The sequence below is a fragment of the Streptomyces sp. NPDC017943 genome, from assembly GCF_044328425.1.
Lineage (GTDB): Bacteria > Actinomycetota > Actinomycetes > Streptomycetales > Streptomycetaceae > Streptomyces > Streptomyces djakartensis_A.
This window is the reverse complement of record NZ_JBIRHH010000001.1, coordinates 1003235-1114926: the sequence shown is the minus strand read 5'-3', so window position 1 is coordinate 1114926 and position 111692 is coordinate 1003235. Positions and strand designations below refer to the sequence as shown.

Annotated in this window: 117 protein-coding genes and 3 tRNA genes (2 of these 120 running past the window's edge); 91 read left to right on the top strand and 29 right to left on the bottom strand. The window is 70.0% G+C overall.

The window, feature by feature from the left end; translation table 11 throughout:
• The 3 genes in view from ACH4C6_RS04995 to ACH4C6_RS04985 are tightly spaced (each overlapping or abutting the next) and all read right to left on the bottom strand, a layout consistent with a single transcriptional unit that may run on beyond the window.
• Positions 1–132, bottom strand: partial view of a protein spdB gene (locus ACH4C6_RS04995; protein ID WP_398107070.1) — the start only. Its footprint begins 726 nt before the window's first position; 132 of the gene's 858 nt are visible here — the first part of the coding sequence; it begins with the start codon at positions 130–132; its stop codon lies off the left edge, out of view.
• The gene (locus tag ACH4C6_RS04990; protein WP_398107069.1) at positions 129–464 is read right to left on the bottom strand and encodes a hypothetical protein; all 336 of its coding nucleotides are present in this window, start codon (positions 462–464) and stop codon (positions 129–131) included. The genes ACH4C6_RS04995 and ACH4C6_RS04990 overlap by 4 nt, the downstream gene beginning before the upstream one ends.
• Complete coding sequence (locus tag ACH4C6_RS04985) at positions 461–730, bottom strand: DUF6284 family protein (RefSeq protein ID WP_339152325.1); 270 nt, start codon at positions 728–730, stop codon at positions 461–463. The genes ACH4C6_RS04990 and ACH4C6_RS04985 overlap by 4 nt, the downstream gene beginning before the upstream one ends.
• Positions 731–1688: 958 nt before the next feature.
• On the opposite strand from ACH4C6_RS04985, the gene ACH4C6_RS04980 reads away from it, so the two are divergent.
• The gene (locus ACH4C6_RS04980; RefSeq protein ID WP_398107068.1) at positions 1689–2414 is read left to right on the top strand and encodes an XRE family transcriptional regulator; all 726 of its coding nucleotides are present in this window, start codon (positions 1689–1691) and stop codon (positions 2412–2414) included.
• A 2-nt stretch (positions 2415–2416) separates the two neighbouring features.
• Positions 2417–2890: an NUDIX domain-containing protein gene (locus tag ACH4C6_RS04975; protein WP_175434197.1), complete on the top strand. Its 474-nt coding sequence runs from the start codon at positions 2417–2419 to the stop codon at positions 2888–2890.
• On the opposite strand, the gene ACH4C6_RS04970 is transcribed toward ACH4C6_RS04975, so the two are convergent.
• The 4 genes from ACH4C6_RS04970 to ACH4C6_RS04955 form a co-directional block, all read right to left on the bottom strand.
• Entirely contained in the window at positions 2878–3444 is a 567-nt protein-coding gene (locus tag ACH4C6_RS04970; RefSeq protein ID WP_398107067.1) for an HD domain-containing protein, read from the bottom strand. The two genes, ACH4C6_RS04975 and ACH4C6_RS04970, sit on opposite strands and share 13 nt — an antisense overlap.
• Position 3445: 1 nt before the next feature.
• A complete protein-coding gene (locus ACH4C6_RS04965) occupies positions 3446–3907 on the bottom strand; it encodes a GntR family transcriptional regulator (protein WP_376641166.1) in 462 nt (153 codons plus the stop codon).
• Positions 3908–4869: 962 nt separating this feature from the next.
• Positions 4870–5253 carry a TIR domain-containing protein gene (locus tag ACH4C6_RS04960; protein ID WP_398107066.1) on the bottom strand — a complete coding sequence of 128 codons (384 nt, stop codon included), beginning with the start codon at positions 5251–5253 and terminating at the stop codon, positions 4870–4872.
• Between the two features lie 529 nt (positions 5254–5782).
• Positions 5783–6535 (bottom strand): hypothetical protein, encoded by a 753-nt coding sequence (locus tag ACH4C6_RS04955; protein WP_398107065.1) that lies wholly within the window; start codon positions 6533–6535, stop codon positions 5783–5785.
• Between the two features lie 408 nt (positions 6536–6943).
• Here ACH4C6_RS04955 and ACH4C6_RS04950 point away from each other — a divergent pair, with 408 nt between their 5' ends.
• A complete protein-coding gene (locus tag ACH4C6_RS04950) occupies positions 6944–7312 on the top strand; it encodes a DUF6009 family protein (RefSeq protein ID WP_398107064.1) in 369 nt (122 codons plus the stop codon).
• 408 nt (positions 7313–7720) lie between these two features.
• On the top strand, positions 7721–9151 hold the full coding sequence (gene rox / locus ACH4C6_RS04945; RefSeq protein WP_398107063.1) for a rifampin monooxygenase: 1431 nt from the start codon (positions 7721–7723) through the stop codon (positions 9149–9151).
• A gap of 74 nt (positions 9152–9225) precedes the next feature.
• Here rox and ACH4C6_RS04940 read toward each other — a convergent pair whose 3' ends face one another.
• Positions 9226–10737, bottom strand: a complete 1512-nt coding sequence (locus tag ACH4C6_RS04940; protein ID WP_398107062.1) for an MFS transporter — start codon at positions 10735–10737, stop codon at positions 9226–9228.
• Between the two features lie 183 nt (positions 10738–10920).
• Between ACH4C6_RS04940 and ACH4C6_RS04935 the strand changes: the two genes are divergently transcribed.
• Positions 10921–11133, top strand: a complete 213-nt coding sequence (locus ACH4C6_RS04935; RefSeq protein WP_398107061.1) for a hypothetical protein — start codon at positions 10921–10923, stop codon at positions 11131–11133.
• A gap of 81 nt (positions 11134–11214) precedes the next feature.
• Here ACH4C6_RS04935 and ACH4C6_RS04930 read toward each other — a convergent pair whose 3' ends face one another.
• Together ACH4C6_RS04930 and ACH4C6_RS04925 are read right to left on the bottom strand one after the other, a co-directional pair.
• The gene (locus tag ACH4C6_RS04930; protein WP_398107060.1) at positions 11215–11871 is read right to left on the bottom strand and encodes an SDR family oxidoreductase; all 657 of its coding nucleotides are present in this window, start codon (positions 11869–11871) and stop codon (positions 11215–11217) included.
• 127 nt (positions 11872–11998) lie between these two features.
• Positions 11999–13261, bottom strand: a complete 1263-nt coding sequence (locus ACH4C6_RS04925) for an amidohydrolase family protein (protein WP_398107059.1) — start codon at positions 13259–13261, stop codon at positions 11999–12001.
• Positions 13262–13530: 269 nt separating this feature from the next.
• Between ACH4C6_RS04925 and ACH4C6_RS04920 the strand changes: the two genes are divergently transcribed.
• From ACH4C6_RS04920 to ACH4C6_RS04880, 9 genes are all read left to right on the top strand, one after another.
• Positions 13531–13603 (top strand) — tRNA-Thr (locus ACH4C6_RS04920).
• A 46-nt stretch (positions 13604–13649) separates the two neighbouring features.
• Positions 13650–13722 (top strand) — tRNA-Met (locus ACH4C6_RS04915).
• Between the two features lie 89 nt (positions 13723–13811).
• Entirely contained in the window at positions 13812–13976 is a 165-nt protein-coding gene (rpmG, locus tag ACH4C6_RS04910; protein WP_003948671.1) for a 50S ribosomal protein L33, read from the top strand.
• 100 nt (positions 13977–14076) lie between these two features.
• Complete coding sequence (locus ACH4C6_RS04905) at positions 14077–14529, top strand: MaoC family dehydratase N-terminal domain-containing protein (RefSeq protein ID WP_369195954.1); 453 nt, start codon at positions 14077–14079, stop codon at positions 14527–14529.
• A gap of 8 nt (positions 14530–14537) precedes the next feature.
• Positions 14538–14966: a MaoC family dehydratase gene (locus ACH4C6_RS04900; RefSeq protein ID WP_398107133.1), complete on the top strand. Its 429-nt coding sequence runs from the start codon at positions 14538–14540 to the stop codon at positions 14964–14966.
• Between the two features lie 123 nt (positions 14967–15089).
• Positions 15090–15659 carry a TetR/AcrR family transcriptional regulator gene (locus ACH4C6_RS04895; protein WP_398107058.1) on the top strand — a complete coding sequence of 190 codons (570 nt, stop codon included), beginning with the start codon at positions 15090–15092 and terminating at the stop codon, positions 15657–15659.
• Positions 15660–15753: 94 nt separating this feature from the next.
• On the top strand, positions 15754–17190 hold the full coding sequence (locus ACH4C6_RS04890) for an MFS transporter (protein WP_398107057.1): 1437 nt from the start codon (positions 15754–15756) through the stop codon (positions 17188–17190).
• Positions 17191–17221: 31 nt separating this feature from the next.
• Entirely contained in the window at positions 17222–17602 is a 381-nt protein-coding gene (locus tag ACH4C6_RS04885; protein ID WP_398107056.1) for a DUF3291 domain-containing protein, read from the top strand.
• A gap of 96 nt (positions 17603–17698) precedes the next feature.
• On the top strand, positions 17699–18754 hold the full coding sequence (locus ACH4C6_RS04880; protein ID WP_398107055.1) for a UDP-N-acetylmuramate dehydrogenase: 1056 nt from the start codon (positions 17699–17701) through the stop codon (positions 18752–18754).
• Between the two features lie 767 nt (positions 18755–19521).
• On the opposite strand, the gene ACH4C6_RS04875 is transcribed toward ACH4C6_RS04880, so the two are convergent.
• Positions 19522–20553, bottom strand: coding sequence for an adenosine deaminase (locus ACH4C6_RS04875; RefSeq protein WP_398107054.1), 1032 nt, complete (start codon positions 20551–20553; stop codon positions 19522–19524).
• Positions 20554–20690: 137 nt separating this feature from the next.
• On the bottom strand, positions 20691–21917 hold the full coding sequence (locus tag ACH4C6_RS04870) for a pyridoxal phosphate-dependent aminotransferase (RefSeq protein ID WP_398107053.1): 1227 nt from the start codon (positions 21915–21917) through the stop codon (positions 20691–20693).
• A gap of 303 nt (positions 21918–22220) precedes the next feature.
• Between ACH4C6_RS04870 and ACH4C6_RS04865 the strand changes: the two genes are divergently transcribed.
• The 15 genes from ACH4C6_RS04865 to tuf all read left to right on the top strand — a co-directional run bounded on the left by ACH4C6_RS04865 (position 22221) and on the right by tuf (position 40804).
• Positions 22221–22293, top strand: a tRNA-Trp gene (locus ACH4C6_RS04865).
• A gap of 108 nt (positions 22294–22401) precedes the next feature.
• Positions 22402–22686 (top strand): preprotein translocase subunit SecE, encoded by a 285-nt coding sequence (gene secE, locus ACH4C6_RS04860; RefSeq protein WP_185012667.1) that lies wholly within the window; start codon positions 22402–22404, stop codon positions 22684–22686.
• Positions 22687–22766: 80 nt separating this feature from the next.
• Positions 22767–23606, top strand: a complete 840-nt coding sequence (gene nusG, locus ACH4C6_RS04855) for a transcription termination/antitermination protein NusG (RefSeq protein ID WP_398107052.1) — start codon at positions 22767–22769, stop codon at positions 23604–23606.
• Positions 23607–23776: 170 nt separating this feature from the next.
• Positions 23777–24211: a 50S ribosomal protein L11 gene (gene rplK, locus ACH4C6_RS04850; RefSeq protein ID WP_093613725.1), complete on the top strand. Its 435-nt coding sequence runs from the start codon at positions 23777–23779 to the stop codon at positions 24209–24211.
• Positions 24212–24290: 79 nt separating this feature from the next.
• The gene (gene rplA, locus ACH4C6_RS04845; protein WP_234849665.1) at positions 24291–25016 is read left to right on the top strand and encodes a 50S ribosomal protein L1; all 726 of its coding nucleotides are present in this window, start codon (positions 24291–24293) and stop codon (positions 25014–25016) included.
• 127 nt (positions 25017–25143) lie between these two features.
• Positions 25144–26001 carry a hypothetical protein gene (locus ACH4C6_RS04840; RefSeq protein WP_398107051.1) on the top strand — a complete coding sequence of 286 codons (858 nt, stop codon included), beginning with the start codon at positions 25144–25146 and terminating at the stop codon, positions 25999–26001.
• Positions 26002–26285: 284 nt separating this feature from the next.
• The gene (rplJ, locus tag ACH4C6_RS04835) at positions 26286–26816 is read left to right on the top strand and encodes a 50S ribosomal protein L10 (protein ID WP_094054440.1); all 531 of its coding nucleotides are present in this window, start codon (positions 26286–26288) and stop codon (positions 26814–26816) included.
• 114 nt (positions 26817–26930) lie between these two features.
• A complete protein-coding gene (gene rplL / locus ACH4C6_RS04830) occupies positions 26931–27320 on the top strand; it encodes a 50S ribosomal protein L7/L12 (protein ID WP_398107050.1) in 390 nt (129 codons plus the stop codon).
• A gap of 574 nt (positions 27321–27894) precedes the next feature.
• Entirely contained in the window at positions 27895–31380 is a 3486-nt protein-coding gene (rpoB, locus tag ACH4C6_RS04825) for a DNA-directed RNA polymerase subunit beta (RefSeq protein ID WP_398107049.1), read from the top strand.
• A 94-nt stretch (positions 31381–31474) separates the two neighbouring features.
• A complete protein-coding gene (locus ACH4C6_RS04820; protein WP_398107048.1) occupies positions 31475–35374 on the top strand; it encodes a DNA-directed RNA polymerase subunit beta' in 3900 nt (1299 codons plus the stop codon).
• A gap of 221 nt (positions 35375–35595) precedes the next feature.
• On the top strand, positions 35596–36120 hold the full coding sequence (locus ACH4C6_RS04815; RefSeq protein ID WP_398107047.1) for a DUF1707 and DUF4190 domain-containing protein: 525 nt from the start codon (positions 35596–35598) through the stop codon (positions 36118–36120).
• 323 nt (positions 36121–36443) lie between these two features.
• Positions 36444–36815 carry a 30S ribosomal protein S12 gene (gene rpsL, locus ACH4C6_RS04810; RefSeq protein ID WP_003948652.1) on the top strand — a complete coding sequence of 124 codons (372 nt, stop codon included), beginning with the start codon at positions 36444–36446 and terminating at the stop codon, positions 36813–36815.
• Positions 36816–36817: 2 nt separating this feature from the next.
• Entirely contained in the window at positions 36818–37288 is a 471-nt protein-coding gene (gene rpsG, locus ACH4C6_RS04805) for a 30S ribosomal protein S7 (RefSeq protein ID WP_003992340.1), read from the top strand.
• Positions 37289–37327: 39 nt separating this feature from the next.
• On the top strand, positions 37328–39454 hold the full coding sequence (gene fusA / locus ACH4C6_RS04800; protein WP_398107046.1) for an elongation factor G: 2127 nt from the start codon (positions 37328–37330) through the stop codon (positions 39452–39454).
• A 156-nt stretch (positions 39455–39610) separates the two neighbouring features.
• On the top strand, positions 39611–40804 hold the full coding sequence (gene tuf, locus ACH4C6_RS04795; RefSeq protein WP_030839706.1) for an elongation factor Tu: 1194 nt from the start codon (positions 39611–39613) through the stop codon (positions 40802–40804).
• Positions 40805–40917: 113 nt separating this feature from the next.
• Here tuf and ACH4C6_RS04790 read toward each other — a convergent pair whose 3' ends face one another.
• Both ACH4C6_RS04790 and ACH4C6_RS04785 read right to left on the bottom strand, forming a co-directional pair.
• Positions 40918–42192, bottom strand: coding sequence for a family 16 glycosylhydrolase (locus tag ACH4C6_RS04790; RefSeq protein WP_398107045.1), 1275 nt, complete (start codon positions 42190–42192; stop codon positions 40918–40920).
• 204 nt (positions 42193–42396) lie between these two features.
• A complete protein-coding gene (locus tag ACH4C6_RS04785; protein ID WP_398107044.1) occupies positions 42397–42813 on the bottom strand; it encodes an ATP-binding protein in 417 nt (138 codons plus the stop codon).
• Between the two features lie 154 nt (positions 42814–42967).
• Between ACH4C6_RS04785 and ACH4C6_RS04780 the strand changes: the two genes are divergently transcribed.
• The 33 genes from ACH4C6_RS04780 to truA all read left to right on the top strand — a co-directional run bounded on the left by ACH4C6_RS04780 (position 42968) and on the right by truA (position 61938).
• A complete protein-coding gene (locus ACH4C6_RS04780; protein ID WP_398107043.1) occupies positions 42968–43846 on the top strand; it encodes a helix-turn-helix domain-containing protein in 879 nt (292 codons plus the stop codon).
• The gene (locus ACH4C6_RS04775; RefSeq protein ID WP_398107042.1) at positions 43843–44049 is read left to right on the top strand and encodes a DUF397 domain-containing protein; all 207 of its coding nucleotides are present in this window, start codon (positions 43843–43845) and stop codon (positions 44047–44049) included. Before ACH4C6_RS04780 ends, ACH4C6_RS04775 begins: the two co-directional genes overlap by 4 nt.
• 435 nt (positions 44050–44484) lie before the next feature.
• On the top strand, positions 44485–44793 hold the full coding sequence (gene rpsJ / locus ACH4C6_RS04770) for a 30S ribosomal protein S10 (RefSeq protein WP_003948644.1): 309 nt from the start codon (positions 44485–44487) through the stop codon (positions 44791–44793).
• Positions 44794–44810: 17 nt separating this feature from the next.
• Positions 44811–45455: a 50S ribosomal protein L3 gene (gene rplC, locus ACH4C6_RS04765; protein WP_369195972.1), complete on the top strand. Its 645-nt coding sequence runs from the start codon at positions 44811–44813 to the stop codon at positions 45453–45455.
• A 4-nt stretch (positions 45456–45459) separates the two neighbouring features.
• Positions 45460–46116, top strand: a complete 657-nt coding sequence (rplD, locus tag ACH4C6_RS04760) for a 50S ribosomal protein L4 (RefSeq protein ID WP_398107041.1) — start codon at positions 45460–45462, stop codon at positions 46114–46116.
• Positions 46116–46535, top strand: a complete 420-nt coding sequence (rplW, locus tag ACH4C6_RS04755) for a 50S ribosomal protein L23 (RefSeq protein ID WP_333932837.1) — start codon at positions 46116–46118, stop codon at positions 46533–46535. The genes rplD and rplW overlap by 1 nt, the downstream gene beginning before the upstream one ends.
• A gap of 38 nt (positions 46536–46573) precedes the next feature.
• The gene (gene rplB / locus ACH4C6_RS04750) at positions 46574–47410 is read left to right on the top strand and encodes a 50S ribosomal protein L2 (RefSeq protein WP_369195974.1); all 837 of its coding nucleotides are present in this window, start codon (positions 46574–46576) and stop codon (positions 47408–47410) included.
• A 12-nt stretch (positions 47411–47422) separates the two neighbouring features.
• Entirely contained in the window at positions 47423–47704 is a 282-nt protein-coding gene (rpsS, locus tag ACH4C6_RS04745) for a 30S ribosomal protein S19 (protein ID WP_053759516.1), read from the top strand.
• Between the two features lie 44 nt (positions 47705–47748).
• The gene (gene rplV, locus ACH4C6_RS04740; RefSeq protein ID WP_033308966.1) at positions 47749–48096 is read left to right on the top strand and encodes a 50S ribosomal protein L22; all 348 of its coding nucleotides are present in this window, start codon (positions 47749–47751) and stop codon (positions 48094–48096) included.
• On the top strand, positions 48096–48917 hold the full coding sequence (gene rpsC / locus ACH4C6_RS04735; protein WP_369195975.1) for a 30S ribosomal protein S3: 822 nt from the start codon (positions 48096–48098) through the stop codon (positions 48915–48917). Before rplV ends, rpsC begins: the two co-directional genes overlap by 1 nt.
• A gap of 5 nt (positions 48918–48922) precedes the next feature.
• A complete protein-coding gene (rplP, locus tag ACH4C6_RS04730) occupies positions 48923–49342 on the top strand; it encodes a 50S ribosomal protein L16 (RefSeq protein WP_255954215.1) in 420 nt (139 codons plus the stop codon).
• Positions 49342–49566 (top strand): 50S ribosomal protein L29, encoded by a 225-nt coding sequence (gene rpmC / locus ACH4C6_RS04725; protein ID WP_010036720.1) that lies wholly within the window; start codon positions 49342–49344, stop codon positions 49564–49566. The genes rplP and rpmC overlap by 1 nt, the downstream gene beginning before the upstream one ends.
• Complete coding sequence (rpsQ, locus tag ACH4C6_RS04720; protein WP_010036717.1) at positions 49566–49853, top strand: 30S ribosomal protein S17; 288 nt, start codon at positions 49566–49568, stop codon at positions 49851–49853. Before rpmC ends, rpsQ begins: the two co-directional genes overlap by 1 nt.
• Before the next feature lie 100 nt (positions 49854–49953).
• Positions 49954–50322: a 50S ribosomal protein L14 gene (gene rplN / locus ACH4C6_RS04715; protein ID WP_003998823.1), complete on the top strand. Its 369-nt coding sequence runs from the start codon at positions 49954–49956 to the stop codon at positions 50320–50322.
• 2 nt (positions 50323–50324) lie between these two features.
• The gene (gene rplX / locus ACH4C6_RS04710; protein WP_003992365.1) at positions 50325–50648 is read left to right on the top strand and encodes a 50S ribosomal protein L24; all 324 of its coding nucleotides are present in this window, start codon (positions 50325–50327) and stop codon (positions 50646–50648) included.
• Positions 50648–51205, top strand: a complete 558-nt coding sequence (gene rplE / locus ACH4C6_RS04705; protein WP_333932834.1) for a 50S ribosomal protein L5 — start codon at positions 50648–50650, stop codon at positions 51203–51205. Before rplX ends, rplE begins: the two co-directional genes overlap by 1 nt.
• Before the next feature lie 5 nt (positions 51206–51210).
• A complete protein-coding gene (locus ACH4C6_RS04700; protein ID WP_003956452.1) occupies positions 51211–51396 on the top strand; it encodes a type Z 30S ribosomal protein S14 in 186 nt (61 codons plus the stop codon).
• A gap of 213 nt (positions 51397–51609) precedes the next feature.
• The gene (gene rpsH, locus ACH4C6_RS04695) at positions 51610–52008 is read left to right on the top strand and encodes a 30S ribosomal protein S8 (RefSeq protein WP_015658459.1); all 399 of its coding nucleotides are present in this window, start codon (positions 51610–51612) and stop codon (positions 52006–52008) included.
• A 24-nt stretch (positions 52009–52032) separates the two neighbouring features.
• Positions 52033–52572, top strand: a complete 540-nt coding sequence (rplF, locus tag ACH4C6_RS04690; RefSeq protein WP_333932833.1) for a 50S ribosomal protein L6 — start codon at positions 52033–52035, stop codon at positions 52570–52572.
• Between the two features lie 3 nt (positions 52573–52575).
• A complete protein-coding gene (rplR, locus tag ACH4C6_RS04685) occupies positions 52576–52959 on the top strand; it encodes a 50S ribosomal protein L18 (RefSeq protein WP_007494754.1) in 384 nt (127 codons plus the stop codon).
• 41 nt (positions 52960–53000) lie between these two features.
• On the top strand, positions 53001–53606 hold the full coding sequence (gene rpsE / locus ACH4C6_RS04680) for a 30S ribosomal protein S5 (protein ID WP_009190144.1): 606 nt from the start codon (positions 53001–53003) through the stop codon (positions 53604–53606).
• Between the two features lie 2 nt (positions 53607–53608).
• Positions 53609–53791 (top strand): 50S ribosomal protein L30, encoded by a 183-nt coding sequence (rpmD, locus tag ACH4C6_RS04675; RefSeq protein ID WP_003974250.1) that lies wholly within the window; start codon positions 53609–53611, stop codon positions 53789–53791.
• A 2-nt stretch (positions 53792–53793) separates the two neighbouring features.
• Entirely contained in the window at positions 53794–54249 is a 456-nt protein-coding gene (rplO, locus tag ACH4C6_RS04670) for a 50S ribosomal protein L15 (RefSeq protein WP_030233862.1), read from the top strand.
• A 245-nt stretch (positions 54250–54494) separates the two neighbouring features.
• Positions 54495–55808 carry a preprotein translocase subunit SecY gene (gene secY, locus ACH4C6_RS04665; protein WP_398107040.1) on the top strand — a complete coding sequence of 438 codons (1314 nt, stop codon included), beginning with the start codon at positions 54495–54497 and terminating at the stop codon, positions 55806–55808.
• The gene (locus ACH4C6_RS04660) at positions 55808–56470 is read left to right on the top strand and encodes an adenylate kinase (RefSeq protein ID WP_398107039.1); all 663 of its coding nucleotides are present in this window, start codon (positions 55808–55810) and stop codon (positions 56468–56470) included. The genes secY and ACH4C6_RS04660 overlap by 1 nt, the downstream gene beginning before the upstream one ends.
• 130 nt (positions 56471–56600) lie before the next feature.
• Positions 56601–57437: a type I methionyl aminopeptidase gene (map, locus tag ACH4C6_RS04655; protein WP_398107038.1), complete on the top strand. Its 837-nt coding sequence runs from the start codon at positions 56601–56603 to the stop codon at positions 57435–57437.
• A gap of 234 nt (positions 57438–57671) precedes the next feature.
• The gene (gene infA, locus ACH4C6_RS04650) at positions 57672–57893 is read left to right on the top strand and encodes a translation initiation factor IF-1 (RefSeq protein ID WP_003948620.1); all 222 of its coding nucleotides are present in this window, start codon (positions 57672–57674) and stop codon (positions 57891–57893) included.
• A gap of 59 nt (positions 57894–57952) precedes the next feature.
• Positions 57953–58066, top strand: coding sequence for a 50S ribosomal protein L36 (gene rpmJ, locus ACH4C6_RS04645; protein ID WP_003974245.1), 114 nt, complete (start codon positions 57953–57955; stop codon positions 58064–58066).
• Between the two features lie 194 nt (positions 58067–58260).
• Positions 58261–58641 (top strand): 30S ribosomal protein S13, encoded by a 381-nt coding sequence (gene rpsM / locus ACH4C6_RS04640; RefSeq protein ID WP_004984507.1) that lies wholly within the window; start codon positions 58261–58263, stop codon positions 58639–58641.
• A 64-nt stretch (positions 58642–58705) separates the two neighbouring features.
• Positions 58706–59110, top strand: coding sequence for a 30S ribosomal protein S11 (gene rpsK / locus ACH4C6_RS04635; RefSeq protein ID WP_003956432.1), 405 nt, complete (start codon positions 58706–58708; stop codon positions 59108–59110).
• Between the two features lie 151 nt (positions 59111–59261).
• Positions 59262–60284: a DNA-directed RNA polymerase subunit alpha gene (locus ACH4C6_RS04630; RefSeq protein WP_003966937.1), complete on the top strand. Its 1023-nt coding sequence runs from the start codon at positions 59262–59264 to the stop codon at positions 60282–60284.
• A gap of 161 nt (positions 60285–60445) precedes the next feature.
• Entirely contained in the window at positions 60446–60937 is a 492-nt protein-coding gene (gene rplQ / locus ACH4C6_RS04625; RefSeq protein WP_376329276.1) for a 50S ribosomal protein L17, read from the top strand.
• A gap of 146 nt (positions 60938–61083) precedes the next feature.
• Entirely contained in the window at positions 61084–61938 is an 855-nt protein-coding gene (gene truA / locus ACH4C6_RS04620) for a tRNA pseudouridine(38-40) synthase TruA (RefSeq protein WP_398107037.1), read from the top strand.
• Between the two features lie 7 nt (positions 61939–61945).
• On the opposite strand, the gene ACH4C6_RS04615 is transcribed toward truA, so the two are convergent.
• Positions 61946–62815, bottom strand: coding sequence for a hypothetical protein (locus ACH4C6_RS04615; protein ID WP_398107036.1), 870 nt, complete (start codon positions 62813–62815; stop codon positions 61946–61948).
• A gap of 80 nt (positions 62816–62895) precedes the next feature.
• Between ACH4C6_RS04615 and ACH4C6_RS04610 the strand changes: the two genes are divergently transcribed.
• The 4 genes from ACH4C6_RS04610 (at position 62896) to glmM (ending at position 65975) form a co-directional block, all read left to right on the top strand.
• The gene (locus ACH4C6_RS04610) at positions 62896–63213 is read left to right on the top strand and encodes a hypothetical protein (RefSeq protein ID WP_398107132.1); all 318 of its coding nucleotides are present in this window, start codon (positions 62896–62898) and stop codon (positions 63211–63213) included.
• Positions 63214–63431: 218 nt separating this feature from the next.
• Positions 63432–63875, top strand: a complete 444-nt coding sequence (rplM, locus tag ACH4C6_RS04605; RefSeq protein WP_010036634.1) for a 50S ribosomal protein L13 — start codon at positions 63432–63434, stop codon at positions 63873–63875.
• Positions 63876–63918: 43 nt separating this feature from the next.
• On the top strand, positions 63919–64431 hold the full coding sequence (gene rpsI / locus ACH4C6_RS04600; protein WP_004927169.1) for a 30S ribosomal protein S9: 513 nt from the start codon (positions 63919–63921) through the stop codon (positions 64429–64431).
• A 185-nt stretch (positions 64432–64616) separates the two neighbouring features.
• Positions 64617–65975 (top strand): phosphoglucosamine mutase, encoded by a 1359-nt coding sequence (glmM, locus tag ACH4C6_RS04595; RefSeq protein ID WP_398107035.1) that lies wholly within the window; start codon positions 64617–64619, stop codon positions 65973–65975.
• A 119-nt stretch (positions 65976–66094) separates the two neighbouring features.
• Here glmM and ACH4C6_RS04590 read toward each other — a convergent pair whose 3' ends face one another.
• From ACH4C6_RS04590 to ACH4C6_RS04575, 4 genes are all read right to left on the bottom strand, one after another.
• The gene (locus ACH4C6_RS04590) at positions 66095–67027 is read right to left on the bottom strand and encodes a DUF389 domain-containing protein (protein WP_398107034.1); all 933 of its coding nucleotides are present in this window, start codon (positions 67025–67027) and stop codon (positions 66095–66097) included.
• A 30-nt stretch (positions 67028–67057) separates the two neighbouring features.
• The gene (gene coaA, locus ACH4C6_RS04585; RefSeq protein WP_398107033.1) at positions 67058–68026 is read right to left on the bottom strand and encodes a type I pantothenate kinase; all 969 of its coding nucleotides are present in this window, start codon (positions 68024–68026) and stop codon (positions 67058–67060) included.
• A 383-nt stretch (positions 68027–68409) separates the two neighbouring features.
• Positions 68410–68832: a hypothetical protein gene (locus ACH4C6_RS04580; RefSeq protein ID WP_398107032.1), complete on the bottom strand. Its 423-nt coding sequence runs from the start codon at positions 68830–68832 to the stop codon at positions 68410–68412.
• Complete coding sequence (locus ACH4C6_RS04575; protein WP_398107031.1) at positions 68825–73474, bottom strand: RICIN domain-containing protein; 4650 nt, start codon at positions 73472–73474, stop codon at positions 68825–68827. Before ACH4C6_RS04575 ends, ACH4C6_RS04580 begins: the two co-directional genes overlap by 8 nt.
• Before the next feature lie 403 nt (positions 73475–73877).
• On the opposite strand from ACH4C6_RS04575, the gene glmS reads away from it, so the two are divergent.
• Positions 73878–75725, top strand: coding sequence for a glutamine--fructose-6-phosphate transaminase (isomerizing) (gene glmS, locus ACH4C6_RS04570; protein WP_398107030.1), 1848 nt, complete (start codon positions 73878–73880; stop codon positions 75723–75725).
• A gap of 64 nt (positions 75726–75789) precedes the next feature.
• Here the strand turns inward: glmS and ACH4C6_RS04565 are convergent, their stop codons facing one another.
• A complete protein-coding gene (locus ACH4C6_RS04565) occupies positions 75790–76134 on the bottom strand; it encodes a hypothetical protein (RefSeq protein WP_398107029.1) in 345 nt (114 codons plus the stop codon).
• Positions 76135–76356: 222 nt separating this feature from the next.
• On the opposite strand from ACH4C6_RS04565, the gene ACH4C6_RS04560 reads away from it, so the two are divergent.
• Positions 76357–76728, top strand: coding sequence for a holo-ACP synthase (locus ACH4C6_RS04560; RefSeq protein ID WP_398107028.1), 372 nt, complete (start codon positions 76357–76359; stop codon positions 76726–76728).
• A gap of 23 nt (positions 76729–76751) precedes the next feature.
• On the opposite strand, the gene ACH4C6_RS04555 is transcribed toward ACH4C6_RS04560, so the two are convergent.
• Entirely contained in the window at positions 76752–77072 is a 321-nt protein-coding gene (locus ACH4C6_RS04555; protein WP_398107027.1) for a hypothetical protein, read from the bottom strand.
• 167 nt (positions 77073–77239) lie between these two features.
• Between ACH4C6_RS04555 and ACH4C6_RS04550 the strand changes: the two genes are divergently transcribed.
• From ACH4C6_RS04550 to ACH4C6_RS04530, 5 genes are all read left to right on the top strand, one after another.
• Positions 77240–78679: an NAD(P)H-hydrate dehydratase gene (locus ACH4C6_RS04550; protein WP_398107026.1), complete on the top strand. Its 1440-nt coding sequence runs from the start codon at positions 77240–77242 to the stop codon at positions 78677–78679.
• Positions 78680–79572: 893 nt separating this feature from the next.
• Positions 79573–80742 (top strand): alanine racemase, encoded by a 1170-nt coding sequence (gene alr / locus ACH4C6_RS04545; RefSeq protein ID WP_398107025.1) that lies wholly within the window; start codon positions 79573–79575, stop codon positions 80740–80742.
• A gap of 111 nt (positions 80743–80853) precedes the next feature.
• Positions 80854–82110: an alpha/beta fold hydrolase gene (locus ACH4C6_RS04540; protein WP_398107024.1), complete on the top strand. Its 1257-nt coding sequence runs from the start codon at positions 80854–80856 to the stop codon at positions 82108–82110.
• A complete protein-coding gene (gene tsaE / locus ACH4C6_RS04535) occupies positions 82079–82600 on the top strand; it encodes a tRNA (adenosine(37)-N6)-threonylcarbamoyltransferase complex ATPase subunit type 1 TsaE (RefSeq protein ID WP_398107023.1) in 522 nt (173 codons plus the stop codon). The genes ACH4C6_RS04540 and tsaE overlap by 32 nt, the downstream gene beginning before the upstream one ends.
• A 192-nt stretch (positions 82601–82792) precedes the next feature.
• A complete protein-coding gene (locus ACH4C6_RS04530; RefSeq protein ID WP_398107022.1) occupies positions 82793–82960 on the top strand; it encodes a hypothetical protein in 168 nt (55 codons plus the stop codon).
• Between the two features lie 88 nt (positions 82961–83048).
• On the opposite strand, the gene ACH4C6_RS04525 is transcribed toward ACH4C6_RS04530, so the two are convergent.
• The gene (locus tag ACH4C6_RS04525; protein ID WP_398107021.1) at positions 83049–83612 is read right to left on the bottom strand and encodes a hypothetical protein; all 564 of its coding nucleotides are present in this window, start codon (positions 83610–83612) and stop codon (positions 83049–83051) included.
• A gap of 113 nt (positions 83613–83725) precedes the next feature.
• Here ACH4C6_RS04525 and tsaB point away from each other — a divergent pair, with 113 nt between their 5' ends.
• The 4 genes from tsaB to ACH4C6_RS04505 are packed head-to-tail and all read left to right on the top strand — an operon-like array spanning position 83726 to position 86232.
• Positions 83726–84379, top strand: a complete 654-nt coding sequence (gene tsaB / locus ACH4C6_RS04520; RefSeq protein ID WP_398107020.1) for a tRNA (adenosine(37)-N6)-threonylcarbamoyltransferase complex dimerization subunit type 1 TsaB — start codon at positions 83726–83728, stop codon at positions 84377–84379.
• A 29-nt stretch (positions 84380–84408) separates the two neighbouring features.
• Entirely contained in the window at positions 84409–84882 is a 474-nt protein-coding gene (gene rimI, locus ACH4C6_RS04515; protein ID WP_398107131.1) for a ribosomal protein S18-alanine N-acetyltransferase, read from the top strand.
• Entirely contained in the window at positions 84875–85978 is a 1104-nt protein-coding gene (gene tsaD / locus ACH4C6_RS04510) for a tRNA (adenosine(37)-N6)-threonylcarbamoyltransferase complex transferase subunit TsaD (RefSeq protein ID WP_398107019.1), read from the top strand. Before rimI ends, tsaD begins: the two co-directional genes overlap by 8 nt.
• Positions 85975–86232 (top strand): hypothetical protein, encoded by a 258-nt coding sequence (locus ACH4C6_RS04505; RefSeq protein WP_398107018.1) that lies wholly within the window; start codon positions 85975–85977, stop codon positions 86230–86232. Before tsaD ends, ACH4C6_RS04505 begins: the two co-directional genes overlap by 4 nt.
• A 30-nt stretch (positions 86233–86262) precedes the next feature.
• Here ACH4C6_RS04505 and ACH4C6_RS04500 read toward each other — a convergent pair whose 3' ends face one another.
• Positions 86263–88569, bottom strand: coding sequence for a glycoside hydrolase family 3 N-terminal domain-containing protein (locus ACH4C6_RS04500; protein WP_398107017.1), 2307 nt, complete (start codon positions 88567–88569; stop codon positions 86263–86265).
• Positions 88570–88755: 186 nt separating this feature from the next.
• Between ACH4C6_RS04500 and ACH4C6_RS04495 the strand changes: the two genes are divergently transcribed.
• Both ACH4C6_RS04495 and ACH4C6_RS04490 read left to right on the top strand, forming a co-directional pair.
• The gene (locus ACH4C6_RS04495; protein ID WP_398107016.1) at positions 88756–89835 is read left to right on the top strand and encodes a LacI family DNA-binding transcriptional regulator; all 1080 of its coding nucleotides are present in this window, start codon (positions 88756–88758) and stop codon (positions 89833–89835) included.
• A gap of 144 nt (positions 89836–89979) precedes the next feature.
• On the top strand, positions 89980–91026 hold the full coding sequence (locus tag ACH4C6_RS04490) for an LCP family protein (RefSeq protein ID WP_398107015.1): 1047 nt from the start codon (positions 89980–89982) through the stop codon (positions 91024–91026).
• Positions 91027–91148: 122 nt separating this feature from the next.
• Here the strand turns inward: ACH4C6_RS04490 and ACH4C6_RS04485 are convergent, their stop codons facing one another.
• Positions 91149–92348, bottom strand: a complete 1200-nt coding sequence (locus tag ACH4C6_RS04485) for a methyltransferase domain-containing protein (RefSeq protein WP_398107014.1) — start codon at positions 92346–92348, stop codon at positions 91149–91151.
• A 118-nt stretch (positions 92349–92466) separates the two neighbouring features.
• Here ACH4C6_RS04485 and ACH4C6_RS04480 point away from each other — a divergent pair, with 118 nt between their 5' ends.
• The 5 genes from ACH4C6_RS04480 (at position 92467) to ACH4C6_RS04460 (ending at position 97259) form a co-directional block, all read left to right on the top strand.
• Complete coding sequence (locus ACH4C6_RS04480) at positions 92467–93432, top strand: polysaccharide deacetylase family protein (protein ID WP_398107013.1); 966 nt, start codon at positions 92467–92469, stop codon at positions 93430–93432.
• Positions 93429–94391, top strand: a complete 963-nt coding sequence (locus ACH4C6_RS04475) for a polysaccharide deacetylase family protein (RefSeq protein WP_398107012.1) — start codon at positions 93429–93431, stop codon at positions 94389–94391. The genes ACH4C6_RS04480 and ACH4C6_RS04475 overlap by 4 nt, the downstream gene beginning before the upstream one ends.
• 169 nt (positions 94392–94560) lie before the next feature.
• Positions 94561–94869 (top strand): co-chaperone GroES, encoded by a 309-nt coding sequence (gene groES / locus ACH4C6_RS04470; RefSeq protein ID WP_053135717.1) that lies wholly within the window; start codon positions 94561–94563, stop codon positions 94867–94869.
• Positions 94870–94985: 116 nt separating this feature from the next.
• Positions 94986–96611: a chaperonin GroEL gene (gene groL, locus ACH4C6_RS04465; RefSeq protein ID WP_398107011.1), complete on the top strand. Its 1626-nt coding sequence runs from the start codon at positions 94986–94988 to the stop codon at positions 96609–96611.
• A gap of 120 nt (positions 96612–96731) precedes the next feature.
• The gene (locus tag ACH4C6_RS04460; protein ID WP_398107010.1) at positions 96732–97259 is read left to right on the top strand and encodes a hypothetical protein; all 528 of its coding nucleotides are present in this window, start codon (positions 96732–96734) and stop codon (positions 97257–97259) included.
• A 71-nt stretch (positions 97260–97330) separates the two neighbouring features.
• Here the strand turns inward: ACH4C6_RS04460 and ACH4C6_RS04455 are convergent, their stop codons facing one another.
• Together ACH4C6_RS04455 and ACH4C6_RS04450 are read right to left on the bottom strand one after the other, a co-directional pair.
• A complete protein-coding gene (locus ACH4C6_RS04455; protein WP_398107009.1) occupies positions 97331–98104 on the bottom strand; it encodes an SDR family NAD(P)-dependent oxidoreductase in 774 nt (257 codons plus the stop codon).
• A 93-nt stretch (positions 98105–98197) separates the two neighbouring features.
• Positions 98198–98866: an MOSC domain-containing protein gene (locus ACH4C6_RS04450; protein WP_398107008.1), complete on the bottom strand. Its 669-nt coding sequence runs from the start codon at positions 98864–98866 to the stop codon at positions 98198–98200.
• An 80-nt stretch (positions 98867–98946) separates the two neighbouring features.
• Between ACH4C6_RS04450 and ACH4C6_RS04445 the strand changes: the two genes are divergently transcribed.
• The gene (locus ACH4C6_RS04445; protein ID WP_398107007.1) at positions 98947–99843 is read left to right on the top strand and encodes a LysR family transcriptional regulator; all 897 of its coding nucleotides are present in this window, start codon (positions 98947–98949) and stop codon (positions 99841–99843) included.
• Between the two features lie 64 nt (positions 99844–99907).
• On the opposite strand, the gene ACH4C6_RS04440 is transcribed toward ACH4C6_RS04445, so the two are convergent.
• Positions 99908–100237, bottom strand: a complete 330-nt coding sequence (locus tag ACH4C6_RS04440) for a WhiB family transcriptional regulator (RefSeq protein WP_004927066.1) — start codon at positions 100235–100237, stop codon at positions 99908–99910.
• A gap of 380 nt (positions 100238–100617) precedes the next feature.
• Between ACH4C6_RS04440 and ACH4C6_RS04435 the strand changes: the two genes are divergently transcribed.
• The 4 genes from ACH4C6_RS04435 (at position 100618) to ACH4C6_RS04420 (ending at position 105213) form a co-directional block, all read left to right on the top strand.
• Complete coding sequence (locus tag ACH4C6_RS04435; protein ID WP_003948568.1) at positions 100618–101229, top strand: response regulator transcription factor; 612 nt, start codon at positions 100618–100620, stop codon at positions 101227–101229.
• Positions 101230–101737: 508 nt separating this feature from the next.
• The gene (locus tag ACH4C6_RS04430) at positions 101738–102325 is read left to right on the top strand and encodes a sigma-70 family RNA polymerase sigma factor (protein ID WP_033311556.1); all 588 of its coding nucleotides are present in this window, start codon (positions 101738–101740) and stop codon (positions 102323–102325) included.
• 152 nt (positions 102326–102477) lie between these two features.
• Complete coding sequence (guaB, locus tag ACH4C6_RS04425; protein WP_398107006.1) at positions 102478–103983, top strand: IMP dehydrogenase; 1506 nt, start codon at positions 102478–102480, stop codon at positions 103981–103983.
• Between the two features lie 105 nt (positions 103984–104088).
• Positions 104089–105213 carry a GuaB3 family IMP dehydrogenase-related protein gene (locus ACH4C6_RS04420; protein ID WP_398107005.1) on the top strand — a complete coding sequence of 375 codons (1125 nt, stop codon included), beginning with the start codon at positions 104089–104091 and terminating at the stop codon, positions 105211–105213.
• A gap of 540 nt (positions 105214–105753) precedes the next feature.
• Here ACH4C6_RS04420 and ACH4C6_RS04415 read toward each other — a convergent pair.
• Complete coding sequence (locus ACH4C6_RS04415; protein ID WP_398107004.1) at positions 105754–106962, bottom strand: nucleotide sugar dehydrogenase; 1209 nt, start codon at positions 106960–106962, stop codon at positions 105754–105756.
• Positions 106963–107236: 274 nt separating this feature from the next.
• Here ACH4C6_RS04415 and ACH4C6_RS04410 point away from each other — a divergent pair, with 274 nt between their 5' ends.
• Entirely contained in the window at positions 107237–108943 is a 1707-nt protein-coding gene (locus tag ACH4C6_RS04410; protein ID WP_398107003.1) for a glycerol-3-phosphate dehydrogenase/oxidase, read from the top strand.
• A gap of 85 nt (positions 108944–109028) precedes the next feature.
• Here ACH4C6_RS04410 and ACH4C6_RS04405 read toward each other — a convergent pair whose 3' ends face one another.
• A complete protein-coding gene (locus ACH4C6_RS04405) occupies positions 109029–110072 on the bottom strand; it encodes a serine hydrolase domain-containing protein (RefSeq protein WP_398107002.1) in 1044 nt (347 codons plus the stop codon).
• Between the two features lie 172 nt (positions 110073–110244).
• Here ACH4C6_RS04405 and ACH4C6_RS04400 point away from each other — a divergent pair, with 172 nt between their 5' ends.
• A protein-coding gene (locus ACH4C6_RS04400) for a protein kinase (RefSeq protein ID WP_398107001.1) crosses the window boundary here: on the top strand, positions 110245–111692 show its 5' portion. It continues 604 nt past the right edge of the window; the window shows 1448 of its 2052 coding nt (coding positions 1–1448); it begins with the start codon at positions 110245–110247; its stop codon lies beyond the right edge, outside the window.

Sequence of the window (111692 nt, the reverse complement as noted above, 5' to 3'; positions counted from 1 at the left end):
GATACCGAGACCGACGATCAGGGCGACCGGCCACGACACTGCCGCACCCAGCCACATCATGACCACCGCGAGGGTGAGCACCATCGACACGGCCGTCATCGCGACAGCCGGGAGCACGGTCTTGGCCTTCACCGGGCACCTCCCGCCGGGGCACGGTCGGCGGCGGGGAGGTCGGCGTACGCGGTCAGGACGATGACCGCGCCGGCGAACGATCCCTCAGCCGCCAGGACGCGGGTGCGGCCGTCGCTCTGGGTGCGGGCGTCGACCGCGTCCGGCGCGATACGCAGCGCGGTGCGCCACTGCTCGAACGCGGCCAGGCTCTCGCACGAGGTGTCGTGGAAGGACAGCCGCAGCCGCTCCGGGTAGAGGGGGGAGACGTCCACGTTGGGGGCGGACAGGCCCGGGAAGTCCACGGCCAGCAGTCGCAGCGTCCGCAGCGGGATGGCGAGCTCTTCCAGCGTCATGCCGCACCCCCAGGCATGCTCGTACCTGCCGCGCGGTTGACCAGCGCGACGCGGGCGGCGAGCGCCCGGCGCCGGGCCCGGCGGATACGCCGCTCGTCCAGCTCGCTCGGGGTGCGGTCCAGGGTGACGATGTGCGCGTCCAACAGGTCGACGTCCGCCAGGATGACGGGCATCTCCTGCTCGATCGCGTCCAGCTCCGCAGCGGTCGGTTCGATGAAGTCCGCGAACGCCGTAGCGGCGTCCTGGTATGTGACGATGTCGCTCATGGGTCGTGGTTCCTTCCAGAGAGGAACGGCCCGAACACGGCTCCCGGGTGGCCCCCCGGGAGTCGCTTGCCGTTGGAGTCGGTTCCGGCTCCCCGCGCTCCCGTCCGTACGTCCTCACGCCATGCGCGGAACGGACGGGCGGGAGAGGCAGCCGGCCGCAGCGGGATGTGCTGCGAGCCGTGGTGGACCGTGCTTGCTGTGCAGGCGCCGCCGGCCGGTCCGAGCGGCGGCGCCCTTGTATGTCTTCGGTTCACGACCGACCTCCCGCGTTCGCAGGGACACGGCTTGCATCGGTGCTCCGTTGCCACGGGGCACCGGTCCCGAGCCGGTGAAGTCGGGTGCGTCATCGTCACTGCTCTGACGCCAGCAGGGCGGCCCACACCGGGCGGAACCCCAGATCAGGGGTTTTCTCCGGAGCCGGTGGGCTTGGCATTGCCGCCGACGACATCACCCGGTCGTCGCGGGGGCGGTCTCACTCTTGCCGCCACGTGCGTTGGGGCCCCGCTGTACTTCCCCACACCCGAGACCGGGTGGCGCCTGCCAGGCGCGTAGGGGGAGAGCAACGGTTCACCACGGCGGTTTGCCCCCGGACCCTCGCCCTGGGCACCTGCCGTGACCGCCGCTCTCGCGTCAGCCCCGCACGATCACTGTTCAGTTCTCAACTAACGGCCGCTTCCTTCGTACTCACCCTCAGCGAGAGCCGGGGCTTTCCTCCGTGCGATGCGGTACCTGTTTTACAGGTACCGCATAGGGGTTCGTCAAGTACGGCGACGCAATCTCTTCGTCTCGCGCCGGGACGTCTTGACGCATCTTCAGAATTCCGGCAGCTCAGGGGAGTTGGTCACCCCACTCATGGACAGCTCTGGGACTTCTAGCTACGGTCAAGAAGTCCCTAGACGTCCCACCGGGGGTGCAGATGTCGAACGAGCGCTTACGGACCGCTCTCCTCGCCCGTGGCATGACCGTGCAGAGCCTCGCTGAGGCGATCGAGGTGAGCCCCAAGACGGTCGAACGCTGGATTACCCAGGGCAAGGTGCCGTACCTGCGTCATCAGTACGCGACGGCAGCGGCCCTCAAGGTCGACGTCACCATGCTGTGGGAGGACGGGCGGACCGTCGGCAGTGCGGCGGACCTCACCAAAGCCGAGATAGCGACGGTCTACCCGCATCGTCACACGGTGCCTACTGGCCTCTGGCGAGAGCTGTACGGACGTGCTGAGCGAAACCTAGACGTCCTCGTGTACTCGGGTCTCTTCCTGTCTGAGGACCCGCTCTTCCATGACCTCGTGAGGGCGAAGGTGGAAGCGGGTGCGCGGGTGCGCATCCTGCTGGGGGACCCGGAGTGTGCGGCTGTCCGGCAACGCGGCATTGACGAGGGACACCACATCATGGACGGCAAGATCCGCAATGCCCTCGTGCTGTACCGGCCCCTCATGCGGAGTCACCCGGACGTCGGTTTCCGGCTGCACGATTCGACGCTGTACAACTCGATCTACCGGGCCGATGACGAGATGCTCGTCAACCCCCACGTCTACGGCATCGGCGCCTACATGGCGCCCGTACTGCACCTGCGGCGACTCCCCGGCGGAAGTCTCTTCAACACGTACGCGAATAGCATCGATCACACATGGGAGAACGCGCGTCCGGTCACTGACCAGGACGTCAAGAGCATCACGGGAGCCTGACCATGGGACGTATCGACTACCTGCACGACCCGGACGCACCGCCAGCCAACTCGGTCGTACCGTCCGTCGTTGCTTTCGTCCAGAACGACGCAGGGCAGGTGTTGATGATCCAGCGTTCTGACAACGGTAGGTGGGCACTGCCCGGCGGTGGTCACGACGTGGGGGAGTCCATCAGTGACACGGTGGTCCGTGAGGTCTGGGAAGAGACCGGCATCAGGGCGGAAGTGATCGACGTGTCCGGACTCTACACAGACCCCGGGCACGTCATGCAGTACGACGATGGCGAAGTCCGTCAGCAGTTCAGTATTTGCTTCCGGGCCCGGCCGGTCGGCGGCGACCTCCGTACGAGCAACGAAACGACTCAGGTCCGCTGGGTTGCCCCGGCGGACCTGGCGACGCTGGACGTGCACCCCACGATGCGGCTCCGGATCGAGCACGCCATGGACCGGACGCGCACGGCGCCCTACATCGGCTGACACTTGGCGGTGGCGACTCGTTCGAGGACGCGGCAGGTGCACGCGAGGATCTCGGGTTCGGCACGCCGGATGAACTTGCCGATCAGGCTGTCCGGCCCGTAGCGCCCGGTGATTTCGTTGATCCGGTCCACGGGGTTGGTCGGGGTGCCGTCCGGGGTGGTGTTCATGTCGCAGTAGCAGAGCGCATCGTTCAGGTGCTCGCTCTCACGGGGGAACTCGCCGTCAAGCTCAGCCCGCAAGCCGCGCGCATCCGCCTCAAGCCACGAGCACGAGTGATGGGCGACCAGGTTGACGACCTGCTCGTCGGCGGTAGCCACGTCCCGGAGATACCGCGCGCCGTCCAGGGGGTGGAAGCCTGTCTTGGCAAGGTCCGGCGCGTAGCCGATGTCATGCAGGACCGCCGCCGCCTCCAACAGGTCCGCGTCCTGGTCGAGGATGAGCGCGATGTTGCGCGCCCGCTCAGCGACCCCGAGACAGTGTTTCCAGCGTCGTGGCAGCGGCTCAGCGAGCAGCGACTCAGCCAGGGGGTAGGCCCACTCCGTCAACGTCGACAAGCTACGAACGCCCCTCTCGTGCCGGCACGGCGCGGACCGTCCGCACCCTGCCCTGACCTCCACCCGCCAGCACGCCGGCGGCTTCCAGCTTCTCCAGCGCTTTGGCCACGGTCGGACGTGACACCCCGAACCGTTCGGCCAGCACGGAAGCGCTCGGGAACGCTTCCCCTACTTCGAGTCCGTCAGTCGCGATGACCTCTGCGATTCGCTGATCAAGCGGGCGCCGGTCGACCGGCGCCCCCGCGCGTACGACTCGCCACCGCTCGCCCCGCACCGGTTCGGCCACGCCTTCCTGACGCAGTACGCCGAACGCACGCAGGGCGACCCCGCGCGAGACCTTGTGATCGCGCATGAGTTCAGCCAGCGACGGAAGCTCTGTCATGGTCGGGTCGTCCTCGATCTGCCTCTTCACTGAGTCGGCAATCTTCAGGAAGGTTCCCCGAGGGTTGGCCTGCTGCGACACTCCCTCTCCCTCTCCGTCTGGCAGTCGACACCACCGGTAAGCCTCCCACGACTGCTGGCCGGCGCGGAGGGGTGGCGCACAGCGGTGCGCAAGGGGGCGCAGGTGATGGCTGACCAGGTCTGTGCACTCGTCGAGCAGTCATGGCAGGGCAGGCGCGCTAAGCGGGCCCTATGTCGCCTGCTGGCGCCAGGTGCGGTCACTGTTAGTCAGTTTTCGAGTTTGGACGGCGGGATGAGGCCAATCGAATTGCCGTCACGAAGGGCGCGTCCTCCATTTGGGTGTCAGTGTCAAGTTCGGCGTAAGGCAGAATCGACGGGTGCTTTCCGCGAGTCATCGTTGCCCACGCGGCCCAAGCGTCATGAACGTCCGAGGCAGTAACTGTTGCACCTTTTGAGCGCAGGAGAACTGCATAGAGTAGGAACAAATTGTCTGAATTGTCTGGAATGCCTACGTTTCGAGGAACGCAGCTTCTGATCAGTCGCGCATCAGACTCAAGATAGTTCATGAAGCTATCCTAGCCGCATACAAGAGTGCATATAGCAAAGCGAAAACGCCAGGGATGACTCTTTCCACATACCCTAGCTCTGCGTAACGCTTTCGCAGTGGGGGTAGGGGGTCACGTTTTAGAGTCTCCCATTCGTCCTTAAAGAGTTTGAGCGGAAGCTTTTCCTCGATTTTGTTGATTACCGTGAATTTCGCACTGTTCAGATCTCTATAACTGCGTAGCTGTAGCCACCATGATGCGGAGAGTGTAATCCCCGCAAGTGAGAGTGCCAAAAATACGCATTGATGCGTTTTCTCGAGGCGCTCATAGGTTAGAGCAATAATAGAGATCAATGTCGTTTGCACTGAAAGGAAAAAAGCATTCGCGCTCCCGCGTCGAGCGGAGACCCTGTCGGCCATTTCGACGGCCAGTTTATAGAGGTCGAGGACCGTAGGATCTGGCGTCTCGGGATTCTCACTCACCGGCCACCGCCGATAAGGACTTTCAAGTGCGGCCACGTCCAAGCGTAGAGCTTATCGGCTGTCTTTGCTGCCTTCGGCTTGACACATGCGACATCCTTGTAGCCCTTCAAGAGGAAGTATGGGATCCCTTCTTCCTGTGCGATCCGAACTTCCACGTCGACTCCTACGGCACTATCCGTGTGCTCGCCGCAGAGCACTGCCACGACGTCACTGGCGCGGATTCTCCGGCGCGCTTCTTCTTTCCATCCAGGCGAAGCGACCTTGATTGACCAGTCGGAAATGAAGAACGGGCTGTCGTCAAGCTTGGACTGTCCGATCAGAAACTGCTTCAGAACTGCATCGTTGTCATAGTCAAAGCTGACGAAGACACGTGACTTCATAAGAACTCCGCCTTGGTGTGATTTGTTCAACGCCTCGCCTAGAGGGTGAAGCGGTTTCCGCAAATGAGGCAGTGGATTGGGTCGATCCAATCGTCAAGGACCTTAAGCGGCTCCCAAGGGTGGCAAGGGGATTGGACCATCAGCATGTCGTCAGGATCGATAGGCGGGCTGAGTGGTTCGGGGGTTGCGCTGGAGTCCACGCTCAACTCGAAACCTATCCCGCTCTTTCGCGACTTGTTTGACTTGAACGATTCCTGCAACATCCTGGTGATCTCGTCCATGACCGGCCCAGCGGCGCACGATTCGGCGTACTCAAGCTGAGATGTCGTCCACCAAGAATCCTTACCGGAAGGGATGCCGCAATACGGGCAGAAGTAGTTCTCTGGATCTAGGAAGTCTTGGGGCCTCCTTTCCGTCTCGCCATGGAACCATTTGAACTCTCTTTCGCAAGAGGGGCATGCGCGTCGCAAAAATCCCGATGGGTCAGGGAAAATCTGAACTTCGAATTCCATGGCCGACATCCATCCCGCTATAGGCTGATCTTTACTGGGAACTCTACTGGGGTCCCATCTTCCAGCATGCCTTTGATAATCACATCGAAGATGGACTTACCGCCCCCCATTACCACCGACGCTAGCAAGCGAACACTTTCGCCAGGTCTGAGTACATCCAAGGGCAGGTCGTTATCCAAGAGGTGAAAGCTAGATGCTTCAGGCGGAACCTCGACACTCACCTGTTTAACAATGCTGGTGCCTGTGTTGGAGAGCACGAACCGCCTGCTGCCCCTGCCCACGTTATGGAGCGTGGCCGTAATGCGAGGCGTACCTTTGCGTGCAGGCGGTTCGGTCAGAGCCTTCCCTTTAGGAAGTTGCTCACGGTCAAGGATCGCCCGAATTGATCGGCGTAGCCGCCACTCCAGTGTCTCACGCGCGCCCGATGGGTTTTCCTGCCCGTAGAGTGCGGCTCGGTATGCAGCGATGTCGAACGGCAGATCGTGAGTATCCTCAGCAATCAAGATCGGATCATGCTGTTTCCACGCATACCCGAGCTCGAAGAAGACGTTAGCGCTCTTGCCGGTGCATACAGCGAAGACGATATCCGCTGCATCAATATCTGCAAGGATTTGGTTCAATACCGATCCGGGCTCGAAGACGTCGTCTCCGCGTTTAGGCTTCACACCCTCGGCGAGGCATGCACTAACGATCGTGTGGTGTAGCCAGTCAAGCTCGCGAGTGAAAGGCATAATGATGAAAGCTGTGCCGGCGGCACGGTTTTCTTCCACGCTGACCCCTCGTGACAGAACTTATCCTTGCGTGGCTGGTTCGGGCTGTCACATTACGCTCCACAGCAGGGTGTGGCTAGCTACTTCACCATTTCAACCACAAGCCCTATAGTCGCCCAGCGCGGGTATGCAAACGAGGGAGCAGCGGCTCGGCCACCAGGTAGTGAGCCGGGCCGTCCGAGGGCGACCACCGACGACCATCAGCGACCGACGATGACCACGACGGCAAGGTGTCCGTCGTGGTCATCTTCGCGCGTCTGCTCAGTTGGACCCACGCATCCAGCCACATCCGCGACCGCCATGGGTCGATCGGGACGGCCTGGCCCGTGTACCGGGGCCAGAAGTAGATGCTGCGCCACCACTGGCGCTCCTAGTGTTGCCTCACGGCGCAACTAGCGGGAGGGAACCGTGCAGGAGCACCTCAAGGCGCTTGAGCACGAGGAAGAGATCGTCTGGACGGAGGACATCGAGAAGTTCGACTACGTCCGACAGTCAGTCGCTCAGTCGGTCAAGACTCGTCAGCGTCCGGTCCCCTGGCGCGGCAACGGGCGACGGGTGGGCTACGCCGTACTTCGTGTCAATGCCCCGAGTGGTGCAGTGCCCGGCCACTTCGTTCGACGGGTCTTTTGGGTCAAGCAGCACGACAGGTCCGAGCAGCCGAATGGCATGTACCGGAGCTCCGCGCCAGCTGAGGCCGTCGACCCTCGCACCGTGGCTCCCGGGGTGTGGGGCGAGGTCACTGAGCGAGCGTGGGGAGCACCTGTGAACGAAGCCTAGGAGCGGGACGCTCTCAACGCTGCGGACGAGATGCGGACGGCATCGGTTTCGTTCTGTTTAGGTCACCGCTTCTCCGCAGGCCAGAAGAAGCGCAGAGGCGCCATCGTGTGGGGACTGTAAATCTGCCGGCTCAGCCTTCCCAGGTTCGAATCCTGGCGCCGCCACACATGAGGAAGCCCCTCTGGACTCAGTCCGGAGGGGCTTCTTCGCGTTGCACCACGGCAGGTCGGTGTGGCCTACGTCACTCATGCGCCCACGATCCCCGGAAGTACCGGACGCAGCAAAGGCGAGGAGTCCTGCTCCTCGCCACTCTCAACGTATAGCGCGAGGGGGCTCTTGCGGCAAGCCCCCCGTGTTGTCGGAGAATCCTCGGCCTGAAGCAGGAATGGGCGGAAAAGGGGGGTTCGCGTGTACGACGTGATCATCGTCGGTGGTGGGCCGACCGGCATGCTGCTGGCCGGGGAGCTGCGGCTGCACGGACTGGACGTCGTGGTGCTGGAGAAGCTGGCCGAGCCGACCGGGCAGGCCCGCGCGCTCGGCCTGCACGTCCGCAGCATCGAGATCCTGGACCAGCGCGGACTGCTGGAGCGTTTCCTGGCGCAGGGCAAGAAGATCGAGAACGGCGGCATCTTCGCCGGTCTGACCAAGCCGTGGCCGCAGCGGCTGGACACCGCGCACGGGTACATGCTCGGCATCCCGCAGACGGTCACCGAGCGGCTGCTGACCGAGCACGCCGCCGGGGCCGGTGCCGAGATCCGCCGCGCCTGCGAGCTGGTCGGACTGAGCCAGGACGAGGACGGTGTGACGGCCGAACTGTCCGGCGGCGCACGGCTGCGCTCACGCTGGCTCGTGGGCTGCGACGGCGGCCGCAGCACGGTGCGCAAGCTACTGGGCGTCGGCTTCCCCGGTGAGCCCAGCCGGACCGAGACGCTGCTGGGCGAGATGGAGCTGACCGCGTCGCCGGACGAGGTGGCGGCGGTGACGGCCGAGGTCCGAAAGACGCAGTTCCGGTTCGGCGCCATGCCGCTCGGGACGGGGACGTACCGGGTCATCGTGCCGGCGGAGGGAGTGGCCGAGGACCGTACAGCTCCACCGACCCTGGAGGAGTTCAGGCAGCAGCTGCGGGCGTACGGCGGCACCGACTTCGGGGCGCACGCACCGCGCTGGCTCTCCCGCTTCGGCGACGCGACGAGGCTGGCCGAGCGCTACCGCACCGGCCGCGTCCTGCTGGCCGGCGACGCCGCGCACATCCATCCGCCGACCGGCGGCCAGGGCCTCAACCTCGGCCTGCAGGACGCGTTCAACCTCGGCTGGAAACTCGCCGCACACGCACGCGGATGGGCGCCGGAGGGACTGCTCGACAGCTACCACCTGGAGCGCCACCCCGTGGCCGCCGCCGTACTGGACAACACCCGTGCGCAGATGCAGTTGCTGGCACCCGAGCCGGGCGCGCAGGCCGTGCGCCGGTTGCTGGCCGAACTCATGGACATCGAGGCGGTGAACCGGCACCTGATCGAGAAGGTCACGGCGATCTCCGTCCGCTATGACTTCGGCGCGGGCCACGACCTGCTCGGCCGGCGGCTGCGGGACGTGCGGCTGACCAACGGCCGCCTCTACGAGCGGATGCACGACGGCAGAGGACTGCTACTGGACCGGACCGGCGGCAAACTGTCCCCTGCGGGCTGGACGGACCGGGTCGGCCAGGTGGTCGACGGCGGTGCGGAACTCGACGTTCCCGCCGTGCTGTTGCGCCCGGACGGCCATGTGGCCTGGGTCGGTGAGGATCAACTCGGGCTGGAGGAACAGTTGCTGAGGTGGTTCGGCCCGGCTCTGCCCTGAGCCGGCCACGACGCGAGGACCAGACCACGACCGCCGGGCGGGGTGAGTGGCTCCTCGCCCCACCCGGCCCTTGTTCACCCGCCGACCCGCCCGCCGTCCCTGGCCGGTTCCTCCGGTACGGCCCGCGTCCCGCCCGCCGCCTGCTGCGCGCCGGCCGCCCCCGAACTCCCCATCCGCTGGCGGGGAATGAACGCGGCCACGGCGAACGCCAGCAGCGCGGCCCCTGCTCCGATGGCGAGGACGACCTTGAAGCCGTTCTCGGACGGCAGGACGGCCGGTCCGAAGGGGGTCGTGAGCTGCGCGAGGATCACCCCGGCCACCGCGCTCGCCGTCGACGTGCCGATGGACCGCATCAGCGTGTTGAGGCTGTTGGCGGCGCCCGTCTCCGAGGCCGGCACCGCGCCCATGATGAGCGCGGGCATCGCACCGTAGGTGAAGCCGATACCGGCTCCGATGACACACGTGACGAGCACGAAGTGCCACAGCTCGGACATGAGCACGATGTTCAGCCCGTAGCCCGCGGCCACGATCAGGGCGCCCACCATCAGCGTGCTCTTGGGGCCCTTGGCCTTGGACAGCGCGGCCGACACCGGTGCCGTGACCATCATCACCAGCCCCGACGGCGCCATCGTCAGCCCCGCCACCAGCAGTGACCTGCCCAGCCCGTAGCCGGTCGCCTCAGGCAACTGGAGGAGCTGCGGAATCACCAGGGACATCGCGAACATGGCGAACCCGACGGCGATGGAGGCGAGGTTGGTGACCAGGACCTGACGGCGTGCGGTGGTCCGCAGGTCGACCAGCGGCTCCTCCACCCGCAGCTCCCACCAGCCCCAGACCAGCAGGACGACCACGGCCGTCACGAACAGCCCGAGCGTGGTGCCGCTGCTCCATCCCCAGTCCGCGCCCTTGGAGACGGCCAGCAGCAGGGACACCAGCCCGGCCGCCATGCCGACGCCGCCGACCAGGTCGAAACGGCCGCCGGTGCGCACCCGCGACTCGGGCACGACGACCGGCACCAGCACCAGGGCGACCGTGCCCAGGACGGCCGAGGCCCAGAACAGCGCGTGCCAGTCGAAGGTGTCCGCGATCAGTGCGGCGGCGGGCAGCCCGAGAGCGCCGCCGACACCGAGCGAGGCGCTCATCAGGGCCGTTGCGGAGCCCAGCCGTTCGGCGGGCAACTCGTCCCGCATGATGCTGATGCCGAGCGGGATCACGCCGGACGCCAGCCCTTGCAGTGCCCGGCCGACGACCATCGGCGCGAGCGAGTCGCTGAGCGCGGCCGTCACCGATCCGGCCACCAGCATGACGAGGCTGACCAGCAGCATCCGGCGCTTGCCGTACATGTCGCCGAGTCGGCCGATCACCGGTGTGGCGACGGCGGCGGCGAGCAGCGTGGCGGTGACGGCCCACGCGGTGTCGGACGCGGGGGCGTTCAGCAGCCGGGGCAGGTCGGGGACGATCGGGATGACCAGGGTCTGCATCAGCGAGACCACGATCCCGCCGAAGGCCAGGGCCGCGACGACCGCGTCGGCCCGCGGCGCGGCGGATCTCCCGTCCTCGACGGGGCGGGACAGGGCTGAGGGCATGGCCGAGCCTCCATAAGCGTGCAGGGGGCAGCAGTGACCCGCACAAGCTAAGCCTATTGATTGACTTAAGCAACTGGATGGGTCGCGCGGGGCCCGCACAGCGAGGCGCCCTCCGGCGTGCACCGCGAGGCGCCCTCCGGCGTGCACCACGAAGCGCCCTCCGCAACGCGGCACACTGGCCCCATGTCCTCACGCCGCAGGTTCTGCCCCGAGTGCCGCCGCGAGATCGCCGTCGTCGCCGGGCGGTACGCGCGCCACGACCCGCCCGGAGCGCGCGAGCACGGCGAGCTCACCTCGTGCCCCGGCTCCCGCCGCCCGGCCCTCCCGGGCCCGGAGCAACCGTCCCTGGACGGTTACGTGGTCCCGGACTTCCCCGGCCAACTGCCCCTGTTCTGACGGCGCGAAGGCGTCACCCGCCGCAGCGGCCGCGACTGTCGCGACGGCCACCCGCCGCAGCAGCCGCGCCCACCCGAACCGTCAGTTCCCCGCCACCGACTTGACCGCCACCGACACCGGCGCGGATCCGCTGATCAGCTCCAGGGTCAGCCCGGCGGTCGCCGGGGTGTCGACCAGCTCCGCGAGCACCGCGGCCACGTCGTCGCGCGGGATCGGCCCCCGCCCCGTGCGGGCCTCCAGCCGCACCAGCCCGGTACCGGCGTCGTCCGTGAGCTGGCCGGGACGCAGGATCGTCCAGTCCAGGGCGTCCAGGCCGCGCACATGGGCGTCCGCCTCGCCCTTGGCGCGCAGGTAGACGTCGAAGATCTCGTCGCCCGCGTGATCCGGGTCGGCCCCCATGGACGACACGATCACGAACCGGCGTACGCCCGCCTGCACCGCCGCGTCCGCGAAGAGGACGGCCGCGTCCTTGTCGACCGTGCCCTTGCGGTTAACGCCGCTGCCGGGGCCCGCACCGGCCGCGAAGACCGCGGCGTCGGCGCCCCGCAGCCGCTCGGCGACCTCGTCGACGGACGCCGACTCCAGGTCGAGCACGACCGGTTCGGCACCCGCCTGCCGCAGATCGTCGGCCTGCTCGGCCTTGCGGATGATGCCCGCCACCTCGTCCCCGCGCGCGGCGAGCAACCGCTCCAGCCGCAACGCGATCTGACCATGACCACCAGCGATGACAATGCGCATGTCTTCGACCGTACGCCCGGACAGCCCCGTCCGCCGCACGACTTGACCGCACCCCCGCGCCCCACACCCCCGAGCCCTCGCACGCCCACACGCGCCCCGGGCTTCCTCGTCCCCCGTGCCCCGCCCCCTACGACACGTCCCCCCGCCCCTGACGCGGCAGTCCCAGTTCCACGGAACCGGTGGAACTGCAGTACTCCCGCACCGCGCTGGTACGCGCCACCACACGCCCCCGGTGCACGACCACACGGCTGTACGCGAGCGAGAGCGCCCCGGCCAGCCGGTCCCCACGCACCGCCAGCAACTCGGCCGGGAAACCGGCCTCCACCCGCACCTCGGGGAGCCCCAGCACGGCCCGCGCTGAGGAACTCACCGCCTCGTACGCCTCCTCCGGGGACAGCCCGTAGCGCGAGGCCAGCAGATAGGCCGCCTCCAGCGGGTCGCCGCGGCCCACGGGGTTCGAGACGTCCCGCAGGGCACCGCTCCCGGCCGCGACCCGCACCCCGGCCGCCCGCAGCAGCCGCACCGGCGCGGCGCCGCGGCGGTCCACACCGCCGCAGCCGCCCTGCGGCAGGCACACCACGGTCACGCCGGCCGCCGCCAACTGGTCGGCGGTCCGCGAGGCCACCTCGGACGGCAGCCGCCCCAGGTCACCGCAGGGGCTGAGCGTCACACCGGGGCGCAGCCCGCCCGCCATGGCGGCGAGCCGGGCCAGCCGGGCCGGGTCACCCGCGTCCGTGTGCAGGTCGACCGGGCAGCCGTGTTCGGAGGCGACCTCCAGGACCGCCTCCACGTAGCCCGTCGGATCGGGGTCGAGGTCGGGCCGGCCGCCCACCACCGAGGCGCCCATCTTCACCGCGTCCCGCAGCACCGCCAGCCCGTCGGCCCCGGCCACGCCGGTCAGCACCCGGGGCACCGCCACGGTCGTCAGCTCCGCGAGCCCCCGCAGTGCCCGGCCGGCCTGGAGCACGGCCGCCAGCGAGCCCAGCCCCTGGACGTCCCCCACGCGCACGTGCGCCCGCACCGCCGTCGCCCCGTGCCCGAGCTGGAGCAGCGCGGCCTCGGTGGCCCGGCGCTGGACGTCCTCGGGTTCGTACGAGACCGGGCCCTCGCTGTCGGCCGACAGGGCCGTGTCGGCGTGGGCGTGCGGTTCGGCCGGGGCGGGCAGGAGCAGATAGCCGCCGAGGTCCACCCGGGCCCCGCACGCGCGTGTGCCGCCGCCCGCCCGCAGGCTGCCCGCCGTGCCGACCGCCTCGATGCGCCCGCCGACCAGCTGCACGTCCACGGTCCGGCCGTCGGTGAGCCGCGCCCCGCACAGCAGCAGCGGCGCGGGACCGGTCGGGCCGGGTGAGGAGGACGGGGGAGGGGGCGGCTGCGGCCGGCTGTCGGGCATCGCACTCCAGGGGCTCGGGCTGCGCGCGGGAGGACGCGTGATCACGCAGAGTGAGACGAGCCTAGGGCGGCCTCCCGCCCGTGTCGGGGAGGAGCGCAATAGTCGTACCGGTGTGGTCCGCCGGGCCCTCGGCAGGCCGGCCCGTGTGGTCCGCCGCCATGGATCCGGGCGCGCACCGGCCGCCGGGAGGGCGGTCGGGGTGCAGGGGGCGGAAGCCTCGAAACGGATTTGGGCGAACGGCGGGCGACCGTGTAATGTCTTCATCGCTCGCCCCAATAGCTCAGTCGGCAGAGCGTCTCCATGGTAAGGAGAAGGTCAACGGTTCGATTCCGTTTTGGGGCTCTGGTGTGAGAGGTTCCCGTCGCAAGACGGGGTCCGATCGCATCACAGCGGTGTAGCTCAGTCGGTAGAGCAAGCGGCTCATAATCGCTGTGTCACCGGTTCAAGTCCGGTCACCGCTACTGACAGTAGCCGATTGCGGGGTCGGTCCTTCAATCGGCTACTCTTTCCTGCGTTAATACCATCAATCCGTTCGTCAAGGAGCACTCACGTGGCTGCCACCGACGTCCGCCCGAAGATCACGCTGGCCTGCGTGGAGTGCAAGGAGCGGAACTACATCACCAAGAAGAACCGGCGTAACAACCCGGACCGTCTTGAGATGAAGAAGCACTGCCCGCGTTGCAACGCGCACACCGCGCACCGCGAAACGCGATAAAACAGGCTCGTACACGAGGCCGTTCCCGAGTGATCGGGGGCGGCCTCGCGTCGTTGTACGACTCGTACCGGTCAGCAGAGCAACCAGGAGGTACCGGGCCATGGCGCTCGACCAGTCCTTCGTGGGGCGGACGTACCCGCCCACAGCGCCCTACGAGGTGGGCCGCGAGAAGATCCGTGAGTTCGCCGAGGCGGTCGGGGACGCCAACCCGGCGTACACGGACGCGGAGGCCGCCAAGGCGCTCGGTCACCCGGACGTGATCGCCCCGCCGACCTTCGTCTTCGCGATCACCTTCAAGGCCGCGGGCGAGGTCGTGCAGGACCCGCAGCTCGGCCTGGACTACAGCCGCGTCGTGCACGGCGACCAGAAGTTCGCCTACCGCCGCCCGGTGCGCGCCGGGGACCGGCTCACGGTCACCTCGACCATCGAGGCGATCAAGTCCCTCGCGGGCAACGACATCCTGGACATCCGCGGCGAGGTCCACGACGAGGCCGGCGAGCACGTCGTGACCGCCTGGACCAAGCTCGTGGCCCGCGCGGCCGAGGAGGCGTGAGCGATCCCATGACGGCGAAGATCTCCTGGTCCGACGTCGAGGTCGGCACCGAACTGCCCGCCCGGACCTTCCCCGTGACCCGCGCCACCCTCGTGCAGTACGCGGGTGCCTCCGGTGACTTCAACCCGATCCACTGGAACGAGAAGTTCGCCCGGGAGGTCGGCCTGCCGGACGTTATCGCGCACGGCATGTTCACCATGGCCGAGGCGATCCGCGTCGTCACGGACTGGGCCGGCGACCCGGGCGCGGTCGTCGAGTACGGCGTGCGCTTCACCAAGCCGGTCGTCGTGCCGAACGACGACCGCGGCGCCGAGATCGAGGTCAGCGGCAAGGTCGCGGCCAAGCTCGACGACAACACGGTCCGCGTCGACCTGACGGCGACCAGCGCCGGGCAGAAGGTCCTGGGCATGTCCCGGGCGGTCGTACGACTGGCCTGAGCGCAGAAGAGTGCAGGTGAGGGGCGCTTCCCACCGGGGGCGCCCCTCTGCCGTCTCCCGGGCCGCAACCGACCGACCGCCTTCTCTTGACTTGGTTAGTGATTGAGCACTAACTTCGTATGCATGGCCAGGATGAGTGCGGAAGAGCGGCGCGAGAGCGTCATCCGGGCGGCGACGACCGAGTTCGCCCGGGGTGGCTACCACGGCACCTCGACCGAGGCGATCGCCCGGCGGGTCGGCGTCTCCCAGCCCTATCTCTTCCGGCTGTTCCCCGGCAAGAAGGCGATCTTCCTCGCGGCGGTCGAACGCTGCATCGAGGACACCATCCGCACCTTCGAGGAGGCCTCGCGGGGTCTCCACGGAGAAGAGGCCCTGCACGCCATGGGCAACGCGTACACCAAGGTCATCGAGGAGCGCCCCGAGCGGCTCATGATGCAGATGCAGATGTACGTGGCCGTGAAGGCCGCCGAGGAGGAGGGCGACCACGAGTTCGGTGAGTCGGTGCGCGACGGCTGGATGCGGCTGTGGGACACCGTGCACGTGCCGCTCGGTGCCGACGCCGGTGAGACGACGGTCTTCATGGCGTACGGGATGCTCATCAACTGCCTGGTGGCCATGGGATTTCCGGCCGGGCACCGCGTCTGGGAGGGCATGTACCCCTCGGTGCGCGCCACGGGCCGGCCGGAGCACTGACCGGGAAGGACGAGGAGTCGGCGCCTTCCTGTGACCGCGAAAGTTAGTAATCAATAACTAATTGATCAACGCGCGATTCGTTCTTGGGGGAGCGATGTCACAGCAGACCGCACGTCGCGGGGGAGCCGGCTGGGCCCTCGTCATCACCAGCGTCGCCGGATTCATGGCGGCCCTCGACAACCTCGTCGTCACCACCGCCCTGCCCTCCATCCGCGAGGACCTCGGCGGCGGACTGCACGACCTGGAATGGACCGTGAGCGCCTACACGCTCACCTTCGCCGTCCTGCTGATGTTCGGCGCGGCCCTCGGTGACCGCTTCGGCCGCAGGCGCCTCTTCATCGCAGGCCTCACCGTCTTCACCGGAGCGTCGGCCGCCGCCGCCATGGCACCGGGCATCGACTCCCTGATCGCCGCCCGCGCGGTCCAGGGCGCGGGCGCGGCGGTGATGATGCCGCTGACGCTCACCCTGCTGACCGCCGCCGTGCCCGCCGCCAAGCGCGGCATGGCCTACGGCATATGGGGCGCCGTCAACGGCCTCGCCGTCGCCTCCGGACCACTGGTCGGCGGCACCCTCACCGAGCACATCTCCTGGCAGTGGATCTTCTGGCTGAACGTCCCGCTCGGCCTGGCCCTGCTTCCCCTGGCCCGCCTCCGCCTCGCCGAGTCCCACGGCACCGGCGCCCCGCTCGACGTCCCGGGCACCCTGCTCGCCAGCGGCGGCCTGTTCGGCGTCGTCTACGGCCTGGTGCGGGGGCCCGCCGACGGCTGGACCTCGTCCCTGGTCCTGACCGGGCTGGTCGCGGGCGGAGCCCTGCTCGTCGCCTTCGTCCTCTACAGCACGCGCGCCAAGAACCCGATGCTGCCGATGCGGCTGTTCCGCTCGCGGGCGTTCTCCGGCATCAACGCGGCGAGCCTGCTGATGTTCCTCGGCATGTTCGGCTCGATCTTCCTGCTCAGCCAGTACATGCAGGGCGTCCTCGGCTACTCGCCCACCGAGGCGGGTCTGAGGATGCTGCCCTGGACCGGCATGCCGATGCTGGTCGCCCCGCTCGCCGGCATCATGGCCGACCGCATCGGCGGCCGCCCGGTCGTCGCCACCGGACTGTTCCTCCAGGCTCTGGGCCTGGGCTACATGTCGGTCGTGGCCACCACGGACGCCTCCTACACCGCGCAGCTGCCCGCCCTGATCATCAGCGGCGTCGGCATGGCCCTGTTCTTCGCCCCCGCCTCCCACCTGGTGATGTCCAGCGTCCGACCGCAGGAGCAGGGCATCGCCTCCGGCGCCAACAACGCCATGCGGGAGGTCGGCGGAGCGCTCGGTGTCGCCGTGATGGCCTCGATCTTCGCGGCCCAGGGCGGCTACGAGACCGGCCAGACCTTCGTCGACGGCATGCGCCCCGCCCTGGTCACCGGCTCCGCGGTGGTCGCCCTGGCAGGCGTCGCCGCCCTGCTGATCCCGACCCGCCGCCGGACCGAACGGCAGGCCGCACCCGCCGAACCCGAACCGGTGCTCGAGACGGCCTCCCACTGACCCCGCACGGACCCGACAAGGAGAAGCGGCCATGCCGACCCTTCCCTGGACCGTCCCGCACACCCCGCCACCCGGCACCGAGGTGTACGTCTTCGCCTCCCGCTTCGAGACCCGCACCCTGTGGGGAGCGCTCAGGTTCCTCGCCGGAACGCCCGGCGTGTGGCGGCAGATCCGCCGCAGCCCCGGCGCCTACGGGGCGACCCTGCGGGCGAGGCCGCTGAAGCGGACCTTCTGGACCCTGTCGGCCTGGGAGTCCAAGGACGCCCTGCACAGCTTCGCCCGCGCGGGCGCACACGGACCGGCCTCCCAGGGCCTGGCCCCGCGGATGAAGGACTCCGCCTTCACCGCCTGGCAGGCGAACAGCGACGACCTGCCCGTCACCTGGCCCGAGGCGCTCCGCCGGCTGCCCTGACGACCACCACGCGTGCGTGCGGCCCCGTTCCCCGCGGAACGGGGCCGCACGCACGCGTGCCCGACCCTCTCGGCGCCGTCTCGTAGTCTTGGGCCCGTGCAGGAACTCCACGACGCCCCCCTCGCCCCCCTGACCACCTTCCGGCTGGGCGGCCCCGCGACCCGGCTGGTCACCGCCACCACCGACGACGAAGTGATCGCCGCCGTCCGTGAAGCGGACGAGACGGGCACCCCGCTGCTGGTCATCGGCGGCGGGTCGAACCTGGTCATCGGCGACAAGGGCTTCGACGGCACCGCCCTCGTCATCGCCACGAAGGGCTTCTCCCTCGACGGCACCACCCTGGAACTGGCCGCCGGCGAGGTGTGGACCGACGCGGTCGCCCGCACGGTGGAGGCGGGCCTGGCCGGCATCGAGTGCCTGGCCGGCATCCCCGGCTCGGCCGGTGCGACGCCGATCCAGAACGTGGGGGCGTACGGGCAGGAGGTCTCCGCCACGATCACCGAGGTCGTCGCGTACGACCGCCGCACCGGCGAGACGGTCACCCTCTCCAACGAGGAGTGCGCCTTCTCCTACCGCCACAGCCGCTTCAAGTCCGACCCCGAGCACTACGTCGTCCTGCGCGTCCGCTTCGCCCTGGAGGACGCCGAGGGCCTCTCCGCCCCGCTCCGCTACGCCGAGACGGCCCGCGCCCTCGGGGTGGAACCGGGCGACCGCGTGCCCCTCGCACAGGCCCGTGAGACGGTGCTCAAGCTGCGCGCCGGCAAGGGCATGGTCCTGGACCCCGAGGACCACGACACCTGGTCGGCGGGCTCCTTCTTCACCAACCCGATCCTCACGGACGCCGACTTCGAGACGTTCCGCGCCCGGGTGCGCGACCGGCTCGGCGACGGGGCCGAGCCGCCCGCCTACCCGGCCGGCGAGGGCCGCACCAAGACCTCCGCCGCCTGGCTGATCGACAAGGCCGGCTTCACGAAGGGCTACGGCGAGGGCCCGGCCCGCATCTCCACGAAGCACACCCTGGCCCTCACCAACCGGGGCAGCGCGACCACCGAGGATCTCCTGGCCCTGGCCCGCGAGGTCGTGGCAGGAGTCCACGAGGCGTTCGGCATCACCCTGGTCAACGAGCCGGTGACCGTCGGGGTCAGCCTGTAGGCACGGGGCGCTGCTACCGAGGCCCGGTGGGCCCGCAACCCGGCGTCGCGACGAGCACGGCGTCGATGCTGAAGCCCGGTAGGCCCGCAACCCGGCGTATCGGGGTGCCGCCGCGCCCACCCTCCCCCAAGCGCTCGGCTTCGCTCGAGCAGGGGGGACCCCCATCGCCCTCAGCGGCACGCATGCCCGCGGTGAGGCGGGGGCCGGCGCAGCAGGTGCGCGGCGTCGATGCCGAGGCCGGGTGGGTCCGCAGCCCGGCGTAGCGGCGGGCACGGCGTCGATGCCGAGGCGGGGTAGGTCCGCAGCCCGGCGTAGCGGGGTGCCGCCGCGCCCACCCGTGCCGCCCTTAGCGGCACGCATGCCCGCGGGGAGGAGCGGGCCGGCGCAGCAGGTGCGCGGCGTCGATGCCGAGGCCGGGTGGGTCCGCAGCCCGGCGGAGCGGGGTGAGGCCGCGCCCACCCTCCCCCAAGCTCTCGGCTTCGCTCGAGCAGGGGGGACCCCCATCGCCCTCAGCGGCACGCATGCCCGCGGGGAGAGGACCGCGACCCGGCAGGTGCGCGGCGTCGACGCCGAGGCCGGGTAGGTCCGCAGCTGGGGCGGCGCGCACCCGCCATGCCACGCAAGGGGACGTGTCGGGGGGTGTCCGCCCGCAGCTGGTTGGCGCGTCGACGGACAGTGAGTCGGTGTGAGACCCCATCGCGCCGTTCCGAGGACGGACACCCCCCGGCGCGGCCCCGACCCACCACCGCCGGAAGGCGAAGCCACGGTCAGCCGGCCAGCCAGTCGTCCACCCCCGCCAGCAGCTTCGCCTTCACGTCCTCCGGCGCCGCCGACCCCCGCACGGACTGCCGGGCCACCTCCGCCAGCTCCGCGTCCGTGAACCCGTGGTGCTGCCGCGCGATCTCGTACTGCGCCGCCAGGCGCGAGCCGAACAGCAGGGGATCGTCCGCGCCCAGCGCCAACGGCACACCCGCCTCGAACAACGTCCGCAGCGGCACGTCCTCCGGCTTCTCGTACACCCCCAGCGCCACGTTCGACGCCGGGCACACCTCGCACGTCACCCCCCGGTCGGCCAGCCGCTTCAGCAACCGGGGATCCTCCGCCGCCCGGACCCCGTGCCCGACCCGGCTCGCCCCCAGGTCGTCCAGGCAGTCCCGCACCGACGACGGACCGGCCAGCTCGCCGCCGTGCGGGGCGGACAGCAGCCCGGCCTCCCGCGCGATCGCGAACGCCCGGTCGAAGTCCCGGGCCATGCCCCGCCGCTCGTCGTTGGAGAGCCCGAACCCGACGACGCCCTGGTCCGCGTAGCGCACCGCCAGCCGGGCCAGCGTGCGCGCGTCCAGCGGGTGCTTCATCCGGTTCGCGGCGACCAGCACCCGCATCCCGAGCCCGGTCTCCCGCGACGTCGTCTCCACCGCGTCCAGGATGATCTCCAGCGCCGGGATCAGCCCGCCCAGCCGCGGCGCGTACGACGTCGGGTCGACCTGGATCTCCAGCCACCCCGACCCGTCCCGCAGGTCCTCCTCCGCGGCCTCGCGCACCAGCCGCTGGATGTCCTCCGGCTCCCGCAGGCACGAGCGCGCCGCGTCATACAGCCGCTGGAAGCGGAACCAGCCCCGCTCGTCCGTCGCCCGCAGGCTCGGCGGTTCCCCGGAGGTCAGCGCCTCGCTCAGCGCGTCGGGCAGCCGCACCCCGTACTTGTCGGCCAGTTCCAGCACGGTCGAGGGGCGCATGGACCCGGTGAAGTGCAGGTGCAGGTGGGCTTTCGGCAGCTCAGAGACATCACGTACACGCTCCATCCAAAGATCCTGCCGTACACCTCAGCTGCCCCGGTAGCGGTTTCCCCGAACGTGGTCTTGCTCGCACGGGCAGACGAAGAAAGCGGGCCGCTCCCCGCAAGGGGAACGGCCCGCCACCGCCTCACGTGAGGCGCAGGTCAGTCCCGCGCCTCCGCCAGCAGCTTCTGGATCCGGCTGACGCCCTCGACGAGATCCTCGTCACCCAGCGCGTACGACAGCCGCAGGTACCCCGGGGTGCCGAACGCCTCACCCGGGACGACCGCGACCTCGGCCTCCTCCAGGATCAGCGCGGCCAGCTCGACCGTGTCCTTGGGACGCCTGCCGCGGATCTCCTTGCCCACCAGGGCCTTCACCGAGGGGTAGGCGTAGAACGCGCCCTCCGGCTCCGGGCACAGCACGCCGTCGATCTCGTTGAGCATCCGCACGATGGTCTTGCGGCGGCGGTCGAACGCCTCCCGCATCTTCGCCACGGCGACCAGGTCGCCGGAGACGGCGGCGAGCGCGGCGGCCTGGGCCACGTTGGACACGTTGGACGTGGCGTGCGACTGAAGGTTCGTCGCGGCCTTGACGACGTCCTTCGGGCCGATGATCCACCCCACGCGCCAGCCGGTCATCGCGTACGTCTTGGCGACACCGTTGACCACGATGCACTTGTCGCGCAGCTCGGGCAGGACCGCCGGCAGCGACACGGCGGAGGCGTCGCCGTAGACGAGGTGCTCGTAGATCTCGTCGGTCAGCACCCACAGGCCGTGCTCCACGGCCCAGCGGCCGATGGCCTCCGTCTCGTGCTCGCTGTAGACGGCGCCGGTCGGGTTCGACGGCGAGACGAAGAGCACGACCTTCGTCTTCTCCGTACGGGCCGCCTCCAGCTGCTCGACGGTCACCCGGTAGCCGGTCGTCTCGTCGGCGACGACCTCCACCGGGACGCCCCCGGCCAGCCGGATCGACTCCGGGTAGGTCGTCCAGTACGGCGCGGGCACGATGACCTCGTCGCCCGGGTCGAGGATCGCGGCGAAGGCCTCGTAGATGGCCTGCTTGCCGCCGTTGGTGACGAGGATCTGCGACGGGTCGACCTCGTAGCCCGAGTCGCGCAGCGTCTTCGCGGCGATCGCGGCCTTCAGCTCGGGCAGGCCGCCGGCCGGCGTGTACCGGTGGAACTTCGGGTTCTTGCAGGCCTCGATCGCGGCTTCGACGATGTAGTCCGGGGTCGGGAAGTCGGGCTCACCGGCGCCGAAGCCGATCACCGGACGCCCGGCGGCCTTGAGGGCCTTGGCCTTGGCGTCCACGGCGAGGGTGGCGGACTCGGAGATCGCGCCGACTCGGGCGGAGACCCGGCGCTCGGTGGGAGGGGTTGCAGCGCTCATGCGCCCCATCGTTTCAGACAGGAAACGCGCGCGGCACGGGGGTTTCACAGACTGAACAACCCGGGGAAACGCCTGAACACCAGTCCGGATCGGCCACGCCGCCAGGGGCGATCTTCGGCCGACGTCCCCGGTCCCGGCCCCCGCTTCCCGGGCGATCTTCCGCCAACGACCCCTGCCTCGCGTCCTTTCTGTTCGACGCCCGGCCGCGGACCACGTACACTCTCACCTCGTTGGCCTCCGCAGGCCGCGCTCGTCCGGTGCACACCTGGCATCCGGACGGATGCGGTACGTTGGGGGACACAAAGGGTCGTAGCTCAATTGGTAGAGCACTGGTCTCCAAAACCAGCGGTTGGGGGTTCAAGTCCCTCCGGCCCTGCTACACACTCCATCGCCAGGATGTGTGCGCATGTACGTACAGCAATGCACCGCCGTGCGGCTCAGACCGGGCGCGGCACGGCCACGACCCGGAATCAGGTGAGGACGAGTGACGGACGCCGTGGGCTCCATCGACATGCCTGATGCCCAGGACGAGGCGCCGGAGTCCAAGAAGACGCGCAAGGGCGGCAAGCGCGGCAAGAAGGGCCCGCTGAAGCGCCTGGCCCTCTTCTACCGCCAGATCGTCGCAGAGCTGCGCAAGGTCGTCTGGCCCACGCGCAACCAGCTGACGACGTACACGACCGTGGTGATCGTCTTCGTCGTCATCATGATCGGGCTGGTCACCGTGATCGACTACGGGCTCAGCAACGCCGCCAAGTACGTGTTCGGCTGAGCAGCCAGCGAAGAGCGCCGAGGTACCCGGCGCTCCTTTCGCATGTTCCACCCCTATGTATCCAGGAAGAAGCAGCCACCGTGTCTGACCCGAACGTGAACGACGCCATCGAGCCTGTCGAGTCCGTCGAGGACGAGCTCGACACCGTCGAGGGCGCGGACAGCGAGGACACCGAGGCCTCCGCCGAGGTCGAGGCTGCCGACGCCGTCGCGGACGACGACGCCGCCGAGGCGGAGACCGAGACCGGTGAAGAGGTCGCGGCCGAGGCCGAGGAAGAGTCCGAGGCGGAACCCGAGGACGACCGCGACCCGATCGAGAAGCTCCGCGAGGAGCTGCGCGTCCTGCCCGGCGAGTGGTACGTCATCCACACCTACGCCGGCTACGAGAACCGCGTGAAGACCAACCTCGAGCAGCGCGCCGTCTCGCTGAACGTCGAGGACTACATCTTCCAGGCCGAGGTGCCGCAGGAAGAGGTCGTCCAGATCAAGAACGGCGACCGCAAGACGATCAAGCAGAACAAGCTCCCGGGCTACGTCCTCGTCCGCATGGACCTGACGAACGAGTCCTGGGGCGTCGTCCGCAACACCCCCGGCGTCACCGGCTTCGTGGGCAACGCCTACGACCCGTACCCGCTGACCCTGGACGAGATCGTCAAGATGCTCGCCCCGGAGGCCGAGGAGAAGGCCGCCCGCGAGGCCGCCGAGGCCGAGGGCAAGCCGGCCCCGCAGCGCAAGGTCGAGGTCCAGGTGCTGGACTTCGAGGTCGGCGACTCGGTCACCGTCACCGACGGCCCGTTCGCCACGCTGCAGGCGACCATCAACGAGATCAACCCGGACTCGAAGAAGGTCAAGGGCCTCGTCGAGATCTTCGGCCGCGAGACGCCGGTCGAGCTCTCCTTCGACCAGATCCAGAAGAACTAGTTTCTTCCGGACACCACCGCTTCCGCGCAGGTCAGGCGAACGCTCCGGCGCTTGCCTGACCTGCTCGGTTTTTGGCCGCGCATCTATACCCGTTATCGTTGTGCGGTATGCCTGCATCCGGGTGGTCCCCGAGTGCGGGCAGGACCCGAATCGAAAGGACCCGGAGAGCTATGCCTCCCAAGAAGAAGAAGGTCACGGGGCTCATCAAGCTCCAGATCCAGGCCGGTGCCGCCAACCCGGCTCCGCCGGTCGGCCCCGCGCTGGGTCAGCACGGCGTCAACATCATGGAGTTCTGCAAGGCCTACAACGCCGCGACCGAGTCGCAGCGTGGCTGGGTCATCCCGGTGGAGATCACGGTCTACGAGGACCGTTCCTTCACCTTCATCACCAAGACCCCGCCGGCCGCCAAGATGATCCTCAAGGCCGCGGGTGTGGAGAAGGGCTCCGGCGAGCCGCACAAGACCAAGGTCGCCAAGATCACCCAGGCGCAGGTCCGCGAGATCGCCGAGACCAAGATGCCCGACCTCAACGCCAACGACCTGGACGCCGCGTCGAAGATCATCGCCGGCACCGCCCGTTCCATGGGCATCACGGTCGAGGGCTGAGAACCCACCTCGTAGACAGCAGTAGTGGCAGGGCCTGCTCGGCCCGGACCACGACTCCTAAGAATCCCCAGGAGCAGTAGTGAGCAAGCGCAGCAAGTCCCTTCGCGCTGCGGACGCCAAGGTCGACCGGGAGAAGCTCTACGCCCCGCTCGAGGCCGTCCGTCTCGCCAAGGAGACCTCCACGACCAAGTTCGACGGCACCGTCGAGGTCGCCTTCCGTCTGGGTGTCGACCCGCGCAAGGCCGACCAGATGGTCCGTGGCACCGTGAACCTCCCGCACGGCACCGGTAAGACCGCCCGGGTCCTGGTCTTCGCGACCGGTGACCGTGCCGAGGCCGCGCGTGCCGCGGGGGCCGACATCGTCGGCGCCGACGAGCTGATCGACGAGGTGTCGAAGGGCCGTCTGGACTTCGACGCCGTCGTCGCCACCCCGGACCTCATGGGCAAGGTCGGCCGCCTCGGCCGCGTGCTCGGTCCGCGTGGTCTGATGCCGAACCCGAAGACCGGCACCGTCACCCCCGACGTCGCCAAGGCCGTCACCGAGATCAAGGGCGGCAAGATCGAGTTCCGTGTCGACAAGCACGCGAACCTGCACTTCATCATCGGCAAGACGTCGTTCGACGACACCAAGCTGGTGGAGAACTACGGCGCGGCGCTGGAGGAGATCCTCCGTCTGAAGCCGTCCGCCGCCAAGGGTCGCTACATCAAGAAGGCCGCCATCAGCACCACGATGGGCCCCGGCATTCCGGTCGACTCCAACCGCACCCGCAACCTCCTCGTCGAGGAGGACCCGGCTGCGGTCTGAGCCTGAGGCTCACCCAACCGGTCACGGGCCCCGCACCTCCTACAGGTGCGGGGCCCGTTCCCTTTTCCGGTACGTACGCCGGTGGCCTGGGTTAACGTGCGGGAACCGGATGCGAACGGGGGGACGTATGCAGGGCACGACCGTGCGCCGTACGGGACTGGGGCTCGCGGTGGCGACCGCGCTGACGGGGCTTCTGGGCGCCTGCACGTCCCCGGCGCCCTCCGACGGGTCCGGCGAGAGGGGACCCGAGGGCAGGTACCTGACGGCCCTGCGCTCCGCCGAGCGCGCCACCGAGCGCGCCGGGTCCGCCCGGGTGGAGTCCACCACGGCCATGGGCTCGCTGATGTCCATGAGGGCCGACGGCGCCCTCGGCTGGGACGGTGGCATGACCGGCACCCTCACCATCACCTATACCGGCGGCACCGTCGCCGACACCATGCGCCGGCTCGGCAGCGCCTCGATCCAGGCCCGCTACCTGCCCGACGCCTACTACGCGCGCATGAGCGAGAAGTTCGCTGAGAGGACCGGCGGCAAACGCTGGATCCGGTACGCCTACGAGGACCTCGAAGCCCTCACCGGCGGCTCCGGGGCGCATTTCGGCGACCAGATGCGCGGCACGACCCCCGACCAGTCGGTGAAGCTCCTGCTGGCCTCCCGGGACGTCAGGAAGGTCGGCCGGGAGACCGTCCGCGGCCGGGCCGCCACCCACTGGTCGGGCACCGTCGACGCCGACGACGTCACCGACGCCGGCCTGCGCGGGCAGCTCACCGACGCGGGGGTCACCAGTGAGACCCTGGACGTCTGGGTCGACGGGCGGGACCTGCTGGTCAAGAAGGTGGAGAAGGCGCGGACGGCCACGGGCGTGACGACCCAGACCGCGTACTACACCGACTACGGCGTGCCGGTCCGGGCCCAGCGCCCCCCGCGTGCCGACACCGGAGACTTCGAGGACCTCCTGCGCGAGCGCCCTCCTTCCACCCCTTGAGGGCGGATTTGCTTGACGGCGACCCGTTCCCGTACGCTCCTACAGAAGCCAAAGACCGCTGGTCGTTACCGCGCGCTCGCACGAGGGCGTGGTGGCCGAAGGATCCGCTGAACGGCGGACGACCCGCGCAGGTGACACTGGAGAAGCTCCCGGAGTCCGCCGCCCCGTGCGTGTGGAGATCCGGTCGAGCTACGCCCCGTGCGCTTGCGCCGGGGCGTTTCGTTTTCCCCAGTCCTCCTTCGGGTCCGCGCGGTCCGAATCACCCGGAAGGAGGCCGAGGCTCTATGGCGAGGCCCGACAAGGCTGCCGCGGTTGCCGAGCTGACGGACAAGTTCCGCAGCTCCAACGCCGCCGTGCTGACCGAGTACCGCGGTCTCACCGTGGCGCAGCTCAAGACGCTGCGTCGTTCGCTCGGTGAGAACGCCCAGTACGCCGTGGTGAAGAACACGCTGACCAAGATTGCGGCCAACGAGGCCGGGATCACGCTCGAGGACCAGCTCTTCGCTGGCCCGACGGCCGTCGCCTTCGTCACCGGTGACCCGGTGGAGTCGGCGAAGGGTCTTCGTGACTTCGCCAAGGACAACCCGAATCTCATCATCAAGGGCGGTGTCCTTGACGGCAAGGCGCTGTCCGCCGATGAGATCAAGAAGCTTGCGGACCTCGAGTCCCGCGAGGTTCTGCTCTCCAAGCTGGCCGGTGCCATGAAGGGCAAGCAGTCGCAGGCTGCCTCTGTCTTCCAGGCGCTGCCGTCGAAGCTCGTCCGCACCGTGGACGCGCTCCGTGCCAAGCAGGACGAGCAGGGCGGTGCCGAGTAACTCGGCTCGCATCCCGGCCCCCGCTGCCTGAACGCGGAGGCCGTCGCGGGCCAGTAGTACGCCCGCCTCACATGTACATCCGGCACCAGCCGAATTAGTGGAAGGACCGCCATCATGGCGAAGCTGTCTCAGGAAGACCTGCTCGCGCAGTTCGAGGAGATGACCCTCATCGAGCTCTCCGAGTTCGTGAAGGCGTTCGAGGAGAAGTTCGACGTCACCGCCGCCGCGGCCGCCCCGGTCGTCGTCGCCGGTGGTGCCGCTGGTGGCGCCGCCGCCGAGACCGCCGAGGAGAAGGACGAGTTCGACGTCATCCTCACCGGCGCCGGCGACAAGAAGATCCAGGTCATCAAGGTCGTGCGTGAGCTGACCTCCCTGGGTCTGAAGGAGGCCAAGGACCTCGTGGACGGCGCCCCGAAGCCCGTTCTCGAGAAGGTCGCCAAGGACGCCGCCGAGAAGGCCGCCGAGTCCCTCAAGGGCGCCGGCGCCTCCGTCGAGGTCAAGTAAGACCTTCCGGATCCGCCAGGATCCCCGACACGTCCCGCAGGGCGTGTAACGCGCAAGCGTGGAAGAGCGATCATCCATCCGGGTGGTCGCTCTTCGGCGTTCCAGGGGTGCGGCCACGGTTGCCTTGCAGCCTCTGTGGCGGGGGGTATGGTGATCTTCGTCGTGTCTCCGGGCGGCCCCGGTCGGTGGCAGGGGGGCCTTGACGAACCGCACGCAGCGCGCAATTCTCAGGACGCGTCGTCACAAGGATCCGAATCCGAGGCATGGATCGACGACGAAGAGGGCAGTATCAACGTGCGTTGAGAGCAGGACCTTGTCGCAGGAGTGGAACAACGAGGGTGAACACGGGCCTGACAACCCGGACTGGACATCAGTGTGCCAAGTGGCTACACTGACCCTTTGCGCTGCCTGTTAGCTGCCCCCTGCCCGTCACCAGGGGTCTGCCCTCGCCCGAGCATCGATGACAAGACATGCCTGACCTGGCCTTTCGGCCCCCATGGCACAGCTTGTCTCCGTGTACGGGAGAGGGGCCGGTACGCGCGTAGTGAGTCCGAGCCCTCGGAAGGACCCCCTCTTGGCCGCCTCGCGCAACGCCTCGACCGCGAATACGAACAACGCCGCCAGCACTGCCCCGCTGCGCATCTCTTTTGCAAAGATCAAGGAGCCTCTCGAGGTTCCGAACCTGCTCGCGCTGCAGACCGAGAGCTTTGACTGGCTGCTCGGCAACACCGCCTGGCAGAGTCGGGTCGAGGAGGCTCTCGAGAACGGTCAGGACGTCCCCACCAAGTCCGGGCTCGAGGAGATCTTCGAGGAGATCTCCCCGATCGAGGACTTCAGCGGGTCGATGTCGCTGACCTTCCGCGACCACCGCTTCGAGCCGCCGAAGAACTCCATCGACGAGTGCAAGGAGCGCGACTTCACGTACGCGGCCCCGCTCTTCGTCACCGCCGAGTTCACCAACAACGAGACCGGCGAGATCAAGTCCCAGACGGTCTTCATGGGCGACTTCCCGCTCATGACGAACAAGGGCACCTTCGTCATCAACGGCACCGAGCGTGTCGTGGTGTCGCAGCTCGTCCGTTCGCCCGGTGTCTACTTCGACTCCTCCATCGACAAGACGTCCGACAAGGACATCTTCTCCGCCAAGATCATCCCGTCCCGGGGTGCCTGGCTGGAGATGGAGATCGACAAGCGCGACATGGTCGGTGTGCGCATCGACCGCAAGCGCAAGCAGTCCGTCACCGTCCTGCTCAAGGCGCTCGGCTGGACCACCGAGCAGATCCTCGAGGAGTTCGGCGAGTACGAGTCCATGCGCGCCACCCTGGAGAAGGACCACACCCAGGGCCAGGACGACGCGCTGCTCGACATCTACCGCAAGCTGCGTCCGGGCGAGCCCCCCACGCGCGAGGCCGCGCAGACGCTGCTGGAGAACCTCTACTTCAACCCCAAGCGCTACGACCTGGCCAAGGTCGGCCGCTACAAGGTCAACAAGAAGCTGGGTGCGGACGCTCCGCTGGACGCGGGCATCCTGACCGTCGAGGACATCATCTCGACGATCAAGTACCTGGTGAAGCTGCACGCGGGCGAGACCGAGACGGTCGGCGACAGTGGCACGAACATCGTCGTCGAGACCGACGACATCGACCACTTCGGCAACCGCCGCCTGCGCAGCGTCGGCGAGCTCATCCAGAACCAGGTCCGCACGGGCCTGGCGCGTATGGAGCGTGTCGTCCGCGAGCGGATGACGACCCAGGACGTCGAGGCGATCACGCCGCAGACCCTGATCAACATCCGGCCGGTCGTCGCCTCCATCAAGGAGTTCTTCGGCACCAGCCAGCTGTCGCAGTTCATGGACCAGAACAACCCGCTGTCGGGTCTCACCCACAAGCGCCGTCTGTCGGCTCTTGGCCCGGGTGGTCTCTCCCGTGAGCGGGCCGGCTTCGAGGTCCGTGACGTGCACCCCTCGCACTACGGCCGCATGTGCCCGATCGAGACGCCCGAAGGCCCGAACATCGGTCTGATCGGCTCGCTCGCCTCCTACGGCCGGGTCAACGCGTTCGGTTTCGTCGAGACCCCGTACCGCAAGGTCATCGACGGCCAGGTCACCGACGAGGTCGACTACCTGACCGCCGACGAGGAGGACCGCTTCGTCATCGCGCAGGCCAACGCCACGCTCGGCGACGACATGCGCTTCGTCGAGGCCCGCGTGCTGGTCCGCCGCAAGGGCGGCGAGGTCGACTACGTCGGCCCCGAGGACGTGGACTACATGGACGTCTCGCCGCGCCAGATGGTGTCGGTCGCGACCGCCATGATCCCCTTCCTGGAGCACGACGACGCCAACCGTGCCCTCATGGGCGCGAACATGATGCGTCAGGCCGTGCCGCTGATTAAGTCCGAGTCCCCGCTCGTCGGCACCGGCATGGAGTACCGCTCCGCGGTCGACGCCGGCGACGTGGTCAAGGCCGAGAAGCCCGGTGTGGTCCAGGAGGTCTCCGCGGACTACATCACCACCGCCAACGACGACGGCACGTACATCACGTACCGCCTGGCCAAGTTCGCCCGCTCCAACCAGGGCACCTCGGTCAACCAGAAGGTCATCGTCAACGAGGGCGACCGGATCATCGAGGGCCAGGTCCTGGCCGACGGTCCGGCCACCGAGAACGGCGAGATGGCGCTGGGCAAGAACCTGCTCGTGGCGTTCATGCCGTGGGAGGGTCACAACTACGAGGACGCGATCATCCTGTCGCAGCGCCTCGTGCAGGACGACGTCCTCTCCTCGATCCACATCGAGGAGCACGAGGTCGACGCCCGTGACACCAAGCTCGGCCCCGAGGAGATCACCCGGGACATCCCGAACGTCTCCGAGGAGGTCCTCGCCGACCTCGACGAGCGCGGCATCATCCGCATCGGCGCCGAGGTCATCGCCGGCGACATCCTCGTCGGCAAGGTCACGCCCAAGGGCGAGACCGAGCTGACGCCGGAGGAGCGCCTGCTGCGCGCGATCTTCGGTGAGAAGGCCCGTGAGGTCCGTGACACCTCGCTGAAGGTGCCGCACGGCGAGACCGGCAAGGTCATCGGCGTCCGCGTCTTCGACCGCGAGGAGGGCGACGAGCTTCCCCCCGGTGTGAACCAGCTGGTGCGCGTCTACGTCGCGCAGAAGCGCAAGATCACCGACGGTGACAAGCTCGCCGGCCGTCACGGCAACAAGGGCGTCATCTCGAAGATCCTGCCGATCGAGGACATGCCGTTCCTGGAGGACGGCACCCCGGTCGACATCATCCTCAACCCGCTGGGTGTCCCGTCCCGCATGAACCCGGGACAGGTGCTGGAGATCCACCTCGGCTGGCTCGCCAGCCGCGGCTGGGACGTCTCCGGTCTGGCGGAGGAGTGGGCCCAGCGTCTCCAGGCCATCGGCGCCGACCAGGTCGCCCCCGGCACCAACGTCGCGACCCCGGTCTTCGACGGTGCCCGCGAGGACGAGCTGGCCGGTCTGCTGAACCACACCATCCCGAACCGGGACGGCGAGCGCATGGTGCTCCCGACCGGCAAGGCCCGGCTGTTCGACGGCCGCTCCGGCGAGCCGTTCCCGGACCCGATCTCCGTCGGGTACATGTACATCCTCAAGCTGCACCACCTGGTCGACGACAAGCTGCACGCCCGGTCGACCGGTCCGTACTCGATGATCACCCAGCAGCCGCTGGGTGGTAAGGCCCAGTTCGGTGGCCAGCGCTTCGGTGAGATGGAGGTGTGGGCCCTCGAGGCCTACGGCGCCGCGTACGCCCTCCAGGAGCTGCTGACCATCAAGTCCGACGACGTCACCGGCCGCGTGAAGGTCTACGAGGCCATCGTCAAGGGCGAGAACATCCCCGAGCCCGGCATCCCCGAGTCCTTCAAGGTGCTCATCAAGGAGATGCAGTCCCTGTGCCTCAACGTGGAGGTGCTGTCCTCGGACGGCATGTCCATCGAGATGCGCGACACCGACGAGGACGTCTTCCGCGCTGCGGAGGAGCTTGGCATCGACCTGTCCCGGCGCGAGCCGAGCAGCGTCGAAGAGGTCTGACGGGAGTCCGGCGGCCTTCGTCATGAAGGCCGCCGGCCCCAGGACCCCCGTATCAGACCCCATGACTTACAACCCTGAGAGGGATTGACGCATAGTGCTCGACGTCAACTTCTTCGACGAGCTCCGGATCGGTCTGGCCACCGCTGACGACATCCGTCAGTGGAGCCACGGCGAGGTCAAGAAGCCCGAGACCATCAACTACCGCACCCTCAAGCCCGAGAAGGACGGACTCTTCTGCGAGAAGATCTTCGGTCCGACCCGGGACTGGGAGTGCTACTGCGGCAAGTACAAGCGCGTCCGCTTCAAGGGCATCATCTGTGAGCGCTGTGGCGTCGAGGTCACGCGCGCCAAGGTGCGCCGTGAGCGGATGGGCCACATCGAGCTGGCCGCGCCCGTCACGCACATCTGGTACTTCAAGGGTGTCCCGAGCCGGCTGGGCTACCTGCTCGACCTGGCTCCCAAGGACCTCGAGAAGGTCATCTACTTCGCGGCGTACATGATCACGTACGTCGACGAGGAGCGCCGCACGCGCGACCTGCCCTCGCTGGAGGCCCACGTCTCCGTCGAGCGCCAGCAGATCGAGCAGCGCCGCGACGCCGACCTGGAGGCCCGCGCCAAGAAGCTCGAGACCGACCTGGCCGAGCTGGAGGCCGAGGGCGCCAAGGCCGACGTGCGCCGCAAGGTGCGCGAGGGTGCCGAGCGCGAGATGAAGCAGCTGCGCGACCGCGCGCAGCGCGAGATCGACCGCCTCGACGAGGTGTGGAACCGCTTCAAGAACCTCAAGGTCCAGGACCTCGAGGGCGACGAGCTGCTCTACCGCGAGCTGCGTGACCGCTTCGGCACGTACTTCGACGGCTCGATGGGTGCCGCGGCGCTGCAGAAGCGCCTGGAGTCCTTCGACCTCGACGAGGAGGCCGAGAAGCTCCGCGAGATCATCCGCACCGGCAAGGGCCAGAAGAAGACCCGTGCGCTCAAGCGCCTGAAGGTCGTCTCCGCGTTCCTGCAGACCAGCAACAGCCCCAAGGGCATGGTGCTCGACTGCGTGCCGGTCATCCCGCCGGACCTCCGCCCGATGGTGCAGCTGGACGGTGGCCGCTTCGCGACCTCCGACCTGAACGACCTGTACCGCCGTGTGATCAACCGCAACAACCGCCTGAAGCGCCTTCTCGACCTCGGTGCGCCCGAGATCATCGTGAACAACGAGAAGCGCATGCTCCAGGAGGCCGTGGACGCGCTGTTCGACAACGGCCGTCGCGGCCGCCCGGTCACCGGCCCCGGCAACCGCCCGCTGAAGTCCCTCAGCGACATGCTGAAGGGCAAGCAGGGCCGCTTCCGTCAGAACCTGCTCGGCAAGCGCGTGGACTACTCCGCGCGTTCCGTGATCGTCGTCGGTCCGCAGCTGAAGCTGCACCAGTGCGGTCTGCCGAAGGCGATGGCGCTGGAGCTGTTCAAGCCGTTCGTGATGAAGCGCCTGGTCGACCTGAACCACGCGCAGAACATCAAGAGCGCCAAGCGCATGGTCGAGCGCGGCCGCACGGTCGTGTACGACGTGCTGGAAGAGGTCATCGCGGAGCACCCGGTTCTGCTGAACCGTGCGCCCACGCTGCACCGCCTCGGCATCCAGGCCTTCGAGCCGCAGCTGGTCGAGGGCAAGGCCATCCAGATCCACCCGCTCGTCTGCACCGCGTTCAACGCGGACTTCGACGGTGACCAGATGGCCGTGCACCTGCCGCTGTCCGCGGAGGCGCAGGCCGAGGCCCGCATCCTGATGCTGTCCTCGAACAACATCCTCAAGCCGGCCGACGGCCGCCCGGTGACGATGCCGACCCAGGACATGGTCCTCGGTCTGTTCTTCCTCACCACCGACGGCGAGATGCGCGACCTCAAGGGCGAGGGCCGTTCCTTCGCCTCGGTCGCCGAGGCGATCATGGCCTTCGACGCGGGCGAGCTCTCGCTCCAGTCGAAGATCGACGTCCGCTTCCCGGTCGGCACCATCCCGCCGCGCGGCTGGACCCCGCCGGCGCGCGAGGAGGGCGAGCCCGAGTGGCAGCAGGGTGACAGCTTCCGGCTGAACACCACGCTGGGCCGCGCGCTCTTCAACGAGCTGCTGCCCGAGGACTACCCGTTCGTCGACTACGAGGTCGGCAAGAAGCAGCTCTCCGAGATCGTCAACGACCTCGCCGAGCGCTACCCGAAGGTCATCGTGGCGGCGACGCTCGACAACCTGAAGGCGGCCGGCTTCTTCTGGGCGACCCGCTCCGGCGTCACCGTGGCCATCTCCGATGTCGTCGTTCCCGAGGCGAAGAAGGAGATCGTCAAGGGCTACGAGGCGCAGGACGAGAAGGTCCAGAAGCAGTACGAGCGCGGTCTGATCACCAAGGACGAGCGCACGCAGGAGCTCATCGCGATCTGGACCAAGGCGACCAACGAGGTCGCCGAGGCGATGAACGACAACTTCCCGAAGACCAACCCGATCTTCATGATGGTGAACTCGGGTGCACGAGGCAACATGATGCAGATGCGTCAGATCGCCGGTATGCGTGGTCTGGTGTCGAACGCGAAGAACGAGACGATCCCGCGTCCGATCAAGGCGTCGTTCCGTGAGGGCCTGTCCGTGCTGGAGTACTTCATCTCCACGCACGGTGCCCGTAAGGGTCTGGCGGACACCGCTCTGCGTACCGCCGACTCGGGTTACCTCACGCGTCGTCTGGTCGACGTCTCCCAGGACGTCATCATCCGCGAGGAGGACTGCGGCACCGAGCGCGGTCTGCGTCTGAAGATCGCCGACCGGAACGCCGAGGGCACGCTGGTCAAGACGGAGGACGTCGAGACCTCCGTGTACGCGCGCTGCCTCGCCGAGGACATCGTGGTCGACGGTCAGGTCCTGGCCCCGGCCGGCACCGACCTGGGCGACGTCCTCATCGAGGAGCTCGTCTCCCGCGGCGTCGAGGAGGTCAAGACCCGCTCGGTCCTGACCTGCGAGTCCGCCGTCGGCACCTGCGCGATGTGCTACGGCCGTTCGCTGGCCACCGGCAAGCTGGTCGACATCGGTGAGGCGGTCGGCATCATCGCCGCCCAGTCCATCGGTGAGCCCGGCACCCAGCTGACGATGCGTACCTTCCACACCGGTGGTGTGGCCGGTGACGACATCACCCAGGGTCTGCCGCGTGTCGTCGAGCTCTTCGAGGCCCGTACCCCGAAGGGTGTCGCCCCGATCTCCGAGGCCTCCGGCCGCGTGCGGATCGAGGAGACCGAGAAGACCAAGAAGATCGTCATCACGCCGGACGACGGCAGCGACGAGACGGCCTACCCGATCTCGAAGCGCGCCCGTCTCCTGGTCAGCGAGGGCGAGCACGTCGAGGTGGGCCAGAAGCTCACCGTGGGTGCCACCAACCCGCACGACGTGCTGCGCATCCTGGGCCAGCGTGCCGTCCAGGTCCACCTGGTCGGCGAGGTCCAGAAGGTCTACAACTCGCAGGGTGTGTCGATCCACGACAAGCACATCGAGATCATCATCCGGCAGATGCTCCGCCGCGTGACGATCATCGAGTCCGGCGACGCCGAGCTGCTGCCCGGCGAGCTGGTCGAGCGCTCGAAGTTCGAGCACGAGAACCGTCGTGTGGTCCAGGAGGGCGGTCACCCGGCCTCCGGTCGTCCGCAGCTGATGGGTATCACCAAGGCCTCGCTGGCGACGGAATCCTGGCTGTCGGCCGCCTCCTTCCAGGAGACGACCCGAGTCCTGACGGACGCGGCGATCAACGCCAAGTCCGACAGCCTCATCGGCCTCAAGGAGAACGTCATCATCGGTAAGCTCATCCCGGCCGGTACGGGTCTGTCCCGCTACCGCAACATCCGGGTCGAGCCGACCGAGGAGGCCAAGGCCGCGATGTACTCGGCCGTCGGCTACGACGACATCGACTACTCGCCGTTCGGCACGGGCTCCGGCCAGGCCGTTCCGCTGGAGGACTACGACTACGGTCCGTACAACCAGTAAGCGAGTCGCTTGAGCCAAGGGCGGTCACCCTCCGGGGTGGCCGCCCTTCGGCGTTCCCGGACGGCGCACGCGCCCTTGTGAGGGCCTCCGGCGGACCGCGTGCGCCCCCGGCGCTGCGCCGGGGCCGGTGGCCGACACGCCGTCCTGGGTGGGGACGCACCGGTGCCGGAACGGGGTGTTCGGCGCATCATGGAAGGACTTGGGCCCCGGGGAGGTGCTCCGTGTCGCAGCCGCACTATCCGGCCTGGCAGCCCTGGCAGGGCGCCGGCGGACCGTCGACCATGCTCGCCTCGCACGCCGACCGGGAGCGGGCCGTGGACGTGCTCAGAGCCGGGTACGGCGAGGGGCGGATGGAGCGCGAGGAGTTCGAGAAGCGGGTCGCACGGGCCTACGGGGCCCGCACGGTGGGGGAGCTGGCGCTGCTCGTCGCCGATCTGCCGCAGGGGCCGCTGGCGCAGCCGGCCGGCGTGATGCCCGTGCCGCGCACGTTCGTGGCCGCGCCGCGGCCGCGGACGAACGGGAAGGCGGTCGCGGCCGGCGTGTGCGGGCTGCTGTGCGTGCCTACGATGGGTCTGACCGGCATCCCGGCGGTCGTGCTCGGGCACGTGGCGCGGGCCGAGATCCGCAGTCGCGGTGAGCTGGGGGAGGGGCTGGCGCTGACCGGGATCGTGCTGGGGTGGTTGTCCACGGCAGGCTGGGCACTCGTCCTGGTGTTGCTCACGGTGGTCTCCGCCCTGGCGGCCTGACGGGTCCGCCGGGTCGACCGTCCGCCGTCGAATTGAAGATCGTCGAGGGCCGAGGGTCTTGACATGCTCCGCATGGCGATGCGGGCGGTGCCCATTTGTTTTGACCGCAGCGAATGCGGTAGGTACGCTCAGACCTTGTGCCTGGGGTGTGCCCTGGCTCTCGTGCGTGCCATCAACCGCACAGCGAGCTGACACCGGCCACCGCAATCCGCGCTTGATCCCGCCTGGCGGCAGGGGTCCGCGGGATGCGACACACCCGACCGCGTGGGTCGGCGACGTTCCAGGTTAGCTTCACCAATCGGCACACAGAAACCGGAGAAGTAGTGCCTACGATCCAGCAGCTGGTCCGCAAGGGCCGGCAGGACAAGGTCGAGAAGAACAAGACGCCCGCACTCGAGGGTTCCCCTCAGCGTCGCGGCGTCTGCACGCGTGTGTTCACGACCACCCCGAAGAAGCCGAACTCGGCCCTGCGTAAGGTCGCGCGTGTGCGTCTGACCAGCGGGATCGAGGTCACTGCTTACATTCCGGGTGAGGGACACAACCTGCAGGAGCACTCCATCGTGCTCGTGCGCGGCGGCCGTGTGAAGGACCTGCCGGGTGTTCGCTACAAGATCATCCGCGGCTCGCTCGACACCCAGGGTGTCAAGAACCGCAAGCAGGCCCGCAGCCGCTACGGCGCCAAGAAGGAGAAGTAAGAATGCCTCGTAAGGGCCCCGCCCCGAAGCGCCCGGTCATCATCGACCCGGTCTACGGTTCTCCTCTGGTGACGTCGCTCATCAACAAGGTGCTGCTGAACGGCAAGCGCTCCACCGCCGAGCGCATCGTCTACGGTGCCATGGAGGGTCTGCGTGAGAAGACGGGCAACGACCCGATCATCACGCTGAAGCGCGCGCTGGAGAACATCAAGCCGACCCTCGAGGTCAAGTCCCGCCGTGTCGGTGGTGCGACGTACCAGGTCCCGATCGAGGTCAAGCCCGGTCGCGCCAACACGCTCGCGCTGCGCTGGCTGGTCGGTTACTCCCGCGCCCGTCGCGAGAAGACCATGACCGAGCGTCTGCTCAACGAGCTTCTCGACGCCTCCAACGGCCTCGGTGCCGCTGTGAAGAAGCGCGAGGACACCCACAAGATGGCCGAGTCCAACAAGGCCTTCGCGCACTACCGCTGGTAGTCGCTACCCACATCGAGACCGAGAGAAGACTGAAGCCTTATGGCTACCACTTCACTTGACCTGGCCAAGGTCCGCAACATCGGGATCATGGCCCACATCGACGCGGGCAAGACGACCACCACCGAGCGGATCCTGTTCTACACCGGTGTGTCTTACAAGATCGGTGAGGTCCACGACGGCGCTGCCACCATGGACTGGATGGAGCAGGAGCAGGAGCGTGGCATCACGATCACGTCTGCTGCGACCACCTGTCACTGGCCGCTCGAGGACAACGACTACACCATCAACATCATCGACACCCCGGGTCACGTCGACTTCACCGTCGAGGTGGAGCGCTCCCTGCGCGTGCTCGACGGTGCCGTGACGGTGTTCGACGGTGTCGCCGGTGTGGAGCCGCAGTCCGAGACGGTGTGGCGTCAGGCCGACCGCTACGGCGTGCCGCGTATCTGCTTCGTCAACAAGCTGGACCGTACCGGCGCCGAGTTCCACCGCTGCGTGGACATGATCTCGGACCGCCTGGGCGCGCAGCCGCTGGTCATGCAGCTGCCGATCGGTGCGGAGGCGGACTTCAAGGGCGTCATCGACCTCGTGACGATGAAGGCCCTGGTCTGGTCGGCCGAGGCGACCAAGGGCGAGATGTACGACACCGTCGACATCCCGGACACCCACGCCGAGGCTGCCGAGGAGTACCGCGGCAAGCTGCTCGAGGCCGTCGCCGAGAACGACGAAGAGCTGATGGAGCTGTACCTGGAGGGCACCGAGCCCACCGTGGAGCAGCTCTACGCCGCGATCCGTCGCATCACCATCGCGTCCGGCAAGGGCGACGGCGTCACCGTCACCCCCGTCTTCTGCGGCACCGCGTTCAAGAACAAGGGCGTCCAGCCCCTGCTCGACGCGGTCGTGCGTTACCTGCCCACCCCGCTCGACGTCGAGGCCATCGAGGGCCACGACGTCAAGGACCCGGAGCAGGTCATCTCCCGCAAGCCGTCGGAGGACGAGCCCCTCGCGGCCCTGGCGTTCAAGATCATGAGCGACCCGCACCTCGGCAAGCTCACCTTCGTCCGCGTGTACTCCGGCCGTCTGGAGTCCGGCACCCAGGTGCTGAACTCCGTGAAGGGCAAGAAGGAGCGCATCGGCAAGATCTACCGCATGCACGCCAACAAGCGTGAGGAGATCGAGTCGGTGGGCGCCGGCGACATCGTCGCCGTCATGGGCCTGAAGCAGACCACCACCGGTGAGACGCTGTCCGACGACAAGAACCCGGTGATCCTGGAGTCCATGGACTTCCCGGCGCCGGTCATCCAGGTCGCCATCGAGCCCAAGTCGAAGGGCGACCAGGAGAAGCTCGGCGTCGCGATCCAGCGCCTGGCCGAGGAGGACCCGTCGTTCCAGGTCCACTCGGACGAGGAGACCGGCCAGACCATCATCGGCGGTATGGGCGAGCTGCACCTCGAGGTGCTGGTCGACCGCATGCGCCGTGAGTTCAAGGTCGAGGCCAACGTCGGCAAGCCGCAGGTCGCCTACCGCGAGACGATCCGCAAGGCCGTCGAGAAGGTCGAGTTCACCCACAAGAAGCAGACGGGTGGTACCGGCCAGTTCGCTCGCGTCATCATCGCGATCGAGCCGATCGAGGGCGGCGACGCCTCGTACGAGTTCATCAACAAGGTGACCGGTGGCCGTGTGCCGAAGGAGTACATCCCTTCGGTGGACGCCGGTGCGCAGGAGGCCATGCAGTTCGGCATCCTCGCCGGCTACGAGATGACCGGCGTCCGCGTGACGCTGCTCGACGGCGCCTACCACGAGGTGGACTCCTCCGAGCTCGCGTTCAAGATCGCCGGTTCGCAGGCCTTCAAGGAGGCCGCGCGCAAGGCCAGCCCCGTACTGCTCGAGCCGATGATGGCCGTCGAGGTCACCACGCCCGAGGACTACATGGGTGAGGTCATCGGCGACATCAACTCCCGCCGTGGCCAGATCCAGGCCATGGAGGAGCGGGCCGGTGCCCGCGTCGTGAAGGGCCTCGTGCCCCTCTCGGAGATGTTCGGTTACGTCGGCGACCTGCGCAGCAAGACGTCCGGCCGTGCGAGCTACTCCATGCAGTTCGACTCCTACGCCGAGGTTCCCCGGAACGTCGCCGAGGAGATCATCGCGAAGGCCAAGGGCGAGTAACGCACCGCGTCTACACGCCGTAGGCTTGACTCCGGAGCCTTGAGGGGCATTCCGCCGCAATCGTGGTGAGAATGCCCCGAGGCCCGGGCTTTCCAGCAAAGATCACCTGGCGCCGATGAAGTAAGGCGTACCAGAACCACTCCCAGGAGGACCCCAGTGGCGAAGGCGAAGTTCGAGCGGACTAAGCCGCACGTCAACATCGGCACCATCGGTCACATCGACCACGGTAAGACGACCCTCACGGCCGCCATTACCAAGGTGCTGCACGACGCGTACCCGGACCTGAACGAGGCCTCGGCCTTCGACCAGATCGACAAGGCTCCTGAGGAGCGCCAGCGCGGTATCACCATCTCCATCGCGCACGTCGAGTACCAGACCGAGACGCGTCACTACGCCCACGTCGACTGCCCCGGTCACGCGGACTACATCAAGAACATGATCACGGGTGCCGCGCAGATGGACGGCGCCATCCTCGTGGTCGCCGCCACCGACGGCCCGATGCCGCAGACCAAGGAGCACGTGCTCCTGGCCCGCCAGGTCGGCGTTCCGTACATCGTCGTCGCCCTGAACAAGGCCGACATGGTGGACGACGAGGAGATCCTGGAGCTCGTCGAGCTCGAGGTCCGTGAGCTCCTCTCCGAGTACGAGTTCCCGGGCGACGACCTGCCGGTCGTCAAGGTCTCGGCGCTCAAGGCCCTCGAGGGCGACAAGGAGTGGGGCAACTCCGTCCTCGAGCTCATGAAGGCCGTGGACGAGAACATCCCGCAGCCCGAGCGTGACGTCGACAAGCCGTTCCTCATGCCGATCGAGGACGTCTTCACGATCACCGGTCGCGGTACGGTCGTCACCGGCCGTATCGAGCGTGGTGTCCTGAAGGTCAACGAGACCGTCGACATCGTGGGCATCAAGCAGGAGAAGACCACCACCACGGTCACCGGCATCGAGATGTTCCGCAAGCTGCTCGACGAGGGCCAGGCCGGTGAGAACGTCGGTCTGCTCCTCCGTGGCATCAAGCGCGAGGACGTCGAGCGCGGCCAGGTCATCATCAAGCCGGGCTCGGTCACCCCGCACACCGAGTTCGAGGCGCAGGCCTACATCCTGTCCAAGGACGAGGGTGGCCGCCACACGCCGTTCTTCAACAACTACCGCCCGCAGTTCTACTTCCGCACGACGGACGTGACCGGCGTGGTGACCCTCCCCGAGGGCACCGAGATGGTCATGCCGGGTGACAACACCGAGATGAAGGTGGAGCTCATCCAGCCCGTCGCCATGGAAGAGGGCCTGAAGTTCGCCATCCGCGAGGGTGGCCGGACCGTGGGCGCCGGCCAGGTCACCAAGATCAACAAGTAAGTCCCCGGACTGACTTGAGGGTCCACTGACCTGAGTGGCTCGAAGGGGCCCGTACGACTTCGGTCGTACGGGCCCCTTTGCCGTGTCCGGCGGTGCTGGTGCGGGTCAGGAGGTCAGCCGCGCGTCCACTTCTGGTTGGCGGCGCCGGTGCACGTCCAGATCTGCAGCGGGGTGCCGTCGGCCGCGGAGTTGCCCTTGGCGTCCAGGCACTTGTCCGCGCCGACGTTGACCAGGTCCCGCGCGGCGGTGTGGACCCACTGCTGGGCCTTGGTGCCGTTGCAGGTGTAGAGCTGGACCGCCGCCCCGTCGGCGGTGGAGCCGCCGCGCACGTCGAGGCACTTGCCGAGGGCGCGCACGGTGCCGTCGCCGCCGAGGGTCCACTTCTGGGCGTCGACTCCGGTGCAGTCGTGCAGCTGGACGGGCGTCCCGTCGGCGGTCGAGGCGCCGGCGACGTCGGCGCACATGCCGCCGATGCCCTTGAGGGCACCGGTCGCGCCGCCGGAGCCGCCCTGCGCCCCGTCGGACGTCGAGACGCGGACGTAGTCCACGGTCATCGTCTGCGGGAAGCGGGTGTTCGCGTCCGGGCTGCCGGGCCAGTTGCCGCCGACGGCGAGGTTGAGGATCAGGAAGAACGGGTGGTCGTAGACCCACTTCTTGCCGCCCAGGTCGGCCGGCGTCCGGGTCTGGTACGTGTGTCCGTCGACGGACCAGGTGATCTTCCCCGGGGTCCAGTCGACGGCGAAGACGTGGAAGTCGTCGGCGAAGGCCCGGCCGCCCGGGAGCGTGTACGCCGCGCCGATGCCGCCGCTGCCCGAGTAGCCGGGGCCGTGCAGGGTGCCGTGGACGGCGCCGGGCTCGTAGCCGACGTTCTCCATGATGTCGATCTCGCCGCTGTCCGGCCATCCGACACTGCCCAGGTCGTTGCCGAGCATCCAGAACGCCGGCCACATGCCCTGGCCGCGGGGCACCTTGATGCGGGCCTCGAAGTGCCCGTACGCCTGCGTGAAGGTCCGGGCGGTGTTCAGGCGGGCGGAGGTGTACTGGCAGCTGCCGTACCAGCACTGGAGACCGGGGTCGGTGTTCTTGCGGGCGGTGATGACGAGGTTGCCCTGGCCGTCGAGGGCAACGTTGTCGCGACGGTTCGTGTAGTACTGGAGCTCGTTGTTGCCGTTGCCCGAGCCGCCGGTCTCCACGGTCCACTTGGCCGGGTCCGGGGCGCTCCCGGCGGCGCCGTCGAACTCGTCCGACCAGGTCGCCGCGGTGGTCGCGGCGTCGGCCCGGCCGGCGGCGGGGCCGACCGCGGTCAGGGTGAAGGCGGCGGCGACGGAGGCGCAGACCAGCGGGACGAGCCCGCCGAGCGTCCACCGGCGTGTGCGATGAGCAGCCATGGCTGAACACACCTTGTCTGTGGGGGATGGGGGGAGTGGGCCGACGCTGCCGGCCGTGCAGGGATGCTACGAACGGTTCACCGCACAACCAACTGCCCGTTTGGTCCGGCAACACCGCCTGAACTGCGACGAGTTGGCGCCGGTCGATCGCCCTCCGCTTGGCTTAAGTCCTGCTTAAGGCTGTGTTAGGGATGCGGGCACCGCTCAGAGGTCGAGTTCCGCCCAGACCGTCTTGCGGGGCGGGAGCCCGCGGGCGACACCCCAGCGGTCGGCCAGCGCGTCGACCAGGAGCAGACCGCGGCCCGACTCGGCCTCACCGTCGACGGGTGGGCTCTGCGGCAGCCGGTCACCGCGCGTGTCCGTCACCTCGATGCGCAGGGTGCGGCCGACGACGTAGAGCAGCAGGCCGAAGTCGCGCCCCGCGACCCGGCCGTGCGTGGCGGCGTTGGCGGCCAGTTCGGCGACGACCTGCGCGGCCCGGTCCGACGGCAGCCCCCAGGTGCGCAGCTGCTCGGTCGCGAGGAGGCGCGCGAGGCGGGCGCCGCGCGGAGTGGGGGAGAGCCGGAGGTCGAAATGGCGCAGGGGCGTGCCGGGGCGGGCTTCGGTGGAGTTGTGCTTCACGGCCCTCAGCGTGGCCGTCCCCGCGTACCGTGAACAGTGACTCAGCGGGTGCGTACGGTCACTGTCCGGAGCTTGTCCGGCGGTGTCCGGGCTGTCGGCACCGGGCGCGCGGGTAGGGCGCCGGGGCGGGGGGCGTACGACGGAAGGGTGGGCGATGACGGCCGAGGCGGCGGACACGGGGCGGCTCAGCACCGAGGGGGACGAGCCCGGGTGGGAGGTCGACCCCGACGACGAGTGGGGTGTCGCGGTGATCGCCACGGTGGGGCGGCAGCTGAAGCTGCGCCGGGAGGGGGCGGGCATGCGGGCCGCCGCGTTCGGCACGGCGGTCGGCTACGGCGAGGACATGGTCTACAAGGTCGAGGGCGGCAAGCGGATCCCCCGGCAGGACTACCTCGTCCGGGCCGACGAGGTGCTCGGGGCGGGTGGGCTGATCGCGGCGACCTGGGAGGACGTCAAACGGGTCCGCTACCCCAAGAGGGTGCGGGAACTGGCCAAGCTGGAGGAGCAGGCCGTGGAGATCGGGGTGTACGAGTGCATCAGCGTCGCCGGGCTGTTGCAGACCCCGGAGCACGCGCGGGCCCTGTTCGAGTCGTGGCAACCGGCGTACTCGCCTGACGAGGTGGAGCGGCTGGTGGCGGCCCGCATGGCTCGGCAGGCCGTGCTCGAGCGGTCGCCGGCTCCGTCGTTCAGCTTCGTCCAGGAGGAGGCCACGCTGAGGCGCCCGGTCGGGGGCACAATGGTCTGGCGTCGGCAGCTCGAACGTCTGCTGGAGGTGGGGCAGTTGCGCCATGTCAGGCTCCAGGTGATGCCGACGAGCAGCGAGGCGCACCCGGGCCTGAACGGCAGGATCGAGGTGCTGAAGTTCGCGGACGGCACTGCGGTCGGACGCTCCGACGGCGCTTTCAGCGGCCGGCCGAGCACGGAAGCGAAGCAGGTCCGCATCCTGGAGCTGCGCTATGGCACCATCCGGGCGCAGGCCCTTCCGCCACGCGAGTCGCTGGCCTTCATCGAGCAACTGCTGGGAGAGACATGATCGGCACCGCTGAACCGGCGTGGTTCAAGAGCAGCTACAGCAGTGGCCCCGACGGCGATTCCTGCGTCGAGATCGCGATAGCCCCCGGTACCGTCCACGTCCGGGACTCCAAGCACGCGCAGGGCGATCGGCTGGGCCTCTCCGCCGCGGCCTGGGCCGGATTCCTGGCCGGGGTGCCGCACCTGGAGCGCCCCGGCCGCTGACGCACCGGCCCCGCGGTTTGAGTTACGTCACTCCCGGGGTACTCTCTCCGGCTCGATTAGCGTCGGGCCTGCCCCATATGGCAGACTGTCCGAGTTGCTCGGTCGAGTGTTGATGCTGCGCGCCTCCCGCCGGGAGGACCGGAAGCGAGTCCCACAGTACTCGTCGCCCTAACTGCCTCACGGCAGCGCTGGGGCGGACGTACGGGAATCTTCCGGGAAGTGTATGCGCGGCACCGGCCAGGCACCCGGTGGGCCTTCGCCCCCGGCCTGCGGTTCCGGAAGGGCCGTGTGCATTCCCAGCAGGGATGTTCGAACAAGGGACATCTGTGTCAGCGGGAGCGCGACACGCCCGACCGCGTGGGTCGGAGGAACGGAGGCAGCAGAAGGAATCCGCCGGGTTCCAGAGCGTAAGAGAGACAGGACTACTGAGTAGCCATGGCGGGACAGAAGATCCGCATCCGGCTCAAGGCCTACGACCACGAGGTCATCGACTCCTCGGCGAAGAAGATCGTCGAGACGGTGACTCGCACTGGTGCGTCGGTCGCGGGCCCGGTGCCGCTGCCCACTGAGAAGAACGTGTACTGCGTCATCAAGTCGCCGCACAAGTACAAGGACTCGCGCGAGCACTTCGAGATGCGCACGCACAAGCGCCTGATCGACATCCTCGACCCCACCCCCAAGACCGTTGACTCTCTGATGCGACTCGACCTCCCGGCCGGTGTCGACATCGAGATCAAGCTCTGAGGCCGGTGATCTGAGAGATGGCTAAGCAGATCAAGGGCATCCTGGGCGAGAAGCTCGGCATGACGCAGGTGTGGGACGCGAACAACCGCGTCGTCCCGGTCACCGTCGTCAAGGCCGGCCCGAACGTCGTCACCCAGGTCCGTACGAACGATGTCGACGGCTACGAGTCCGTCCAGATCGCTTTCGGCGACATCGACCCGCGCAAGGTGAACAAGCCCCTCAAGGGCCACTTCTCCAAGGCCGACGTCACCCCCCGTCGCCACCTCGTCGAGATCCGCACCGCGGACGCCTCCGAGTACACGCTGGGCCAGGAGATCACCGCTGAGGTGTTCGAGGCCGGCGTGAAGGTCGACGTGACCGGCAAGAGCAAGGGCAAGGGCTTCGCCGGTGTCATGAAGCGCCACAACTTCCGTGGCCTCGGCGCCGGACACGGCACCCAGCGCAAGCACCGCTCCCCCGGTTCCATCGGTGGCTGCGCCACCCCGGGCCGTGTGTTCAAGGGCCTCCGCATGGCGGGTCGCATGGGCAACGAGCGGGTCACCACCCAGAACCTGACCGTCCACGCCGTTGACGCGGAGAAGGGTCTGCTGCTCATCAAGGGCGCGGTTCCCGGTCCGAACGGCGGCCTCGTCCTGGTCCGCACCGCGGCCAAGGGGGCCTGAGGTAATGAGCACTGTTGACATCCTTTCGCCGGCGGGCGACAAGGCCGGTTCCGTCGAGCTCCCCGCGGAGATCTTCGGCGTTGAGAAGGTCAGCATCCCGCTGATCCACCAGGTCGTCGTCGCACAGCTGGCCGCTGCCCGTCAGGGCACGCACAAGACCAAGACCCGTGGCGAGGTCCGCGGCGGTGGCAAGAAGCCGTACCGCCAGAAGGGCACCGGTCGCGCCCGTCAGGGTTCGACCCGCGCGCCGCAGTTCGCCGGTGGTGGCGTCGTGCACGGTCCCGTGCCGCGTGACTACTCGCAGCGGACCCCGAAGAAGATGAAGGCTGCCGCCCTGCGTCACGCCCTCACCGACCGGGCCCGCCACAACCGCATCCACGTCGTCTCCGGCGTCGTCGAGGGCGAGAGCCCGTCGACGAAGGCCGCCCGGACGCTGTTCGGCAAGATCTCGGAGCGCAAGAACCTGCTCCTGGTCGTCGACCGCGCCGACGAGGCCGCGTGGCTGTCCGCCCGCAACCTGCCCCAGGTCCACATCCTGGAGCCGGGCCAGCTGAACACGTACGACGTTCTCGTCTCGGACGACGTGGTCTTCACCAAGGCCGCTTTCGAGTCCTTCGTGTCCGGCCCGAAGGCCACTGACACCGAAGGGAGCGAGGCCTGATGGCCATCCGTCACCCCGCTATCGCCTCCAAGGCCGCGAAGAAGGCCAAGGCCGCTCGCGTCGCCAAGGCGCGTCGCCACGCGACCGAGGGCAAGAACACCGTCGAGACCCCGCTGAGCAAGTCCTTCACGGACCCCCGTGACGTGCTGCTCAAGCCGGTCGTCTCCGAGAAGAGCTACGCGCTCCTCGACGAGGGCAAGTACACGTTCATCGTCGACCCGAGCGCCAACAAGACCCAGATCAAGCAGGCCGTCCAGGCGGTCTTCTCGGTCAAGGTCACCGGGGTCAACACGATCAACCGCCAGGGCAAGCGCAAGCGGACCCGCACCGGCTTCGGCCAGCGTGCGTCCACCAAGCGCGCGATCGTGACCCTCGCCGAGGGCGACCGTATCGACATCTTCGGCGGTCCGACCGCGTAAGCGGGTCGGATCGTCCGATATCGGACGAGGACTGAGAAATGGGAATCCGCAAGTACAAGCCGACTACGCCGGGCCGTCGCGGCTCCAGCGTCGCCGACTTCGTCGAGGTCACGCGGTCCACGCCGGAGAAGTCGTTGGTCCGCCCCCTGCACAGCAAGGGTGGCCGTAACAACTCCGGTCGTGTGACCGTCCGCCACCAGGGTGGTGGCCACAAGCGCGCCTACCGCGTGATCGACTTCCGTCGTCACGACAAGGACGGCGTGCCGGCGAAGGTCGCGCACATCGAGTACGACCCCAACCGCACCGCGCGCATCGCGCTGCTGCACTACGCCGACGGCGAGAAGCGCTACATCCTCGCCCCGCGCAACCTGCAGCAGGGTGACCGCGTCGAGAACGGTCCCGGGGCCGACATCAAGCCGGGCAACAACCTGGCCCTCCGCAACATCCCGGTCGGTACCACGATCCACGCGATCGAGCTCCGTCCCGGTGGCGGTGCCAAGTTCGCCCGCTCCGCCGGTGCCTCCGTGCAGCTGCTCGCGAAGGAGGGCCAGATGGCCCACCTGCGCATGCCGTCCGGTGAGATCCGCCTGGTCGACGTCCGCTGCCGCGCCACCATCGGCGAGGTCGGCAACGCCGAGCAGAGCAACATCAACTGGGGCAAGGCGGGCCGTAAGCGGTGGCTGGGCGTTCGCCCGACCGTCCGTGGTGTGGTCATGAACCCGGTTGACCACCCGCACGGTGGTGGTGAGGGCCGGACCTCCGGTGGTCGCCACCCTGTGTCCCCGTGGGGCAAGAAGGAAGGCCGTACTCGTTCGCCCAAGAAGGCGTCGAACAAGTACATCGTCCGCCGCCGCAAGACGAACAAGAAGCGCTAAGGACGGGTTGAGATGCCTCGTAGCTTGAAGAAGGGGCCCTTCGTCGACGACCACCTGATGAAGAAGGTGGACGCCCAGAACGAAGCCGGCACCAAGAACGTCATCAAGACCTGGTCCCGTCGCTCGATGATCGTGCCGGCCATGCTCGGCCACACGCTCGCGGTGCACAACGGCAAGACCCACATCCCGGTGTTTGTCACCGAGTCGATGGTCGGCCACAAGCTCGGCGAGTTCTCGCCGACCCGCACCTTCCGGGGCCACGTCAAGGACGACCGGAAGTCGAAGCGCCGCTAGTCGGCGGGGTGCAATCGACCATGACAGACACTGAAGGGACAACCATGGAAGCCAGGGCCCAGGCGCGGTACATCCGCGTCACGCCCATGAAGGCCCGCCGCGTGGTGGACCTCATCCGTGGCATGAGCGCCACGGAGGCTCAGGCGGTCCTGCGTTTCGCCCCGCAGGCCGCGAGCCAGCCGGTGGGCAAGGTGCTCGACAGCGCCATCGCCAACGCCGCGCACAACTACGACCACACCGATGTCGACAGCCTCTTCGTCTCCGAGGCCTACGTCGACGAGGGCCCGACCCTGAAGCGGTTCCGTCCGCGCGCCCAGGGCCGTGCCTACCGGATCCGCAAGCGGACCAGCCACATCACCGTGGTCGTCAGCAGCAAGGAAGGAACCCGGTAATGGGCCAGAAGGTAAACCCGCACGGGTTCCGGCTCGGTGTCACGACCGACTTCAAGTCGCGTTGGTACGCCGACAAGCTGTACAAGGACTACGTCAAGGAAGACGTCGCCATCCGTCGGATGATGACGTCCGGCATGGAGCGCGCCGGCATCTCCAAGGTCGAGATCGAGCGCACCCGTGACCGCGTGCGTGTGGACATCCACACCGCTCGTCCGGGCATCGTCATCGGCCGCCGCGGCGCCGAGGCCGACCGCATCCGCGGTGACCTCGAGAAGCTCACCGGCAAGCAGGTCCAGCTGAACATCCTCGAGGTCAAGAACCCCGAGACCGATGCTCAGCTGGTCGCCCAGGCCGTCGCCGAGCAGCTCTCCTCCCGCGTCTCCTTCCGCCGTGCCATGCGCAAGAGCATGCAGTCGGCGATGAAGGCGGGCGCCAAGGGCATCAAGATCCAGTGCGGTGGCCGCCTCGGTGGCGCCGAGATGTCCCGCTCGGAGTTCTACCGCGAGGGCCGCGTGCCCCTGCACACGCTCCGCGCGAACGTGGACTACGGCTTCTTCGAGGCCAAGACGACCTTCGGCCGCATCGGTGTGAAGGTCTGGATCTACAAGGGCGACGTCAAGAACATCGCCGAGGTCCGCGCCGAGAACGCCGCCGCCCGTGCGGGCAACCGCCCGGCCCGCGGTGGCAACGACCGCCCGGCCCGTGGTGGCCGTGGTGGCGAGCGGCGCGGTCGCAAGCCGCAGCAGGCTGCCGGCGCCGAGGCCCCCAAGGCCGAGGCTCCCGCCGCCGCTCCGGCTGAGAGCACCGGAACGGAGGCCTGACCGTCATGCTGATCCCCCGTAGGGTCAAGCACCGCAAGCAGCACCACCCCAAGCGCAGTGGTATGGCCAAGGGTGGTACTCAGGTCGCGTTCGGCGAGTACGGCATCCAGGCGCTGACCCCGGCCTACGTGACGAACCGCCAGATCGAGGCGGCTCGTATCGCGATGACCCGCCACATCAAGCGTGGCGGCAAGGTCTGGATCAACATCTACCCGGACCGTCCCCTCACCAAGAAGCCCGCCGAGACCCGCATGGGTTCCGGTAAGGGTTCTCCTGAGTGGTGGATCGCCAACGTCAAGCCCGGACGTGTGATGTTCGAGCTGTCGTACCCCAACGAGAAGATCGCGCGCGAGGCCCTGACCCGTGCGGCTCACAAGCTGCCGATGAAGTGCAAGATCGTCAAGCGCGAGGCAGGTGAAGCGTGATGTCGGCCGGTACCAAGGCGTCGGAGCTGCGCGAGCTGGGCAACGAGGAGCTTCTCAACAAGCTCCGCGAGGCCAAGGAAGAGCTGTTCAACCTCCGCTTCCAGGCGGCGACGGGTCAGCTCGAGAACCACGGTCGGCTCAAGGCCGTCCGCAAGGACATCGCGCGGATCTACACCCTGATGCGTGAGCGCGAGCTGGGCATCGAGACGGTGGAGAGCGCCTGATGAGCGAGAGCAACGTGACTGAAGAGACCAAGACGGACCGCGGTTTCCGCAAGACCCGTGAGGGTCTGGTCGTCAGCGACAAGATGGACAAGACCGTCGTCGTCGCCGTCGAGGACCGCGTCAAGCACGCGCTGTACGGCAAGGTCATCCGCCGTACGAACAAGCTCAAGGCCCACGACGAGCAGAACGCCGCGGGTGTCGGCGACCGCGTCCTCCTCATGGAGACCCGGCCGCTGTCCGCGACCAAGCGCTGGCGCGTCGTCGAGATCCTCGAGAAGGCCAAGTAATCCCTCCTAGGGGGACCCCCTAGGCATCGTTCCGCCAGGCTCGGGGCGGGTGCACGCTGTGCACCCGCCCCGGGAACCGGCAGACAATCAGGAGATAGACGTGATCCAGCAGGAGTCGCGACTGCGTGTCGCCGACAACACTGGTGCGAAGGAGATCCTTTGCATCCGTGTGCTCGGTGGCTCCGGTCGCCGCTACGCGGGTATCGGTGACGTCATCGTCGCCACCGTCAAGGACGCGATCCCCGGTGGCAACGTGAAGAAGGGTGACGTCGTCAAGGCGGTCATCGTTCGCACCGTCAAGGAGCGCCGCCGCCCGGACGGCTCGTACATCCGCTTCGACGAGAACGCCGCCGTCATTCTGAAGAACGACGGCGACCCTCGCGGCACCCGTATCTTCGGCCCGGTCGGCCGTGAGCTGCGCGAGAAGAAGTTCATGAAGATCATCTCCCTCGCGCCGGAGGTGCTGTGAGCATGAAGATCAAGAAGGGCGACCTGGTCCAGGTCATCACCGGTAAGGACAAGGGCAAGCAGGGCAAGGTCATCGCGGCCTTCCCCCGCGAGGACCGCGTCCTGGTCGAGGGTGTCAACCGGGTCAAGAAGCACACCAAGGCCGGTCCGACGGCTCGCGGTTCGCAGGCCGGCGGCATCGTCACCACCGAGGCGCCGATCCACGTCTCCAACGTCCAGCTGGTCGTGGAGAAGGACGGCAACAAGGTCGTGACCCGCGTCGGTTACCGCTTCGACGACGAAGGCAACAAGATCCGCGTTGCCAAGCGGACGGGTGAGGACATCTGATGGCTACCACCACCACTCCGCGTCTGAAGCAGAAGTACCGTGAGGAGATCACGGGCAAGCTGCGTGACGAGTTCAAGTACGAGAACGTCATGCAGATCCCCGGTCTCGTCAAGATCGTGGTCAACATGGGTGTGGGCGACGCCGCCCGCGACTCCAAGCTGATCGAGGGTGCCATCAAGGACCTCACCACGATCACCGGTCAGAAGCCGGCCGTCACCAAGGCCCGCAAGTCCATCGCGCAGTTCAAGCTGCGCGAGGGCCAGCCGATCGGTGCCCACGTCACGCTTCGTGGCGACCGCATGTGGGAGTTCCTGGACCGCACCCTGTCGCTCGCGCTGCCGCGCATCCGCGACTTCCGCGGCCTGTCCCCCAAGCAGTTCGACGGCCGTGGCAACTACACCTTCGGTCTCACGGAGCAGGTCATGTTCCACGAGATCGACCAGGACAAGATCGACCGCACCCGGGGTATGGACATCACCGTGGTGACCACGGCGACCAACGACGCTGAGGGCCGCGCGCTCCTTCGTCACCTCGGCTTCCCCTTCAAGGAGGCGTGAGCGAGATGGCGAAGAAGGCTCTGATCGCGAAGGCTGCCCGCAAGCCCAAGTTCGGCGTGCGTGCGTACACCCGCTGCCAGCGCTGCGGTCGTCCGCACTCCGTGTACCGCAAGTTCGGCCTGTGCCGCGTGTGCCTTCGTGAGATGGCTCACCGTGGCGAGCTGCCGGGCGTGACCAAGAGCTCCTGGTAATCCCCCCAATCAGGGATTAGCAGGACTCTCGGTAAGCAACCGGGGCGGCAGGACGCCCAGCCCGCATGCCTTAGGCTTGTGGGGTTGGGCGTCTGCCGCCGCCCTTACGACTTACTACGCCGTAGGTCCACCGCGCCGCACCCGTCCCGTCTCGGATCGGGGAGAGGGATGGCGCATCAGGAAACCCCGGCGAGAGAGGCCGAAGGCCAATTCATGACCATGACTGATCCGATCGCAGACATGCTTACGCGTCTGCGGAACGCGAACTCGGCATACCACGACACCGTGGCGATGCCGCACTCGAAGATCAAGTCGCACATCGCGGAGATCCTCCAGCAGGAGGGCTTCATCACGGGCTGGAAGGTCGAGGACGCCGAGGTCGGCAAGAACCTCGTCCTGGAGCTGAAGTTCGGCCCCAACCGTGAGCGCTCCATCGCGGGCATCAAGCGGATCTCCAAGCCCGGTCTCCGGGTGTACGCGAAGTCCACCAACCTGCCCAAGGTGCTGGGCGGCCTCGGCGTGGCCATCATCTCCACGTCGCACGGGCTCCTCACCGACAAGCAGGCCGGCAAGAAGGGCGTGGGTGGGGAAGTCCTCGCCTACGTCTGGTAGCGGAAGGGAACGGAGGAAACAGCTATGTCGCGTATTGGCAAGCTCCCCATCACGGTTCCCGCCGGCGTGGACGTCACCATCGACGGCCGTACGGTCTCGGTCAAGGGCCCCAAGGGCACGCTGACCCACACCGTTGTCGCGCCGATCGACATCGCCAAGGGTGAGGACGGCGTTCTGAACGTCACCCGCCCCAACGACGAGCGTCAGAGCAAGGCCCTGCACGGCCTGTCCCGCACGCTGGTGGCGAACATGATCACCGGCGTGACCCAGGGTTACGTGAAGAAGCTCGAAATCAGCGGTGTCGGTTACCGCGTGACGGCCAAGGGCTCGAACCTCGAGTTCGCGCTCGGCTACAGCCACCCGATCACCGTCGAGGCGCCCGAGGGCATCACCTTCAAGGTGGAGACCCCGACCCGCTTCTCGGTCGAGGGCATCGACAAGCAGAAGGTCGGCGAGGTTGCGGCCAACATCCGCAAGCTGCGCAAGCCCGACCCGTACAAGGCCAAGGGCGTCAAGTACGAGGGCGAAGTCATCCGCCGCAAGGTCGGAAAGGCGGGTAAGTAAGCCATGGCATACGGACAGAAGATCCTCAAGGGCGACGCCTACAAGCGCGCCGCGATCAAGCGCCGCCACATCCGGATCCGTAAGCACATCAACGGTACGGCGGAGCGTCCCCGTCTGGTCGTTACCCGCTCGAACCGCCACATCGTGGCCCAGGTGATCGACGACATCAAGGGTCACACCCTGGCGTCGGCGTCCACCCTGGACACCTCGATCCGCGGTGGCGAGGGCGACAAGTCCGCGCAGGCCAAGCAGGTCGGCGCCCTGGTCGCCGAGCGCGCCAAGGCCGCCGGTGTCGAGGCCGTCGTGTTCGACCGTGGTGGTAACCAGTACGCGGGGCGCATCGCCGCCCTGGCGGACGCCGCCCGCGAGGCCGGACTCAAGTTCTGAGTCGGTTCCGTAGCTAGCGGAAACAGAGAGAGGTAATTCCAATGGCTGGACCCCAGCGCCGCGGTGGCGGTGCCGGTGGCGGCGAGCGGCGGGACCGGAAGGGCCGTGACGGCGGCGCTGCTGCCGCCGAGAAGACCGCGTACGTTGAGCGCGTCGTCGCGATCAACCGCGTCGCCAAGGTTGTGAAGGGTGGTCGTCGCTTCAGCTTCACCGCGCTGGTCGTGGTGGGCGACGGTGACGGCACCGTGGGTGTCGGATACGGCAAGGCCAAGGAGGTGCCGGCCGCCATCGCCAAGGGCGTTGAGGAGGCCAAGAAGCACTTTTTCAAGGTCCCCCGCATCCAGGGCACCATCCCGCACCCCATCCAGGGTGAGAAGGCTGCCGGCGTCGTGCTCCTGAAGCCCGCGTCGCCCGGTACCGGCGTTATCGCCGGTGGTCCGGTGCGTGCCGTGCTCGAGTGCGCCGGTATCCACGACGTGCTGTCGAAGTCGCTCGGCTCCGACAACGCGATCAACATCGTGCACGCGACCGTGGAGGCCCTGAAGGGCCTGCAGCGTCCCGAGGAGATCGCGGCCCGCCGCGGTCTGCCGCTCGAGGACGTCGCCCCCGCGGCTCTGCTGCGTGCGCGTGCCGGGGCGGGTGCGTAATCATGGCGCAGCTCAAGATTACGCAGGTCAAGTCCTACATCGGCAGCAAGCAGAACCACCGTGACACCCTGCGTTCCCTTGGTCTCAAGGGCATCAACACGCAGGTCGTCAAGGAGGATCGTCCCGAGTTCCGCGGCATGGTGCACACCGTCCGCCACCTCGTGACGGTCGAGGAGGTCGACTGATCATGGCGGAGCAGAACCCGCTCAAGATCCACAACCTCCGTCCCGCCCCGGGCGCCAAGACCGCCAAGACCCGTGTGGGTCGTGGTGAGGCGTCGAAGGGTAAGACGGCCGGTCGTGGTACCAAGGGCACGAAGGCCCGTTACCAGGTTCCGGAGCGCTTCGAGGGTGGCCAGATGCCCCTCCACATGCGCCTCCCGAAGCTGAAGGGCTTCAAGAACCCGTTCAAGACCGAGTACCAGGTCGTGAACCTCGACAAGCTGGCCGCCCTGTACCCCGAGGGTGGCGAGGTCACCGTCGAGGGTCTGGTGGCCAAGGGTGCCGTTCGCAAGAACGCGCTCGTCAAGGTGCTCGGCCAGGGCGAGGTCTCCGTGGCGCTGCAGGTGACGGTCGACGCCGTCTCCGGCTCCGCCAAGGAGAAGATCACCGCCGCCGGCGGTACCGTCACCGAGCTCGTCTGACCATCACAGGCGTCTCGATGACCTGAACGATCCCGACCGGGGATACCCCACAAATGGGGTATCCCCGGTTGGTCGTTCCTAGGGCGGCAGTCCCGCCGGTAAGGTGGCCTGCACTGCCCTCTTCTCACGGGGTGCTGCACTTCCGGCACTCCGAGCGGCAGTTGACCGTTACCCATGTCGTAGTTCCATTGGACTCTCAAGACCGTCACCCTTGACGCAGTTGCGCGGGGGTCGCAGGAGGCACCGTGCTCACCGCGTTCGCCCGGGCGTTCAAGACGCCCGACCTGCGCAAGAAGCTGCTCTTCACGCTCGGCATCATCGTGGTCTACCGGGTCGGTACGCACATCCCGATCCCAGGCGTCGACTACCGGAACGTCCAGACCTGCATCGACAACGCCCAGGCCAACCAGGGTCTCTTCGGGCTCGTCAACATGTTCAGCGGCGGCGCGCTGCTGCAGATCACGATCTTCGCCCTGGGCATCATGCCGTACATCACGGCGAGCATCATCCTGCAGCTGCTGACCGTGGTGATCCCGCGTCTGGAAGCCCTGAAGAAGGAGGGCCAGGCCGGGACGGCGAAGATCACGCAGTACACGCGTTACCTGACGATCGCCCTCGCCATCCTGCAGGGCACCGGTCTCGTCGCCACCGCCCGCAGCGGCGCGCTGTTCCAGAACTGCCCGGTGGCCAGCCAGATCGTCCCCGACCAGTCGATCTTCGTCACCATCACCATGGTCATCACGATGACCGCCGGCACGGCCGCCGTGATGTGGCTCGGTGAGCTCATCACCGACCGCGGCATCGGCAACGGCATGTCGATCCTGATGTTCATCTCGATCGCCGCCACCTTCCCGTCCGCGCTGTGGGCCATCAAGCAGGAGGGCTCCCTGGCCGGCGGGTGGATCGAGTTCGGCACGGTCATCCTGGTCGGCTTCGCGATGGTCGGCCTGGTGGTCTTCGTCGAGCAGGCCCAGCGCCGCATCCCGGTGCAGTACGCCAAGCGCATGATCGGCCGCCGCTCCTACGGCGGCACGTCCACCTACATCCCGCTCAAGGTGAACCAGGCGGGTGTGATCCCCGTCATCTTCGCCTCGTCGCTGCTCTACATCCCGGCGCTGATCGCTCAGTTCGCCGGAGGGACCTCGGGCTGGAAGACCTGGATCGAGCAACACTTCGTCAAGGGCGACCACCCGTACTACATCGTCACGTACTTCCTGCTGATCGTCTTCTTCGCCTTCTTCTACGTCGCGATCTCGTTCAACCCCGAGGAAGTTGCCGACAACATGAAGAAGTATGGTGGCTTCATCCCGGGCATCCGGGCTGGCCGACCGACCGCTGAGTACCTGAGCTACGTACTCAACCGGATCACCTGGCCGGGTTCGCTGTACTTGGGACTGATCGCTCTCGTGCCGACGATGGCGTTGGCGGGTTTCGGGGCAAACCAGAACTTCCCGTTCGGCGGGACCAGCATCCTGATCATCGTGGGTGTCGGTCTCGAGACGGTGAAGCAGATCGAGAGCCAGCTCCAGCAGCGCAATTACGAAGGGTTCCTCCGCTGATGCGAATCGTCCTCGTCGGGCCGCCGGGTGCCGGTAAGGGAACGCAGGCCGCGTTCCTGGCCAAGAACCTGTCGATCCCGCACATCTCCACGGGCGACCTGTTCCGCGCCAACATCAGCCGGCAGACGGAGCTCGGCAAGCTGGCGAAGTCCTACATGGACGCGGGCAATCTCGTCCCCGACGAGGTCACCATCGCGATGGCGAAGGACCGCATGGAGCAGCCGGACGCCGAGAACGGCTTCCTGCTGGACGGCTTCCCGCGCAACGTCTCGCAGGCCGAGGCGCTCGACGAGCTGCTCGAGCGCGAGAGCATGCAGCTCGACGCGGTGCTCGACCTCGAGGTCCCCGAGGACGAGGTCGTCAAGCGGATCGCCGGCCGGCGCATCTGCCGCAACGACTCCTCGCACGTCTTCCACGTGACGTACAAGCAGCCGGCCAAGGACGGCGTCTGCGACGTCTGCGGCGGCGAGCTGTACCAGCGCGACGACGACTCCGAGGAGACCGTCCGCACGCGCCTGGAGGTCTACCACACCCAGACCGAGCCGATCATCGACTACTACAAGGCCCAGGGCCTGGTGGTCACGATCTCCGCGCTCGGCAAGGTGGAGGACGTCACCGCGCGCGCCATGGAGGCGCTCAAGCGCGGCGGGGACGACGCGTAGTCGTCACCGCACAGCCGGCCGCGGTTCCCCCCGGGGGAGCCGCGGCCGCTGCGTGGGCGGGCCGGTCGCGCGGCCCCGTATCGTTGAAGGCGTCCGACAGCCGCCGTAGGTCCAGAAAGGCCCAGCCCCCATGGTGCAGATCAAGAGCCCCGAGCAGATCGCCAAGATGCGTGAGGCGGGGCTGGTCGTCGCCGCCATCCACGCGGCGACCCGGGAGGCCGCCGTACCCGGGGCCACGACGAAGGATCTGGACCAGGTCGCCCGCAAGGTGCTCGCCGAGCACAACGCCAAGCCGAACTTCCTCGGATACGGCGGCTTCCCCGCGACGATCTGCACCTCGGTGAACGAGGTCGTCGTCCACGGCATCCCCTCCGACGACGTGGTGCTGAAGGACGGGGACGTCATCTCCATCGACTGCGGCGCGATCATCGACGGCTGGCACGGCGACGCCGCCTTCACGGCCTTCGTGGGCTCCGGCCACTCCCCGGAGGTGATCGAGCTCTCCCGGGTGACCGAGGAGTCGATGTGGGCCGGCATCGCGGCCATGAAGCAGGGCAACCGGCTGGTCGACATCTCCCGCGCCATCGAGACGTACATCCGCCGCCAGCCGAAGCCCGGCGGCGGCAAGTACGGGATCATCGAGGACTACGGCGGCCACGGCATCGGCACCGAGATGCACATGGACCCGCACCTGCTGAACTACGTCGACCGGCGGCGCGGCAAGGGCCCCAAGCTGGTGCCCGGCTTCTGCCTCGCGATCGAGCCGATGGTGTCCCTGGGGACGCCGCGGACGGAGGTCCTCCAGGACGACTGGACCGTCATCACGACGGACGGTACGTGGTCCTCGCACTGGGAGCACTCGGTCGCTCTGACGGAGGAGGGGCCGCTCGTGCTGACGTCTCCCGACGGGGGGAAGGCGAAGCTCGCCGAGCTGGGCGTCGTTGCTGCGCCGGATCCGCTGGCCTGATCGCCTTCCGGGGCGGGTGGGCCTGCCCGACGGCGGCTGCCGGTGCGTGAGGGCTGGTCGCGCAGTTCCCCGCGCCCCTTGGGCGCGCTTAAAGCCCTGCGTGCCGGGGCAGACTCTCTCGATTCGTGTTTCCGAGGGCCCTGACGTAGACTGACTCGTCGGCTCTTGTGTACCCGCATGTCCTCATGCGCTCCGCACGGAGTCGATCAAGGTAGTCGATTCGAAGGGCGAAGCGTGGCCAAGAAGCAAGGTGCCATCGAGATCGAGGGCACTGTCGTCGAGTCTCTTCCGAACGCCATGTTCAAGGTCGAGCTCCAGAACGGCCACCAGGTCCTGGCACACATCAGCGGCAAGATGCGCATGCACTACATCCGCATCCTCCCTGACGACCGGGTCGTGGTGGAGCTCTCTCCGTACGACCTGACGCGTGGCCGGATCGTCTACCGCTACAAGTAGATCTTGCCCGCATCCCGTTCCGGCGGGGTGGTGGCACTGACCCGGAGAACCTCAATCCCATGAAGGTCAAGCCGAGCGTCAAGAAGATCTGCGACAAGTGCAGGGTGATCCGCCGTCACGGTCGGGTCATGGTCATCTGCGACAACCCGCGCCACAAGCAGCGCCAGGGCTGACGCACGACCGATCCCTCTGCCTTCCTCGCAGAGTCTTCGCGCGACGCAAGCTGAATAGTTCATACGCAGGGCCCAGGCGGACACCGATCCGTCTGACACCCCCGGTCGGAGGCCGGGGACCCAGTTCGTACCTGGTACGGCGGCTGGGAGCCGGTTCCTGTGGAAGACCTCCGTCAAGTAACTGGAGCCATTGAATGGCACGCGTTTCCGGTGTTGACATCCCGCGCGAAAAGCGCGTGGAGATCGCCCTCACCTACGTGTTCGGCATCGGCCGGACCCTCTCGCAGCAGACGCTGGCCGCCACCGGCGTCGACCCGAACACCCGCGTTCGCGACCTCTCCGAGGAGCAGCTCGTCGCGATCCGCGAGTACGTCGACAACAACATCAAGACCGAGGGTGACCTCCGTCGCGAGATCCAGGCCGACATCCGCCGCAAGGTCGAGATCGGTACCTACCAGGGTCTCCGTCACCGTCGTGGTCTGCCCGTCCGCGGTCAGCGCACCAGCACCAACGCTCGTACCCGCAAGGGTCCGCGTCGCGCCATCGCCGGCAAGAAGAAGCCGGGCAAGAAGTAGTCCACAGCGGACGCCTGTCCACGGTCTTCGCTGTAGGACCGACCACCTCCCGTAGGAGTTATAGATGCCCCCCAAGGGTCGTCAGGGCGCTGCCAAGAAGGTGCGCCGCAAGGAAAAGAAGAACGTCGCTCACGGCCACGCGCACATCAAGAGCACGTTCAACAACACGATCGTCTCGATCACGGACCCGTCCGGCAACGTGATCTCCTGGGCCTCCGCCGGCCACGTCGGCTTCAAGGGCTCCCGGAAGTCCACGCCGTTCGCCGCGCAGATGGCCGCCGAGTCGGCTGCCCGCCGCGCCCAGGAGCACGGCATGCGCAAGGTCGACGTGTTCGTGAAGGGCCCGGGTTCCGGTCGTGAGACCGCGATCCGCTCCCTGCAGGCCACGGGCCTCGAGGTCGGCTCCATCCAGGACGTCACCCCGACCCCGCACAACGGCTGCCGTCCGCCGAAGCGCCGCCGCGTCTGACGCGTCGCCTTCGGGTTCACGGTTCTCGGGCGGTACGGCTCCGTAAAAGGGCCGTATCGCCCGTACCCTTGCAGTACCCGCGCTGTTCCCGGTGCGGTTTCCGTCGGGCGTCATATAGCGGGCGTCCACGAGAGAAGGATCTGATCCACACATGCTGATCGCTCAGCGTCCCTCGTTGACCGAAGAGGTCGTCGACGAGTTCCGCTCCCGGTTCGTGATCGAGCCGCTGGAGCCGGGCTTCGGTTACACCCTCGGCAACTCCCTCCGCCGGACCCTGCTGTCCTCCATCCCCGGTGCGGCTGTCACCAGCATCCGCATCGACGGTGTCCTGCACGAGTTCACCACCGTGCCGGGCGTCAAGGAGGACGTCACCGACCTGATCCTCAACATCAAGCAGCTGGTCGTCTCCTCGGAGCACGACGAGCCGGTCGTGATGTACCTGCGCAAGCAGGGCCCGGGTCTGGTCACCGCCGCCGACATCGCGCCCCCGGCCGGTGTCGAGGTGCACAACCCCGACCTCGTCCTCGCCACGCTCAACGGCAAGGGCAAGCTGGAGATGGAGCTGACGGTCGAGCGTGGCCGCGGTTACGTCTCCGCCGTGCAGAACAAGCAGGTCGGCCAGGAGATCGGCCGGATCCCGGTCGACTCGATCTACTCGCCGGTGCTCAAGGTCACGTACAAGGTCGAGGCCACGCGTGTCGAGCAGCGGACCGACTTCGACAAGCTGATCGTCGACGTCGAGACCAAGCAGGCCATGCGCCCGCGTGACGCCATGGCGTCCGCCGGCAAGACCCTGGTCGAGCTGTTCGGTCTCGCCCGCGAGCTGAACATCGACGCCGAGGGCATCGACATGGGCCCGTCCCCCACGGACGCCGCCCTGGCCGCCGACCTGGCGCTGCCGATCGAGGAGCTGGAGCTCACCGTTCGGTCGTACAACTGCCTCAAGCGCGAGGGCATCCACTCCGTGGGTGAGCTCGTGGCGCGGTCCGAGGCCGACCTGCTCGACATCCGCAACTTCGGTGCGAAGTCGATCGACGAGGTCAAGGCCAAGCTCGCGGGCATGGGCCTCGCGCTGAAGGACTCGCCTCCCGGATTCGACCCGACCGCTGCCGCGGATGCCTTCGGCGCGGATGACGATGCAGACGCCGGGTTCGTCGAGACCGAGCAGTACTAAGAGCTCGGGACCGACTGCCCGTTCTTGACTGCGGACCGTTGTGGCTGGTCGCGCAGTTCCCCGCGCCCCTTTGGGGCGCGGGGTCTCCGACAGGCGACCGCCTGCTCGGATACTGACCCCGGTACCTGATACGGCCGGGGCAGACACCTAGGAGAAACACCATGCCGAAGCCCACCAAGGGTGCCCGTCTGGGCGGCAGCGCCGCGCACGAGAAGCTGATGCTCGCGAACCTCGCGAAGTCGCTGTTCGAGCACGGTCGCATCACCACCACCGAGGCGAAGGCCCGCCGTCTGCGGCCGTACGCCGAGCGTCTGGTCACCAAGGCGAAGAAGGGCGACCTTCACAACCGTCGTCAGGTGCTCCAGGTCATCACGGACAAGAGCATCGTGCACACGCTCTTCACCGAGATCGGCCCGCGCTACGAGAACCGTCCGGGTGGCTACACCCGCATCACCAAGATCGGTAACCGCCGTGGCGACAACGCGCCCATGGCCGTCATCGAGCTGGTCGAGGGTCTGACGGTGGCGCAGGAGGCGACCGGCGAGGCCGAGGCCGCGACCAAGCGCGCCGCGAAGGACAACGAGGCTGCCGAGGCCCAGGTCGACACGACCAAGGCCGACGAGGCTCCCGCCGAGGAGTCCAAGGACGCGTAAGCGTCTGCCGGGGGCTGTGCGTCGGCGGCTGCGGCTTCGTCGTGGTTGTTCGCGCAGTTCCCCGCGCCCCTGGAGGGCGTTGTTGGCGGGTCCGTTCCCTGGAGAAGGGGGCGGGCCCGCCTTCGTTTCGGTGAGAGGATCCTGGGGTGAGTGACGAGGTAGAGGCCGGGTTCGTGCGGGTGAGGCTGGATCTCTCCTATGACGGGAGCGAGTTCTCCGGCTGGGCCAAGCAGGCCGGGGGGCGGCGCACCGTGCAGGGCGAGATCGAGGACGCCCTGCGGACCGTGACGCGGTCGCGGGAGACGTACGAGCTGACCGTCGCGGGGCGCACCGACGCCGGTGTGCACGCCCGGGGGCAGGTCGCCCACGTCGATCTGCCGCGCGAGGTGTGGCACGAGCACCACCAGAAGCTGCTCAAGCGGCTCGCCGGGCGGCTGCCCCGGGACGTCCGGGTCTGGGCCCTCAGGGAGGCGCCCAGCGGATTCGACGCCCGCTTCTCGGCGATCTGGCGGCGCTACGCGTACCGGGTCACCGACAACCCCGGTGGGGTCGACCCGCTGCTGCGCGGCCATGTCCTGTGGCACGACTGGCCGTTGGACGTCGACGCCATGAACGAGGCCGCCCGCGGGCTGCTCGGCGAGCACGACTTCGCCGCGTACTGCAAGAAGCGGGAGGGCGCCACCACCATCCGCACCCTCCAGGAGCTGAGCCTGGTGCGGGGGGACGACGGGATCATCACCGCGACCGTGCGGGCCGACGCGTTCTGCCACAACATGGTGCGCTCGCTCATCGGGGCGCTGCTGTTCGTGGGGGACGGGCACCGGCCGGCCGACTGGCCCGGCAAGGTGCTGGCGGCGGGCGTCCGCGACTCGGCCGTGCACGTCGTCCGGCCGCACGGGCTGACGCTGGAGGAAGTCGGCTACCCGGCCGACGAGTTGCTCGCCGCGCGCAGCAAGGAGGCGCGCAACAAACGGTCGTTGCCGACGGCCGGGTGCTGCTGAGCGCCGGCTACTCGTTCGCCGCGGCCGATGCCTGGGCCTCACCGCGGCGGCGGATCTGGTTGAACGTGAACTGCTGAAGGTCGTTGCTGGTGCGGAAGACCGCGGTGTCCTTCGGGGTGACGTCCTTGCCGCTGGTGAACCCGGAGTTGGCGAAGTAGGCGTAGCGGCCGTAGGCGTTGGTCGTCGTGTTGCAGATGGCGGACTCGCAGAAGCCCTTCACGCCGCCGCCGGACAGCGACTTGACGAAGCTCCGCTTGTCGGCCTGGTCCTTGGCCTTGAGCGCCTGCGCCTCGGTGTCGAAGACGGCCACACCCATCGTGACGGCGATGCCGTCCTTGACGTAGGTCACGCGTATCAGGCGCGTGCAGTCGTGGGCGGTGAGGGCCTTGGGGAGGGTGCCGCCGGCGGCCGAGGCGCAGTTCCTCGTGTCGGCGGTGGGCCCCTTCTTGTAGACGGTGTCGCCCATCGTCAGCTGGGTGCCGGGGAAGAGCGTCTCCGGGCTGAGCGGGGCCTTGTCCTTCTTGGCGCTGGCGATGAAGTCCTTGGGGTCCAGCGGGGGCGGGGCGCTGGTCGGGGCGAACGACGGCGCCGACGACGTGCCGCTGGGGATGTCCGCCGTGGGCAGGGAGGCCGGGTTGTTCGCCCGGTCGTCGCCGTTGGCCGAGACCACGGCCACCGCGACGGCCGTGCCGATGGCGACGGTGGCGAGCGCGCCGCCGCCGATCAGCAGCAGCCGGCGTCGTTTGTTGCGGGCCTCGGAGGCCTCGGCGAGCGCGGCCCAGTCGGGGGACTGGCCGCCCCCGCTGCTCCAGGGCTGCTGCGACTGCGGTTTCCAGGGATCCCACTGGGACTGAGGTCCCCCCTGCCCAATGCTCATGGGCCGCATCTTAGACGGGACATGGGGTGTGCTGGTCCGCCCGGATCGGCCTCGCAGCCCCTAGCGTTGCGCCCGTGCGCATGGGCAAAGACGACATCTGCGGGTGGTTGGGGCGGCTGCTGCCGGCGGTGCTGGTGCTGGTCTGCCTGCCGTCGTGGCCGTCGCTCGGCGCGGGCGTGTGGCCATCGGTCGTGGTGGGAGCGGTGCGGGCGCTGCGGCGGCCGCGCGGGGGAGGGTCCGTGGCGGGGTGGTGCCTCGCCGTGGGTGTGGATCTGCTGCTCTCGTCGGTGTTCCCGTACGCACGGCCGGTGCGCCGCCGGAGCCTGAGACGGGTGGTGACGGTGTGTGCCGCCGTGTGCACGCCGAGGGACGCCCGGAGCGGTGCGCGGGCGCGGTGAGGACCGCGTTTTGACCCTTGTGGAGTGCACCGGTATTCTGCTTGTTCGTTGTGTATTGGCTTGCTCATTCTCACGGGACGGGCCCTTACACCGGTCCACCGGGCCGATGACCAGCGACCCCACGTACGCGGTATGCGTCGCCGCAGTGCGGTCCAGGCTGTCGTGATCGTTTCGGTGACCAGTTATGGACCATTCACTCGAAGCGAAGGCTACGAACCGTGCGTACGTACAGCCCCAAGCCCGGCGATGTGACGCGCCAGTGGCACGTCATCGACGCTCAGGACGTTGTCCTGGGTCGTCTCGCCACCACTGCCGCGACGCTCCTCCGCGGCAAGCACAAGCCGATCTACGCGCCGCACGTCGACGCTGGTGACTTCGTCATCATCATCAACGCCGACAAGGTGCACCTGTCCGGCAACAAGCGGACCCAGAAGATGGCGTACCGCCACTCCGGCTACCCGGGTGGTCTGCGCTCCGTCCGCTACGACGAGCTGCTCGACAAGAACCCCGAGAAGGCCATCGAGAAGGCCGTCAAGGGCATGCTCCCCAAGAACACGCTGGGCCGTCAGATGCTCTCGAAGCTGAAGGTCTACAAGGGTGACCAGCACCCGCACGGCGCGCAGCAGCCGCAGCCGTACGAGATCACCCAGGTCGCGCAGTAAGTCCGGCCACCACCCCTAGACCGAACAGAATCTGAGGAGAATCGTGGCCGAGACCACTGCCGAGCAGCCGCTCGAAGAGCTTGACATCGACAGCTACACCACCGAGTCCGAGGTGCCCGTCGAGGGCGAGTACACCTCGGAGTCCATGGCTTCCCGCTTCGGCGAGCCCCAGCCGGCCGCCGGCCTGGGCCGTCGCAAGAACGCCATCGCCCGCGTCCGGATCGTCCCGGGCACCGGCAAGTGGAAGATCAACGGTCGCACCCTCGAGGACTACTTCCCGAACAAGGTGCACCAGCAGGAAGTCAACGAGCCGTTCAAGGTTCTCGAGCTCGAGGGCCGTTACGACGTCATCGCCCGCATCGCCGGTGGCGGTGTCTCCGGCCAGGCCGGCGCCCTCCGTCTCGGTGTCGCGCGCGCGCTGAACGAGGCCGACGTCGACAACAACCGCGGCCCGCTGAAGAAGGCCGGCTTCCTCAAGCGCGACGACCGTGCGGTCGAGCGCAAGAAGGCCGGTCTGAAGAAGGCCCGCAAGGCTCCGCAGTACAGCAAGCGCTAAACGCGACGCCCGTCCTCGCGACTGGCTTCGCCTCGATCGCCCCGGCGGCACGGTTGTGCTGCCGGGGCGGTTCGTTTACACAACCCCTACCGGTCCCGGACAGTCTCAGGGAAGGTACGCGGGAAGGTGAGCCGCACTCTCTTCGGCACTGCCGCATTCTCTTCAGCACTACGGAGGACACCACTGTGGGACGACTCTTCGGCACGGACGGCGTGCGCGGTGTCGCCAACGCGGATCTGACGGCGGAGATGGCCCTGGGCCTGTCCGTGGCCGCGGCGCACGTACTGGCCGAGGCGGGCACGTTCGAGGGGCACCGGCCCACCGCTGTGGTCGGACGTGACCCGCGGGCGTCCGGGGAGTTCCTGGAGGCCGCGGTGGTCGCGGGTCTGGCCAGCGCCGGGGTGGACGTCCTGCGCGTCGGTGTGCTGCCGACGCCCGCGGTGGCGTTCCTGACCGGGGAGCTGGGCGCCGACCTCGGCGTGATGCTCTCCGCGAGCCACAACGCCATGCCCGACAACGGCATCAAGTTCTTCGCCCGCGGCGGCCACAAGCTCGCCGACGAGCTGGAGGACCGGATCGAGTCCGTCTACGAGGAGCACCGCACCGGCGCCCCCTGGGACCGGCCGACCGGCGCCGGAGTGGGCCGCGTGCGCGAGTACGGCGAGGGCTTCGACCGGTACGTCGAGCATCTGCTGGGTGTCCTGCCGAACCGGCTGGAGGGGCTGAAGGTCGTCCTGGACGAGGCGCACGGCGCCGCGGCCCGGGTCTCGCCCGAGGCGTTCCAGCGGGCCGGCGCCGAGGTCGTCACCCTCGGGGCCGAGCCGGACGGCCTCAACATCAACGACGGGTGCGGCTCGACGCACCTCGACAAGCTCAAGGCCGCCGTCGTCGAGCACGGCGCCGACCTGGGCATCGCGCACGACGGCGACGCCGACCGCTGCCTCGCCGTGGACCACACCGGCGAGGAGGTGGACGGGGACCAGATCCTCGCCGTGCTCGCGCTGGCGATGCGGGAGCGGTCCACGCTGCGCTCCGAGACCGTCGTGGCGACGGTGATGTCCAACCTGGGCTTCAAGCTGGCCATGGAGCGCGAGGGCATCCGCCTCGTGCAGACGGCCGTCGGCGACCGGTACGTGCTGGAGGAGATGAAGGAGCACGGGTTCGCCCTCGGCGGTGAGCAGTCCGGGCACGTGATCATCCTCGACCACGCGACGACCGGTGACGGCACCCTGACGGGGCTGATGCTGGCGGCCCGGGTCGCCGGGAGCGGACGTCCGCTGCGCGAGCTGGCCTCCGTCATGGAGCGGCTGCCGCAGGTGCTGATCAACGTGCCGGACGTGGACAAGTCCCGGGTGAAGACCTCCGCCGAGCTGTCGGCCGCCGTCTCCGACGCGGAGCGGGAGCTGGGGTCGACCGGCCGGGTGCTGCTGCGGCCCTCGGGCACGGAGCCGCTGGTGCGGGTGATGGTCGAGGCCGCCGACCTCGGGCAGGCCCGGGCCGTGGCGGGGCGGCTGGCCGATGCGGTGAAGTCGGCGCTGGGGTAGTCGCCGCCCCGGTGCTTGAGGGTGGGGCGGGTTCGGGGTGGGGGCTGTCGTCGTCCGCGGGCTTGCGGGCCGTCGTGGCTCGTCGCGCAGTTCCCCGCGCCCCTGGCAGGCGTTGCCGCCTAGCGCGTGGTCTTGTGCTGCCTGGACCACAGCCCCTTCTGGATCAGGAGGGTGAGGGTGCCGGCGACGATGATGCCCAGCAGGTTCAGCAGGAGCTGCTCCGAGGAGCCCCGGGTCTGGGACATGTCGCCGTAGCTCAGGGCCACCGCCGCGTTCGCCGCCGCCGGGATCGTGGTCACCGAGATGGCCACGCCCACCAGGGCGCCCGACTTCGCCGAGGTCAGCGACAGCGTGCCGGCGGTCCCGGCCAGGACCGCCACGACGAAGGAGAACCAGTCGGGCGCGTAGATGAAGCCGGTGTTGGGGCGGTCCGCCTCCAGCCGGGCCTCGCTGAACAGGCTCACGGAGTCCATGAACAGGCTGAAGCCGACCGTCACGGCCATGGCCGCCGCGAAACCGACCAGCAGCGCGATCAGTGAACGCAGGGCCAGGCGCGGGCGGCGGCGGACGATCGCCGTGCTGATACCGGCGAGGGGGCCGAACTCCGGGCCGACCGCCATCGCGCCGACGATCAGGATCGCGTTGTCCAGCACCACACCGCAGGCCGCGATCATCGTGGCGAGCGTGATGAAGGCCAGGTAGGTCGCGGAGAGGGTCGACTCCTCGTGGGTCGCCTCCGTCAGCTGCTCCCACAGCACGGCGTCCGCGCCCTCGCCGGGCGCGTCGGCCTCGGCGCGCTCGGCCCGCTCCGACAGCGACAGGTCGATCGACTCGACGGCGATGGAACCGCTGGTGTCGATGCCCAGCCTCCGCAGGCCGGCGAGCAGCTCGTCGCCCGCCTCCCGCGCCACGTCGCACATCACGACGTCCCCGGCCGGGTCGCGGGCGGCGCCGGGCAGGACGACGAGATGGGCGGTGCCGACCGTCCCCTCGACCAGGCGCAGCACCTCACCGGTCCGGTCGGCCGGCGAGATCAGACGCAGGTGAAGCATGGCTCCCATCGAACCCACTTTCCCCGGGGGTCACAGCTTGCGCAGGCTGAGCCGCTGCACCTTGTGGTCCGGGCCCTTGCGCAGGACGAGGGTGGCACGGCCGCGGGTGGGGGCGATGTTCTCCACCAGGTTCGGCCGGTTGATCGTGCGCCACATGGTACGGGCGTAGTCGAGGGCCTCCTCCTCCGAGACCTGCGTGTACTTGCGGAAGTAGGAGGAGGGGTTCTGGAACGCCGTCGCGCGCAGCTTCCGGAAGCGGTCGAGGTACCAGTGCTCGATGTCCTCGACCCGGGCGTCGACGTACACGCTGAAGTCGAAGTAGTCGGCGAGGCCGACCCGGGTGCGGCCGTCCTTGCCGGGCAGGGCGGGCTGCAGGACGTTCAGGCCCTCGACGATCAGGATGTCCGGGCGGCGCACGGTGAGGCGCTCGTCGGGGACGATGTCGTAGATCAGGTGGGAGTAGACGGGGGCGGTGACCTCGTCCTTGCCGGCCTTGATGTCGGCGACGAAGCGGGTGAGCGCGCGGCGGTCGTAGGACTCCGGGAAGCCCTTGCGGGACATCAGGCCGCGGGCTTGGAGCTCCTTGGTGGGGAGCAGGAAGCCGTCGGTGGTGACCAGCTCGACGCGGGGGTGCTCGGGCCAGCGGGACAGCAGGGCCTGGAGCAGGCGGGCGACGGTCGACTTGCCGACGGCGACCGATCCGGCGACTCCTATGACGAACGGGGTGCCGGCCTGGGAGCCCGTCTCGCCGAGGAACGTGTTCAGCGCCCCTCTGAGGCCGTCCGTGGCACCGACGTAGAGGTTGAGGAGCCGGGACAGCGGCAGGTAGATGTCCCGCACCTCGTCGAGGTCGATGACATCGCCCAGACCGCGCAGCTTCTCGACCTCCTCGGCCGTGAGCGGCAGCGGCGTCTTGTCACGCAGCGCGCTCCACTCGGCTCGGGTGAGATCGACGTAGGGAGTCGCCTCCGGACGGGGCCGGTGGGCGCTCCGGGGCATCGGGGAGACCGGAGAGATCACAGTCCATTGTTACGGGAGTACGAACGGATGGGGGGGTGGGATCGGTCACGCGGGGGTTCCACTTCGTTCGTCGTCGACTGGACGGTGACCGGCGCGCTTCACGACGTGGCTCGGACGACACGGAGGGAGGAGGTGGCCCTCCTCCCTCCGGGGTCTCGTCGGGTCACGGTTGGTGATTGAGGTCCTCTGTCACCAGGGACCGCGCGTGGCCCAGTCGGTTCGCGAGCATGTCGGCCTGGCTGAAGCTGAGGCCGGCGACCCGGCTTCCGCCGGACCAGGAACCGAGGGATTGACACGACCCGGTGGCTCGAGGGACTGCCGACCGCTGAACACGCCGGCTTCGGCAGGCCTTCGCGGTCGATTCAGCCCCGAAGACCCAGCACGCGCACCATGCTCCCGTGCCCGTGGGGGTCGGGTTCTTCGACCTCGAATCCCGCTGAAGTGAGGATTCCCAGGAGTGCGACCTGCATGAGTCGAAGAACCGTGTTGTGGTGACCGACGACCGGAGGCGGATTCGAGTAGTCGATTCCTTGCGCGAAGAGATCGAGAGCTGCATCCCTCAACTCCGGGTCGGCGAACCAGTCGGCGTACACCCCACCTTCGATGAAGGGCTCTACATGCACGTCCACGCCGGGTCTGCCGTCCGGTCCGCCGCTGAAGTCACCGCGGTACACGGGAAGGCCGGCTCGGCGCAGCTCCCGGCACACTTGTTCCGCCAGCGATTGACGTTCGGCGATGACCTCGGGTGTGGCTGTTGGATGCATGTCGAAGGCAGGCTCAGACATGGGGCGCTCGTTCCTCGCCTAGGTGGTTGGTTGTTGCGTGACGTGCCATACGTTCCCCTCTGGCCTGCCTTACATAGCGGGCGAGTAGATCCTTCGCTTCCTTGGCGAAAGAGGGGTGATAGGGGACGGACCAGGTAATAGGTGTGCCTTCCTTGAGGGCGCCGGTCAAGGCGGAGGCGCAGTCAGGGCAAGGCTGCCGTTCCGTGTACAGAGCGGTGATCTGCTTGGGGTCGAAGCCCTTTGCCTTCAGCTTCTCCAAGATTGCTGTCTCAGAGTGGCCGGCGAAGCCGCTGTTGGCGATCACGAAGTCGCCAGTCTTGGGATCGTTCCATCCCGGCACCTTCGCGACAGCGACATTGTGGTCCGCTCCGTAGTACCCATTTGTGGTCCTGTACTGATATGCGAGGCGGCTCATCTCGTCGCTGCTGTAAGCAATCAACCCCCGGGGGCATGCGTCTGCGACCGAGGCTGCTCGTGAGAGACCAAGACCTCGGACCCTGGTGCAGGTCTTGACCAGTCCGTCGAGTCCCTTGGTCCCGATGCGGAAGATGACGTCTTCGGCGAGGCCAAGTGCACGCAAGGCTTGATATGCCTCGGTGAAGCCGATGCCTGTGCGAGCGGCAGCGTCAACCGCCCTGACGGCGTCCGCGATGGGCCTGAGAATTTTGCCGGCGAACAGGGCTGCGACGTCGACAGTCGCCCAGGCGCACCCACTCCAGCTGCCTCCGGCACCGCCCGGTGCGATCTTCTGGGCGCACTTGATCCAGCTTCCGAAAAGGATGTCGATCGGGTCGACGTTCTTCTGGTACTCCGCAATCGTGATGGTTCGGCTGACCTCGGTGGACAGTTCCTTGGTCGTGTGCTGACCCAGGTAGACCGTCGCGCTGGAGGGGCACGTGAACCGCTGCAGGTCCAGGTCGTGTGCGGTGCACATGTACAGGTCTAGGACAGCTTTGAAACGGATCTTTGCCGTGATCGTGCAGTCGCCCTTGTAGAAGAGCTTGTCGATCCAGCCGTCGCAGCCGTCAGTCTTCCTGACCGTTTGCGGATCACCGATCTTGTCGAGATGGTCGACGACGTAGAACATGTTGCCGATGGCGCCGCCGGTCTCATCGACGACAGTTCCCGTTTCGATCTGCTGCGCGCGGGCTTGTTTCTCGGCTCTGTCGGCCGCTTCCTGGGCATCCCTGGCGTACTGTTCGGCGTCCTTCGCCGCCTCCTCGGCCTCGGTGGCCGCCGTGTCGGCGCGGTCGGCTGCTGCTCGGGCGTCCTTGGCCGCCTGTTCGGCTTCCGAGGCGGCCGTGCGGGCGGCCTCGGCGTCGAGGGCTGCCTGGTCCGCCGAGTCGCGGGCGTCCTTGGCGTGGTTCTCGGCGCGGCCGGCCGCCTTGTCGGCGGCTTCGGCGTCCTCGGTCGCCTTGCGGTTGTACTCGACGGTGCGGGCCAGGGACGCGGCTGCCTTGGACGCGGCTTTGGCGGCGTCGGCGGCGTAGCCGAGGGCCTCCTTGGCGTAGGTGCGGGCGGTGGCGGCGTGCCCGGCCGCGTTGGCCGCGTGCTGGTAGGCGGCCTTCGCGTCGCCCTGTGCCTGGTCGGCGAGGTTCTTGGCCGCCGAGGCCTCCGCCGCCGCGTTCTTGGCGTGGGCGTCTGCGACGGCCTGCTGGCGGTCGGCGATCGACTTCGACGCCTGGCCCGTCAGGACCACCAGTCCGGCGGCCGAGTCCTTGTCGACGTACGGGCTGCCGAGCTGGATCGCGTCGTTGGCGGGCTTGGCGACCTGTGCGGCGGCCTTTCCGGCGTCGACGGCGGCCTGGGCGGTGATGTGCGCGAAGCCCGCGGCCTTCGCCGAGGCGGCCAGGGCCTTTCCGGCTTCCTTGTTCGCCTCGTCCGCCTGGGACTTGGCCGTCTTGGCCTGCTTCTCCGCCTCGTCGGCCATCTCCACGGCCGTCTTGGCCTCGGCGGAGGCATGCTGCGAGGCCTTGATGGCGTCGGCGGCGGCGCTCGTCGCGGTCTTCACCGCGGCGTCCGACTTCAGCTTTGCGGCCTGCGCGGCGTCGGCGTGGGCGCGGGAGCGCTTGGCCGCCGCCTCCGCCCGGGTGGCCGCAGCGTCCGCGTCCGCCGCCGCCTTGGTCGCGGCGTCCGCTTCGGAGCGGGCCTTGCCGGCAGCGGTCTCGGCGTCGTCAGCGTGCTTGTCCGCCGCGTTGGCCGCGGCGCGCGCGTCCTCGGCTGCCTCCCCTGCCTCCAGTGACTCGGCGTACGCCTCCTTCGCGTCGGCCTTCGCGCGGGCCGCGTCGGCCTTCTGCTCGGCGTCCCACGCGTCGTCGCGCAGGTCACGGGCCTTGTCGCGGGCCTTGACCGCGGCGTTCTTCTTCTCGACCGCCGTGCCCTCGGCCGCCTCCGCCTTGTCCTTGGCGTCCTTGGCCTTGGTGGCTTCGGATTCGGCGTTCTTCCTGTGCTGGGCGGCCTCGGCCTGCTTGGCGGCCGCCGTCTTCTTCTCCGCCTCGGCCGTCTTCTCCTCGGCCTCGGCCGCCAGGCGCTTGGCGTGGGCCTCGGCGGCGGCCGCCTTGGCCTGGCCCTCGGCCTTCACCGCGTCGGCGAGCTTGGCCTCCGCGGTCTCCTTGTCCTTCTTGGCGTTGTCGCGGTGCACCTTCGCCGCGTCCGCGGCGGCCTTTGCCTGCGACTCGGCCATCGCTGCGGCGGCCTTGCGGAACTCGGCCTTCGACTGGGCGGCCTGCGCCAGCGCGCGCTGCGCGATGGTCGCGCTGTCCCCCGCTGAGGCGCGGGTGGCCGCCTCGGCGGTCTCACCGGCCTTCACCAGCGCTTCCAAGGCCGCTGTCGCGCCCTTGGTGACCTGAGCCTTCTGCTGACCCACCAGCAGACCACGCCCCCGCGGTGCGCCCGCTCCATCGGCGACGCCGTACGCGGCTTTCTGTGCGACATCGGTCGCGGCGGCAGCCTTCTTCGCCGCGGCCAACTGGGCCTTGAGAACGTCGAGCTGCTTCTTCGCCTGCGTCTGCGCCGCAGTGACGCCCCTCTTGGCCTGCTCGAACTGCGCCTTGTCCGGGTAGAACTGGGTGTCCGCTCCCGCGTGACCCTTGGGGACGAGTCGGAACTTCTGCGGGTTCGTGCCGTTGCACCCCCACAGCCAGGCGTTGTGGCTGTTCTCGAACTTGTTCAGGTCCAGGCACTTGTCCGTGGCGACGTTGCGCAGCTCACCGGCGGCGCGGACGTCGAGTGCCCACTCCTGTGCCTTGCTGTCGTTGCACGTCCATATCTGGATCTTCGTGCCGTTGGCCGGGTTGCTGTTCTCGACGTCCAGGCACTTGCCGGACTTGTAGTTGACGAGGGAGTAGGTGTCAGGGGAGGCAGCACGAAGCTGCCACTGCTGTCCGGTGGAGTTGTTGCAGGTGTAGATCTGCACCGGTGTGCCGGACGTGGTTCGGCCGCCCTCCGCGTCCAGGCACTTGCCCTTGGCCGCCTCCACCTGGATGACGGCGGGGGAGTCACCGATCCAGCCCGCGCCGCCGGGCGCCCAGTAGTCCTGCCAGCGGACCAGGTGGTCCGCCACCCAGGAGTGCCCCAGCAGATTCCCCAGCGCCTTCGCCCCGTCGGCGAGAGCGCTGGTTGCCTCCTTGCTGGACTTCAGGATCTGGTTGCGCTGGGCCGCCTGCGAGGCGATCTCCTGCTGCCACTCCGACGTGGCGGTCTCGGTGATGCCGTCCAGGGCCTTGTTGGGGTCGATCGGGTCCCGCCAGGCACACGACGCGTACCGGCTCTTCAGATCCTCGACGGCGATCCGGTACTCGGCCGTGCCGGGCTCGGGAGCGGTACGCGGAAAACCACCGGAGGCGAGGAAGAGCCGGGCGTCATCGGCGCCCTTGCCCCGGAAGGTGTCGAGCAGCCCTTCGAACGCCCGTCGTTCCTGGTACTGCCGTTCCCATTCGTCTGTGGGCAGGCTCGGGTCGCGGGTCTTCTCGCCGTAGAGCGGAGTCCCCAGGTCGGTGACGGCCTTCAGGGTCTTTTCGTCGGCCTTGGGTGTGGGGTCCTCGTAGAAGTCGGACTCAACCTTCCAGAATCTGTCGGCGATCCACTGGGTCAGGCCGGTCTGGCTGTGGAAGTCCTTCTCGTCGTCACCCGGGCCTCCAGGAGGCCAGTGGAAGCCGGTGACCGTGAACCCGCCCGGAGTCTCCAAGCCGTCGAGAGGCTTCGCCCACTGGTTTCGAAGGCCGTAGACGACATCGAGTTCTTTCCGCGCCGCCTCCTTGTCCCGCTGGTATGCCTGGGCCAAGGGGGTGTCTTCCCAGTGCGCCCGGTTCGCCAGCGCGTGCAGCTTGTCCGGCGGTTGGTCGAGTCCGTCCTGTGCGGCCGCGGCCATGGACGGCCCGCCCAGCCGCAGGACGTCCGCCATCAGGCACTGGTCCTGCCGCAGCTGCTCGGCCGCCGTGTCGTCGGACCAGTCGGAGGAACCGCCCGTCGGGGCGGCCGCTTCCGTGCCGGTCAACTGGTCCAGTACCCCCGGCTGAACGGCCACGCCAGCCAGTACGGCAGCGGCCGCGGCAGACGTGACGACGGCCGTCAGCAGCCGTGGTCGGCCGGATCTGGACAGAAACCGGGATATGGGCAGGAAAGGCCCTGGTCTCGGGCGCACAAAACGTCCCCTCGTCGCTACGGAAGGCGCACGGGGGGCCGTCGGAGCAGCCGAGGAGGATCGCCTGGTGAACCGTCGGCATCAGGCGTACCGGTGCGTTTTCCCCCTGTGGCGACGATGTCCCCCCGGTCGCCTGGTGAAGCGCTGTGCGGCCGAGTGGTCAGCTCCGCCGAGCGCGACGATCATCCTAGGTGCACACGTTCGAATCGACCAGCGTTCTTTCTTGCCCCTCGGGCGCGCTGGCGCAAAAGAACCTTCGGCCGCGGATGCGGCCACGTGATCCACTCGACGGAGCTCACAGGGCGGGCTGGTGACCGGACGCCCCGATTACCCCCGGTGGAATTTCCGAAATCGGGCACGCAAAGCCCTGTTCCGTGCCCGGGTCGACCCTAAGCTGCCGCCCATGTGTGGAATCGTGGGATACGTGGGGCCGCAGTCCGCGCTCGAGGTCGTGATGGCCGGGCTCAGGCGGCTGGAGTACCGGGGTTACGACTCCGCGGGTGTCGCCGTGCTGGCCGACGGCGGGCTGGCGACGGCCAAGAAGGCCGGGAAGCTGCTGAATCTGGAGAAGGAGCTGGACGGCAGGCCGCTGCCGACGGGGCCGACGGGCATCGGCCACACCCGGTGGGCCACCCACGGCGGTCCGACCGACGAGAACGCCCATCCGCACATCGACAACGCGGGACGCGTCGCGGTCGTGCACAACGGCATCATCGAGAACTTCGCCGCGCTGCGGGCCGAACTGGAGGAGCGCGGGCACGCGTTGTCCTCCGAGACCGACACGGAGGTCGTGGCGCACCTGCTCGCCGAGGAGTTCTCCTCCTGCGCGGACCTCGCCGAGGCGATGCGGCTGGTGTGCCGTCGGCTGGAAGGGGCGTTCACGCTGGTCGCCGTGCACGCGGACGAGCCCGGCGTGGTGGTGGGCGCGCGGCGCAACTCGCCCCTGGTGGTCGGCGTCGGCGAGGGCGAGGCCTTCCTCGCCTCGGACGTCGCCGCGTTCATCGAGCACACCCGGTCCGCGATCGAGCTGGGGCAGGACCAGGTCGTGGAGCTGCGCCGGGACGGCGTGGTGGTGACGGGCTTCGACGGCCGCCCGGCGCAGGTGCGCTCGTACCACGTCGACTGGGACGCCTCGGCCGCCGAGAAGGGCGGCTACGACTACTTCATGCTCAAGGAGATCGCCGAGCAGCCCAAGGCGGTCGCCGACACGCTGCTCGGCCGGATCGACGGCTCGGGTTCGCTCACCCTGGACGAGGTGCGGATCCCGCCGCGCCTGCTGCGCGAGATCGACAAGGTCGTCATCGTGGCGTGCGGTACGGCCTTCCACGCCGGGATGATCGCCAAGTACGCCATCGAGCACTGGACACGGATGCCGTGCGAGGTGGAGCTGGCCAGCGAGTTCCGCTACCGGGACCCGATCCTGGACGCCCGGACCCTGGTCGTGGCCATCTCGCAGTCCGGCGAGACCATGGACACCCTCATGGCGCTGCGGCACGCCCGCGAGCAGGGCTCGAAGGTGCTGGCGATCTGCAACACCAACGGCTCGACGATCCCGCGCGAGTCCGACGCGGTGCTCTACACGCACGCCGGTCCCGAGGTCGCCGTCGCCTCGACCAAGGCGTTCCTGACCCAGCTCGTCGCCTGCTACCTGGTCGCGCTGTACCTGGGCCAGGTGCGGGGCACCAAGTGGGGCGACGAGATCCGGGCGGTGATCCGCGACCTGTCCTCCATCTCCGGGGCGGTGGAGCAGGTGCTGGGCACCATGGAACCGGTGCGGGAGCTGGCACGCACGCTGGCCTCGAAGGACACGGTGCTGTTCCTCGGCCGGCACGTGGGCTATCCGGTGGCTCTGGAGGGCGCGCTGAAGCTGAAGGAGTTGGCGTACATGCACGCCGAGGGCTTCGCGGCCGGCGAGCTGAAGCACGGGCCGATCGCGCTGATCGAGGAGGACCTGCCGGTCGTCGTGGTCGTGCCGTCGCCGCGCGGGCGGTCGGTGCTGCACGACAAGATCGTGTCCAACATCCAGGAGATCCGGGCCCGGGGCGCGCGGACCATCGTGATCGCGGAGGAGGGCGACGAGGCGGTGGTGCCCTACGCGGACCACCTCATCCGCGTCCCGGTCACGCCGACCCTGTTGCAGCCGCTCGTGACGACGGTCCCGTTGCAGGTGTTCGCCTGCGAGCTGGCGACGGCCCGGGGCAACGAGGTGGACCAGCCGCGCAATCTGGCGAAGTCCGTGACGGTGGAGTAGCGAAGGGGAGAGGGGCGGAGTAAACAGGCCCAGCCGTTCACCCCGCCCGCCCCGCACTCGGTGACTACCAGTTGATGCAGGTCTTCGGCACCCAGCCGTTGACCTTGTCGCCGCCGTAGTACCACATGTTGCTGGTCTTGCCGCAGGCCGTGTACGAGCCGCCCTTGTAGGCCTTGCCGTCGTTGCAGACGCCGCCGCGCTTGCCCTTGCCCCAGATGCCGAGGGCCGTGGCCGACTTCTTCGGCGCGGAGCGGACGTTCACGGTCTCCTTGGCGGTGACGTTCACGATCGCCTTGCTGCAGTCCTGCGGAGCCGCGGCCGCCGTGCCGGCCGTCGCGACGGTGCCGGTGAGGGCGGTGGCGAACAGGGCCGCCGACGTGGCCGCCGTACCCAGCGACTTGAACCTCATGGTCTGTGTGTCCTCCCGTTTCGGTGCGATGCCGTTTGCTCATCGCGGTCGTCGCGAACTGTACAAGAGCGGACGGGAGTTGAATGACGAGGGGTCTGTGCTGGCCATTGCCGTGGGCTGGGTGCGCGGGTGCGGGGGAGGAGGTTGCTGCCGGGAACGCCGGTGCCCTTGTGCCCGGCACGGCGGCGCCTCGGTGGCCGGGCGGACCGTAGGGTGCTGCGCATGAGCATCATCGGGGTCGGCATCGACGTTGCCGAGATCGAGCGGTTCGCGGCGTCCCTGGAACGCACGCCCGCGATGGCCCAGCGGCTGTTCGTCGAGCAGGAGTTGCTGCTGCCCAGCGGGGAGCGGCGGGGCGTGGCCTCCCTCGCGGCGCGGTTCGCCGCCAAGGAGGCCCTCGCCAAGGCGCTCGGCGCACCGGGTGGACTGCTGTGGACCGACGCCGAGGTGTACGTCGAGGACAGCGGCCGGCCCCGGCTGCGGGTGAGCGGGACGGTCGCCGCCCGCGCCGCCGAACTGGGCGTGACCTCGTGGCACCTGTCGCTCAGTCATGACGCGGGCGTCGCCTCGGCCGTGGTGATCGCCGAGGGCTGAGACCGGGTGGGGTCCTCCGTCTCCTACGCCATCGCCCAGAGCAGCACGGCCGTACCGAGGACGCCCGCCGCGCCCAGTGCCGTACCGGCGATCGCGGGCCACATCCGGCCCGTGGCCTTGCCTGCGCCCGTACCCGGGCTGGTGCCCGTGCCCGTGCCTGTGCCTGTGCGGGCGTGGTGCAGGCCCATCACTCCGAACGTCACCGCGAGCGCACCCGCCAGGACGGTCCAGGGGATCAGGAAGAACCACGTGCCCACGGCCGAGAAGGCGCCGAGGGCCAGGGCGGTGGAGCCCAGGGCGGAGGCGGGGCTGTCGTCGTCACCGGGCGTCGTCGAGCTGGTCATGTCTCACTGTCCCCCTTTTGAACGCGTTCAAAATCGGCACGAGCTTACGCCCGGGAGGCGGCGGAGCGTCAACCGGCCCGCTGGCGGAGCGTCAACCGGCCCGCGACACGGACGCGTGCGCGGGGCGGACGGGAGTGGCCACGGCGGTGTGCGGGAAACTCGACCGCATGCGTACTGCGTACAGCGTGGAGACGGTCAGGAACGCCGAACGGCAGCTCATGGCGCGGCTGCCGGAGGGGGCGCTGATGCAACGCGCCGCCGCCGGGCTCGCCGCGGCCTGCGCCGACCTGCTGGGCCGGGTGTACGGGAGCAGGGTCGTGCTGCTGGTCGGCAGCGGTGACAACGGGGGTGACGCGCTGTTCGCCGGTGCCCGGCTTGCCCGGCGCGGAGCCGGTGTCACCGCGGTGCTGCTCGCGCCCGGCCGGGCGCACGCGGCGGGGCTCGCGGCCCTGCGGCGGGCCGGGGGCCGGACGGTGACGGCCGACGGTTCCGCCCGGGCCGGGGAACTGGTCGAGCGTGCCGACCTCGTCGTCGACGGCATCGTGGGGATCGGCGGGAAGGGCGGGCTGCGGCCGGAGGCGGTGCTGCTGGCGGCCGCCGCGGAGCGGTCGCGCGGAGCGGTCGTCGCGGTCGACCTGCCGAGCGGCGTGGACGTCGCCACGGGGGAGGTGCGGGGCGCGGCGGTGCGGGCCGACCTGACGGTCACGTTCGGGACGCACAAGCCGGGGCTGCTGATCGATCCGGCGCGGGAGTACGCGGGGTCGGTGCGGCTGGTCGACCTCGGGCTGGAGCTGCCGGCCGAGCCGGAGCTGGAGGCGTTGCAGCACGCGGACGTGGCCCGGCTGCTGCCGGTGCCGGCGGCCGAGAGCGACAAGTACCGCCGGGGTGTCGTCGGGATCGCCGCCGGGTCGGCGCGCTACCCGGGGGCCGCCGTCCTGGCCGTCTCGGGGGCCCTGCGCGGCGGGGCGGGCGCGGTGCGGTACGTCGGGCCGGCCGGGGACGCGGTCCTCGCGCGGTTCCCGGAGACGCTCGTGTCGGACCGGGGGCCGAAGCACGCGGGGCGGGTGCAGGCCTGGGTGGTCGGACCCGGGGCCGGAGACGACGCGGCGACGGTGGCGGAGGTGCTGGCCACGGACGTGCCCGTGCTGATCGACGCGGACGGACTGCGGCTCGCGGACGCCGGGGCCGTCCGGGAACGCCGGGCGCCGACGCTGATGACCCCGCACGCCGGGGAGGCGGCGGCCCTGCTCGGTGTGGAGCGCCGGGAGGTCGAGGAGGGACGGCTGGGCGCGGTGCGGGAGCTGGCCCGGCGGTACGGGGCGACCGTGCTGCTCAAGGGCTCCACCACGCTGGTGGCCGACTCCGGTGGCGGCGCGGTGCGGGTGAACGCGACCGGGACGGGCTGGCTGGCGACGGCCGGGAGCGGGGACGTGCTGTCCGGGCTGGCCGGATCCCTGCTGGCGGCGGGCCTCACGGCGAGGGACGCGGGAAGCGCCGGGGCGTACCTGCACGGCCTGGCCGGGCGGCTCGCGGCGGACGGGGCACCGGTGGGCGCGCACGACGTGGCGGAGACCATCCCGGAGGCCTGGCGCAACGTGCGGGGCTGAGCGGCGGCGCGACGCCCACCGGGAACGGGCACCGGACGGAACCGGCCGCGGCCGGGCCTGCGGGGGCGACGGCCACCGCCCCCGCCCGCCTCCCGGGGTGGGCCACCGACGGCGGACGGCCGACGGCGCGACCACCGCCCCTCGGCCCGACGCCACCTGGGCGGCCCGGCCAATACGAGCCACTGGCCCCCAGCCGTGGGCCGCGCGGCGCTGGTGCGGTGGCCGCCGCCCTCGGCCAGGTGGTGAGCCGCCCGGTCCCCGGTGCCGCGTCGGCACGCCTTCCGGGTGGCCCGGTCGAGGCGGTCCTGCGGGGTCGGGCACGGTGGCGAGCCCGAGCTCTTCGGTCGGCGGCGCTGCCTGATGTGGGCCACCCGGCGGTGGCGGCGTGGCCGCGGCTGCTCGGCCTGGCGATGACCCGCCCGGTCCCCGGTGCCGCGTCGGCACGCCTGGGGGGCCGGAGGCTGAAGCGGGCGGTCCGTCGCCCCCCGGCTCCGTAGACGAGCCCCCTGGGCAGGCACCGGTCATGCCCGGCGGTCGCCGCCAGTGGGACGTGGGCACCCCCGGTCTCGATGCCGCGCCCTCCTGGTCGTCCCGCCGAGGCGGTCCCGTCGGGGTCCGAGCCCGGTCGCGAGCCCGGGGGCTCCTCGCTCCGCCGCCCCCGCCCGCCGCCCGGGTGGGCCACCGACGGCGGACGGCCGACGGCGCGACCCCCGCTCCTCGGCCCGACGCCACCTAAGCGGCCCGGCCGAGAAGCAGTCCTGCTGTTGTCGGGCCCGGACGCGAGCCCGGGGGCTCCTCGCTCCGCCGCCCTCGCCCCCGCCTCGGCGTGATCTTGGTTCCGTGGGCGGGCCGCTGCCGTGGAGGGTGCGGGGGGCTCTGAGACACTGGGCGCGATGAGCGAGAGAACAGCCCCACGGACCGCGCCCCTGCGGGCCCGTGCCGAGATCGATCTGGCCGCCCTGCGGGCCAACGTGCGTGCCCTGCGCGCCCACGCGCCCGGCGCGGCCGTGATGAGCGTGGTGAAGTCCGAGGCGTACGGGCACGGGGCTGTGCCGTGCGCCCGCGCCGCCCTGGACGCCGGGGCGACCTGGTTGGGCACCGCCACCCCCGAGGAGGCCCTCGCCCTGCGGGCCGCCGGGCTCCCGGGCCGGATCATGTGCTGGCTGTGGACACCGGGCGGCCCCTGGCGCGAGGCCGTCGAGGCCGATCTGGACGTGTCCGTCAGCGGCATGTGGGCCCTGCGGGAGGTCGTCGAGGCCGCCCGGCACGCGGACCGGCCCGCCCGCGTGCAGCTCAAGGCCGACACCGGACTCGGCCGCAACGGCTGCCAGCCCGGCGACGACTGGGCCGACCTCGTGCGCGAGGCGCTGCGGGCCGAGGCCGAGGGTCTGCTGAGCGTCACGGGACTGTGGTCCCACTTCGCCTGCGCCGACGAGCCCGGCCACCCCTCCATCGCCGCCCAGCTCGCCCTGTTCCGCGAGATGGTCGCGTACGCCGAGGCCAGGGGCGTACGCCCCGAGGTGCGGCACATCGCCAACTCGCCGGCCACGCTCACCCTCCCCGCGAGCCACTTCGACCTGGTCCGCACCGGCATCGCCACCTACGGCATCTCGCCCAGCCCCGAACTGGGCGTCCCGGCCGACTTCGGGCTGCGCCCGGTGATGACGCTGTCCGCCTCGATGGCCCTGGTCAAGCGGGTCCCGGGCGGGCACGGGGTCAGTTACGGGCACCACTACGTGACGCCGGGCGAGACCACCCTCGGGCTCGTGCCGCTCGGGTACGCGGACGGCGTTCCGCGGCACGCCTCCTCGGCCGGCCCGGTCCTCGTCGAAGGCAAGTGGCGCACGGTCGCCGGGCGGGTCGCCATGGACCAGTTCGTCGTCGACCTGGGCGGGGACGAGCCCGCGCCGGGCGCCGAGGCGGTCCTCTTCGGCCCCGGGGACCGCGGGGAGCCCACCGCCGAGGACTGGGCCCAGGCGGCCGGAACCATCGCCTACGAGATCGTGACCCGGATCGGAACGCGGGTTCCTCGCGTCTATGTGAATGAGGAACAGGACGGGTAACTCGGAAGAGAACCCGTCACGCGAAGAACGGCAGTCAGCGCTCGCACCACCGGAACCACAGGAACCAGGAACGCGAGCCGTCCGAAGCGGCCCGGCGAAGAGGAGCGGTACGTGAGCGAGAGCAGTGCGGAGGTCGTCGTCGACGTCGCCTCCGCGGCCGTCGCGGCCTCCGCCGCGGGGGCGGCGGGGGGCTGGCGCCGCGCGACCGGTCTCGCCGGCGTCGCGATAGGCGTCGTGGCCACGGGCGCGGCCGCCGGAGTCGCCCTGGAGCGGATGACCGTAGGCCGCGGCATACGGCAGAAGGCCCGCCTCGCCCTGGACTCGGCGGGGCCCTACGGCGCGCTGCGCGGGATGCCCGGCAAGGCGATCGCCGACGACGGCACGGAGCTGTACTACGAGGTCGACGACGTCGACCCCGACGCCGCTCCGGCCGCGGGCCCGCGCCGCCGCAGGCTCTTCGGCCGCAAGGCCCCCGCCCCCGTCACCGTGGTCTTCAGCCACGGCTACTGCCTGAGCCAGGACTCCTGGCACTTCCAGCGGGCCGCCCTGCGCGGCGTCGTGCGGACCGTGCACTGGGACCAGCGCAGCCACGGCCGGTCCGGGCGCGGCGTCGCCCAGACCCGGGACGACGAGCCGGTCACCATCGAGCAGCTCGGCCGCGACCTGAAGGCCGTGATCGACGCGGCCGCGCCCGAGGGGCCGATCGTGCTGGTCGGGCACTCGATGGGCGGGATGACGGTGATGGCGCTGGCCGACCAGTACCCGGAGCTGATCCGCGAGCGGGTCGTCGGGGTCGCCTTCGTGGGGACGTCGTCGGGCCGGCTCGGCGAGGTCAACTACGGGCTGCCGGTGGCCGGCGTCAACGTGGTGCGGCGCGTGCTGCCCGGGGTGCTGAAGGCGCTGGGGCAGCGGGCCGAGCTGGTGGAGAAGGGGCGCCGGGCCACCGCGGACCTGTTCGCGGGCGTCATCAAGCGGTACTCGTTCGCCTCCCGGGACGTCGACCCGGCCGTGGCCCGGTTCGCGGAGCGCATGATCGAGAGCACCCCGATCGACGTGGTCGCCGAGTACTACCCGGCGTTCAACGACCACGACAAGACCGAGGCGCTGGCCCACTTCGCCGACCTGCCGGTGCTCGTGCTGGCCGGCGTGCGGGACCTGGTCACGCCCAGTGAGCACAGCGAGGCCATCGCCGACCTGCTCCCGGACGCGGAACTGGTGCTGGTGCCGGACGCCGGGCACCTGGTGATGCTGGAGCACCCGGAAGTGGTCACCGACCGCCTCGCCGACCTGCTCACCCGCACGGGTGCCGTGCCCGCAGGGGCTACCGTGAAGGGCTATGGAAGCACCAGCACCGCACAGCCCGGCTGAGCCCGGATCGTCCGTCCAGACCGTCGTCACGTCCCCCGAGCAGATGCGTGAGCTGGGCCGCCGGCTCGCGAAACTGCTGCGCGCGGGCGACCTGGTGATGCTGAGCGGGGAGCTCGGAGCGGGCAAGACGACGCTGACCCGCGGCCTGGGCGAGGGGCTCGGCGTCCGCGGGGCCGTCACCTCGCCGACGTTCGTCATCGCCCGTGTGCACCCCTCCCTCGGCGACGGCCCGCCCCTCGTCCACGTCGACGCCTACCGGCTCTCCGGCGGGCTGGACGAGATGGAGGACCTCGACCTCGACGTGTCGCTGCCCGACTCCGTGGTCGTCGTCGAATGGGGCGAGGGCAAGGTCGAGGAGCTGACCGAGGACCGTCTCCAGGTCGTCATCCACCGGGCGGTCGGCGACACGACCGACGAGGTCCGGCAGCTGACGGTCACCGGTGTGGGGGAACGCTGGTCCTCGGCCGACCTCGGTGTCCTCACCGCCTAGACGCAGCACGCCGGGCGGGCGGCCCGGGTGGGCGGGCGGCCCGGCGGGTGGGCGGCTTCCGTGATCCGGTGGCGAACGTTCCGACAAGACGTCGGCATGATGTTGCGCTCGGCGCGTCGTGCGTGGTCACATGGTACCCAGCTCGTAGTTAGGTCTACCTAACTTCCGCCCCCGCCGCTTCAGGAGGCGTCCATGTCGGCTACAGAGAGCAAGGGGCGGCCGCTGCCGTTCGCGGTCGCCGGGGTGCCCATGCGCGACCTGCTGGCGGCCTGCGAGGCGGCGGCGCTGATCTCCACACCCCCGCGCGCCCCCGAACCCGGGTTCTCCGGGCCCGCGGGGGAGCGCCGGGAAGCCGCCTAGTCCCGCTCGGGACGCCCACTCCGCCTGCCTGTCTGCCCGCCTGGCCGCCTGCCATCCCGCCTGTCCGGTCCGCCGGTCCGCCGGTCCGCTAGCGGACGACCACGACCTTGCGGCCGATCGTCGCGAAGGTCCACATCGCCGAGCCGTCCACCCGCGACTCGCGGATGCCGCCCGTGCGCGTCTCGGGGGCGGGCGCCGCCGCGGCCCTGGCCTCGTCCACCGCCGCGCTGAAGCCCACCACCACACCGTCCACGCTGGTGAAACGCACGACGTGCTCGACCGGGATGCCGTCCGAGCCGGTGACCGTGCCCGAGCGGGACGTCACCGCGTAGCGGCCGGGGGCCGGGTCCACGGCGCTCGGATCGACCTCGAAGGTGCGGGCGACCTCGCCGTTCGCGCCGACCAGCCACACCCGGTCGCGGCCCAGTGCGTACACGACCCGCGCGCCCTCCCCGGACCCCTCCGGCAACGCGGTGGGGTCCCGCTTCACCCGGGGCGCCTTCGACGTGCCGGCGGCCGGTGCGGCGCCCGTCCCCGTGGCACGGGCGGCGCCGGCCGGGGCTGCCTCGGCCGCCTGGTGGGCGAGGTAACCGACGGTGGCGAGCGCCGCGGCGGTGAGCGCGGCCACGATTCCCGAGCTGCTGGCTGCCACCGGCGCCCACCTCACGTCGTACGTCGCTGTCGTGACGGTAGGTGACGGTAGCAGCAGGTGACGGCCCGGCAGGTACGTCCGACACGGGGCCCGGGGAGCCGTAGGCTGTTTGCGTGCTCTTGCTCGCTCTGGATACCGCCACGCCCGCTGTCACCGTCGCGCTGCACGACGGCGAGGACGTCATCGCCTCGTCCAGTCAGGTCGACGCCCGGCGGCACGGGGAACTGCTGCTGCCGGCGATCGACCGCGTGCTCGCCGCGGCCGGGCTGAAGCTCGACGCCGTCACCGGGATCGTCGCCGGGACCGGCCCCGGCCCGTACACCGGGCTCCGCGTCGGCCTGATGACCGCGGACACCTTCGGGCTCGCCCTCGGCGTCCCCGTGCACGGCGTGTGCACGCTGGACGGCCTCGCCTACGCCGCCGACCTGGAGGGCCCGTTCGTCGTCGCCACCGACGCCCGCCGCAAGGAGGTGTACTGGGCGCGCTACGCCGACTCGCGCACCCGCCTCACCGACCCGGCCGTCGACCGGCCCGCCGACATCGCCGCGCAGGTCGAGAACCTGCCCGCGGTGGGCGCCGGCGCGCTGCTCTACCCGGACACCTTCCCGCGGGCGCACGAGCCCGAGCACGTGTCCGCCGCCGCCCTGGCCCGGCTCGCCGCCGAGCGGCTCGCCGCGGGTGAGGAACTGCCCGCGCCGCGGCCGCTGTACCTGCGCCGGCCCGACGCCCAGGTCCCCAAGAACTACAAGGTGGTCACCCCCAAGTGACCGAAGCCGAGACGTGCGCGCTGCGCGAGATGCGCTGGTGGGACATCGATCCCGTGCTGGAGCTGGAACGGGCCCTCTTCCCCGAGGACGCCTGGTCCCGGGGCATGTTCTGGTCCGAACTGGCCCACGCCCGCGGGCCGGAGGCCAACCGCCGGTACGTGGTCGCCGAGAGCGGCTCCCGGATCGTCGGGTACGCCGGGCTGGTCGCCACCGGTGACCAGGCCGACGTGCAGACCATCGCCGTCGCCCGCGAGCGGTGGGGCACCGGTCTCGGCGGCCGGCTGCTCGCCGAGCTGCTGCGGGCGGCCACCGCCTTCGAGTGCGCCGAGATCCTGCTGGAGTGCCGCGTGGACAACGTCCGCGCGCAGAAGCTCTACGAGCGCTTCGGCTTCGAGCCCATCGGCGTCCGGCGCGGCTACTACCAGCCGGGGAACGTCGACGCCCTGGTGATGCGCCTGACCGCCCCCGAGAACTCCGCACAAGGAACCGAGATCAATGGCTGACGAACCCCTCGTACTGGGAATCGAGACCTCCTGCGACGAGACCGGCGTCGGCATCGTCCGCGGCACCACCCTGCTGGCCGACGCGATCGCCTCCAGCGTCGACGAGCACGCCCGCTTCGGCGGCGTCGTCCCCGAGGTCGCGAGCCGCGCCCACCTGGAGGCGATGGTCCCCACCATCGACCGCGCGCTGAAGGAGGCGGGCGTCAGCGCCCGCGACCTCGACGGCGTCGCCGTCACCGCCGGCCCCGGCCTGGCCGGCGCCCTGCTGGTCGGCGTCTCGGCGGCGAAGGCGTACGCGTACGCCCTGGGCAAGCCCCTGTACGGCGTGAACCACCTCGCCTCGCACATCTGCGTGGACCAGCTGGAGCACGGCCCGCTGCCCGAGCCGACGATGGCGCTGCTGGTCTCCGGCGGCCACTCCTCCCTGCTGCTGTCCGCGGACATCACCTCCGACGTCCGCCCGATGGGCGCCACCATCGACGACGCCGCCGGCGAGGCCTTCGACAAGATCGCCCGGGTGCTGAACCTCGGCTTCCCGGGCGGCCCGGTCATCGACCGGTACGCCAAGGAGGGCGACCCGAACGCGATCGCCTTCCCGCGCGGCCTGACCGGCCCGCGCGACCCGGCCTACGACTTCTCGTTCTCCGGGCTGAAGACGGCCGTGGCCCGCTGGATCGAGGCCAGGCGGGCGGCCGGCGAGGAGGTGCCCGTGCGCGACGTGTCGGCCTCGTTCCAGGAGGCGGTCGTGGACGTGCTGACGCGCAAGGCCGTCCGCGCCTGCAAGGACGAGGGCGTCGACCACCTGATGATCGGCGGCGGCGTGGCCGCCAACTCCCGGCTGCGCGCGCTCGCCCAGGAGCGCTGCGAGGCGGCCGGGATCCGGCTGCGGGTGCCGCGGCCCAAGCTGTGCACGGACAACGGCGCGATGGTCGCCGCCCTCGGCGCCGAGATGGTCGCCCGCAACCGCGCCGCGTCGGGCTGGGACCTGTCCGCCGACTCCTCCCTGCCGGTGACCGAACCGCACGTCCCGGGCCACGGCCACGGCCACGACCACGACCACGTGCACGAGGTCAGCAAGGAGAATCTCTACTCGTGACGGTCGCCCTGATGTGGGAGGCGCGGGCCGTGCCCGGGCGGGGCGAGGACCTGCTCGGCTGGGCCCGCGCCCAGGAGCTGCCCCGCGCACCGCTGCGCCGCGAGACCCTGCGCGCGCCCCAGGACCGGGTCCTGGTCATCACCTGGTGGGACGCGCCGTACGACGCCGACCTGCCCGAACTGCCCGAGCCGGATGGGGAGCTGGTCACGCGGGCGGTGCACCGGTGGCGGTTCGAGTCGGTGGACGGAGGCTGAGCGGCAGCGGGTCCCACGTCTCGCCGGGACTCACCCCGCCTCCGTCACCTCCGTCTCGCACCGCAGCCGCCGCCCGGCCCCGGTGACCCGGACGGGACCGGTGAGCGTGAGGTGCGCCGTGTGGCGTACGTCCGTGCTGGACGCCGCCAAGCGCAGTTCCAGGGCGCCCGGCTCCACCACCCTGCGCCCCGAGCGGTCGGTGAACGCCGACAGGTCGGTGTGGAAACGGAACGTCACGCGGGCCGCCTCGCCGGGGGAGAGCGCCACCCGCCGGTAGCCGACGAGGCGGACGTCGGGCCGGGTCACCGAGGCCACCGGGTCGTGCAGGTACAGCTGCACGACCTCCGCCCCCTCCCGCTCGCCGGTGTTGCGGACCGTGACGGACAGGGCGCAGGCGCCGTCCGTGCCGATCTCCGTGTCACCGCACGCCACGTCCTCCCAGGTGAAGGCCGTGTACGAGCGGCCGTGGCCGAAGGCGTACAGCGGGGTCGGATCGAGGTTGCTGACCTCGCCCGCGAGGCCGAGGGGCGGCTGGAGGTAGGTCCAGGGCTGGCCGCCGGGCACCCGGGGCACGCTGACGGGCAGCCGGCCCGAGGGGTTCACGCGGCCCGACAGGACGCCCGCGACGGCCGGCCCGCCCTCCTCGCCCGGGAAGAAGGCCTGGACGACGGCGCCCAGCCGCCCGTGCCAGCGGCCCAGCGCGTAGGGGCGGCCGGTCAGCAGGACCAGCACCACCGGAACGCCGGTGGCCAGGAGCGCGTCCAGCAGATCGCCCTGGGCGCCCGGCAGGGCGAGGTCGGTGGCGTCGCAGCCCTCGCCGGAGGTGCCCCGGCCGAACAGGCCCGCCCGGTCGCCCAGCACCGCCACGCACACGTCGGCCTCGGCGGTGCGGGCGACGGCCTCCTCGAAGCCGGCCCGGTCCGGGTCGCTCACGTCGCAGCCCTGCGCGAACGTCACCTTCGCGTCCGGCAGTTCGGTGCGCAGCGCCTCCAGGACGGTGGGGATCTCGATGCCGGCCGGCACGCCGGGGTGGTGGGTGAGGACGTGGGAGGGGAAGGAGTAGCAGCCCAGCATGGCCAAGGCGTCCGCCGCCCGGGGACCGACGACCGCGATCCGGGTGCCGGAGGCCAGCGGCAGCAGCCCGCCCGGGTTGTCGAGCAGGACGACGGACTCCTCGGCCAGGCGGCGGGCCAGGGCCCGGTTGCGCGGCGGGTCCAGGCTGACCGGGCCGTCGGGCTCGGTGTCCCAGTCCTCGTCCAGCAGGCCCAGTTCGCACTTCTGGAGCAGGACGCGGCGGGCCGCGCGGTCCACCAGCTCCTCGGGGACCCGGCCGGAGCGGACGGCGTCCAGCAGGGGCGGGCCGTAGCACTTGAGCGTGGGCAGTTCGACGTCGATGCCGGCCGCGAGGGCCGCGTGGGCCGCTTCGGCCGGGGTGCCCGCGACCCGGTGCAGGGTCTGGAGGAAGCCGATGCCGAAGTAGTCGGCGACGACGGTGCCGGTGAAGCCCCACTCCTCGCGCAGCAGCCGGGTGAGCAGTTCCGGGTCCGCGGAGGCCGGGAGGCCGTCGGTCTCGGTGTAGGCGGCCATCACCGAGCGGGCCCCGCCCTCGCGCAGGGCCATCTCGAAGGGCGGCAGGGTGACGTCCGCGAACTCGCGCAGGCCCGCCCGGACAGGGGCGAGGTTGCGGGCGCCGGCCGAGGAGGCGTACCCGGCGAAGTGCTTGAGCGTGGCGACGACCCCGGCCGACTCCAGCCCCCGCACGTAGGCCGCGCCGACCGTGCCCACCAGGTACGGGTCCTCGCCGATGGTCTCCTCCACCCGGCCCCAGCGCGGATCGCGGACGACGTCCAGCACGGGCGCGAGGCCCTGGTGCACGCCGACCGAGCGCAGGTCCTCGCCGATGCGGCGGGCCATCTCCTCGACCAGCGGAGGATCGAAGGTGGCGCCCCACGCGAGCGGGACGGGGTAGGCCGTGGCCTGCCAGGCGGTGAAACCGGCCAGGCACTCCTCGTGCGCGATCGCCGGGATGCCGAAGCGCCCGGCGGCGGCGATCCGCCGCTGGGCACGGGCCAGGGACCGCGCGCCGAGCACCGGGTCCACGGGGGCGGTGCCGAAGGGGCGGGTGAGCTGGCCGAGCCCATGGGTGATCAGCTCGTCCCAGTCGTACTCGACGGTCATGTCGTGCTGGTGCGGTGCGACCCCCTCGCCGTCCGTCTCGGCGCCCACCCACACGCCGTACAGCTGGGCGGTCTTCTCCTGGAGGGTCATCCGGGACAGCAGGTCGTCGACGCGGGCGGCGGCGGGCAGGGCGGGGTCACGCCAGGGCGCGGTGGTCATGAAGCTCCTGTCGGGTGGACGGACGGCCCTCTCAACGAACGGTGCTCACGAGCGCGTGAACGGTGCTGAGCCGATCTCTTCCGCACCCGCTACTACGAATGTTTCGAGCTGTACTTCGAATGTTCCGGGAACCTATGGCGCTCCGAGGGCTTCGTCAAGAGGTGCCGCAGGGATACGATCGCCGCCATGACTTCCCCCGAGCCGGTTGAAAGCCGGACGCAAACCCGGACGCAGAACCGGACGCGGGGGCGCACCGCGCAGACCGCGACGCTCGCCGAGATCGCCCGCGAGGCCGGTGTCTCCGCACCGACTGTTTCGAAGGTGCTCAACGGCCGCACGGACGTCGCCGCGGCGACGCGCGCCCGGGTGGAGGAGCTGCTGCGCGTCCACGGCTACCGGCGCCGGCGCGCCGAGGCGACCCGCTCCCCGCTGCTCGACCTGGTCTTCCACGAGCTGGAGAGCGCCTGGGCGATGGAGGTCATCCGCGGCGTGGAGAACGTGGCCCGGGACGCCGGGCTCAGTGTGGTGCTGTCGGAGAGCGCGGGGCGGCTCACCCCCGGCCGGAGCTGGGCCGACCAGGTCGCGGCCCGGCGCCCGCACGGGGTGGTCCTGGTGCTGTCCGGGCTCGACGCGGCGCAGCGGGCGCTGCTGACCAGCCGGTCCATCCCGTTCGTGGTGATGGACCCGGCCGGCGACCCCGGCGCGGACGTGCCGTCGATCGGTGCGACCAACTGGCAGGGCGGCCTCGCGGCCACCCGGCACCTGGTCGACCTCGGGCACCGCAGGATCGGGGCGATCAGCGGGCCGTCGCAGATGATGTGCAGCCGCGCCCGGGTGGACGGCTACCGGGCCGCGCTGGAGACGGCCGGGCTGCCGGTGGACCCGTCCCTGATCGTGGCCGGGGACTTCCACCACGAGACCGGCTACCGCCGCGGCCTGGAGCTGCTGCGCCGCCCGGACCGGCCGACCGCCGTCTTCGCCGGGAACGACCTCCAGGCGCTCGGGCTCTACGAGGCCGCCCGCGAGCTTGGTCTGCGCGTCCCGGAGGACCTGAGCGTGGTCGGGTTCGACGACCTGCCGGTGGCGCGCTGGGTGGGGCCGCCGCTGACGACCGTGCGGCAGCCGCTGACGGAGATGGCCGAGGCCGCGGCCCGGCTGGTCCTGGACCTCGGCCGCGACGAGGAGGCCGCATCGGCCACCCGGGTCGAGCTGGCGACGAGCCTGGTGGTCCGCAGCAGCACGGCGGCGCCCGCGACCGGAGTCTGACGCGGGAGCCGGGCGGCGGGGGGAGACCGGCGAGGGATTCGAAGCAAGTCGAGAGCACGCTCGAAAGTTTCGACGAGCCTTCGCCATCTGAGAATTTCCCAAGAAAGGCCGCTCCGGACTCCCTGGCCGACATTATTCGGACCTATGTTCCTGGGCGTGACGGAACGCGACGGGGAGGGCGAAGCGGCGCGCCGGCGCCCGAACGTGCCCAGGGCCGCGGCGGTGGTCCTGGCGGGCGCGCTGGTGCTGGGCGCCGCGGCGGCGGGCTGGGCCTACCGGCACCTCGACGACAACATCACCGGTGTCGACATCGACCACGCGCTGGGCGACGACCGCCCGCCACGACCGCTCGCCTCGCCCGCGCCGGCGGACTCCGCGCTGCCCGCCGAGGCGCTCAACATCCTCGTGCTGGGCTCGGACTCGCGCAGCGGCGAGGAGAACCGCCGGCTCGGCGGCGGCGACAGCGCGGGCGCCCGCTCCGACACGGCGATGGTCGTCCACCTCGACGCCGGACGGACCGCCGCGACGGTGGTGAGCATCCCGCGCGACACCCTGGTCACCCGCCCCTCCTGCCCGGCCCCGTCCGGCGGGTCGACGGCGGTGGCGTACGGCGCGATGTTCAACAGCGCGTACGAGGTGGGCGGTCCGGTGTGCGCGGTGAAGACCGTCGAGGCGATGACGCACGTGCGGATGGACCACTACCTGGAGATCGACTTCGCGGGGTTCGCCCGGCTGGTCGACGCGCTCGGCGGCGTCACCGTCACCACCGAGGAGGACATCTCCGACGACGACAGCCATCTGCACCTGAAGGCCGGCACCCACCACCTCGACGGCGACCGGGCCCTCGCCCTGGCCCGCACCCGGCACGGCATAGGCGACGGCAGCGACCTCGGGCGCATCGGCCTCCAGCAGAAGCTGGTGAAGGCCCTGCTGGAGCAGATCGCGGCCGAGGACCTGCTCACCGATCCCGCGAAGCTCTACCGGGTCGCCGACGCGGCGACCGCGGGCCTGACCGCGGACACCGGCCTGGACTCCCTGGCGGAACTGAGCCGGCTGGGGCGGAGCCTGCGGGGTCTGTCGGCCGACGCGGTCCGCACGGTCACGATGCCCGTGGTGCCGGCCCCCTCCGACCCCAACCGGGTGGTCGCGGACCAGCCGGAGGTCGACGAGCTCTGGGAGTCACTGCGGTGACCGGCGCGAGCGCCGCCACCCGAGGAGAACCCGGGGTCGGTGCCGTGCCGGACCCGGCCTGGCTCGCCCCGGTTTCCGACGGCACCCGGGCCCGTACACCCTCGCGGGCGGACGGGGGGCGGCTACCGCTGCCGCGCCGGGCCGCCGGGCGGACCTGACTCTCGGGCCGGGTGCCCGACGAGCATGGCCGGGGCGCCGGCGACCCGGGTCAGGAACACCGTCGCCGCGTGCGGACCCTGCGGCTTGACCTTGCGGCGCAGCTCCTCCGGCTCGACCGCCGAGCCGCGCTTCTTCACCGTCAGCGTGCCCACCCGCCGCTCCCGCAGCAGGGCCTTGAGCTTCTTGACGTTGAAGGGCAGATGGTCGGTGATCTCGTAGGCGGTGGCGTACGGGGTCGGGTGCAGGGTGTCGGCCGTGACGTAGGCGATGGTCGCGTCGAGCAGACCGCCGCCGACCTCCTCGGCCACCTCGGCGACCAGGTGGGCGCGGATGGCCGCGCCGTCCGGCTCATAGAGGTAGCGGCCGGGCGGGCGGACCTCCGGGTCGGGCAGGCCGCGCGAGAGCAGGCTGCGCGGGCCCGGCAGCAGGGTGGCGCGCACGGCGCCCGGGGCGGTGCCGAACCACAGCACCGCCTCCTTCACGTCCCCGCCGTCGGAGATCCACTCCGCCTCGGCGTCCTGCGGGACCGCCTCGTGCGGGATGCCCGGGGCGACCTTCAGCGCGGCGTGCGGCGCCCGGCGGGCGGCGGCCACGGCCCAGGACAGGGGCGGCGAGTAGGCCTCCGGGTCGAAGATCCGGCCCCGGCCGCCGCGCCGGGCCGGGTCGGCGAAGACGGCGTCGTACCCGGCGGTGTCCACGTCCGCGACGTCCGCCTCGCGCACCTCGATCAGCTCGGCCAGACCCAGTGCCTCGGCGTTGGCCCGGGCCGCCTCGGCCGTGCGGGGGTCCCGGTCCACGGCCAGCACCCGGATCCCCGCCCGGGCCAGCGCGATCGCGTCGCCGCCGATGCCGCAGCACAGGTCGGCGACCGAGGTCACGCCCAGGGCGGCCATCCGCCCGGCCCGGTAGGCGGCCACGCTCACCCGGGTCGACTGCTCCACCCCGTCGGGCGTGAAGAACATCCGCCGGGCGTCCTCCGCGCCGAACTTCACCGCCGCCCGCTGGCGCAGCCGCGCCTGCCCGAGCGCCGCCGACACCAGCTCGGCCGGGTGCTCGCGGCGCAGCCGGGTCGCCACCGCCAGCTCCTGTGCCGGGTCGGTGTCGCGCACCTCGTCGAGGAGGGCGCGGCCTTCGGGGGTGAGGAGGGGTGCGAGGTCGTTCACCGGATCATTGTCGACCACGACCGGCGCGGCGGGGGTGTGGGCCAGTCGGTGGACCGTCGGGGGAGCGGCCGCGGTGTCGGGGCCGGTTCGTACGGGCGGGCTGCGAGGATCCGGCCCCATGCGAGCAGTCGTACAAAATGACAAAAGCCGGGCACGTGAGGACAAAAGCTGGCCATATGAGGACAGGGGCCGGGCGCGCGGCGGTCTGCGGATCGGCCTCGCCGTGCTCGCCCTGGCCGCCATCGCCTCGGGCTGCGCGCAGGGCGGCGACCGCTCGGTCGTCCCGGCCGGCGGCCAGCAGCCCCTGAAGGCGCCCCCGGCCCGCGCCCTGGACTCCTACGCCTCCAAGCTGCGCTCCGCCCACACCGCCCGGGTCGCCGCGGCCCGCCGGTGGGGGCTGCGCGCCGTACCGCTGTCCGCCCCGCCGGCCCCCGCGCGCAAGCCCAGGATCAAGACGCGCAAGGGCTTCGAGGTGGAGGACCACCGGGAGTCGGACCTGCCGCCCGTCTTCACCCGGGTCCCCACCCGCGACAAGGTCGTCTTCCTCACCATCGACGACGGCGCCGAGAAGGATCCCTCGTTCCTGCGGATGACACGCGAACTGGGCGTCCCCTACACCGCGTTCCTCAGCGGCTACCTGGTCGAGGACGACCCCCGTTACTTCCGCCGGATGCAGGCCGAGGGCGTCGCCCTGAACAACCACACCCTGCACCACCCCGACCTGCGCGGCATGTCCTACCGCGCGCAGAAGCGCGAGATCTGCGGCATGCAGCGCTACATCGAGCAGCGCTTCGGCGAGCGCCCCGCCCTCTTCCGCCCGCCCTACGGCAGCTACGACCGGTCGACCCTGCGGGCCGCCAAGGCCTGCGGCATCGCGTACGCCCCGCTGTGGAACGAGGAGGTCTTCGCCGACCACTGGGAGTACCGCGAGGCGGACCGCGACCTGCGCCCGGGCGACATCGTGCTCACCCACTTCCGGGGCCCCGGCGAGTGGAAGGGCACGATGCCCGACATGCTCCGCCGCTTCCTGAACAAGGTCACGGCCGAGGGGTACGCCGTCGGGCGGCTGGAGGACTACCTGTGAGGCGGCGGGCCGCGGCCCTGTGCGCGGGCCTGGCCCTGCTGGCCGGCTGCGCCACGGCACCGGGGGAGCGCCCGGGCGGCGCCGACGGCCGGCCCCCCGGAGCGGCCCCCGCCCCCGCGGGGGCCGCTCCGGGAGAGGCCTCCGCCCCCGCCGACGGCGGAGCGCCCGGGGCGGCCTCCGCTCCCGTCGACGGCCGGGCCTCGGGGGCGGTCTCCGCTCCCGCCGACGGCGGAGCGCCCGGGGCGGCCTCCGCTCCCGTCGACGGACGCCGGGCGACGGGCCTGCCGCCCGTCGTCGACCGCGTCGCCACCCGCGACCCGGTCGTCTTCCTCACCTACGACGACGGCGCCGAGCGCGACCCCCGCTTCGTCGACCTGGTGCGCGAACGACGGCTTCCCGTCAGCCTGTTCCTCACCGACAGCGTCGTGGGCCCCGGCTACGCCCACTTCGCCCGGCTGCGCGGCGTCGGCGCCTCCCTCCAGAACCACACGCTGGACCACCCCGCCCTGCGCGGACTGCCCTACGCCGGCCAGCGCGCGGAGATCTGCGGCCAGCAGCACAAGCTCCGGGCCCGGTTCGGCGTCCGCCCCCGGCTCTTCCGGCCGCCCTACGGCACCTACGACACGACGACCCTGCGCGCCGCAGCCGACTGCGGCATCCGGGCGGTCGTCCTGTGGCGCGTGTCCCTGGACGGCGACGGGGAGCTGGACTACCGCCGGGGCGCACGGCGGCTGCGGCCGGGCGACATCGTCTCGGTACCGTCCGGCGACACCGACTCCCTGACGCTCGCCGAGCGGACGCGGAGTCTGTTGCGCGAGATCGACCGCCGGGGCCTGCGGGTGGGACGGCTGGAGGACCACCTGGAGAAAGGCCTGCCGGACCACCAGAAGGACCACCCGGAGGACCACGGGGGAGGCGCGCCGGAGCGGCCGGCCGACCGACGCGCCGCGGGCAATTAGCAGTCCGCTTGACCGAGTGCTAATCGCAGTCATAGTCTCGGGTCTGGCACTCCCCCCTGGAGAGTGCCAACACAGCGACGGGCAGGTCCGGCACCCGCGACGACGGATCCACCTGGTCGCCACCTCAGACAGTTAACCCCGTGAGATCTCCGAAGGGGGAGGTCGGATCGTGACGACCACCAGCTCCAAGGTTGCCATCAAGCCGCTCGAGGACCGCATCGTGGTCCAGCCGCTCGACGCCGAGCAGACCACCGCCTCTGGCCTGGTCATCCCGGACACCGCCAAGGAGAAGCCCCAGGAGGGCGTCGTCCTGGCCGTGGGCCCGGGCCGCTTCGAGGACGGCAACCGTCTTCCGCTCGACGTCTCCGTCGGCGACGTCGTGCTCTACAGCAAGTACGGCGGCACCGAGGTGAAGTACAACGGCGAGGAGTACCTCGTCCTCTCGGCCCGCGACGTGCTCGCGATCATCGAGAAGTAATTCACCCGAAGCACCTTGCTCTGAACTGCGCCCCTGGCCCCCGCGATCGCCAATAAGCCGGGCGCCCGGGGCGCAGTTGTCGTTATCCCAATTTCCGGAAGAGGGCTCACGCTCCCATGGCGAAGATCCTGAAGTTCGACGAGGACGCCCGTCGCGCCCTCGAGCGCGGCGTCAACAAGCTTGCCGACACGGTCAAGGTGACGATCGGCCCCAAGGGCCGCAACGTCGTCATCGACAAGAAGTTCGGCGCCCCCACCATCACCAACGACGGTGTCACGATCGCCCGCGAGGTCGAGATCGAGGACCCGTACGAGAACCTCGGTGCCCAGCTGGTCAAGGAGGTGGCGACCAAGACCAACGACATCGCGGGTGACGGTACGACCACCGCGACCGTGCTCGCCCAGGCGCTCGTGCGCGAGGGCCTGAAGAACGTCGCCGCCGGTGCCTCCCCGGCCGCCCTGAAGAAGGGCATCGACGCCGCCGTCAAGGCCGTCTCCGACGACCTGCTCGCCTCGGCCCGCCCGATCGACGAGAAGTCCGACATCGCCGCCGTCGCCGCGCTGTCCGCCCAGGACCAGCAGGTCGGCGAGCTCATCGCCGAGGCCATGGACAAGGTCGGCAAGGACGGTGTCATCACCGTCGAGGAGTCCAACACCTTCGGTCTGGAGCTGGACTTCACCGAGGGCATGGCCTTCGACAAGGGCTACCTGTCGCCGTACTTCGTGACGGACCAGGAGCGCATGGAAGCCGTCCTGGACGACCCGTACATCCTCATCACGCAGGGCAAGATCTCCGCCATCGCGGACCTGCTGCCGCTGCTGGAGAAGGTCATCCAGGCCAACGCCTCCAAGCCGCTGCTGATCATCGCCGAGGACGTCGAGGGCGAGGCCCTGTCGACCCTGGTCGTGAACAAGATCCGCGGCACGTTCAACGCCGTCGCCGTGAAGGCCCCCGGCTTCGGCGACCGCCGCAAGGCGATGCTGCAGGACATGGCCGTCCTCACCGGCGCCACGGTCGTCTCCGAGGAGGTCGGCCTCAAGCTCGACCAGGTCGGCCTGGACGTCCTCGGCTCCGCCCGCCGCGTCACCGTCACCAAGGACGACACGACGGTCGTCGACGGCGCCGGCAACAAGGAAGACGTGCAGGGCCGCGTCGCCCAGATCAAGGCCGAGATCGAGACCACGGACTCCGACTGGGACCGCGAGAAGCTCCAGGAGCGCCTCGCGAAGCTGGCCGGCGGCGTGTGCGTCATCCGCGTGGGTGCCGCCACCGAGGTCGAGCTCAAGGAGCGCAAGCACCGTCTGGAGGACGCCATCTCCGCGACCCGCGCCGCGGTCGAGGAGGGCATCGTCTCCGGTGGTGGCTCCGCCCTGGTCCACGCCGTCAAGGTCCTCGAGGGCAACCTCGACAAGACCGGCGACGAGGCCACCGGTGTCTCCGTGGTCCGCAAGGCCGCCGTCGAGCCGCTGCGCTGGATCGCCGAGAACGCCGGCCTCGAGGGCTACGTCATCGTCTCCAAGGTCGCCGAGCTCGACAAGGGCAGCGGCTACAACGCCGCCTCCGGCGAGTACGGCGACCTGATCAAGGCCGGCGTCATCGACCCGGTCAAGGTCACCCGCTCCGCCTTGGAGAACGCCGCCTCCATCGCCTCCCTCCTCCTCACGACCGAGACCCTGGTCGTCGAGAAGAAGGAAGAGGAGGAGCCGGCCGCCGCGGGCCACGGCCACGGCCACGCCCACTGAGCCGACCCGCTCCGACGGAGCCCCGGTCCCCCCGAGGGACCGGGGCTCCGCCCGTTCACCCGCACACGAAGGGAACGACGAGATGACCTGTCCCGCACCCAGACGGACAAAGGGCCCGACGTGAGGAAGCCCGGTGCCCTCGCGCTCGTCGTTCCCCTCGCCCTCGCCGGATCGGCCGGCTGCGGCACGACGGACGACAAGCCCGGCGGGGTCCCTTCCGCCGGCACGAGCACCTCCGCCGAGGCTGCGGACGCGTTGGAGCGGGTGTCCAGCGACCTCTACGACTTGATCGGTGTGAAGGGGAAGGCATCCGACAGCCGCGCCGGTGTCACGGAGTGCTCGGACAAGGACCCGGAGAAGTACTTCCGGGTGTTCCACCCGTGGACCTTCTATCCGGCGTCCGCCGCCGAGTTGGGCCGGGCCATGGAGCAGCTCAAGGAGGAGTTGCCGAAGCACGGTTGGAAAGTCGTCTCGTACGGGCCGGACACCAGCAGGAACAAGAACATGAACCTGGTCGCCGACAACGACGCGAAAAAGGCGAGCGTCAAGGTTGTGGAGATGGCGAAGAACGACCCACCCAAACTGAGCCTGACCGTCGTCTCCGGCTGCTACAAGACCCCGAACGGCACGAAGGTCGAGGAATTCTGACCACGGGCCGGGCGTCCTCGTGGGGCGGGTCGCCGCCCGGGAGGGGGCGGCTGCCGTGCGCGGTCAGCGGGTCACTGCGGCCCGTACTTCCGCCCCGTTCGGGACGAGACGGCCCCGAGCATTCCGCGCGGCACCAGCTTCGCCGCGCCCATCAGCACCTTGTAGCGCGGGTCCGGGATGGACAGGGTCTTGCCGCGGGCGAGGTCCTGCAGCGCGGCCGCCACCAGCTTGTCCGCGTCGAGCCACATCCACCCGGGGATGTTGTCCGTGCCCATGCCGGCCCGCTCGTGGAACTCGGTGCGGACGAACCCCGGGCACAGCGCCATCAGCCGCACCCCGCTGCCGGCCAGGTCCCGCGCCGCGCCCTGCGTGAACTGCACGACCCAGGCCTTGGAGGCGCCGTACGTGCCGCGCGGGACGAAGGCCGCGACCGAGGCGACGTTGACGACACCGCCGCGGCCCCGCTCCCGCATGGTCTCCGTCGCTGCCGCGGTCAGCCGCAGCACCGCCTCGCAGTGCACCTTCAGCATCCGCAGCTCATCGGTCATGGACACTTCGAGGAAGCGGCCCTTGTTGCCGAACCCGGCGTTGTTGACCAGCAGGTCGACGGGGCTCCTGCGGTCCCGGAGGCGGTCGGCGACCGTCTCGATGCCCTTGTCGTCCGCGAGGTCGGCCGTCAGCACCTCGGCCTCGATGCCGTGCCGGTCGTGCAGCTCGGTCGCCTGCTCCCGGAGCCGCTTGGTGTCCCGCGCCACCAGCACCAGGTTGTGCCCGTCGGCCGCCAGTCGCCGCGCGAACGCGGCTCCGATGCCTGCCGTCGATCCCGTAATCAGAGCCGTTGTCATGGCAGAAGCGTAGTGACCCGGATCCCGTGCGTCCGCTTGCCCGCGGGGCCGTCCGTGGCGAAGCCCCGCGCGGACCGGCGTGATGAGCCGCGGTCAGGAGCCGTACGCGTCCCGGTACTCACGGGCCGCCGTCAGCAGCTCGGGATGCAGCGCCTCGCCCGCGGCGAGCAGCCGGGGCAGCAGTGCCCGCTCGGTCGTCGCCGCCCGGAAGGCCAGCGCCACGGTCACGTCGTGCCCGGGCCGGTGCACGACCTCGACGGCGTCGCCCGCGCGGATCTCCCCGGGCGCGATCACCCGCAGGTACGCCCCGGGCGCACCGCGCTGCGTGAACCGCTTCACCCAGCCCTTCTCGTCCAGATGGCCCTGGAACGTACGGCACGGGATCCGCCCGGAGGTGATCTCCAGCACCACCTCGGGCCCGATCCGCCAGCGCTCCCCGATCAGCGCGCCGGACACGTCCAGGCCCCGGGTGGTGAGGTTCTCGCCGAACGCCCCGTCCGCCAGGGTGCGGCCCAGCTCGCGCTCCCACTCGTCCAGGTCCTCGCGGGCCATCGCGTACACGGCCTGGTCGTCGCCGCCGTGGTGCTGCAGCTTGCACACCGCGTCCCCGGCCAGCCCGCTCCCGCCGATCCCCTTCGGCCCGGGCGCGGACACCCGCACGGGACGGTCCACCGGCCTCTTGTCGATCCCGGTCACCCCTTCGGGGTTGTCGGTGTACGCGACTGCCTTCGCGCGGCCCAGGTTCACTGACAACAGCTCCATGCGCGCACGCTAGGCGAACGGCCCCCAAAGTGTCGACGCATTATTCGCTTCGTGGTCAAAGGGTCCCTTATCCTTGAAGCGTGATCGAAGCTCGCCACCTCCGCGTCCTGCGCGCCGTCGCGGCCACCGGCTCCTTCTCCGCCGCCGGCCGCGAGCTGGGCTGCACCCAGCCCGCGGTCAGCCAGCAGATGAAGGCCCTGGAGACCTCCGTGGGCACCCCGCTGCTGATCCGCGCCGGACGGGAGATGCGCCTGACCCAGGCCGGCGAGGCCCTCGTGCGGCACGCGGCCGGCATCCTCTCCGGGCTGACGGCCGCGGAGGAGGAGGTCGCCGCCATCGCCGGGCTGCGCGCGGGCCGGGTCCGGCTCGTCTCCTTCCCCAGCGGCAGCTCCACGCTCGTCCCCACCGCTCTCGCCGCCCTGCGCGCGGCCCACCCCGGTACCCGCGTCTCCCTGGAGGAGGCCGAACCCCCGGCGTCCGTGGGCCTGCTGCGCGAGGGCGACTGCGACGTGGCCCTCGCCTTCCGCTACGAGGGCGCCGCGGGTGCCGAGGAGTGGGACGACCTCGTCGTACGGCCCCTGCTGGCGGACCGGCTCGTCGCGCTCGTGCCGGAACGGCACCGGCTCGCGCAGGCGCAGTCCGTCGCCATCGGCGAACTCGCCGAGGAGCCCTGGATCGCCGGCTGCCCACGCTGCCGCGGCCAGCTGACCGAGGTGTGCGCGGCGGCCGGCTTCACCCCGCGCATCGACTTCGCCACCGACGACTACCCGGCCGTGGTCGGCCTGGTCGGCGCCGGCCTCGGTGTGGCCGTCCTGCCCCAGTTGGCCGTCGAGTCCGTACGGCCCCGGGGTGTGCGGACCGTGCGGCTGGAGCCGGCGGTGCGCCGGGAGATCGTCGCGCTGACCCTGCCCGATCTCGCCCAGGTCCCGGCGGTGGCGGCGACCCTCGACCAGCTGGCCCGGGCCGCCCGCCGCTGACACCTCCCCCCTGCGTCCAAAGACCAACGGCACGCGTGCGCGTGCCGATTAGAGAAACGTTCCTTCAGTTGTTCGAGGCGGTGTGCCCGCCCGATGCCGACGCCGACACCAGCCGGTTGCGCGCCCGCCCCATGAGTTCCTCGCGCTCGTCCTCGGTCAGGCCGCCCCACACGCCGTACGGCTCTCGCACCGCCAAGGCGTGAGCGGCGCACTCCGCGCGTACCGGGCACCTCATGCAGACCTCTTTGGCCGAGTTCTCGCGAGCGCTCCGAGCCGCACCGCGTTCGCCCTCCGGATGGAAGAAGAGCGAGCTGTCCACCCCGCGACAAGCAGCCAGCAGCTGCCAGTCCCACAGGTCCGCGTTCGGTCCGGGAAGGCGGGAGAAATCTGCCATTGCGTGACCCCTTGTAGCCGTCTTGGGCGGATCCGGTGTCTACGACCGTACAACTACGATCTAAGGAGATGAAAATATGACTCATTGCGAATCTAGCTCCAGACACTGGCAAAGCGGAAGAAATGGGTCTGAATGGGGCATAGGTTGTGATGAAAGTTCGCGGGTCTGCTGCGCATGTCTCCACCGTGTCCGCCCCCTCACGTAGAGTGCCGAAGATGGCGACCGCCCCCGTAACTCTTTCGAGTGACCGTCGTTGAGAGTGCGAGGCGGTTGAAGGAACAAGGGCTCGGGCGGGTGTCCGAGACGGTCGACCGCACAGGTGACGATTTCGTACCAGCCTGGAGGCTCAAGGTGACGCGCATCAGCTGCGGAGGGCGGCCATGACTTCCGTTCTCGTCTGCGACGACTCCCCGCTTGCCCGAGAGGCGCTCCGCCGTGCGGTCGCGACCGTGCCCGGCGTAGAGCGCGTGACGACGGCGGCCAACGGCGAGGAAGTCCTCCGCCGCTGGGGGGCCGACCGCTCGGACCTGATTCTGATGGACGTGCGCATGCCCGGACTGGGCGGCGTCGAGACGGTGCGGCGGCTGCTGTCCGCCGATCCCGGAGCGCGGATCATCATGCTCACCGTCGCCGAGGACCTGGACGGTGTGGCCCTCGCGGTCGCCGCCGGGGCCCGCGGCTATCTGCACAAGGACGCCTCCCGCGCCGAGCTGCGCGCGACGGTGACGCAGGCCCTGGCCGACCCGACCTGGCGGCTGGCCCCGCGCCGGCTGCGCTCGGCCGAGATGGGCGCCGCGCCCACGCTCACGGCCCGTGAGATCCAGGTCCTCGAGGGTATGAGCCACGGCCGCTCCAACGCGGAGATCGGACGCGAGCTGTTCCTCTCCGAGGACACGGTCAAGACCCACGCCCGGCGCCTGTTCAAGAAGCTCGGCGCCTCCGACCGGGCCCACGCCGTCGCGCTCGGCTTCCGGTGGGGTCTGGTGCGCTAGGGCCTGTCGTTCGGATCCGGCCGCAGAGAACCGACGGCATCGCGGCCGCGCCGGTGACGGGTTCCCGGCGCCGGCCGGAGAGCGGGGGCACGTGGCGGCCCCCGCGCGGGCCGCACCCGCGCAGGCAGGAGCCGGCCGCCGACGCCGGACGGGACTCCGGACCCCGGCCCGGTCCGGGCCGTGTGCCCGGCAGCCGGCCGCCGACGACCCACCTCCCCCGGATGATCCGAACGGCAGGCCCCGCCGGTGACCGCACAGGTCGCCGCGGTCGCGCTGCGGGCTGGGAACGCCAGGTCGGCAGGGGTGGGCCGGGCATCGGCCGGGAGCCCGCTGCTTGTTTCGCCGCGGATGCCGCATCCTTGAGGGTGTGGAGTTCCTCGGGGACGAGTCGGTCGAGCGGAAGGGGAGGGCGCAGGGGATGAGTTCCGGCGCACCTGCTCATAACGCTTCGGTGCACAACAACGGGCGCGGTGCCGCGGACCCTTCGGCCGCAGGGCACCATGGACCGATGCGTGACGACGAGGCGGCCCATGCCCAAGGGGCGATCGGCGCGCTCGTCCACCGCGCCGTCGACGGTGACGAGCAGGCCACGCACGACCTGCTCGCCCACGTCCACCCCCTGGCTCTGCGCTACTGCCGCACCCGGCTGTCGCGTCTGCCCGGAGACGCCCGGCACTTCGTCGAGGACCTCGCCCAGGAGGTCTGCGTGGCGGTGCTCCTCGCCCTGCCCCGCTACCGGGACACCGGGCGGCCCTTCGAGGCCTTCGTCTTCGCCATCGCCGCCCACAAGGTCGCCGACCTGCAGCGCGCGGCGATGCGGCACCCCGGTTCGACGGCCGTCCCGTCCGACGAGATGCCCGAGCGCCCGGACGACTCCCTGGGGCCGGAGGAGCGCGCCCTGCTCAGCAGCGACGCCGAGTGGGCCAAGAAACTGCTGGCCAACCTGCCGGAGAACCAGCGCGAGCTGCTGCTGCTGCGCATCGCGGTGGGCCTCACGGCGGAGGAGACCGGGCAGATGTTGGGAATGTCACCCGGCGCCGTGCGGGTGGCGCAGCACCGGGCGCTGAGCCGCCTGCGGGCGCTGGCCGAGCAGTAGTCCCGCCGAACTGCCGCCGGGTTGAACCGGCGGCGCACCGCTTCCGTACGAACATACGAAGCCCGGAGCAGGGTGGAACCGTGGAATGAGACAGCCCCGCTGCCCGTTAGCATGGACATCCGCACCGATCAAGGCCATTTGGGGAAGGTGTCATGACTGCCAACGTCGACGGAGTGCCCGGTAAATTCGCGACACTCGGGCTGACCTACGACGACGTGCTGCTGCTGCCGGGTGCATCGGAAGTGCTCCCCAACGCGGTCGACACCTCGTCCCGCATCTCCCGCAACGTCCGGGTCAACATCCCGCTGCTGTCCGCCGCCATGGACAAGGTCACCGAGTCGCGCATGGCGATCGCGATGGCCCGCCAGGGCGGCGTCGGCGTCCTGCACCGCAACCTGTCCATCGAGGACCAGGTCAACCAGGTCGACCTGGTGAAGCGGTCCGAGTCGGGCATGGTCACCGACCCGATCACGGTGCACCCGGACGCCACGCTCGGCGAGGCCGACGCCCTGTGCGCCAAGTTCCGCATCAGCGGCGTCCCCGTCACCGACGGCAACGGCAGGCTGCTCGGCATCGTCACCAACCGCGACATGGCCTTCGAGTCCGACCGCTCCCGCCAGGTGCGCGAGGTCATGACGCCGATGCCCCTGGTGACCGGCAAGGTCGGCATCTCCGGCCCGGACGCCATGGAGCTGCTGCGCCGGCACAAGATCGAGAAGCTGCCGCTGGTCGACGACGCGGGTGTCCTCAAGGGCCTCATCACGGTCAAGGACTTCGTCAAGGCCGAGCAGTACCCGAACGCGGCCAAGGACGCCGAGGGCCGGCTGATCGTCGGCGCCGCCGTGGGCGCCAGCCCCGAGGCCCTGGAGCGCGCCCAGGCGCTCGCCGCGGCCGGTGTGGACTTCCTGGTCGTCGACACCTCGCACGGCCACAACAGCAACGCCCTCAGCTGGATGTCGAAGATCAAGTCGAGCGTCGGCGTCGACGTGATCGGCGGCAACGTCGCCACGCGCGACGGCGCCCAGGCGCTGATCGACGCCGGTGTCGACGGCATCAAGGTCGGCGTCGGCCCCGGTTCCATCTGCACCACCCGCGTGGTCGCCGGCATCGGTGTCCCGCAGGTCACCGCCATCTACGAGGCGTCCCTCGCCGCGCGTGCGGCCGGTGTGCCGCTGATCGGCGACGGCGGCCTGCAGTACTCGGGCGACATCGGCAAGGCGCTCGCCGCCGGTGCCGACACGGTCATGCTGGGCAGCCTCCTGGCCGGCTGTGAGGAGTCCCCGGGCGAGCTGCAGTTCATCAACGGCAAGCAGTTCAAGTCCTATCGCGGCATGGGCTCGCTCGGCGCGATGCAGTCCCGCGGCCAGGGCAGGTCGTACTCGAAGGACCGCTACTTCCAGGCCGAGGTCGCCTCCGACGACAAGCTCGTGCCCGAGGGCATCGAGGGCCAGGTGCCCTACCGCGGCCCGCTGGCCAACGTGCTGCACCAGCTCGTCGGCGGTCTGCGCCAGACCATGGGCTACGTGGGCGCCGCCACCATCGAGGAGATGGAGTCCAAGGGCCGCTTCGTCCGCATCACGTCGGCGGGTCTCAAGGAGAGCCACCCGCACGACATCCAGATGACCGTCGAGGCGCCGAACTACAGCCGCAGCAAGTAGCGGCCCGGCCTTCCGAGGGCGGCTCCGGGGCATCCGGGGCCGCCCTCGTCGTGCCCGTCGGCGATACTGGAAGACGCTGCAACGCATCAGGGAAAGGCCACAGACGTGACTGAGATCGAGATCGGGCGCGGCAAGCGCGGCCGCCGGGCGTACGCCTTCGACGACATCGCCGTCGTCCCCAGCCGCCGTACGCGGGACCCGAAGGAGGTCTCGATCGCCTGGCAGATCGACGCCTACCGCTTCGAGCTCCCCTTCCTGGCCGCCCCCATGGACTCGGTCGTCTCCCCGGCCACCGCGATCCGCATCGGCGAGCTCGGCGGCCTCGGCGTGCTGAACCTCGAGGGCCTGTGGACGCGCTACGAGGACCCGCAGCCGCTGCTCGACGAGATCACCGGCCTGGACGCGGAGACCGCGACCCGGCGCCTGCAGGAGATCTACGCGGCCCCCATCAAGGAGGAGCTGATCGGGCAGCGCATCAAGGAGGTGCGCGACTCCGGCGTCGTCACCGCCGCCGCGCTCTCCCCGCAGCGCACCGCCCAGTTCTCCAAGGCGGTCGTGGACGCGGGTGTGGACATCTTCGTCATCCGCGGTACGACGGTCTCCGCCGAGCACGTCTCCGGCGCGCACGAGCCGCTGAACCTGAAGCAGTTCATCTACGAGCTCGACGTCCCGGTGATCGTCGGCGGCTGCGCCACCTACACGGCGGCCCTGCACCTGATGCGCACCGGCGCGGCCGGCGTGCTGGTCGGCTTCGGCGGCGGCGCCGCGCACACCACGCGCAACGTGCTCGGCATCCAGGTCCCCATGGCGACGGCGGTCGCCGACGTGGCCGCGGCCCGCCGCGACTACATGGACGAGTCGGGCGGCCGGTACGTGCACGTGATCGCCGACGGCGGTGTCGGCTGGTCCGGCGACCTGCCCAAGGCGATCGCCTGCGGCGCGGACTCGGTCATGATGGGCTCCCCGCTGGCCCGGGCCACCGACGCGCCGGGCAAGGGCCACCACTGGGGCATGGAGGCGGTGAACGAGGAGCTGCCGCGCGGCAAGAAGGTCGCCCTCGGCACCGTCGGCACCCTGGAGGAGATCCTCACGGGCCCGTCCCACACGCCCGACGGCTCGATGAACCTCTTCGGCGCCCTGCGACGCGCGATGGCCACGACCGGCTACAGCGAGCTGAAGGAGTTCCAGCGCGTCGAGGTCACGGTGGCGGACTCGCAGCACCGGCGGTAACGCACTCGGCTGGAGAAGGGCCTGGTCACTCGGGGAGTGGCCGGGCCCTTCCGCATGCCCGGGCGGCTCGGCCGGGGCGCTGGTCGTCGCTGGGGGGCGCACGGTTGCCTTCGGGCCGTTCGGGGCCGTGCGGGGGGTGGCGCGCCGATCGTGTCCGTGATCGGCGCCCCGGTTCTTCTGGGGGCCCCTTCCAAGGACATGGTCCGGACCCCGCCCTCGGGGCCCGGCCCGACACCGACGAGCCGTTCACCGGGCCATTGGGCGGCGTCGTGGAAGGGGGCGCCTAGGGGTCGCCACCGCAAGCCCAGCCGCTGGGACCGACTCCGTCTTCGGACGGTGCAGTGCCGGAGGCGGTGGATCTTGCGGCTCTTCGGATGGTGAGCGGCCGCCCCCACAAGAACTAGGGGCGGACGCTCCGTGATCCATCCAGGAGCCTGCCGCAGTGGCCGCTGCGGTGGGCTCCGTCTGTTTTCACAAGGTACCCGGGCCGGGTGCCGCATGCCGGCAGTCCTGCGGCTGTCGCACCCCACGCGCCCCTCTTCACAACCGGTGCGCCGCCCCCGTCGGGGCCGCGCCCCGCGTGTCGAGGAGCAGCTGCGCCTTCACCGACAGGCCCTGGAGGTCGTAGGTGCGGTGCTGCTGGAGCAGGATGGTCAGGTCCGCGTCCGCTGCCGCCTCGTAGAGCGAGTCCGCGCGCGGGACCGGGTGGTCCTGGACGCTCCAGGCGGGGACGTACGGGTCGTGGTAGCTGACCGCCGCGCCGAGTTCGCGCAGGCGCTGGGCGATCTCCCGGGCCGGGGTGCCCTCGAGGTCGGCGAGGTCGGGCTTGTAGGTGACGCCGAGGAGGAGCACGCGGGCGCCCCGGGCCGACTTGCCGTGCTCGTTGAGAAGCGCGGCGGCGCGCTGGACGACGTAGCCGGGCATGCGGTCGTTGACCTGCCGGGCCAGTTCCACCATGCGCAGGCCGCGGCCGCCGAGGGCGGTCAGGTCCTGCGGGACGGAGTGCCCGCCGACGCCGGGGCCCGGGCGGAAGGCCTGGAAGCCGAACGGTTTGGTCTCCGCGCAGCGGACGACGTCCCACAGGTCGACGCCCAGGTCGTGGCAGAGGACGGCCATCTCGTTGACGAGGGCGATGTTCACGTGCCGGTAGTTGGACTCCAGCAGGTGCACGGTCTCCGCCTCGCGGGTGCCACGCGCGCGTACCACCTTGTCGGTCAGCCGTCCGTAGAAGGCCGCGGCCGACTCGGTGCAGGCCGGGGTGAGGCCGCCGATGACCCGGGGGGTGGTGGCGGGGGTGACGTCGCGGTTGCCGGGGTCGATCCGGCTGGGGGAGTAGGCCAGGTGGAAGTCCCGTCCCGCGCGCAGCCCGGAGCCCTCCTCGAGCAGCGGCCGCAGGAAGTCCTCCGTCGTCCCGGGGTGCACGGGGGACTCCAGGATCACCGTGGTGTGCGGGCGCAGGTGCGCGGCCAGGGTGCGGGCGGCGGCCTCCAGCCGGCCGAGGTCGAACCCGCCGTCCGTTCCGGGCGGGGTCGGCACGCACAGGACCGCGGTGCGCACCCGGCCGAGCTCCGCCGGGTCGGTGATGGGCCGGAAGCCTCCCGAGAGCAGCCGGCGCAGTTCCGCGGGGCTGAGCGAGCCGGCGTCGGGGCCCGTCCGGTAGCCGATGGTGGGGATGCCGGCGGCGACGGCGGCCTGAGCCAGGGGCAGGCCGTACGGGCCGGGTCCGATCACGGCGAGATCTGCGGGCATGGCGGTGGCCGTCCTTCCCGATAGCCGAAGTGGGACAGGGGCGCAAGCCCTGTGGACAGGACGGGCGAGCGCAATGTCAGACTAGGAGTAAATATGACCGTTATGTGGGATTGGTCGGCCGAGTTTCGGTGAGTGTTCCGCGGACGTTGTCCACAGGCTGAGGATCCGTGGTGGCTGAAGTCGGGCAACCCGGTCAGAATTTGGGCATGGGGGAACGGACGGGGTTGTGCCCGACGGGTGCGGCCGGTGCGACCGAAGAACGCGGGAGGCAGCGGTGAGGACAGCGACACTCGGACCGGCGCAGCGCGCCGAGTCCCTCGCATCTATGGCCGAGCGTGAGCTGGACGTGCTGGTCGTCGGCGCAGGCGTGGTCGGTGCGGGCACCGCGCTCGACGCGGTCACCAGAGGCCTGTCCACGGGCCTGGTCGAGGCCCGCGACTGGGCGTCGGGCACCTCCAGCCGGTCCAGCAAGCTGATCCACGGCGGCCTGCGCTACCTGGAGATGCTCGACTTCGCTCTGGTCAGGGAGGCGCTGAAGGAGCGCGGCCTGCTGCTGGAGCGGCTCGCCCCGCACCTGGTGAAGCCCGTCCCGTTCCTGTACCCGCTCCAGCACAAGGGCTGGGAGCGGCTGTACGCCGGGTCGGGCGTCGCGATGTACGACGCCATGTCGATGGCCCGCGGGCACGGGCGCGGCCTGCCGATGCACCGTCACCTGACGCGCTCTCACGCCCTGCGGGTGGCGCCCTGCTTGAAGAAGGACGCGCTGGTCGGGGCATTGCAGTACTACGACGCCCAGATGGACGACGCCCGCTACGTGGCGACCCTGGTGCGCACGGCGGTGGCGTACGGCGCCAAGGCGGCCAACCGCGCCCGGGTGACGGGCTTCCTGCGCGAGGGCGAGCGGGTCGTCGGCGCCAGGGTGCAGGATGTCGAGGGCGGCGGCGAGTACGAGATCCGCGCCAAGCAGGTCGTCAACGCCACCGGCGTGTGGACCGACGACACCCAGGCCATGGTCGGCGAACGGGGGCAGTTCCACGTCCGCGCGTCCAAGGGCATCCACCTGGTCGTGCCGCGCGACCGCATCCACTCCACGACCGGGCTGATCCTGCGCACCGAGAAGTCGGTGCTGTTCGTCATCCCCTGGGGCCGGCACTGGATCGTCGGCACCACGGACACCGAGTGGGACCTCGACAAGGCCCACCCGGCCGCCTCCAGCGCCGACATCGACTACCTGCTGGAGCACGTGAACTCGGTGCTCGCGGTGCCGCTCACCCGGGACGACGTCCAGGGCGTGTACGCGGGACTGCGGCCGCTGCTCGCGGGCGAGTCGGACGCCACCAGCAAGCTGTCGCGCGAGCACACCGTGGCGCACCCGGTGCCGGGGCTGGTCGTCGTGGCGGGCGGCAAGTACACCACCTACCGGGTCATGGCCAAGGACGCGGTGGACGAGGCGGTGCACGGACTCGACCTGCGCGTCGCCGAGTGCGTCACGGAGGAGGTGCCCCTGCTGGGAGCCGAGGGCTACCGCGCCCTGTGGAACGCCCGGGCACGGATCGCCGCCCGGACCGGACTGCACGTGGTGCGCGTGGAGCACCTGCTGAACCGGTACGGGGCGCTGACCGAGGAGCTCCTCGACCTCATCGCCGAGGACCCGTCCCTGGGCGAGCCCCTGCCGGCGGCGGACGACTACCTGCGCGCCGAGATCGTCTACGCGGCCTCGCACGAGGGCGCACGGCACCTGGACGACGTGCTGACGCGGCGGACCCGCATCTCGATCGAGACCTTCGACCGGGGGACGCGCAGCGCCCGGGCCGCCGCCGAGCTGATGGCCCCGGTCCTCGGCTGGGACAAGGACCAGATCGAGCGCGAGGTGCAGCACTACGAGAAGCGGGTGGAGGCCGAGCGGGAGTCGCAGCGCCAGCCCGACGACCTCACGGCGGACGCGGCCCGGCTCGGAGCACCGGACATCGTGCCGCTGTGACACCCCCGGCGGCCGGCCCCGGGCCCGCCGCGCATCACCCGAACGAGTGTCGGGGAGCGGGATCTCCGTTCGGGAGCGGGTCGTTCTACGAGGTGCGGGGGCAGAACTCGGCCGCGAGCATCGCGGGTTCGAGGCCGGGATCGGTCAACGCGTCGGTGTTCACGCGGAAGGTGAGGACACGCCGGCCGTCGACGGTGACTGCGGTGCGCACGTAGCTGCCGGATATGCGCCCGTTGTGCCCCCACACCGTGAGACCGCAGGGCAGTCTCTCGGGGAACAGGCCCATGCCGTACGCGCCATGTGCGGCACGGGTGTCGAGCATCTCGCGCAGCAGGCGCGGGGGCAGCAGCCGGCCGCCCAGCAGGGCCGCGTAGAAGCGGTCCAGGTCGGCGAGCGTCGTCACGATCTCACCCGCGGCTCCGGCCACCCGCGGATCGAGTCGGGTGACGTCGGCCCCGTCGGCCGCGTAGGCGCGGCCGTGCGGGGCCGGCAGGCGGGAGCGGGATCCGGGGAAGGAGGTGCCGGTCAGGCGCAGCGGGGTGAGGATGCGGCGTTCGGTCTCGGCGGCGTACGAGCGGCCGGTGACCTGCTCGACGACCAGGCCGAGCAGGACGTAGTTGGTGTTGGAGTACGAGAAGCGGCCGCGTGCGGCCGGAGGGTGGGTGAGTGCGATGCGTACGGCCTGACGGGGCGTGACGGGGACCGTCCCGCGGGTGTCCGCGGTGAAGTCGTACAGGCCGCTGGTGTGGGTGAGCAGGGAGCGCAGGGTCAGCGCGCGGCCGTCGTTGCCCGCTCCCCGCACCAGTCCGGGCAGGTGCCGCTCCACGGTGTCGGACAGCGACAGCCGGTGCTCGGCGGCCAGTTGCAGGACGACCGTGGCGACGAACGTCTTGGTGACGCTGCCGGCACGGAAGTGGTCGGAGCGGTCGATCCCGGTCCCCGCCCGGGCAAAGCGGGTGGTGCCGCCCTCCTGGGCCAGCAGGGCGGCGGCCGGTGCTCCGCCCCGGGTCACGAGCAGCGGCAGGACGGAGTCCGTGGGCGCCGCCGGAAGGGCGGAGGAGTCGGCCGGAAGCAGCGCGAGGAGGGCTGCGGCCACCGGCAGCGCAGGCCAGGTCCGGATCGGCGGCATTCGGACTCCTCACTGGTCGGTGGCCCATCATGCAAGGTGGCGCGCCGGGTGCCGCACCCGGGTTCGCGCCCGGCGGGGACCCGAGCCCGGAGCACTGAGCCCCTGGGGACGGGGCACTTGTCGGGTGAGGGACAATGGAGGCTCTGTCAGGGCGGGTTGTATGAGGGGACGCATGTCGGAGGCGGAGCGGGCGGGCACATCTCGTCAGGACACTCGTCAGGACAACAGGGAGCGTCTCCTCGCGGGGCGCTACCGGCTGGGCAAGGTGCTCGGCCGCGGCGGCATGGGCACCGTGTGGCGGGCCGAGGACGAAACCCTCGGCCGGACGGTCGCCGTCAAGGAACTGCGCTTCCCGACGAGCATCGACGAGGAGGAGAAGCGGCGGCTGATCACCCGCACGCTGCGCGAGGCCAAGGCGATCGCGCGGATCCGGAACACCAGCGCCGTCACGGTCTACGACGTCGTCCAGGAGGACGACCGGCCCTGGATCGTCATGGAACTCGTCGAGGGCAAGTCGCTCGCCGAGGTCATCCGGGAGGACGGCCTCCTCGACCCCAGGCGTGCCGCGGAGGTCGGGCTCGCCGTCCTGGACGTGCTGCGCTCGGCGCACCGCGAGGGCATCCTGCACCGCGACGTGAAGCCGTCGAACGTGCTGATCTCCGAGGACGGCCGGGTCGTGCTCACCGACTTCGGCATCGCGCAGGTCGAGGGCGACCCGTCCATCACCTCGACCGGCATGCTCGTCGGCGCGCCCTCCTACATCTCCCCGGAGCGGGCCCGCGGGCACAAGCCCGGCCCGGCGGCCGACCTGTGGTCGCTCGGCGGGCTGCTGTACGCGGCGGTCGAGGGCGCCCCGCCGTACGACAAGGGGTCGGCCATAGCGACCCTCACGGCTGTGATGACCGAGCCGCTGGAGGAGCCGAAGAACGCCGGCCCGCTCAGGGACGTCATCCACGGGCTGCTCACCAAGGACCCGGCCCAGCGGCTCGACGACGCGGGCGCGCGGGCGATGCTCAACTCCGTCCTGCGCGCGCCCGGCAAGACGGGGGCCGAGCCGTTGGACGCGACGAAGGTCGTGCCGCTGCCCGCGCAGCCCGACCGCTCCTCGCGCAAGGCGAGCGCGGCCGGAGCGGGGAGCAAGCGGGGCGAGGAGGCCGGGGAGCGGCTGCGCGGGGCGCTGCGGTCCGTGCGCAAGGCCGCTGCGGGACCGGCCGCCGCCGCCACCGCCGGGTCCGGGGAGACGGCCGTCTCCTCCTCGGCGTCGGACAGCGGTACCGGAGCGGCCCGTACCGGTGCCACGGGTTCCGGCGCGTCCCCGGCGGCGAAGTCCGGCACGGGGGCCGAGGCCGGGGCCGGTGACAAGGGCGCGAAGCCGGCGTCCGGCGGCCGGAGTTCCGGCTGGCCCGTGATGCCGCCGCCGGACCTGCCGGCACGGCCCGCGCCGCCCCGGGCGTCGCTCACCGACGTGGTGCCGCGGCGCACCCTGGTGATCATCGCGGTGGTCGTGGCGCTGGCCGTGGTCGCGGCCGTCGTCGCCATCGTCCTCGGCGGCGACGACAAGGGCTCCGACGGCGCCTCGGGCGACCGCGGAGGCAAGCCCGCCGCCAGCGCGCCGGGCAG

Coding starts and splice junctions, on each gene's coding strand:
- ACH4C6_RS04990 (WP_398107069.1), bottom strand. CDS start 464: ATGACGCTGGAAGAGCTCGCCATCCCGCTGCGGACGCTGCGACTGCTG.
- ACH4C6_RS04985 (WP_339152325.1), bottom strand. CDS start 730: ATGAGCGACATCGTCACATACCAGGACGCCGCTACGGCGTTCGCGGAC.
- ACH4C6_RS04980 (WP_398107068.1), top strand. CDS start 1,689: ATGACCGTGCAGAGCCTCGCTGAGGCGATCGAGGTGAGCCCCAAGACG.
- ACH4C6_RS04975 (WP_175434197.1), top strand. CDS start 2,417: ATGGGACGTATCGACTACCTGCACGACCCGGACGCACCGCCAGCCAAC.
- ACH4C6_RS04960 (WP_398107066.1), bottom strand. CDS start 5,253: ATGAAGTCACGTGTCTTCGTCAGCTTTGACTATGACAACGATGCAGTT.
- ACH4C6_RS04940 (WP_398107062.1), bottom strand. CDS start 10,737: ATGCCCTCAGCCCTGTCCCGCCCCGTCGAGGACGGGAGATCCGCCGCG.
- ACH4C6_RS04935 (WP_398107061.1), top strand. CDS start 10,921: ATGTCCTCACGCCGCAGGTTCTGCCCCGAGTGCCGCCGCGAGATCGCC.
- ACH4C6_RS04930 (WP_398107060.1), bottom strand. CDS start 11,871: ATGCGCATTGTCATCGCTGGTGGTCATGGTCAGATCGCGTTGCGGCTG.
- ACH4C6_RS04925 (WP_398107059.1), bottom strand. CDS start 13,261: ATGCCCGACAGCCGGCCGCAGCCGCCCCCTCCCCCGTCCTCCTCACCC.
- ACH4C6_RS04905 (WP_369195954.1), top strand. CDS start 14,077: ATGGCGCTCGACCAGTCCTTCGTGGGGCGGACGTACCCGCCCACAGCG.
- ACH4C6_RS04900 (WP_398107133.1), top strand. CDS start 14,538: ATGACGGCGAAGATCTCCTGGTCCGACGTCGAGGTCGGCACCGAACTG.
- ACH4C6_RS04895 (WP_398107058.1), top strand. CDS start 15,090: ATGGCCAGGATGAGTGCGGAAGAGCGGCGCGAGAGCGTCATCCGGGCG.
- ACH4C6_RS04890 (WP_398107057.1), top strand. CDS start 15,754: ATGTCACAGCAGACCGCACGTCGCGGGGGAGCCGGCTGGGCCCTCGTC.
- ACH4C6_RS04885 (WP_398107056.1), top strand. CDS start 17,222: ATGCCGACCCTTCCCTGGACCGTCCCGCACACCCCGCCACCCGGCACC.
- ACH4C6_RS04875 (WP_398107054.1), bottom strand. CDS start 20,553: ATGGAGCGTGTACGTGATGTCTCTGAGCTGCCGAAAGCCCACCTGCAC.
- ACH4C6_RS04870 (WP_398107053.1), bottom strand. CDS start 21,917: ATGAGCGCTGCAACCCCTCCCACCGAGCGCCGGGTCTCCGCCCGAGTC.
- rplK (WP_093613725.1), top strand. CDS start 23,777: ATGCCTCCCAAGAAGAAGAAGGTCACGGGGCTCATCAAGCTCCAGATC.
- ACH4C6_RS04840 (WP_398107051.1), top strand. CDS start 25,144: ATGCAGGGCACGACCGTGCGCCGTACGGGACTGGGGCTCGCGGTGGCG.
- rplJ (WP_094054440.1), top strand. CDS start 26,286: ATGGCGAGGCCCGACAAGGCTGCCGCGGTTGCCGAGCTGACGGACAAG.
- rplL (WP_398107050.1), top strand. CDS start 26,931: ATGGCGAAGCTGTCTCAGGAAGACCTGCTCGCGCAGTTCGAGGAGATG.
- rpsG (WP_003992340.1), top strand. CDS start 36,818: ATGCCTCGTAAGGGCCCCGCCCCGAAGCGCCCGGTCATCATCGACCCG.
- fusA (WP_398107046.1), top strand. CDS start 37,328: ATGGCTACCACTTCACTTGACCTGGCCAAGGTCCGCAACATCGGGATC.
- ACH4C6_RS04790 (WP_398107045.1), bottom strand. CDS start 42,192: ATGGCTGCTCATCGCACACGCCGGTGGACGCTCGGCGGGCTCGTCCCG.
- ACH4C6_RS04780 (WP_398107043.1), top strand. CDS start 42,968: ATGACGGCCGAGGCGGCGGACACGGGGCGGCTCAGCACCGAGGGGGAC.
- ACH4C6_RS04775 (WP_398107042.1), top strand. CDS start 43,843: ATGATCGGCACCGCTGAACCGGCGTGGTTCAAGAGCAGCTACAGCAGT.
- rpsJ (WP_003948644.1), top strand. CDS start 44,485: ATGGCGGGACAGAAGATCCGCATCCGGCTCAAGGCCTACGACCACGAG.
- rplC (WP_369195972.1), top strand. CDS start 44,811: ATGGCTAAGCAGATCAAGGGCATCCTGGGCGAGAAGCTCGGCATGACG.
- rplD (WP_398107041.1), top strand. CDS start 45,460: ATGAGCACTGTTGACATCCTTTCGCCGGCGGGCGACAAGGCCGGTTCC.
- rplW (WP_333932837.1), top strand. CDS start 46,116: ATGGCCATCCGTCACCCCGCTATCGCCTCCAAGGCCGCGAAGAAGGCC.
- rplB (WP_369195974.1), top strand. CDS start 46,574: ATGGGAATCCGCAAGTACAAGCCGACTACGCCGGGCCGTCGCGGCTCC.
- rpsS (WP_053759516.1), top strand. CDS start 47,423: ATGCCTCGTAGCTTGAAGAAGGGGCCCTTCGTCGACGACCACCTGATG.
- rplV (WP_033308966.1), top strand. CDS start 47,749: ATGGAAGCCAGGGCCCAGGCGCGGTACATCCGCGTCACGCCCATGAAG.
- rpsC (WP_369195975.1), top strand. CDS start 48,096: ATGGGCCAGAAGGTAAACCCGCACGGGTTCCGGCTCGGTGTCACGACC.
- rplP (WP_255954215.1), top strand. CDS start 48,923: ATGCTGATCCCCCGTAGGGTCAAGCACCGCAAGCAGCACCACCCCAAG.
- rpmC (WP_010036720.1), top strand. CDS start 49,342: ATGTCGGCCGGTACCAAGGCGTCGGAGCTGCGCGAGCTGGGCAACGAG.
- rpsQ (WP_010036717.1), top strand. CDS start 49,566: ATGAGCGAGAGCAACGTGACTGAAGAGACCAAGACGGACCGCGGTTTC.
- rplX (WP_003992365.1), top strand. CDS start 50,325: ATGAAGATCAAGAAGGGCGACCTGGTCCAGGTCATCACCGGTAAGGAC.
- rplE (WP_333932834.1), top strand. CDS start 50,648: ATGGCTACCACCACCACTCCGCGTCTGAAGCAGAAGTACCGTGAGGAG.
- ACH4C6_RS04700 (WP_003956452.1), top strand. CDS start 51,211: ATGGCGAAGAAGGCTCTGATCGCGAAGGCTGCCCGCAAGCCCAAGTTC.
- rpsH (WP_015658459.1), top strand. CDS start 51,610: ATGACCATGACTGATCCGATCGCAGACATGCTTACGCGTCTGCGGAAC.
- rplF (WP_333932833.1), top strand. CDS start 52,033: ATGTCGCGTATTGGCAAGCTCCCCATCACGGTTCCCGCCGGCGTGGAC.
- rplR (WP_007494754.1), top strand. CDS start 52,576: ATGGCATACGGACAGAAGATCCTCAAGGGCGACGCCTACAAGCGCGCC.
- rpsE (WP_009190144.1), top strand. CDS start 53,001: ATGGCTGGACCCCAGCGCCGCGGTGGCGGTGCCGGTGGCGGCGAGCGG.
- rpmD (WP_003974250.1), top strand. CDS start 53,609: ATGGCGCAGCTCAAGATTACGCAGGTCAAGTCCTACATCGGCAGCAAG.
- rplO (WP_030233862.1), top strand. CDS start 53,794: ATGGCGGAGCAGAACCCGCTCAAGATCCACAACCTCCGTCCCGCCCCG.
- ACH4C6_RS04660 (WP_398107039.1), top strand. CDS start 55,808: ATGCGAATCGTCCTCGTCGGGCCGCCGGGTGCCGGTAAGGGAACGCAG.
- map (WP_398107038.1), top strand. CDS start 56,601: ATGGTGCAGATCAAGAGCCCCGAGCAGATCGCCAAGATGCGTGAGGCG.
- rpmJ (WP_003974245.1), top strand. CDS start 57,953: ATGAAGGTCAAGCCGAGCGTCAAGAAGATCTGCGACAAGTGCAGGGTG.
- rpsM (WP_004984507.1), top strand. CDS start 58,261: ATGGCACGCGTTTCCGGTGTTGACATCCCGCGCGAAAAGCGCGTGGAG.
- rpsK (WP_003956432.1), top strand. CDS start 58,706: ATGCCCCCCAAGGGTCGTCAGGGCGCTGCCAAGAAGGTGCGCCGCAAG.
- ACH4C6_RS04630 (WP_003966937.1), top strand. CDS start 59,262: ATGCTGATCGCTCAGCGTCCCTCGTTGACCGAAGAGGTCGTCGACGAG.
- rplQ (WP_376329276.1), top strand. CDS start 60,446: ATGCCGAAGCCCACCAAGGGTGCCCGTCTGGGCGGCAGCGCCGCGCAC.
- ACH4C6_RS04615 (WP_398107036.1), bottom strand. CDS start 62,815: ATGAGCATTGGGCAGGGGGGACCTCAGTCCCAGTGGGATCCCTGGAAA.
- ACH4C6_RS04610 (WP_398107132.1), top strand. CDS start 62,896: ATGGGCAAAGACGACATCTGCGGGTGGTTGGGGCGGCTGCTGCCGGCG.
- ACH4C6_RS04590 (WP_398107034.1), bottom strand. CDS start 67,027: ATGCTTCACCTGCGTCTGATCTCGCCGGCCGACCGGACCGGTGAGGTG.
- coaA (WP_398107033.1), bottom strand. CDS start 68,026: ATGCCCCGGAGCGCCCACCGGCCCCGTCCGGAGGCGACTCCCTACGTC.
- ACH4C6_RS04580 (WP_398107032.1), bottom strand. CDS start 68,832: ATGTCTGAGCCTGCCTTCGACATGCATCCAACAGCCACACCCGAGGTC.
- glmS (WP_398107030.1), top strand. CDS start 73,878: ATGTGTGGAATCGTGGGATACGTGGGGCCGCAGTCCGCGCTCGAGGTC.
- ACH4C6_RS04565 (WP_398107029.1), bottom strand. CDS start 76,134: ATGAGGTTCAAGTCGCTGGGTACGGCGGCCACGTCGGCGGCCCTGTTC.
- ACH4C6_RS04560 (WP_398107028.1), top strand. CDS start 76,357: ATGAGCATCATCGGGGTCGGCATCGACGTTGCCGAGATCGAGCGGTTC.
- ACH4C6_RS04555 (WP_398107027.1), bottom strand. CDS start 77,072: ATGACCAGCTCGACGACGCCCGGTGACGACGACAGCCCCGCCTCCGCC.
- ACH4C6_RS04550 (WP_398107026.1), top strand. CDS start 77,240: ATGCGTACTGCGTACAGCGTGGAGACGGTCAGGAACGCCGAACGGCAG.
- alr (WP_398107025.1), top strand. CDS start 79,573: ATGAGCGAGAGAACAGCCCCACGGACCGCGCCCCTGCGGGCCCGTGCC.
- tsaE (WP_398107023.1), top strand. CDS start 82,079: ATGGAAGCACCAGCACCGCACAGCCCGGCTGAGCCCGGATCGTCCGTC.
- ACH4C6_RS04530 (WP_398107022.1), top strand. CDS start 82,793: ATGTCGGCTACAGAGAGCAAGGGGCGGCCGCTGCCGTTCGCGGTCGCC.
- rimI (WP_398107131.1), top strand. CDS start 84,409: ATGCGCTGGTGGGACATCGATCCCGTGCTGGAGCTGGAACGGGCCCTC.
- tsaD (WP_398107019.1), top strand. CDS start 84,875: ATGGCTGACGAACCCCTCGTACTGGGAATCGAGACCTCCTGCGACGAG.
- ACH4C6_RS04500 (WP_398107017.1), bottom strand. CDS start 88,569: ATGACCACCGCGCCCTGGCGTGACCCCGCCCTGCCCGCCGCCGCCCGC.
- ACH4C6_RS04495 (WP_398107016.1), top strand. CDS start 88,756: ATGACTTCCCCCGAGCCGGTTGAAAGCCGGACGCAAACCCGGACGCAG.
- ACH4C6_RS04490 (WP_398107015.1), top strand. CDS start 89,980: ATGTTCCTGGGCGTGACGGAACGCGACGGGGAGGGCGAAGCGGCGCGC.
- ACH4C6_RS04480 (WP_398107013.1), top strand. CDS start 92,467: ATGCGAGCAGTCGTACAAAATGACAAAAGCCGGGCACGTGAGGACAAA.
- groL (WP_398107011.1), top strand. CDS start 94,986: ATGGCGAAGATCCTGAAGTTCGACGAGGACGCCCGTCGCGCCCTCGAG.
- ACH4C6_RS04455 (WP_398107009.1), bottom strand. CDS start 98,104: ATGACAACGGCTCTGATTACGGGATCGACGGCAGGCATCGGAGCCGCG.
- ACH4C6_RS04450 (WP_398107008.1), bottom strand. CDS start 98,866: ATGGAGCTGTTGTCAGTGAACCTGGGCCGCGCGAAGGCAGTCGCGTAC.
- ACH4C6_RS04440 (WP_004927066.1), bottom strand. CDS start 100,237: ATGGCAGATTTCTCCCGCCTTCCCGGACCGAACGCGGACCTGTGGGAC.
- ACH4C6_RS04435 (WP_003948568.1), top strand. CDS start 100,618: ATGACTTCCGTTCTCGTCTGCGACGACTCCCCGCTTGCCCGAGAGGCG.
- ACH4C6_RS04430 (WP_033311556.1), top strand. CDS start 101,738: ATGCGTGACGACGAGGCGGCCCATGCCCAAGGGGCGATCGGCGCGCTC.
- guaB (WP_398107006.1), top strand. CDS start 102,478: ATGACTGCCAACGTCGACGGAGTGCCCGGTAAATTCGCGACACTCGGG.
- ACH4C6_RS04415 (WP_398107004.1), bottom strand. CDS start 106,962: ATGCCCGCAGATCTCGCCGTGATCGGACCCGGCCCGTACGGCCTGCCC.
- ACH4C6_RS04405 (WP_398107002.1), bottom strand. CDS start 110,072: ATGCCGCCGATCCGGACCTGGCCTGCGCTGCCGGTGGCCGCAGCCCTC.